At 71.0% G+C, this 114,229-nt stretch carries 94 protein-coding genes, 1 tRNA gene, 1 pseudogene and 1 riboswitch (1 of these 97 running past the window's edge); of the genes and pseudogenes, 47 read left to right on the top strand and 49 right to left on the bottom strand.

Going from position 1 to position 114,229, the window contains the following annotated elements; all coding sequences use genetic code 11:
• Nucleotides 1–80 precede the first annotated feature (80 nt).
• From PQI07_RS34330 to PQI07_RS34320, 3 genes are all read right to left on the bottom strand, one after another.
• Nucleotides 81–371 carry a hypothetical protein gene (locus PQI07_RS34330; protein ID WP_446721009.1) on the bottom strand — a complete coding sequence of 97 codons (291 nt, stop codon included), beginning with the start codon at nt 369–371 and terminating at the stop codon, nt 81–83.
• A gap of 734 nt (nt 372–1,105) precedes the next feature.
• Complete coding sequence (locus tag PQI07_RS34325) at nt 1,106–2,512, bottom strand: RluA family pseudouridine synthase (RefSeq protein WP_274929082.1); 1,407 nt, start codon at nt 2,510–2,512, stop codon at nt 1,106–1,108.
• 142 nt (nt 2,513–2,654) lie between these two features.
• A complete protein-coding gene (locus PQI07_RS34320) occupies nt 2,655–3,089 on the bottom strand; it encodes an NUDIX hydrolase (protein ID WP_427902289.1) in 435 nt (144 codons plus the stop codon).
• Between the two features lie 139 nt (nt 3,090–3,228).
• Nucleotides 3,229–3,421, top strand: a riboswitch (cobalamin riboswitch).
• A gap of 284 nt (nt 3,422–3,705) precedes the next feature.
• Between PQI07_RS34320 and PQI07_RS34315 the strand changes: the two genes are divergently transcribed.
• Entirely contained in the window at nt 3,706–5,889 is a 2,184-nt protein-coding gene (locus PQI07_RS34315) for a TonB-dependent receptor (protein WP_274929080.1), read from the top strand.
• Nucleotides 5,883–7,340, top strand: coding sequence for a PepSY domain-containing protein (locus tag PQI07_RS34310; RefSeq protein WP_274929079.1), 1,458 nt, complete (start codon nt 5,883–5,885; stop codon nt 7,338–7,340). Before PQI07_RS34315 ends, PQI07_RS34310 begins: the two co-directional genes overlap by 7 nt.
• A gap of 162 nt (nt 7,341–7,502) precedes the next feature.
• On the opposite strand, the gene PQI07_RS34305 is transcribed toward PQI07_RS34310, so the two are convergent.
• Complete coding sequence (locus tag PQI07_RS34305) at nt 7,503–9,581, bottom strand: TonB-dependent receptor (protein ID WP_446721014.1); 2,079 nt, start codon at nt 9,579–9,581, stop codon at nt 7,503–7,505.
• A 250-nt stretch (nt 9,582–9,831) separates the two neighbouring features.
• On the opposite strand from PQI07_RS34305, the gene zigA reads away from it, so the two are divergent.
• Nucleotides 9,832–11,055 (top strand): zinc metallochaperone GTPase ZigA, encoded by a 1,224-nt coding sequence (gene zigA / locus PQI07_RS34300; RefSeq protein ID WP_274929078.1) that lies wholly within the window; start codon nt 9,832–9,834, stop codon nt 11,053–11,055.
• A gap of 10 nt (nt 11,056–11,065) precedes the next feature.
• Here zigA and PQI07_RS34295 read toward each other — a convergent pair whose 3' ends face one another.
• The 3 genes from PQI07_RS34295 to PQI07_RS34285 form a co-directional block, all read right to left on the bottom strand.
• A complete protein-coding gene (locus PQI07_RS34295; protein WP_078947309.1) occupies nt 11,066–11,641 on the bottom strand; it encodes a MarR family winged helix-turn-helix transcriptional regulator in 576 nt (191 codons plus the stop codon).
• 135 nt (nt 11,642–11,776) lie between these two features.
• The gene (locus PQI07_RS34290; RefSeq protein WP_020093672.1) at nt 11,777–12,166 is read right to left on the bottom strand and encodes a response regulator; all 390 of its coding nucleotides are present in this window, start codon (nt 12,164–12,166) and stop codon (nt 11,777–11,779) included.
• A gap of 134 nt (nt 12,167–12,300) precedes the next feature.
• The gene (locus tag PQI07_RS34285) at nt 12,301–13,566 is read right to left on the bottom strand and encodes an adenosylmethionine--8-amino-7-oxononanoate transaminase (RefSeq protein WP_274929077.1); all 1,266 of its coding nucleotides are present in this window, start codon (nt 13,564–13,566) and stop codon (nt 12,301–12,303) included.
• Nucleotides 13,567–13,657: 91 nt separating this feature from the next.
• Between PQI07_RS34285 and PQI07_RS34280 the strand changes: the two genes are divergently transcribed.
• The 3 genes from PQI07_RS34280 to PQI07_RS34270 all read left to right on the top strand — a co-directional run bounded on the left by PQI07_RS34280 (nt 13,658) and on the right by PQI07_RS34270 (nt 16,276).
• Nucleotides 13,658–14,782, top strand: a complete 1,125-nt coding sequence (locus tag PQI07_RS34280; RefSeq protein ID WP_075379739.1) for an aminotransferase class I/II-fold pyridoxal phosphate-dependent enzyme — start codon at nt 13,658–13,660, stop codon at nt 14,780–14,782.
• 116 nt (nt 14,783–14,898) lie between these two features.
• Entirely contained in the window at nt 14,899–15,408 is a 510-nt protein-coding gene (locus PQI07_RS34275; RefSeq protein ID WP_043349744.1) for an OsmC family protein, read from the top strand.
• A gap of 10 nt (nt 15,409–15,418) precedes the next feature.
• A complete protein-coding gene (locus tag PQI07_RS34270) occupies nt 15,419–16,276 on the top strand; it encodes a class I SAM-dependent methyltransferase (RefSeq protein WP_274929076.1) in 858 nt (285 codons plus the stop codon).
• A 38-nt stretch (nt 16,277–16,314) separates the two neighbouring features.
• Here the strand turns inward: PQI07_RS34270 and PQI07_RS34265 are convergent, their stop codons facing one another.
• A complete protein-coding gene (locus PQI07_RS34265; protein WP_274929075.1) occupies nt 16,315–17,913 on the bottom strand; it encodes a gamma-glutamyltransferase family protein in 1,599 nt (532 codons plus the stop codon).
• Between the two features lie 121 nt (nt 17,914–18,034).
• Between PQI07_RS34265 and PQI07_RS34260 the strand changes: the two genes are divergently transcribed.
• Both PQI07_RS34260 and PQI07_RS34255 read left to right on the top strand, forming a co-directional pair.
• Complete coding sequence (locus PQI07_RS34260; RefSeq protein WP_043388785.1) at nt 18,035–19,474, top strand: carbohydrate porin; 1,440 nt, start codon at nt 18,035–18,037, stop codon at nt 19,472–19,474.
• A gap of 57 nt (nt 19,475–19,531) precedes the next feature.
• A complete protein-coding gene (locus PQI07_RS34255) occupies nt 19,532–21,067 on the top strand; it encodes a cation:proton antiporter (protein ID WP_043349735.1) in 1,536 nt (511 codons plus the stop codon).
• Nucleotides 21,068–21,079: 12 nt separating this feature from the next.
• Here PQI07_RS34255 and gshB read toward each other — a convergent pair whose 3' ends face one another.
• Both gshB and PQI07_RS34245 read right to left on the bottom strand, forming a co-directional pair.
• On the bottom strand, nt 21,080–22,036 hold the full coding sequence (gene gshB, locus PQI07_RS34250; RefSeq protein WP_043388789.1) for a glutathione synthase: 957 nt from the start codon (nt 22,034–22,036) through the stop codon (nt 21,080–21,082).
• A gap of 49 nt (nt 22,037–22,085) precedes the next feature.
• Nucleotides 22,086–22,379: a hypothetical protein gene (locus tag PQI07_RS34245; protein WP_043349730.1), complete on the bottom strand. Its 294-nt coding sequence runs from the start codon at nt 22,377–22,379 to the stop codon at nt 22,086–22,088.
• Between the two features lie 441 nt (nt 22,380–22,820).
• Here PQI07_RS34245 and PQI07_RS34240 point away from each other — a divergent pair, with 441 nt between their 5' ends.
• Complete coding sequence (locus tag PQI07_RS34240) at nt 22,821–23,033, top strand: hypothetical protein (protein WP_274929074.1); 213 nt, start codon at nt 22,821–22,823, stop codon at nt 23,031–23,033.
• Nucleotides 23,034–23,131: 98 nt separating this feature from the next.
• Nucleotides 23,132–23,917: a hypothetical protein gene (locus tag PQI07_RS34235; protein ID WP_043349725.1), complete on the top strand. Its 786-nt coding sequence runs from the start codon at nt 23,132–23,134 to the stop codon at nt 23,915–23,917.
• Between the two features lie 243 nt (nt 23,918–24,160).
• Here the strand turns inward: PQI07_RS34235 and PQI07_RS34230 are convergent, their stop codons facing one another.
• From PQI07_RS34230 to PQI07_RS34220, 3 genes are read right to left on the bottom strand one after another with little or no spacing between them, the layout of a single operon-like run.
• Nucleotides 24,161–24,835 carry a DUF1254 domain-containing protein gene (locus tag PQI07_RS34230; protein WP_274929073.1) on the bottom strand — a complete coding sequence of 225 codons (675 nt, stop codon included), beginning with the start codon at nt 24,833–24,835 and terminating at the stop codon, nt 24,161–24,163.
• Entirely contained in the window at nt 24,823–25,506 is a 684-nt protein-coding gene (locus PQI07_RS34225; protein WP_043388792.1) for a DUF1214 domain-containing protein, read from the bottom strand. The genes PQI07_RS34230 and PQI07_RS34225 overlap by 13 nt, the downstream gene beginning before the upstream one ends.
• Nucleotides 25,507–25,510: 4 nt before the next feature.
• Entirely contained in the window at nt 25,511–27,811 is a 2,301-nt protein-coding gene (locus PQI07_RS34220; RefSeq protein ID WP_043388795.1) for a transglycosylase domain-containing protein, read from the bottom strand.
• A 293-nt stretch (nt 27,812–28,104) separates the two neighbouring features.
• On the opposite strand from PQI07_RS34220, the gene PQI07_RS34215 reads away from it, so the two are divergent.
• On the top strand, nt 28,105–28,596 hold the full coding sequence (locus tag PQI07_RS34215) for a YcgN family cysteine cluster protein (protein ID WP_043388797.1): 492 nt from the start codon (nt 28,105–28,107) through the stop codon (nt 28,594–28,596).
• Between the two features lie 78 nt (nt 28,597–28,674).
• Here the strand turns inward: PQI07_RS34215 and PQI07_RS34210 are convergent, their stop codons facing one another.
• From PQI07_RS34210 to PQI07_RS34185, 6 genes are all read right to left on the bottom strand, one after another.
• Nucleotides 28,675–29,364: an NrsF family protein gene (locus PQI07_RS34210; protein ID WP_051976350.1), complete on the bottom strand. Its 690-nt coding sequence runs from the start codon at nt 29,362–29,364 to the stop codon at nt 28,675–28,677.
• Entirely contained in the window at nt 29,364–29,921 is a 558-nt protein-coding gene (locus PQI07_RS34205) for a sigma-70 family RNA polymerase sigma factor (protein WP_043349707.1), read from the bottom strand. The genes PQI07_RS34210 and PQI07_RS34205 overlap by 1 nt, the downstream gene beginning before the upstream one ends.
• 110 nt (nt 29,922–30,031) lie before the next feature.
• Nucleotides 30,032–30,775: a DUF1223 domain-containing protein gene (locus PQI07_RS34200; protein ID WP_274929072.1), complete on the bottom strand. Its 744-nt coding sequence runs from the start codon at nt 30,773–30,775 to the stop codon at nt 30,032–30,034.
• 70 nt (nt 30,776–30,845) lie between these two features.
• Complete coding sequence (locus tag PQI07_RS34195; protein WP_179698334.1) at nt 30,846–31,634, bottom strand: creatininase family protein; 789 nt, start codon at nt 31,632–31,634, stop codon at nt 30,846–30,848.
• Nucleotides 31,635–31,757: 123 nt separating this feature from the next.
• Complete coding sequence (locus PQI07_RS34190) at nt 31,758–32,291, bottom strand: protein phosphatase CheZ (protein ID WP_051044744.1); 534 nt, start codon at nt 32,289–32,291, stop codon at nt 31,758–31,760.
• Between the two features lie 110 nt (nt 32,292–32,401).
• Nucleotides 32,402–32,785 carry a response regulator gene (locus PQI07_RS34185; protein ID WP_012317888.1) on the bottom strand — a complete coding sequence of 128 codons (384 nt, stop codon included), beginning with the start codon at nt 32,783–32,785 and terminating at the stop codon, nt 32,402–32,404.
• A 297-nt stretch (nt 32,786–33,082) separates the two neighbouring features.
• On the opposite strand from PQI07_RS34185, the gene PQI07_RS34180 reads away from it, so the two are divergent.
• Both PQI07_RS34180 and PQI07_RS34175 read left to right on the top strand, forming a co-directional pair.
• Complete coding sequence (locus PQI07_RS34180) at nt 33,083–34,069, top strand: bifunctional riboflavin kinase/FAD synthetase (RefSeq protein WP_043388800.1); 987 nt, start codon at nt 33,083–33,085, stop codon at nt 34,067–34,069.
• Nucleotides 34,070–34,131: 62 nt separating this feature from the next.
• Complete coding sequence (locus tag PQI07_RS34175) at nt 34,132–34,350, top strand: DUF2093 domain-containing protein (RefSeq protein WP_043349698.1); 219 nt, start codon at nt 34,132–34,134, stop codon at nt 34,348–34,350.
• Nucleotides 34,351–34,353: 3 nt separating this feature from the next.
• Here PQI07_RS34175 and lpxK read toward each other — a convergent pair whose 3' ends face one another.
• Genes lpxK through PQI07_RS34160 form a run of 3 tightly spaced genes read right to left on the bottom strand, consistent with a single transcriptional unit; the run spans nt 34,354 to nt 37,447 of the window.
• Nucleotides 34,354–35,334 carry a tetraacyldisaccharide 4'-kinase gene (lpxK, locus tag PQI07_RS34170; protein ID WP_053610917.1) on the bottom strand — a complete coding sequence of 327 codons (981 nt, stop codon included), beginning with the start codon at nt 35,332–35,334 and terminating at the stop codon, nt 34,354–34,356.
• Nucleotides 35,334–36,665 carry a 3-deoxy-D-manno-octulosonic acid transferase gene (locus tag PQI07_RS34165; RefSeq protein ID WP_043388803.1) on the bottom strand — a complete coding sequence of 444 codons (1,332 nt, stop codon included), beginning with the start codon at nt 36,663–36,665 and terminating at the stop codon, nt 35,334–35,336. The genes lpxK and PQI07_RS34165 overlap by 1 nt, the downstream gene beginning before the upstream one ends.
• A complete protein-coding gene (locus PQI07_RS34160) occupies nt 36,662–37,447 on the bottom strand; it encodes a lysophospholipid acyltransferase family protein (protein WP_053610916.1) in 786 nt (261 codons plus the stop codon). The genes PQI07_RS34165 and PQI07_RS34160 overlap by 4 nt, the downstream gene beginning before the upstream one ends.
• Before the next feature lie 279 nt (nt 37,448–37,726).
• On the opposite strand from PQI07_RS34160, the pseudogene PQI07_RS34155 reads away from it, so the two are divergent.
• The 3 genes and pseudogenes from PQI07_RS34155 to PQI07_RS34145 form a co-directional block, all read left to right on the top strand.
• Nucleotides 37,727–38,230, top strand: a pseudogene (locus PQI07_RS34155) (VIT1/CCC1 transporter family protein); the annotation flags it as partial.
• 64 nt (nt 38,231–38,294) lie between these two features.
• Nucleotides 38,295–39,248: a metallophosphoesterase family protein gene (locus tag PQI07_RS34150; protein ID WP_274929071.1), complete on the top strand. Its 954-nt coding sequence runs from the start codon at nt 38,295–38,297 to the stop codon at nt 39,246–39,248.
• 536 nt (nt 39,249–39,784) lie between these two features.
• Nucleotides 39,785–41,179, top strand: coding sequence for an amidase family protein (locus PQI07_RS34145; RefSeq protein WP_043756004.1), 1,395 nt, complete (start codon nt 39,785–39,787; stop codon nt 41,177–41,179).
• A gap of 256 nt (nt 41,180–41,435) precedes the next feature.
• On the opposite strand, the gene PQI07_RS34140 is transcribed toward PQI07_RS34145, so the two are convergent.
• The 4 genes from PQI07_RS34140 to PQI07_RS34125 are packed head-to-tail and all read right to left on the bottom strand — an operon-like array spanning nt 41,436 to nt 47,977.
• Nucleotides 41,436–42,578 carry a M20/M25/M40 family metallo-hydrolase gene (locus PQI07_RS34140; protein WP_274929070.1) on the bottom strand — a complete coding sequence of 381 codons (1,143 nt, stop codon included), beginning with the start codon at nt 42,576–42,578 and terminating at the stop codon, nt 41,436–41,438.
• Entirely contained in the window at nt 42,575–44,047 is a 1,473-nt protein-coding gene (locus tag PQI07_RS34135; RefSeq protein WP_274929069.1) for a M81 family metallopeptidase, read from the bottom strand. Before PQI07_RS34135 ends, PQI07_RS34140 begins: the two co-directional genes overlap by 4 nt.
• Nucleotides 44,048–44,078: 31 nt before the next feature.
• Nucleotides 44,079–46,436 (bottom strand): penicillin acylase family protein, encoded by a 2,358-nt coding sequence (locus PQI07_RS34130; RefSeq protein ID WP_274929068.1) that lies wholly within the window; start codon nt 46,434–46,436, stop codon nt 44,079–44,081.
• Nucleotides 46,433–47,977: an acetolactate synthase large subunit gene (locus PQI07_RS34125; protein ID WP_053610972.1), complete on the bottom strand. Its 1,545-nt coding sequence runs from the start codon at nt 47,975–47,977 to the stop codon at nt 46,433–46,435. The genes PQI07_RS34130 and PQI07_RS34125 overlap by 4 nt, the downstream gene beginning before the upstream one ends.
• Nucleotides 47,978–48,186: 209 nt before the next feature.
• Here PQI07_RS34125 and PQI07_RS34120 point away from each other — a divergent pair, with 209 nt between their 5' ends.
• Complete coding sequence (locus PQI07_RS34120; protein ID WP_053610910.1) at nt 48,187–49,788, top strand: ABC transporter substrate-binding protein; 1,602 nt, start codon at nt 48,187–48,189, stop codon at nt 49,786–49,788.
• 5 nt (nt 49,789–49,793) lie between these two features.
• Nucleotides 49,794–51,185, top strand: a complete 1,392-nt coding sequence (locus tag PQI07_RS34115) for an amidase (protein WP_274929067.1) — start codon at nt 49,794–49,796, stop codon at nt 51,183–51,185.
• A gap of 93 nt (nt 51,186–51,278) precedes the next feature.
• On the opposite strand, the gene PQI07_RS34110 is transcribed toward PQI07_RS34115, so the two are convergent.
• Complete coding sequence (locus tag PQI07_RS34110; protein WP_274929066.1) at nt 51,279–51,551, bottom strand: hypothetical protein; 273 nt, start codon at nt 51,549–51,551, stop codon at nt 51,279–51,281.
• 108 nt (nt 51,552–51,659) lie between these two features.
• A complete protein-coding gene (locus tag PQI07_RS34105) occupies nt 51,660–52,361 on the bottom strand; it encodes a sigma-70 family RNA polymerase sigma factor (RefSeq protein ID WP_043358038.1) in 702 nt (233 codons plus the stop codon).
• A 201-nt stretch (nt 52,362–52,562) separates the two neighbouring features.
• Here PQI07_RS34105 and nthA point away from each other — a divergent pair, with 201 nt between their 5' ends.
• Genes nthA through PQI07_RS34090 form a run of 3 tightly spaced genes read left to right on the top strand, consistent with a single transcriptional unit; the run spans nt 52,563 to nt 54,210 of the window.
• Nucleotides 52,563–53,234 carry a nitrile hydratase subunit alpha gene (nthA, locus tag PQI07_RS34100; RefSeq protein ID WP_053610908.1) on the top strand — a complete coding sequence of 224 codons (672 nt, stop codon included), beginning with the start codon at nt 52,563–52,565 and terminating at the stop codon, nt 53,232–53,234.
• Nucleotides 53,231–53,890, top strand: coding sequence for a nitrile hydratase subunit beta (gene nthB / locus PQI07_RS34095; protein ID WP_274929065.1), 660 nt, complete (start codon nt 53,231–53,233; stop codon nt 53,888–53,890). The genes nthA and nthB overlap by 4 nt, the downstream gene beginning before the upstream one ends.
• On the top strand, nt 53,887–54,210 hold the full coding sequence (locus PQI07_RS34090; RefSeq protein ID WP_043388833.1) for a nitrile hydratase accessory protein: 324 nt from the start codon (nt 53,887–53,889) through the stop codon (nt 54,208–54,210). Before nthB ends, PQI07_RS34090 begins: the two co-directional genes overlap by 4 nt.
• On the opposite strand, the gene PQI07_RS34085 is transcribed toward PQI07_RS34090, so the two are convergent.
• Both PQI07_RS34085 and PQI07_RS34080 read right to left on the bottom strand, forming a co-directional pair.
• Nucleotides 54,198–55,073, bottom strand: coding sequence for an MBL fold metallo-hydrolase (locus tag PQI07_RS34085; RefSeq protein ID WP_274929064.1), 876 nt, complete (start codon nt 55,071–55,073; stop codon nt 54,198–54,200). The two genes, PQI07_RS34090 and PQI07_RS34085, sit on opposite strands and share 13 nt — an antisense overlap.
• 58 nt (nt 55,074–55,131) lie before the next feature.
• The gene (locus PQI07_RS34080; RefSeq protein WP_274929063.1) at nt 55,132–56,142 is read right to left on the bottom strand and encodes an SDR family oxidoreductase; all 1,011 of its coding nucleotides are present in this window, start codon (nt 56,140–56,142) and stop codon (nt 55,132–55,134) included.
• Between the two features lie 178 nt (nt 56,143–56,320).
• Here PQI07_RS34080 and PQI07_RS34075 point away from each other — a divergent pair, with 178 nt between their 5' ends.
• From PQI07_RS34075 to pbpC, 4 genes are all read left to right on the top strand, one after another.
• Nucleotides 56,321–56,569 carry a hypothetical protein gene (locus PQI07_RS34075; protein WP_043354976.1) on the top strand — a complete coding sequence of 83 codons (249 nt, stop codon included), beginning with the start codon at nt 56,321–56,323 and terminating at the stop codon, nt 56,567–56,569.
• Between the two features lie 146 nt (nt 56,570–56,715).
• Nucleotides 56,716–60,129 carry an acyl-[ACP]--phospholipid O-acyltransferase gene (locus PQI07_RS34070; RefSeq protein ID WP_179698345.1) on the top strand — a complete coding sequence of 1,138 codons (3,414 nt, stop codon included), beginning with the start codon at nt 56,716–56,718 and terminating at the stop codon, nt 60,127–60,129.
• Between the two features lie 111 nt (nt 60,130–60,240).
• Nucleotides 60,241–60,489: a hypothetical protein gene (locus PQI07_RS34065; RefSeq protein WP_236952867.1), complete on the top strand. Its 249-nt coding sequence runs from the start codon at nt 60,241–60,243 to the stop codon at nt 60,487–60,489.
• 120 nt (nt 60,490–60,609) lie between these two features.
• Nucleotides 60,610–62,742 carry a penicillin-binding protein 1C gene (pbpC, locus tag PQI07_RS34060; protein ID WP_274929062.1) on the top strand — a complete coding sequence of 711 codons (2,133 nt, stop codon included), beginning with the start codon at nt 60,610–60,612 and terminating at the stop codon, nt 62,740–62,742.
• A gap of 64 nt (nt 62,743–62,806) precedes the next feature.
• Here pbpC and PQI07_RS34055 read toward each other — a convergent pair whose 3' ends face one another.
• The 4 genes from PQI07_RS34055 to PQI07_RS34040 form a co-directional block, all read right to left on the bottom strand.
• Nucleotides 62,807–63,250, bottom strand: coding sequence for a hypothetical protein (locus PQI07_RS34055; protein WP_274929061.1), 444 nt, complete (start codon nt 63,248–63,250; stop codon nt 62,807–62,809).
• Nucleotides 63,247–64,080 carry a nucleotide-binding protein gene (locus tag PQI07_RS34050; protein WP_043354968.1) on the bottom strand — a complete coding sequence of 278 codons (834 nt, stop codon included), beginning with the start codon at nt 64,078–64,080 and terminating at the stop codon, nt 63,247–63,249. The genes PQI07_RS34055 and PQI07_RS34050 overlap by 4 nt, the downstream gene beginning before the upstream one ends.
• A 683-nt stretch (nt 64,081–64,763) precedes the next feature.
• Entirely contained in the window at nt 64,764–65,477 is a 714-nt protein-coding gene (locus PQI07_RS34045; RefSeq protein WP_043354982.1) for a MarC family protein, read from the bottom strand.
• A gap of 67 nt (nt 65,478–65,544) precedes the next feature.
• Complete coding sequence (locus PQI07_RS34040) at nt 65,545–66,279, bottom strand: methyltransferase domain-containing protein (protein ID WP_043354966.1); 735 nt, start codon at nt 66,277–66,279, stop codon at nt 65,545–65,547.
• Nucleotides 66,280–66,427: 148 nt separating this feature from the next.
• Here PQI07_RS34040 and gloB point away from each other — a divergent pair, with 148 nt between their 5' ends.
• The 10 genes from gloB (at nt 66,428) to lpdA (ending at nt 78,759) form a co-directional block, all read left to right on the top strand.
• The gene (gene gloB / locus PQI07_RS34035) at nt 66,428–67,204 is read left to right on the top strand and encodes a hydroxyacylglutathione hydrolase (RefSeq protein ID WP_043354964.1); all 777 of its coding nucleotides are present in this window, start codon (nt 66,428–66,430) and stop codon (nt 67,202–67,204) included.
• Nucleotides 67,205–67,546: 342 nt separating this feature from the next.
• On the top strand, nt 67,547–68,116 hold the full coding sequence (locus PQI07_RS34030; protein ID WP_007560094.1) for a TetR family transcriptional regulator: 570 nt from the start codon (nt 67,547–67,549) through the stop codon (nt 68,114–68,116).
• A gap of 400 nt (nt 68,117–68,516) precedes the next feature.
• Nucleotides 68,517–69,479: a malate dehydrogenase gene (gene mdh, locus PQI07_RS34025; RefSeq protein ID WP_274929060.1), complete on the top strand. Its 963-nt coding sequence runs from the start codon at nt 68,517–68,519 to the stop codon at nt 69,477–69,479.
• A gap of 102 nt (nt 69,480–69,581) precedes the next feature.
• A complete protein-coding gene (gene sucC / locus PQI07_RS34020) occupies nt 69,582–70,778 on the top strand; it encodes an ADP-forming succinate--CoA ligase subunit beta (RefSeq protein ID WP_043354953.1) in 1,197 nt (398 codons plus the stop codon).
• Nucleotides 70,779–70,780: 2 nt separating this feature from the next.
• Nucleotides 70,781–71,665: a succinate--CoA ligase subunit alpha gene (sucD, locus tag PQI07_RS34015; RefSeq protein WP_043354951.1), complete on the top strand. Its 885-nt coding sequence runs from the start codon at nt 70,781–70,783 to the stop codon at nt 71,663–71,665.
• 172 nt (nt 71,666–71,837) lie between these two features.
• Entirely contained in the window at nt 71,838–74,837 is a 3,000-nt protein-coding gene (locus tag PQI07_RS34010; protein WP_043388850.1) for a 2-oxoglutarate dehydrogenase E1 component, read from the top strand.
• A gap of 10 nt (nt 74,838–74,847) precedes the next feature.
• Nucleotides 74,848–75,147 (top strand): YciI family protein, encoded by a 300-nt coding sequence (locus PQI07_RS34005; protein ID WP_043388853.1) that lies wholly within the window; start codon nt 74,848–74,850, stop codon nt 75,145–75,147.
• 49 nt (nt 75,148–75,196) lie between these two features.
• A complete protein-coding gene (gene odhB, locus PQI07_RS34000) occupies nt 75,197–76,525 on the top strand; it encodes a 2-oxoglutarate dehydrogenase complex dihydrolipoyllysine-residue succinyltransferase (protein ID WP_043354944.1) in 1,329 nt (442 codons plus the stop codon).
• 7 nt (nt 76,526–76,532) lie between these two features.
• Nucleotides 76,533–77,288, top strand: coding sequence for an SDR family oxidoreductase (locus tag PQI07_RS33995; RefSeq protein ID WP_043354942.1), 756 nt, complete (start codon nt 76,533–76,535; stop codon nt 77,286–77,288).
• A 67-nt stretch (nt 77,289–77,355) separates the two neighbouring features.
• Complete coding sequence (gene lpdA, locus PQI07_RS33990) at nt 77,356–78,759, top strand: dihydrolipoyl dehydrogenase (protein ID WP_043756043.1); 1,404 nt, start codon at nt 77,356–77,358, stop codon at nt 78,757–78,759.
• A gap of 216 nt (nt 78,760–78,975) precedes the next feature.
• Here lpdA and PQI07_RS33985 read toward each other — a convergent pair whose 3' ends face one another.
• Complete coding sequence (locus PQI07_RS33985; protein WP_043388859.1) at nt 78,976–79,833, bottom strand: response regulator; 858 nt, start codon at nt 79,831–79,833, stop codon at nt 78,976–78,978.
• Between the two features lie 155 nt (nt 79,834–79,988).
• Nucleotides 79,989–80,957, bottom strand: a complete 969-nt coding sequence (locus PQI07_RS33980) for a tyrosine recombinase XerC (RefSeq protein WP_043388863.1) — start codon at nt 80,955–80,957, stop codon at nt 79,989–79,991.
• A gap of 113 nt (nt 80,958–81,070) precedes the next feature.
• Here PQI07_RS33980 and ruvC point away from each other — a divergent pair, with 113 nt between their 5' ends.
• A complete protein-coding gene (gene ruvC / locus PQI07_RS33975) occupies nt 81,071–81,694 on the top strand; it encodes a crossover junction endodeoxyribonuclease RuvC (protein WP_043388865.1) in 624 nt (207 codons plus the stop codon).
• A 17-nt stretch (nt 81,695–81,711) separates the two neighbouring features.
• On the opposite strand, the gene PQI07_RS33970 is transcribed toward ruvC, so the two are convergent.
• Nucleotides 81,712–81,795: transfer RNA gene (locus PQI07_RS33970), tRNA-Tyr, on the bottom strand.
• Nucleotides 81,796–82,050: 255 nt separating this feature from the next.
• Here PQI07_RS33970 and PQI07_RS33965 point away from each other — a divergent pair.
• The 4 genes from PQI07_RS33965 (at nt 82,051) to PQI07_RS33950 (ending at nt 85,629) form a co-directional block, all read left to right on the top strand.
• Nucleotides 82,051–83,901: a DEAD/DEAH box helicase gene (locus tag PQI07_RS33965; protein ID WP_075379769.1), complete on the top strand. Its 1,851-nt coding sequence runs from the start codon at nt 82,051–82,053 to the stop codon at nt 83,899–83,901.
• A gap of 23 nt (nt 83,902–83,924) precedes the next feature.
• Nucleotides 83,925–84,248 carry a hypothetical protein gene (locus PQI07_RS33960; RefSeq protein ID WP_274929059.1) on the top strand — a complete coding sequence of 108 codons (324 nt, stop codon included), beginning with the start codon at nt 83,925–83,927 and terminating at the stop codon, nt 84,246–84,248.
• 97 nt (nt 84,249–84,345) lie between these two features.
• A complete protein-coding gene (locus tag PQI07_RS33955; protein ID WP_043388871.1) occupies nt 84,346–84,747 on the top strand; it encodes a DUF3597 domain-containing protein in 402 nt (133 codons plus the stop codon).
• A 210-nt stretch (nt 84,748–84,957) separates the two neighbouring features.
• Entirely contained in the window at nt 84,958–85,629 is a 672-nt protein-coding gene (locus tag PQI07_RS33950; RefSeq protein WP_274929058.1) for an ankyrin repeat domain-containing protein, read from the top strand.
• A 151-nt stretch (nt 85,630–85,780) separates the two neighbouring features.
• Here PQI07_RS33950 and PQI07_RS33945 read toward each other — a convergent pair whose 3' ends face one another.
• Both PQI07_RS33945 and PQI07_RS33940 read right to left on the bottom strand, forming a co-directional pair.
• On the bottom strand, nt 85,781–86,908 hold the full coding sequence (locus tag PQI07_RS33945) for a polyamine ABC transporter substrate-binding protein (protein ID WP_051045000.1): 1,128 nt from the start codon (nt 86,906–86,908) through the stop codon (nt 85,781–85,783).
• Nucleotides 86,905–87,261: a RidA family protein gene (locus PQI07_RS33940; protein WP_043354990.1), complete on the bottom strand. Its 357-nt coding sequence runs from the start codon at nt 87,259–87,261 to the stop codon at nt 86,905–86,907. The genes PQI07_RS33945 and PQI07_RS33940 overlap by 4 nt, the downstream gene beginning before the upstream one ends.
• Nucleotides 87,262–87,443: 182 nt before the next feature.
• Between PQI07_RS33940 and PQI07_RS33935 the strand changes: the two genes are divergently transcribed.
• The gene (locus PQI07_RS33935) at nt 87,444–87,707 is read left to right on the top strand and encodes a GlsB/YeaQ/YmgE family stress response membrane protein (protein ID WP_043354988.1); all 264 of its coding nucleotides are present in this window, start codon (nt 87,444–87,446) and stop codon (nt 87,705–87,707) included.
• 78 nt (nt 87,708–87,785) lie between these two features.
• On the opposite strand, the gene PQI07_RS33930 is transcribed toward PQI07_RS33935, so the two are convergent.
• From PQI07_RS33930 to rpsO, 3 genes are all read right to left on the bottom strand, one after another.
• Nucleotides 87,786–88,007 (bottom strand): YgaP family membrane protein, encoded by a 222-nt coding sequence (locus tag PQI07_RS33930; RefSeq protein ID WP_043354986.1) that lies wholly within the window; start codon nt 88,005–88,007, stop codon nt 87,786–87,788.
• Between the two features lie 783 nt (nt 88,008–88,790).
• The gene (gene pnp / locus PQI07_RS33925) at nt 88,791–91,010 is read right to left on the bottom strand and encodes a polyribonucleotide nucleotidyltransferase (protein WP_043388877.1); all 2,220 of its coding nucleotides are present in this window, start codon (nt 91,008–91,010) and stop codon (nt 88,791–88,793) included.
• A 208-nt stretch (nt 91,011–91,218) separates the two neighbouring features.
• Complete coding sequence (gene rpsO, locus PQI07_RS33920; RefSeq protein ID WP_012317943.1) at nt 91,219–91,488, bottom strand: 30S ribosomal protein S15; 270 nt, start codon at nt 91,486–91,488, stop codon at nt 91,219–91,221.
• Between the two features lie 479 nt (nt 91,489–91,967).
• Between rpsO and PQI07_RS33915 the strand changes: the two genes are divergently transcribed.
• The 3 genes from PQI07_RS33915 (at nt 91,968) to PQI07_RS33905 (ending at nt 96,156) form a co-directional block, all read left to right on the top strand.
• Nucleotides 91,968–93,968 carry a hypothetical protein gene (locus PQI07_RS33915; RefSeq protein WP_274929057.1) on the top strand — a complete coding sequence of 667 codons (2,001 nt, stop codon included), beginning with the start codon at nt 91,968–91,970 and terminating at the stop codon, nt 93,966–93,968.
• Nucleotides 93,961–94,635 carry a hypothetical protein gene (locus PQI07_RS33910; protein WP_274929056.1) on the top strand — a complete coding sequence of 225 codons (675 nt, stop codon included), beginning with the start codon at nt 93,961–93,963 and terminating at the stop codon, nt 94,633–94,635. The genes PQI07_RS33915 and PQI07_RS33910 overlap by 8 nt, the downstream gene beginning before the upstream one ends.
• A gap of 132 nt (nt 94,636–94,767) precedes the next feature.
• Entirely contained in the window at nt 94,768–96,156 is a 1,389-nt protein-coding gene (locus PQI07_RS33905; protein WP_446721008.1) for an amino acid permease, read from the top strand.
• Here the strand turns inward: PQI07_RS33905 and PQI07_RS33900 are convergent.
• From PQI07_RS33900 to PQI07_RS33885, 4 genes are all read right to left on the bottom strand, one after another.
• Nucleotides 96,140–96,550, bottom strand: a complete 411-nt coding sequence (locus PQI07_RS33900; RefSeq protein ID WP_274929054.1) for a flagellar basal body rod protein FlgC — start codon at nt 96,548–96,550, stop codon at nt 96,140–96,142. The genes PQI07_RS33905 and PQI07_RS33900 overlap by 17 nt on opposite strands.
• Nucleotides 96,551–96,612: 62 nt before the next feature.
• Nucleotides 96,613–97,473 carry a formyl transferase gene (locus PQI07_RS33895; RefSeq protein WP_274929053.1) on the bottom strand — a complete coding sequence of 287 codons (861 nt, stop codon included), beginning with the start codon at nt 97,471–97,473 and terminating at the stop codon, nt 96,613–96,615.
• On the bottom strand, nt 97,473–98,240 hold the full coding sequence (locus tag PQI07_RS33890) for an SDR family NAD(P)-dependent oxidoreductase (protein ID WP_043348866.1): 768 nt from the start codon (nt 98,238–98,240) through the stop codon (nt 97,473–97,475). Before PQI07_RS33890 ends, PQI07_RS33895 begins: the two co-directional genes overlap by 1 nt.
• A 109-nt stretch (nt 98,241–98,349) precedes the next feature.
• On the bottom strand, nt 98,350–99,657 hold the full coding sequence (locus PQI07_RS33885) for a capsule polysaccharide biogenesis protein (protein WP_043348864.1): 1,308 nt from the start codon (nt 99,655–99,657) through the stop codon (nt 98,350–98,352).
• Between the two features lie 335 nt (nt 99,658–99,992).
• Here PQI07_RS33885 and PQI07_RS33880 point away from each other — a divergent pair, with 335 nt between their 5' ends.
• The 3 genes from PQI07_RS33880 (at nt 99,993) to PQI07_RS33870 (ending at nt 104,582) form a co-directional block, all read left to right on the top strand.
• The gene (locus PQI07_RS33880) at nt 99,993–101,495 is read left to right on the top strand and encodes a capsular polysaccharide export protein, LipB/KpsS family (RefSeq protein ID WP_274929052.1); all 1,503 of its coding nucleotides are present in this window, start codon (nt 99,993–99,995) and stop codon (nt 101,493–101,495) included.
• Between the two features lie 218 nt (nt 101,496–101,713).
• Complete coding sequence (locus PQI07_RS33875) at nt 101,714–103,204, top strand: LTA synthase family protein (protein ID WP_274929051.1); 1,491 nt, start codon at nt 101,714–101,716, stop codon at nt 103,202–103,204.
• A gap of 193 nt (nt 103,205–103,397) precedes the next feature.
• Complete coding sequence (locus tag PQI07_RS33870) at nt 103,398–104,582, top strand: polysaccharide biosynthesis/export family protein (RefSeq protein ID WP_083936041.1); 1,185 nt, start codon at nt 103,398–103,400, stop codon at nt 104,580–104,582.
• A 189-nt stretch (nt 104,583–104,771) separates the two neighbouring features.
• Here PQI07_RS33870 and PQI07_RS33865 read toward each other — a convergent pair whose 3' ends face one another.
• The 3 genes from PQI07_RS33865 to PQI07_RS33855 form a co-directional block, all read right to left on the bottom strand.
• On the bottom strand, nt 104,772–106,139 hold the full coding sequence (locus PQI07_RS33865; RefSeq protein ID WP_274929050.1) for an aminotransferase class I/II-fold pyridoxal phosphate-dependent enzyme: 1,368 nt from the start codon (nt 106,137–106,139) through the stop codon (nt 104,772–104,774).
• Entirely contained in the window at nt 106,136–113,578 is a 7,443-nt protein-coding gene (locus tag PQI07_RS33860) for a type I polyketide synthase (RefSeq protein WP_274929049.1), read from the bottom strand. The genes PQI07_RS33865 and PQI07_RS33860 overlap by 4 nt, the downstream gene beginning before the upstream one ends.
• Before the next feature lie 368 nt (nt 113,579–113,946).
• Nucleotides 113,947–114,229 carry the final stretch of a UDP-glucose dehydrogenase family protein gene (locus PQI07_RS33855; protein ID WP_274929048.1) on the bottom strand. It continues 1,061 nt past the right edge of the window, so 283 of the gene's 1,344 nt are visible here — the last part of the coding sequence; the start codon falls outside the window, past its right edge — the gene reads right to left on this strand; its stop codon occupies nt 113,947–113,949.

The following is a 114,229-nucleotide window of genomic DNA, read 5'->3' as shown; positions in this document are numbered from 1 at the left end:
CCGGCCCGGCTGTGCCGGCGCGGCCGCGGCGGGCTGACCGCCGGGAACCCGGGTCCGCTCGTAGCCGAGCCGGCAGCGGATCAGGAAACGCCGGCGCTTGCCGCCGCGCAGGCCGCGCTGGTGCGAGGCGCGATTGCAGGCCGCATAGGAACGCCGGCGGCGCTCCGCGCGGGAGTTCGGGGCCGGCGCTGCGCGGCCTGCGTGGGCGCCGCATTCGCGGCGGGAGCGGCGGGCGGATGCGGCGACGCCGCCTCGGCCGGATGGGCGCCGTTCGCGGTCGGCGCCGCCTTGGCTGCCTCGCCCGGTGCGGCGTGCGCGATCGGCCCGGTGAGGCACAGGGCGGCGAGGCAGGCCAGCATCGCGAGCTTCATATGTCAGGGTCTCGAACCGCCGGAAACTGGCCCCGCAGCGGATCGGCGGGGCGCGGGCAGCATATGAGGCGGCACGGCCGATTGCCAAGGCATGCGCGGCACGGCCCGCCCCGATGACGGTCCACTTTCACCGGGGATACCGCAGCGCACATCTCCCGCGACAATGATTTGGGGATGGAAGGGGGATCCGGCGATGGGGCTCCTGCGGCTGCCCGCTTTGATGCGCGAAACCGACCTCTCACCGGAGACCGAGACCGCCTCACGCGCGGTCCTCTAAGCGGGGATCCCGCCATCCGGCGCGTCGCGTCGCCGCAGTGGCACCTGGGCGATCGTTTGAACCGAACGCAGGCGCCCGTCTTCGTTGCACCCTGCGTGCCGGCACGGCGGCGCAGGCGCGACGGACCGCCGGAGCCATCATCCCTATCCGCCAGCGAAGCTTGCAGGAGCCTCGACCGGACGGGCGATCGTCCCGTCGATGCATCCGGGCCGGGTCGAGGATACCGGCATCGAGACGCGCATTCGGCCGAAGGGCGACGGGCAGGGCGAAGCGGTTCTCCTGCCCGACCCGGGTCGTGGCGGCAGCTCAGGAGGTCCGGCGCGGACTCGACCAGGCGCGGCACCGTCGCGACGGCATCCCGGGCGCGGCCCCGACGGCGATCGGCGGGTCGCGCCGCAGGGCGGCGGCCGGAAGTCCCGGACGCCCTGACGAACCCGGCCGTGCCCTGGCTGCCCGCTCAGGCTTCCGGGGCCTCGACGATCGGGTCGTAGCGGGTGGCGTCGAAGCCCAGCAGGTTCCAGCTCTGCGCCATGTGGGGCGGTAGCGGCGCGCTCACGTCCACGGGCTTGCCGGTGCGCGGATGCGGGATGACGATCCGGCGGGCGAGCAGGTGCAGTCGGTTCTGGATGCCCCCCGGCAGCTCCCAATTCTCCACGGAGAAGTATTTCGGGTCGCCGACGATCGGGTGGCCGATATGGGCCGCGTGGGCGCGCAGCTGGTGCGTCCGTCCGGTCACCGGCTTGAACGACAGCCAGGACAGCTTCTGGGCGGCCTGATCGACCATCGCGTAGTAGGTCAGCGCGTGGCTCGCCCCCTCGTCGCCGTGCTTGGCGACGCGCATCCGCGCGTCGGCGTCGGTGGGCTCCTCCTTGGCGAGGTAGGTCGAGACACGCCCCTGCCGGACCCGCGGCACGCCCGCGGTCAGCGCCCAGTAGATCTTCCGCGCGGCCCGGGAGCGGAAGCTCTTGGCGAGCGTCGCGGCGGCGAGCCGGGTCTTGGCGACGATCAGGCAGCCGGCCGTATCCTTGTCGAGCCGGTGGACGAGCCGCGGCTTCTGGCCATCCGGGCCGGTGAGGGCGGCGAGCAGGCCGTCCACGTGCCGGACCGTCCCCGAACCACCCTGGACCGCGAGGCCGAAGGGCTTGTTGAGGATCATCATGTCGGCATCCTCGTAGAGGATGAGCGACCGGATGAATTCGGCATCGTCCTGCTCGCGGGCGGCGTTGCGCGGGCGCTCGGAGGGCTGGTCGAGGCGCAGCGGCGGCACGCGCACGCTCATGCCCGGCTCCAGCCGGTCGTTCGGCTTGGCGCGCTTGCCGTCGACGCGCAGTTCGCCCTTGCGGACGATGGTCTGCACGCGGGTGAAGGGCAGGAGCGGGAAACGCGCGGTGAGGAAGCGGTCGATCCGCATGCCGGCCTCGTCCGGCTCGACCATCAGGGTCTGCACCCCGGAGGCGAGGGTCGCGGAGGCGGCCGCGCGCTGCTCGCGGCGGGTCGGACCGGGTGTCGGCGCGGGGGCAGGGGCCGGGGCAGGCCCAGGGGCCTCCGAGCGCTTGGAAACGGGCCGGCTGCCGGGCTTCGCCGCCAGCGGACCGCGCGGCGCGGCGGCGTCGCGCCGCGGCTTCGCGGGCCGGGCCGGGGCTGCGGCTGCGGCGCCCTGCGCACCCCAGGGATCGCGCGCACCCGCATCGTCGCCGCGATTGCGGGCCGCGCGCTCTGCAGCGTCGCGGGCGCTGGTGCGCGGGCCCGTGCGGGCACGGCCGTCGGCCTGGAACTTGCCGGGCTTGAACTTGCCCGCATCGAACTTGCCGGCCTGAGGCTTGCGCCCCTTCGGCCCGCCGCTTTTGGGAGGTCGTGTCGTCATGCTTCCGCCGGCACCCGTCTCCGCTTCGGACGGAGCGTCCGGGCGCATGGGCCGCGGCGTCGCGGACGTCCGGACCGATGGGATTGCACGGCTGTAGCATCGCCCGCGCGCAGCGGCAAAGGCGGCAGCGCGATCGCGCCCGTCAGGGCTCCGCGTCCCACGCCGCGCGGAGCCAGGCCTTCAGGCCGGTCGGGAAGAGTTCCGGCCCGCCCGGGACGTCGAGCCCGTCGAGATCGCACCACCGCGCCACGCAGGCGGTGCCGCAATCCTCGTGGAAGACGAAGCGCTCCTGTCCGTCGAACCGGCCGGGCGGCAGGGCGACCGGGAACAGGAACAGCACCTCGTGCCCGACCTGCCCCTCGTGCAGGAAGATGTTCTCCACGACGCGCGGGCCGCCGAGCACCGTGACGGTGATGCCGAGCTCCTCTTCGAACTCCCGGATCAGCGCGTCCTCGGCCCTCTCACCGAACGCAACGCTGCCACCGAGGGGCCGGACACCTGTCAGCCGCCCGTCATCCGCATGGATCTCCGCCACCAGCAGGCTATCGCCGCGCCGAGGGAGCCCCAAGGCCTTCACGCGGATCTCCGCAGGGGGACGCCAGACCGTCATGCCGAACCGGCTAGATCGTTCCCGACGGCGCCGCAACGAACCGGCGGGCCGCCGCGTCGATCCACGACAACTCCCGGACGTGCGGTTGACGCCCGGACGCACGACGGCCAAGCTGTTCCTCGACGGTTCCCCTCGGGGATCAAAAGGGAACGCGATGAGGGGTCCGCCCCGAAGCCGCGGCTGCCCCCGCAACTGTAAGCGGCGAGCCCTTCACCACCACGTCACTGGGTCACCCCGGGAAGACGGTGCGAGGGCGGCGACCCGCGAGCCAGGAGACCTGCCGTCAGCCGTGGTCACACGCGAAACGCGCCGGGCGGGGTGTCCTGGCGGGTGTCGAGGCGCCGTCAATCCCGAGGGGAGGCGGCCGCCGAGGCCTCGTTCGCGGTGACGTGCCACAGCAAGCGCGCCCGCGACGCCGTTCCCATGTCCGTCTCCACCGTTTCGCGACCTGCGATCCCTGTTCCGGGGGGCCTCCGCGCACCCGTTCAGGCTCAGGTTTCCAGATGGTCGAGGCATTGTAATGTTATTACAATGCTTATAGGACAAAGGGGCCGGCGCGCGCCGTGCACGGACCGCTTCCCCCATGCTTCTCTCGATCCATCGCGCCCGCTCCGGCGGGCCGGCTCCCCTCTGCGGCGTTCTCCTCGCGCTCCTCGCCAGTCCGACCGCCGCCCAGGAGGCCGTCACCCTGGATGAACTCGCCGTGGCCGGCGCGGGCGGAGACCCGAACCACGCTGCACCGAACGGCCTCAATTTGCGCACCCCCGACCGGACCGCGAGTCGCCTCGGTCTGACGCCGCTGGAGACGCCGGCCAGCCTCGACATCGTGTCGGGTGAGACCGCGCGGCTGCGCGGCCAGGATACGATCGCCGAAGCCGTGACCCAGGACGCCACCGGCATCACCACCATCGCGGCACCCGGCAACGGCAACGGCGCCTTCACATCCCGGGGCTTCGCCGGCCCGAACTCGATCCAGCAGCTCTACGACGGCACGCGCTTCTACGTCGGCGCCAACACGGTGACCTTCCCGTTCGACACGTGGAACGTCGAGCGGATTGAGGTGCTCCGCGGCCCGTCTTCGGTGCTCTACGGCGACGGCGCCATCGGCGGCGTAATCAACGTGGTGCCGAAGAAGCCGGTCTTCGTGCCGATCAACGCCGCCCGCGCCGTTGTCGGCACGGATAGCGTCGCGCGCCTTGCGTTCGATTCGGGCGGTGGAATCGGTCAAGCGGAGTTCGGCGACACCTTCGCGTATCGCCTCAACGTCAGCGGCAATCGCGCCGACGGCTGGATCCGGCCGGAGGGCGATTTCCGCAACCTCGCGGTCTCGGCCGCCCTGCTGTTCCGGCCGAGCGCCGATCTGGCGTTCACCCTGAGCCACGATTTCGGCTACCAGGAGCCCGCCCGCTACTGGGGCACGCCGCTCGTCGAGGGACGGATCCCGGATCTCATCCGGTTCAACAACTACAACGTCCGGGACGCGAAGATCACCTGGGCCGACAACTGGACCCAGCTCAAGACCGAATGGTCGCCCTCGGCCGACATCACGATCCGCAACACCGCCTACCGGCTCACCAGCCGGCGCCACTGGCTCGACGTCGAGCAATATTCCTACAACCGCGGCACCGGGCTGGTGGACCGGGGCGACTATCTGGAAATCTACCACAGCCAGGAGCAGGTCGGTGACCGGCTCGACGCGACGTTCCGGGGCAGCCTGTTCGGCTTGCCCAACCAGTTCGTGGCCGGGTTCGACGTGAACCACATCGACTTCCGGCACACCAACAACTTCTACTTCGACCAGCCCACGAGCGTGCCGCTCGTCGGCTACGATCCGGGCCTCTTCCCGCAGAACGGGCGAGCCCGTCCGGCCTACGCCACGCAGACGAGCCAAGCCTCGGTCTTCGCGGAGGACCGTCTGATCCTGTCGGACAAGCTCTCGTTCCTCACCGGCGTGCGCCTCGACGTACCGACGCTGAATCGGGAGGACCTGCAGACGGGATCGCGGTTCGAGAAGACCTACCGGGCGCTGGGCTACCGGTTCGGCCTCGTCTACAACCCGACGCCGGACAGCGCGCTCTACGCCCAGTACAGCTTCGCCACCGACCCGGTGAACAGCCTGATCACGCTGAACCAGTCGCTGGCGGGCTTCAAGCTCGCCACAGGCGATCAAGTCGAGATCGGCGCCAAGGGTCTTGCCTTCGACGGTGCCGTGGAATGGACCATCGCGGGCTACCGGATCGTCAAGGACAACCTGATCTCGGCAATCCCCGGCCAGCCGACGCTGTCCACGCAGGTGGGGAGCCAGTCCTCGCAGGGATTCGAGCTGGCCTTGGGCTGGCGCTTTGCTCCGGGCTGGCGGCTGGACGGCAACCTCGCGCTGCTGCACGCGCAGTACGACCGGTTCGACCAGACTGTGAACGGCGCCACCGTGTCGTATGCCGGCAATCAGCCGATCGACGTGCCGGAGCGGGTGGCCAACCTCTGGCTGACCTGGGACGTCTACCGCGACTGGATCGCGCGGGTCGGGCTTCAGAACGTGGGGCAGGTCTACAGCGACTTCGGCAATACGGCGCGGCGCCCGGCCTACAACCTCGTCAACGTGGTCCTCGACCATCAGGTCACGGCGGAGTCGCGCCTGTCGCTGCGGGTCTACAACCTGTTCGACAAGGTCTACGCGATCAGCGGCAATGCCGTGAACGGGGTCGGGACCAACTGGCTGCTCGGGCGGCCGCGCTCGGTCGAGGTCGCCTACACGGTGACGTGGTGAGCCTGCCGCGGCGGCTCGGCAAGGCGGGACGGCGCTGGCTGCTGCTGTTCCACCGCTGGGCCGGGATCGCCGCGGGGCTGTTCTTCGCCCTGTGGATCGGCTCCGGACTGGTGATGCTCTACGTGCCGTTCCCGGCGCTCACCGGGGCCGAGCGCCTGGACCGACTGGCACCGATCGCCTGGGAGCGCGTCGCGGTGGCGCCCGACGACGCGCTGCGGGCCGGCGGTCTTGCCGGCGTGCCGGCGGCCTTCGCCCTGGAGATGCGCGGTGCGGAACCGGTCTACCGGATCGCCGACCGCGAGGGACGCCGGGCCACGGTCTCGGCGCGGACCGGGGAGCGGCTCGGCCCGCTGACGCCCGAGGATGCGTTGCGTCTCGCGGCCGAGGGGATTCCGGGCGCACATGTCGATCCGGTCGAGCGGGACCAGTGGACCGTCACGGCCCGGTACGATCCGCTCCGGCCGTTCCTGAAGGTCGTCCTCGACGATGCGGCCGGGACCGAGCTCTACGTGTCTCAGGTCACCGGCGAGGTCGCCCTCGACACGACCCGCTTCGAGCGCGGCTGGAACTGGGCCGGCGCCGTGGCGCATTGGATCTACCTGACGCCGCTGCGCGCCCGGGCCGATCTGTGGCGGACGGTCCTGCTGTGGCTGTCCGGCTTCGCCGCCCTCGGGGCGCTGAGCGGCCTCGCGATCGGGATCTGGCGCCTGCGCCTCCGCCGCCGCTACGCGGGCGGGGCCGTCACGCCCTATCGCGGTCTCGCCCGCTGGCACCACCTGTTCGGCCTCGCGGGCGGAATCGGACTCAGCACCTTGATCCTCAGCGGCTGGATTTCGATGAACCCGAACCGCTGGTTCTCGTCGAACGCTTCGCCCGCCGAGATCCGCGCCGCCTATGCCGGACAGCCCGCCCCCCTCGGCCTCGACGCCGGAGCCCTGCGGGGCTTCGCAGAGGCCGGAACCCGCGCGCTGCGCTTCGCCGCCATCGGCGGGTCTTGGTGGATCGTCGCCGACACACCGGCGGGAGCCCGGAGCCGCAGGGCGGATGACGGCACGCTCCTCGATGCCGCCGCTCTCGCGCGGGCCGCCGGTCCGGCCCTGCTCGGCGGATTACGGACGGCAGAGACCCTGACCGCCTACGACCTGTACTGGTATCCGCATGGGATCGACCCACGGCCGCTTCCGGTGCTGCGCCTGCGCTTCGCTGATCCGGACGCCACGTGGCTCCACGTCGATCCCCGGGACGGGACCATCCTCCAGCGCCTGGATCGCTCCGGCCGCATCAACCGCTGGCTGTTCGACGCCGCGCACCGCCTCGATCTGCCGGGGCTCAGCGGCAACCGCTCGCTCCACGATGCCGCCCAATGGGTCCTGAACCTCCTGGCGGCGGGGATCGCGGTCACCGGTCTGGTCGCGGGCTGGCGCCGCCTGCGCCGCGTTCTGTCGGCCTAGGAGGCCGGCCGAGGCTCCCGGTGCCCGACGCGGCCGATCACGCTCGGTTGGTCGTCACGCCGAAAGCGCAGTGACCCGGTGCCCGCCGACAGCGCGACGTCCGGCGCAGCCCTGGATGGCTTCGCCGCTCGCGCAAGGACGGCGCCGCGGCGGCCGCAGCGTTCAGAACCGCGCCGTCAGGAACAGCCGCACGTTCCGCTCCGGCAGCAGGATCTCGTCCTTCTTGAACGAGGTCGAGTTGCGGATGTCGTCGTTCAGGAGGTTGCGGCCCTGGACGCCGAGGGTGATCGCGCTCGCCCCGTAGACCGCGGGATCGACCGCCTTGGTGTAGCTCAGCTCGGCCCGCAGGTCGTCGTAGCCGGGCGTGGGCGTCTCGTAGACCGCCGTGGCGTCGTGGCTGAAGGCGTGGATGAGGTTCACCCGCGCGAACCATCCGTCGGCCCGCAGGTAGACGCCGCCGCCGAGCCGGTAGGGCGGGATGCGCGGCACGTTGGTGCCGTTGTCGAACTGGGCGCGGACGAAATCGAACTGCCCCTCGATGCCGGCGAAGCCGTTGCCCACCGGCAGGAGGTCGTACTGGCCGATGATCTCGGCGCCGTAGAAGGTCGCGTTCTGCTGCTGATAGACGATCTGCCGGTTGTCGGTGCCGACACCGCAGGAGGCGAAGTCGTCGTCGCACGTCAGCCCCGTGTAGTTGCGGTAGATGAAGCCGGTATAGCGCGTGAAGTAGCCGGTGGCGTCGAGGCGGAAGGGTCCCTCGGCCCGCCGGATGCTGGCCTCGACGGTCCGGGCGCGCTCCTTCTTGAGGTTCGGGTTGCCGATCTCGAAGGTCGCGGTGGCGTCGTGGGGCCCCTGCGAGAACAGCTCGTAGCCGGTGGGTCCGCGCTCGACATAGGAGCCGGTGAGGCTCGCCACGAAGCCGTAGGGCAGATCCTGCAGGGCGCCGATACTGGCGCTCTTCGGCGCGAAGCGGCGGGTCCGGGCGTACTGGAACGGCTCCTGCCCGTCGACCGGCACGTAATCGCTGGGGAACTGCGCGGCCGTACTCGACAGCCGATCGACCTCGTAGCGCCCGGCCGCCTGCAGACGCGTGCCCGGACGCAGCTCCAGCTCCTCGAACAGGTAGACCGCGTTCGCACGGGACTCGGTCTTGGGCAGGAACGATTCGAGCTGCGTGTTGATCACACGCCGGTCCGACTGGAAGCCGAGCGCGCCGGTGAGCTTGCCGAGATCCGTGAAGACCGGGACGTGCTGGAGTTCCAGGCGCCCTTCGGCCTCCCGGTTCTTGAAGATCGCCTGGACGCCCTCGATCCCGTCCTCGCCGATGCCGACCTCGTTGTGGCGATAGACCGAGTAGCCCGCCCAGTAGCGGATCACCTCGAAGGGGCCGTCGAGGGGCCGGTACTCGCCCCGCGACAGCACCCGATCCTGGTTCGGGGTCAGCCGGGTCCGGTCCTGCTCCGCCACGCCGCCGGGGATCGCATAGATGGCGTCGTAGTGGCTGAAGGAGATGCCGACGAAGCCGCGGTCGCCGATCGCCGAGATGCCGACCGCGCCGCCCTGCGACTCGTTGTAGGAGTTGCGCTGGATCCCGCCGGGGATCGCGTAGCTGTCGTTGGCCGTCTTGAAGCCGTCGGCGTGGACCGCGATGCCATCGCCGCCGGCATCCACCGTGGCGGCCCCGAGCCGGCCGTTGTCCACGCTGGAGAAGCCGGTGGTCACCTGCCCCTGCACCCCGTTCGCCGGAATGAAGGTCGGCACCCGGTTGTTGTCCGCCGAGACCACGCCGCCGATGGCGCCGGAGCCGTAGCGCAGGGTCGCGGGGCCGCGGATCACCTCGATCCGGTCGGCCACCAGCGGATTCACCGGCACGGCGTGGTCCTCGCCGAGGTCGGACACGCCGCCGTTGACGATGCCGTTCTCCTGGATGCGCACCCGGGCATTGTCGAGACCGCGGATGATCGGCCGTGAGGCCGCGCCCGGGGCGTAGGACGTGCCGGAGATGCCAGGCCTGTCGAACAGGGCGTCGCCCAAGGTCCGGGGCTGATCGCGCGCGATCTGCTCCTGGGTGACCACGGTGACGGGGGAGAAGGTGTTGGTCGCCACCGGCAGAACGCCGATCGGGACCGCCGCGTCGGCGATCGGCGCGGTGCGCGGGGCCTGGATCGGGCTCGGACTGGTGACGCTGATCTCGTCGAGGGTGACGGCCTGCTGGGCCCGGGCAACCGACGGAGCCAACATGCCGGTGCAGACGGTCGAGGACAGCATTGTGCCGGCAAGGAAGCGGAGGCGACGCAGGCGGGACATGGAGACTCACATAGTGTTATACTGTTTCAGTGTCGCGGACCTCGGGTCAGGTGCAAGGTGTAATCCCGCGCCACCTCGACACGCTTGAGAAACGTTACATCGTTGCAACAGCTTCGCCGGGTCCCGCCGCTGCGGCGCGTTTCACTGCCTTGACTTTGAAATGTTATAACATTTTGATTGCGGCATGACACAGCCCGATCGCCGCCTGCCCGTCACCGTTCTGTCCGGCTTTCTCGGAGCCGGCAAAACGACGCTGCTCAATCATGTTCTGAACAACCGCGACGGCCGCCGGGTGGCGGTGATCGTGAACGACATGAGCGAGGTCAACATCGATGCCGACCTCGTCCGCGCGGGCGGAGCCGACCTGTCCCGGACGGACGAGACCCTCGTCGAGATGACCAACGGCTGCATCTGCTGCACCCTGCGCGACGATCTGCTCGCCGAGGTCCGCCGCCTGTCGGAGACCGGGCGGTTCGATTACCTGCTGATCGAGGGCACCGGCATCGCCGAACCGCTCCCGATCGCGTCGACCTTCTCGTTCCGGGACGAGGCGGGCCGCTCCCTGTCGGATCTGGCCCGGCTCGACACGATGGTGACCGTGGTCGACGCGGTGAACCTGCTGAAGGATTACGGCTCGGCCGCGTTCCTGCGTGAGCGCGGCGAGACCGCGGGCGCCGAGGATACGCGCACGCTCGTGGACCTGCTCGTGGAGCAGATCGAGTTCGCCGACGTGGTGGTGATCAACAAGGCGCACGACGTCTCACCCGAGCATCTCGCGCTGGTCCGCTCGGTGGTGCGCGGCCTGAACGCCGACGCCCGCATCCTCGAGACCGATCACGGACGTGCGCCGCTCGCGGAAATCCTCGACACCGGCCTGTTCGACGAGGAGAAGGCGCAGCAGCACCCGCTCTGGTTCAAGGAACTCTACGGCGCCCACGCGCACGTACCGGAGACCGAGGAATACGGCATCGCCTCCTTCGTCTACCGGGCCCGGCGACCCTTCGACCCTGAGCGCTTCAACGCCTTCGTCAACGCCACCTGGCCGGGCCTGATCCGGGCGAAGGGCCATTTCTGGCTGGCGACGCGGCCGGATTGGGTCGGCGAGTTCTCCCTGGCGGGGGCCGTGGCCAGGGTCTCCGCGATGGGGTTCTGGTGGTCGGCGGTGCCGCGGCGGCGCTGGCCGGAGGCGCCCGAGTTCCGGGAGCGCCTGCATACGGTCTGGAGCGAGGTCTGGGGCGACCGGCGCCAGGAACTGGTCTTCATCGGATCCGGGATGGACCGCGTCGCGCTCATCGCCGCGCTCGATGCCTGCCTCGTGGACACCGGCCCGGGTCGCGCACCTTTCGATCCCGCGCCCTACCGCGAACTGCCGGATCCGTTCCCGGCCTGGCGCCGGGCCGCGGCCTGAGCCCCGCCGGTCAGGCCGGCAGGCCCTCCGTCTCGTCCTCGGCCTCGATCTCGGCATCGGCCTCCGCCACCTGACCGGAGGCACCGGCTGCCTCGGCGAGGCCGCGGGCGGCCTTGCGCAGGAGCTTGCGCAGGCGTCGGCGGTCGGTCTTGTCGAGGTGGTCGAGCAACTCGGCCTCGACCTCTTCCTGGATCCGCTCGATCGCCTCGGCCTTGGCCATGCCGGCTTCCGTGAGCTGAACCCGGACCACGCGGCCATCGCCCGACTCGGCCCGGCGCTCGACGATGCCGAGGGCCGCGAGCCGCGTCACGGTCTTGGACGCGGTGGGCGGCCGCACCCGCAGCAGCGCCGCGAGATCACCCATGGTCATGGTGCCGGCCGCGGCCAGCGCCTGCACCACCTGTTCCTGGCCGGCGAAAAGCCCCAGCTTGGCCAGCCGGTCGCCGGTGCGGGCGCGGTGCAGGCGCGCCGCCTGCACCAGCGCCCAACCGACGCTGCGGACGCCGGGCGGCCGCATCTTCTTGGACGTGTGGCCGAGCACGGCCGTAGCTTCGTCCTGATGATCGCGCTTCTGCTTGTCGCCCACCGGAGCGCCCGAATTAATGCCGGCGGCCGCCGGACGATCCTGAAACTGCACCGTCCACCCCCGTCGCGCGGCCGCTCCGGTCCGTGTGGCGCTGGCCGGTGACGGTGCGATGACGGGGCCGACGTGAAGGTCGGATCAGCAGTGCATGAGGCGCTGAAGACGGTCCAGGATATCCTCGCCGGTGCAGGGCCGGGCGATGAACTCGGCATGCTCGGGCATGCGGGCCGGATCCGGGGCCGCGCGCCCGGAGACGATCAGGATCGGCAGTTGCGGCCGCGCCTCGGCCACGGAACTCGCCAGATCGAACCCGTCGGTCTTTCCCGACAGCTGCACGTCCGTGACCAGGCCGCAGATGTCCGGGCGCGCCTGCAGGATGCTCAGCGCGCGCTCGGCCGAGGCGCACTGAACGGTGTCGTAGCCGCCTTCCTCCAGCACGTCCCCGAGGTCCATGATCGTCAGCGCCTCGTCCTCGACGAGGAGGATTACCGGCCGATCGCCGCTCGAACCCGTCTGCTCGCTCGCCACTGTGTACTCCCTTTGGCAGCGTCCGGCCGCGCGGGCCGCCGCACGCGTCTCCAGCCGTAGGCCCAACGGCAGAAACGGTCACGGGTTGCAGGCGCCCGCGGAGACGGATCACGGGAATGTGGAACGCCCGGTCGTCATGCCGATCCGGGCGCCAGCTCGGTCACCACCGCAGCGACCGCCTCGATCAGCCGGTCGAGATCCGCTGCATCGATCGTGAGGGCGGGGGTGAGATAGACGATGTCGCCGAACGGCCGGACCCAGACGCCGCGGGCGAGCAATCGCGCCTTGAGGACGGCCAAGTCGGGCGCACGGGCGAACTGCACCGCTCCGATGGCACCGAGTACCCGGACATCCGCCACGCCGCGCACCCGCCGCAGGGGTTCCAGCCCCTCGGCGAGACGGGCCGCGATGGCGCGGGCCTGGATCAGCCGTGGCTCCGCCTCGAACAGATCGAGGCTGGCATTGGCCGCTGCGCAGGCCAGGGGATTGGCCATGAAGGTCGGGCCGTGCATCAGCGCGGCCGCGGGGTCTTCGGACCAGAACGCCGCGAACACCTCCGTGCGGGCGACCGTGGCGGCAAGCGCCATCGTGCCGCCTGTAAGGGCCTTCGACAGGCAGACGATGTCGGGCACGATTCCCGCCTGCTCGCAGGCGAACAGGCTGCCGGTGCGCCCGAAGCCGGTGAAGATCTCGTCGGCGATGAGCGGCAGTCCGTGCCGGCGCGCCAGCCCGGCGATCGCCGCGAGCACCTCAGGCGGGTGCGTCCGCATCCCGCCCGCACCCTGGACCAGCGGCTCGACGATCACCGCCACCAGGGTATCGCGATGAGACGCGAGGGCCGCGTCGAGCGCCGCGGTCTCGGCCGCGCTTCGCGGCAGGTCGCAGAAGATCTGGCTCGGCAGGTAGGCACCGAAGCGGCGATGCATGCCCTCCTCGGGGTCGCAGACCGACATCGCCCCCATCGTGTCGCCGTGATAGCCGCCCCGGAACGCCAGGACCTTCGTCCGGCCGTCCACCCCGCGGTTGATCCACATCTGCGCCGCCATCTTGAGCGCGACCTCCACGGCGACCGAGCCCGAATCGCTGAGGAAGACGTGGTCGAGATCGCCCGGCAGCAGGGCGGCGAGCCGGCGCGCCAGCGTCTCCGCCGGCGCATGGGTGAGGCCGCCGAACATCACGTGGGGCATGCGCGCGAGCTGGTCGGCCACAGCGCCCGCTATGTGCGGGTGATTGTAGCCGTGCACCGCGGTCCACCAGGAGGCGATGCCGTCCACGAGTTCGCGGCCGTCGGCGAGGCGGATGCGGGTGCCTTGCGTCGCGACCGCCTCCAGCGGCGGCGGGGCGAGGCGCATCTGCGTGTAGGGCCGCCAGAGATGGCCTGCGGGCGTTTCGAGGGTCATGCGTCCGGCATGGAAGCCCCTCGGACGGGGGTCAAGAGTCCGGCACCCGCCGCTTGACTTTGCCGCCGCGGCATCGCCCATCCCCATCCCCATGGACAGCCTCGACGCCTTCGCCACAGGGAAACTCGAAGCCCTCGAGGCCGGTCGCCTGCGCCGCACGCTGGTGCCGACGGAGCGCGGCTCCGGCGCTGCGGCGGCACGACGGGGCCGGACGCTCGTCTCCTTTTCCTGCAACGATTACCTCGGCCTCTCGCATCACCCGCGGGTGATCGCGGCGGCTCAGGCGGCCGTCGCGAGCCACGGCGCGGGGTCGGGCGGGTCGCGGCTCGTGACCGGCGACCATCCGTATCTCGGCGCGCTGGAGGACGGCCTCGCGCGCCACAAGGGCACGGAGGCCGCCCTGGTCTTCGGCAGCGGCTATCTCGCCAATCTCGGCATCACCCCGGCGCTGGCCGGGCGGGGCGACCTCATCCTGCTGGACGCGCTGTCCCATGCCTGCATGTGGGCCGGCGCGCGGCTGTCGGGCGCGCGGGTCCTGACGTTCCGCCACAACGATCCCGGCGACCTCGCGGCCCAGCTCGCGGAGCACCGCCCCCATTACGGGCGCGCCCTGGTGCTCACCGAGCGGGTCTTCAGCATGGATGGCGACCGGGCGCCGCTCGGCGACATCCTGGGCATCGCGGAGACCTTCGACGCCTGGACGCTGGTGGACGACGCCCACGGCATCGGCGTGGTCGAGGACGGGCCGCGGGCGCCGCTGGAAATGGGCACCCTGTCGAAGGCGCTCGGCTCGTATGGCGGCTATCTCTGCGCCTCGCGCCCGGTCATCGACCTGATGACGAGCCGCGCCCGCAGCTTCGTCTACACCACCGGCCTGCCTCCGGCCTCGGCCGCCGCCGCCCTGGAGGCGCTGACGATCCTGGAGGCGGAACCCGACCGGCGTGCCCGACCGCTGACCCTCGCCCGGCGCTTCACCGCCCGTCTGGGCCTGCCGGAGGCCGAGAGCGCCGTCGTGCCGGTCCTGGTCGGCGAGGCGCAGGCGGCGCTCGACATCTCGGCCGCGCTGGAGGCCTCGGGATTCCTGGTGGTGGCGATCCGCCCGCCGACCGTGCCGGCCGGGACCGCGCGGCTGCGGGTGGCCTTCTCGGCCGCCCACGACGAGGCCCAGGTCGACGCCCTCGCGGAAGCGGTGGCCGTCCTCACCGGGCGCGCCTGAGAACCGCTTCCCGTCCGCGTGGCGCGCACCTATACCGGGCGCCTGACGGAGCCGGAACGCTCCGGCCGGCCCGCCGCCGAGAAGCGGGTCAGATCCGGAATCGAGAGGACGACGCCATGGACGCCACCACGCTGCGAGCCCTCCAGGCTCCGATCAAGGACAAGTACCGCACCGCACCGGACGCGGCGGTCATCACCCTGAAGGCCAGGGGCACGCTGGACGACACCAAGATCGCCTGCAAGGTCGAGACGGGCCGCGCCATCGCGGAGGCCGGGCTCCATCCGGCGACGGGCGGTTCGGGGGCGGAGCTGTGCTCGGGCGACATGCTGCTGGAGGCGCTGGTCGCCTGCGCGGGGGTGACGCTCAAGGCCGTGGCCACAGCCCTGGAGATCCCGCTGCGCGCCGGTACGGTCAGCGCCGAGGGCGACCTCGATTTCCGCGGCACCCTCGGGGTCGACAAGGAGGCGCCGGTGGGCTTCCGCAGCATCCGCCTGTTCTTCGAACTCGATACCGACGCGCCGGAGGACAAGCTGGCGCAGCTCCTGAAGCTGACCGAGCGCTACTGCGTGGTGTTCCAGACCCTGAACCACAAGCCCGAGCTGTCCGTGGCCACGACCACGGTCTGACGGAGGGAGCATGGCGGGCGGCATCACCCAGACCGAATACTGGAACGGCGAGGTCGGCACGCGCTGGGCGCGCAATCAGGCCGTCCTCGACGCGATGTTCGTCCCGCTGACGGAGGCGCTGTTCGCCCGCACGCACCTCGCTCCCAGCGACACGGTGCTCGATATCGGCTGCGGCGCGGGGGCCACGACCCTGGAGGCCGCCCGCAGGGTCGGGCCCGGCGGCGGCGTCACGGGGGCCGACATCTCGGCGCCGCTGCTCGCCGTGGCGCGGGACCGCGCCGCCGCGGAGGTTGCACGCACCGCCCCGATCCGGTTCGTGGAGGCGGATGTCGGGACGGCCGATCTCGGTCCTTTCGACGGGATCCTGTCGCGCTTCGGCGTGATGTTCTTCCCGGATTCCGCCGGCGCTTTCGCCAACATTCGCCGGATGCTCAAGCCGGGCGGCCGGCTGACCTTCCTGTGCTGGCGGACCTTGCCCGAGAATCACTGGGTGAGCGTGCCGCGCGACGCGGTGCTTCCGCTCCTGCCGGAGCCCCCGCCTCCGCCGCAGCCTGACACGCCGGGGCCCTTCCGCTTCGCCGACCCCGACCCGCTGGTCGCGCTCCTGCGCGCCGCCGGGTTCGCCGGCGTGACCTGCGACGCGCTCGACCGGGACATCGTCGTCGGTCAGGGCGAGACCGACGCGGCGGCGACCGCGGCGGCCACCCACGTCTCCCTGAACCTCGGTCCCAGCTCCCACCTCGTCCGCGAGGCCGCGCCGGATCTCCGGGCGCGCGCCGAAGCGGCCGTGGCGGCGGCCCTCGCGCGGCACGCGGCGGGTGGCGCCGTGCGCCTGCGCGCCGCCTGCTGGCTCGTTCAGGCGGGCTGAGCCGGCATCCCGCGCCGCCGGGCGGGCGGCGCGTTCTCTCAGAGTCCCAGGGCGCCGCCGTCCGAGCGCGGGTCGTGGGTCGCCTCGATCCGACCGTTCCGGGGATGGCGGACCAGCATGCCCGCGTGCCCGAGCGAGTCGATGTAGGGTCCGCCCAGTTCCTCGATCTCGTGGCCGAGTCGGCCGAGGGCCGCGATGCAGGCCGGATCGAACCGGTCCTCCACCTTCACGCTGAGCGAGGGCGCCCCCCAGGTGCGCCCGTAGAGCAGGCGCGGCGCGTCGACGGCATCGGCCACCGACATCCCGTAATCGGCGTAGCGGGTGAAGATCTGGGCCTGGAATTGCGGCTGCCCGTCGCCGCCCATGCTGCCGTAGCTCATCACACGGCCGTCGTCGAAGGCGGCGAGCGCCGGGATCAGCGTGTGGAAGGGGCGCCGCCCCGGCTCCAGGGGATTCACGGCCTTCGGGTCGAGGGAGAACGACATGCCCCGGTTCTGCCAGCAGATCCCGGTGGCGGGCAGCACCGTTCCGGAGCCGTACTCCCAGTAGACCGACTGGATGTAGGAGACGGCAAGCCCGTCCTTGTCGATCGCGCCCATCCAGACCGTGTCGCCGTGACCCGGATCGGGCAGGGGCACCCGGGCTGCGCGACCCATGTCGATCAGCGCGGCCTCGCGGGCCAGCCGTTCCGGGGTCAGGAAGGCGGCGGGGTCGTGCCGCAGGCGGGCGAAATCGGTGACCACCCGGTCGCGGATCGCGAAGGCCCGCTTCGTCGCCTCGATCAGCCCGTGATAATGGGCCGTGCGTTCGGGCTCGGAGACGTTCAGCCGGTCGAAGATCCCGAGGATCAGCAGGGCGGCGAGCCCCTGGGTCGGCGGCGGGAAGTTGTAGAGCGTCGCGTCGCGGCGCCGGATCGACAGGGGCGCCCGCTCCACCGCCGCGAAGGCCTCCAGATCCGCCCGGGTGACCGGCGCACCGAGGCGCTCCAGGTCGGCGGCGATCTCTCGGCCAATATCGCCGCGATAGAAGTCGCCGAGCCCCGCATGAGCGAGCTGCTCCAGGGTATCGGCGAGGCGGGGCAGCGCGCGGGTCTCTCCGGCGGGATAGGGCCTGCCGTCCTTCAAGAAGGTGGCGGCAAAGTTTGGCGCGTCGTGGAGCGTGTCGAGTTCCTGGGGCACGTAGCGTGCCTCCGAGGGCGAGACCGCGACGCCGGCTCGGGCCTGACCGATCGCGTCGGCGAAGAGCGTCTCCAGGGGCAGGCGGCCGCCGAGCGCCCGCGCCAGCTCCAGGGCGAGGCGCCAGCCGCCCACCGCGCCCGCCACCGTGACCATGGCGTCGGGTCCCCGCGCGGGGATCGCGTCGTAGCCCTTCTCGCGGTAGCGGGGGATCGTGGCGAGACGCCCGGCCGGGCCACAGGCCTCGATGCCCCGCACCCGGCCGCCCCGCTCGCGCACCAGCCAGAACCCGTCGCCGCCGATGCCGTTCATGTGCGGATAGACCACCGCGATAGAGGCGGCCATCGCCACCATCGCCTCGATGGCGTTGCCCCCCTGGGCGAGGACGGTCTGGCCGGCCTGGGCGGCGAGGCTGTGGGGTGCGGCGACGGCGGCGGACGTGAAGACGGGGGTCTCGGGCATCGACGGTCCTGTGGTGTACCGGCCGCAGGGTTAGGCGAGGCGACGCCTCCTGCAAAGACCAAGCGCATACGGGCGGCGGGCCATGCTATGCTGCGCGTGTGCTGTCGCCCAGAAGCGGCCGATGTCCTGCAAACTCATTTCCTGGCTGGCCCTCGGCCTGTCGACCCTTCCCGCTGCGGCCCAGACGCGGACCGTGTACGAGGGCGCGGGCGCCGATCCGCGCATCTCGGTCTCGCAGCCGGAGACCACCAGCCAGGCCTCCGGCGGCTATGTCCGCTCGGTGGAGCCCTCTCTCGGCCCGCTCGGCGACCCGCTCGGGATCCGCCCGGTCCTGAAGGAACGGGGCATCGCGTACAGTCTGACCTACATCGCCGACGTGCTCGGCAATCCGGTCGGCGGCCTTCGACAGGGTGCGATCGTCGAGGATCGCCTCAACCTGCGCCTCAACCTCGACCTCGACCGGCTGGCGGGCTGGCAAGGCGCCACGGTCCATGCCAACGCCTACTTCATCCACGGCACCGGCCTGTCGCGCTACTATGTCGGCAACCTGCTGACCACGAGCGTCATCGAGGCGCTGCCGTCCACGCGGCTCTACGTGCTCTGGTTCGACCAGAGCCTGATGGACGGCCAGCTCGGGATCCGGATCGGGCAGCAGGCTGCCGACACCGAGTTCTTCGTCAGCCAGACCGCGACGCTGTTCGTGAACTCGACCTTCGGCTGGCCGGTCATCACCGGGCTCGACCTGCCCAGCGGCGGGCCGGCCTACCCGCTCGCAGCCCCGGCGATCCGGGCCAAATACGTGCCGGGCAACGGCTTCTCCCTGCAGGTCGGGCTCTACGACGGTGATCCGGCCGGTGCGAACCGTCCGGGTGACGATCCGGAGGCGCAGCGCCTCGACCGGACGGGCACCAATTTCCGCCTGCGCGATCCGGCTCTGATCATCGCCGAGGCCACCTACGCGTACAACATCGCGCCCGGTTCCCGGGGCCTGCCCGGCGACATCACCCTGGGCGGCTGGCAGCATTTCGGCCGGTTCGACAGCCTGCGCTTCGACATCACCGGCGTGCCGCTCGCCGACCCGAACGCCACCGGGATCGGCCGGCCGGTGCGCGGCAATGCCGGCCTCTACGCGATCTACGACCAGACCCTCTACCGGGAATCCGGCAAGGACGACGAGGGCCTCGGCTTCTTCGTGCGTGCCGCGTGGTCGCCCACCCGCTCCAGCCTGATCGACGCCTACCTGGATACCGGGCTGGCCTACAAGGGCCTGTTCGACGGGCGCGACGACGACACGATCGGCCTCAGCGTCGCCTACGCGCGCATCAGCGACGAGGCCCAGCGGGCCGACCGGGACACGATCCTCTACTCGGGCATGCCGATGCCCCGCCGCCGCGCCGAGGCGGTGATCGAGGCGACCTATCAGGCCGTGGTCGTGCCGGGCTTCACGGTTCAGCCCGACGCGCAATACGTCATCCGGCCGGGCGCCGGCATCGCCGGTCCGGACGGCCGCCGGCTGCGCAACGCGGCGGTGCTTGGGGTACGCGCCACCGTGCAGTACTGAGCCGGCCTGCGACCGTGGGCCCCGGAACGGTCCCGGGGCTCCGCCTCTTTCAGCAGCATGTTAGTCTTCGAGTGGGTCGTCGGCGTCCTGTTCGGCGCCGTCCTACTGGCCGGTGTCGCACGTCGGCTCGGGGCGCCATATCCGGCCTTCCTGGCGCTGGGCGGTGTCGGCCTCGCCTTCGTCCCCGGCGTCCCGAACCTGCGGCTCGATCCCGAACTGGCGCTCGCGCTGTTCCTGGCTCCGGTCCTGCTCGATGCCGGCTTCGACGCCTCCGTGCGGGATCTGAAGGAGAACTGGCGCGCGGTGGCCGGGCTCGCGGTCGGGGCGGTGGCGGTGACCACGCTCGCCGTCGCGGTCGTGGCGCGGCTCGTCGTCCCGGACATGCCGCTCTCCGCCTGCATCGTGCTCGGTGCCGTGGTCGCGCCGCCCGACGCCGTGGCGGCACTGGCGGTGCTCAAGCACGCGCCGATGCCGCACCGGCTCGCCACGATCCTGCGCGGCGAGAGCCTGCTCAACGACGCGGCCTCGCTGCTGATCTACCGGCTCGGCGTGACGGCCGCGATGGCCGGCACCTTCCACCCGGCGGAGGTGGCGCCGGCGTTCCTCCTGGGCGTCGTCGCGAGCCTCGTCGTCGGCCCCTGCCTCGGCCTGCTGTTCGTGGCCGTGACCCGGCGCGTGACCGACCCGGCGAGCGCGATCGTGATGCAGTTCGTCGCCGCCTTCGGGATCTGGCTCGCCGCGGAGCGGCTCGAGCTGTCGGGGGTCCTGACCATCGTGACCTTCGCGGTGACGGTCGCCCGCCGGGCCCCCGGCGTCACCGCGCCCCGGGCCCGGGTGATCTCCTACGCCGTCTGGGACACGGCGGTCTTCGTGCTCAACGTCCTGGCCTTCGTGCTGATCGGCATCCAGATCGACCCGATCCGGGAGCGGCTGAGCGGCGCGGATGCGTGGCAGGCCCTGATCCTCGCGGGCGCGACCTTCGCCACCGTGGTGGTGACCCGCCTCGCCTGGGTCCTGCCGACCACCGGGATCCGCGAATTCGGCCTCCGCCAGGCCGGAGTTCCGGCGCGGCTGGGGCCGGGCATCGCCCTGTCCTGGGCGGGCATGCGCGGGATCGTCACCGTGGCGGCCGCCCTGGCGCTGCCTGCCCAGTTCCCGCACCGGGATCTTGTGGTCGTCGCCGCCTTCGTCACGGTACTCGGAACCCTGATCGTTCAGGGCCTGACCCTGCGGCCGCTGCTCGCCCATCTGCGGCTCGAGGACGACGACCCCGTGGGGCGTGAGACGGGCCGGGCCCGGGCGGCGGCCTACAAGGCCGCCCTCGACAGCCTCGCGGATGCGGAGGACGCGCCGGCGACCGACGCGCTGCGCGCCGAGTTCCGCGCGGCCCTCGCGGAGGCGGAGGCGCACGATGAGGGCTTGGCGCCGGAGAGCCTGCCGGCGGACGCCGCCCGGCGCCAAGCCGTCGAGGCCGCCCGCGACGCGGTGCTCGCCCTGCGCCGCCAGGGCCGGATCGGCGACGACGCCTATTTCCTGCTGGAGGAAGAGTTCGACTGGGCCGAACTCAGCGCGACGCCGCGCGCGGAGACCTGAGGCCGCGCGCCGTCACACGCCCTTGCGTGCCGCGATCCGGGCCTCGATCGCATCCCAGACGGCGACGGACAGGTCGGGGCCCCCGAGCCGCTGGATCGCCCGGATGCCGGTGGGCGAGGTGACGTTGATCTCGGTGAGGTGCCCGTCGATCACGTCGATCCCCACCAGGATCAGGCCCCGCCGCGCCAGCTCGGGCCCGATCGTGGCGCAGATCTCGCGCTCGCGGTCGGTCAGCTCGGAGGCGGAGGCGGCCCCGCCGCGGACCATGTTGGAGCGGATGTCGTTGGCCGCCGGGACGCGGTTGACCGCGCCCATGGGGACGCCGTCGACCAGGATGATGCGCTTGTCACCCTCCGTGACCCGGTCGAGGTAACGCTGCACCACCCAGGCCTCCCGGAAGGTCGTGGCGAACAGGTCGAACATCGAGCCGAAATTCGGGTCCTTCTCGGTGACCTTGAACACGGCCGCGCCGCCATGCCCGTGCAGCGGCTTCATCGCCACCGTCCCGTGCTCCAGCCGGAAGGCCTCGATCTCCGCCTTGTCGCGGCTGATCAGGGTCGGCGGCATCAACTCGGGAAAATCGAGGACGAACAGCTTCTCGGGCGCGTTGCGCACCTCGAAGGGATCGTTGACCACGAGGGTCTCCGGATGGATCCGCTCGAGCATGTGGGTGGCCGTGATGTAGGCCATGTCGAAGGGCGGATCCTGGCGCATCAGCACCACGTCCGCCTCGGCCAGGTCGAGCCGCTCCGGTGGCGCCAGGGTGTAATGCGCGCCTTCGACGTCCTGCACGCTCAGGCGTTCGACCCGCGCGGTCACGCGCCGGCCCTGCATCGAGAGCCGGTCCGGCGTGTAGTAGACGAGCGTATGCCCCCGCCGCTGGGCCTCCAGCAGCAGGGCAAAGGTCGTGTCACCCGCGATCCGGATATTCTGGATCGGGTCCATCTGAACCGCGACGGTCAGGCTCATACCAAACGCCCCTCGCCAACGGCGGACATCACAACCGGATGCGGCAATCTCAATCGTCGGACAGAGACTTGCTGCCCGTGCGCTTGTCGTAGTCGCCGATCGCCGACCGGCATTCGGGAGACAGGCGCTTGCGGTTGCGCATCATGCAGCGATCCGCGTCCTGGCTGTTCGGGTCGACGCCGGCGCAGAGGCGGAAATAGTCGTTCGCGCAGCCAAGCTGCAGGCCTTGGTCCTCGCGCTGGGCATAGGCGGGGCCAGCCGTCAGCGCGAACAGCGCCAGCGCCGCAGTAGCCAACCCGCGGCGGCGGGCGGCGCGCAGGGATCGTTCCGGAACCAGTCGCATTCAGCGGTGTCCTCAATCTCGCTCGGGCGGAGAACCGACGCGGCGGTCCCGCAATCGCCCGCGTCCGGCATATCGGTCGGGCCGGGCGGTAGGCAAGCGTTGGAGGTCCCGAGGGGTTCCGCGCAGGAACGTCGCGACCACGCTTCGCCGCGGTGTGGCACGCGGGTCGCACGGCGGCGCCGTCCGACAAGACACGACGCTCCACATAAGAAGGCCCCGTCCGGGATCGGACGGGGCCTCAAGTCGAAGGGAGGAAACGCCCGCCATGGGCACGGAAGGCCACGCAAGTCGCGCGCCAACTCCCATCAGAGCGCTCTTCGGGCGCCGATGCCTGGAAAGACTCCGTTAACCACGTCGTGCTGGATTGTTTCGGTAGCCCTTGCCGACGCCCTCCGAAGGGCCCGGGCCAGATGCTCGGACCGCCGACAGGAGCCGGAGACCATGACCCTTTTCAAGCAGCAGGAGACCGGCGAAATCCGCTCGTCGAAGTCGGCCGCCGATCTGTCCCGCAGAGTTGCACCGGCCGCGTCCGCGGACCTGATTCCCTTTCCGGGCGCCGAGGCGCGTCGGAGTTCCCGCATTCCGCGCTCCGGCGAGCGGCGCGGCGAGATCCTCCTGTTCCTCGGCGTGCGCTACGAGCGCCTCGCGTCCTGAGGACGTCACGGTCCATGCCACATCGGCCGCGCGACGCCACCGACGGTTCTCCCATGTCAGCCCCGGATCGCCGGCCGTTCGGCCGCGCACGCCGAGCGATGCGCCTCGGCCCCGTCGGCGCTGCACTGGCCGTGCTCGCAGCCTGCACCCAGAGCGGCGATTTCGGCCGACCGCGTACGGGGGTCTGGAACGGGCTCATCGATACGACAGGCAGCTTCAGCACCCGAGACCGCGGGCGCCTGCTGCTCGAATCCGGCCTCACCGACGACGAGCAGGCCCTGCGCGACCGCGCATGGCGATTCGTCCAGCCCGCCAGCAGCTTCACCGCCTTTCAGGACGCGGTGCTGGGCCTCGCCAGCGCCCACGTGCTCCCGCCGACCTGGCGCTACGAGGAAGTCGGTTCCTATTACGAGGCCCTGACGGCGGAGCCGTCCCGCTCCCCGGTCTCCCGCTACCGGAAGCTCGGCGACGACGCCACGGCCGATGCCCGGCTGATCCCGATCTTCGTGGCGCTGGCCGCCCGCGTCATCGACGCCGATGCCGCCCGTCTGCGCAGCCTGCCCTTCGCCAAGACCCTCGACAACGCCGACGTGCTGGAGGCCGCCCAGCGGGTCGCCGAGAATCGCTGCCTGATCGCCTGGGTGCGCTTCGAGGCCGGCCTGCGGCTCGCGCGCTACCGCTTCGCCCTGGAACACCTGTTCGCCGCGGCGCCGGCACCGGAATCGGTCTCGGCCGAGCGGTCCATCATGATGCTGGCCGCCCGCCGCAACCTGCTCGACCCGCTCCTCCCGCCGGATGCCGCGGCCCGCTGCGGCCTCGGACCGGCTCCGCTGCCGCCCCCGGTGCCGGTCGCGCAGGCGGAGCCGCTGGTGGTCAAGTATTGAACGGCCGAGACTGCGGTCGCGCCCCATCCTGACGACGACAGCGCCCGTGCCGACGCGACATCGGCCGCGTGGCCGACGTGCAGGCCCGCGCGTGTCCGGATCGTGGGTCAGGGAGAGGGGCAGGTCCATCCGGCCGATCGCCCAGTGCTGGAGACGCGGACGATCCGCGGATCCCCGAACGGACGAAGGTGGCTGAGGCCCGCCGCACGTCGATCGACGCAGCCAGCCCGTTCGACGGCCCCGCTAGCGCCCCGTCCCCTTGCCGGGCACATCCTTGCCGGGCGCGTCCTTGCCGGGTGCGTCCTTGCCGGGCGCGTCCTTGCCCGTCGGCGCATCGTCCGTCGACGTGTCGGTGGTGCAGGAGACGGCCTGGACCGCGGCATTCGCGGCGGGACGCTGACTCGGGAGACCGGCGATCACCCGCACCACCACGAAGCCGCGCGTGTCGGGCGCGACGATGCGCACGTCGCGGCTCGGATCGTTCTCGTCGTCGTCTGCGAGCGCCTCGTCGTACTGGGCGCGGGTCAGGATGACGAGGTCGAGGGCGCCACGGACCGCGGCCTGGTCGGTCACCGCGTAGAAGGCCCCGCGGCGGGCATGCGCGGCGAGCGACAGGGACAGGGGACCGGTGCGGGCGGAGACGCGCATGGGCCCGTCCGCGAGGTTGTAGGCGCAGACGCCCACCGCCACCGCCGGATCCGGGATCGGCAGCCATGCCTCGGGCGGGGAGGGGTCGTCACCGGTGGCGACCGTGTAGATCGACTGCGGATGGTCCAGGTTCTCGCTGGTGCGGGCGCGCGAGACGGCGTCGGCTTCCGAGAGGGCAGGGATCGCCAGGACCGCCGCGATGTGGACGATCCCGGCGAGCACGAGGCCGATCAGCGTGGCGTAGACGAAGCGCAGGCTCACGAGGCGCATCCGAGGCGAGTAACGGCCGGCACGGAACTCCGGTCGAGGGACCCGACGCTGGCGGCCACCGGCGTATCGTAGAGGCGCAGCGCCAGCCGGACCGGACCGGTCGCCCGCGGGCTCGGGAGCCAGTTCCCGGGCTGCACATCCGGCGCGAGCACGATCGAGAACCACCCGTCGGGCGCGCGCAGCACCTCGGTGGAGGTGAAGCCCTCGCGCAGGGGCGCACGGCCGGGATCGCGCGGGCCGCGGCCGGCCACCGTGATCGTCCAGGCGCGGGCGGGCGGCGTCGCGCCGCCGATCCGGTAGGTGCAGGTGGCGTCGAGCGCCTGCCCGGCATCGTCGACCGCCGCCGTCAGGAGCAGGCCCTCACCGACCGCCAGAGGGATCTCTCCCCGGCGGGCATTGACGGCGCGGGTGTAAGGATCCGCATTCGCCGCGCCGGCCCGCGGCCAAGCGGTCCAGGCACCGACCTGAACGCCCCCGAACGGATAGCCGCCGCTCGTCGCCCAGTCGGCGCTGGCGAGGCCCAGGAGGGCGCCCAGCGCCAGGGCGTAGACGGCAAGGCCGGCGATCGAAGTCTTGCGCCACAGCCGTCGGACGAACCGGACCGCGCGGCTGCGCGGGGCGCCGGCGGACATGGAGACGCGGCCGAACGCGTCGGGAATCGTGAGCTTCATGCGCTCACCGAACCTCGGTGAAACCGCCGACCGGGCGGCTGCCCTCGGCAAGTTCGCGCAGCTGGCCGGACGGCGGCACCGCGGCCCGGTCGCCGGGCTTCCTGCCGGTCTTGCGCGGCTCTCCGGTTCCGGAGGGTGCGTCCGGAGCCGGTTCTGCGGGGGCGCGCTCGACCGTGCGGAACAGGCCGTTCAGGCCGCTGATCACCTCGAAGGAGCGGCGCGAGAGCTTGCCGTAGGCGCTGGCATTGGGGTCGATCGGGGCGGTCGGGCCCCCGGAAGCCTGCTGCTGGGCGGCGCGCGGGCTGTCCTTAAGGCCGGGCAGACCCTTGATCTCGATGCCCTGATGGGCCGGCTCCATGATGTCGTGCCAGGTCTGGGCCGGAAGCGAGCCGCCGGTCAGCTTGTTGGTGGAGGTGTGATCGTCGTTCCCGAACCAGACGGCGCCGACGTAATTGCCCGTGTAGCCGACGAACCACGCGTCCCGGTAGGCGTTCGTGGTGCCCGACTTGCCGGCCACCTTCACGCCCTCGAGCTGCGCCCGCTTGCCAGTGCCCTCCTCGACCACCTTGTTCAGCATGAAGTTCATGTCGGCCACGACCTGCGGCGAGAGCACCCGCTCGGGCGCCTCGTCGGCGTGGCGGTAGATCACCTCGCCGGACGAGTTCTTCACCTCGATGGCCGCGTAGGGCTTGGCGCGGAAGCCGCCGTTGGCGAAGACCGCATAGCCCGCCGCCTGGTCGATCACCGTCACCTCGTCCGAGCCGATCGGCATCGACACCGTGTCGATCAGGTTCGAGGTGATGCCCATCTTGTGGGCAAGTTCGGTGATCTTTGCGCGGCCCGCCTTGGCGGCCCGGGCCTCGTGACTGATGCCCATGGCCTTGCCGAGGGAAATCGAGATCTTGATCGGGATCGTGTTGATCGACTTCGCCACCGCGAGCCACATCGGCACCCGGCCGGCATAGGAGCGGCCGTAATTCTGCGGGCACCAGTTGCCGATGCAGACGGGACTGTCGACCACCGTCGTGTCGGGCTTGAACAGGCCGGAGGCGAGCGCGGCCGAATAGACGTAGGGCTTGAACGACGAGCCGGGCTGGCGCAGGGCGTCGGTGGCGCGGTTGAACTGGCTCTCGCCGTAATCGGCGCCCCCCACCATGGCGCGCAGCGCCCCGTCCGGGTCGAGGATCACCATCGCGGCCTCGTCGACGTCGTAGGCGTCGCCGGACTTGCGCAGGATGTCGGCCACGACCTCGTCGGCCCGCTTCTGGATGGCGAGGTCGAGGGGCGTCTTCACGGTCAGCACACGGTCGCTGCGCAGCTTGCCCGCGTCGGCCATGGCCTTGATCTCGCCGAAGGCCCAATCGAGGTAATAGTCGGCGGTGATGTCGCGGGTGCGGGTCACCGGGGTCGCCGGGTTGCGAAGCGCCGTCTGGATCTGGCCCTCGGTGACGAAGCCCGCCTCCACCATATTGTGCAGCACGTCCGCCGCCCGGGCGCGCGCCGCCGGCAGGTTGACGTGCGGGGCGTACTTGGTGGGCGCCTTGAACAGGCCCGCCAGCATGGCGGCCTCGGCGAGGCTGATGTCCTTGAGCGGCTTTCCGAAATAATAGTCCGCCGCCGCCACGGCGCCGAAGGTGCCGCCGCCCATATAGGCGCGATCGAGGTAGAGCTTCAGGATCTCGTTCTTGGTGAGGTGGCTCTCCAGCCACAGGGCCAGGAACGCCTCGTTGATCTTGCGCTCCAGGGAGCGCTCGTTCGTCAGGAACAGGTTCTTGGCGAGCTGCTGGGTGATCGAGGAGCCGCCCTGCGTGCCGCCGCCGCCGCGCGAGTTGTTGACCAGCGCCCGGAGGGTGCCGATCGGGTCGATGCCCCAATGCTCGTAGAAGCGCCGGTCCTCCGTGGAGACCAGCGCCTTGATCATGATGTCGGGAAAGTCATCGAGCTTGAGCGAATCGTCATGCTTGATGCCGCGGCGGCCGACCTCGGTGCCGTAGCGGTCGAGGAAGGTAACGGCGAGGTCCTGCTGCTTGAGCCAGTTCTCGCTCGTCAGCTGGAAGGCGGGCTGAGCCAGGGCGAGCATCAGGACAGCGCCCCCGGTCCCGATGGTGACGCCCTCGCTCGTCAGGTCGAGGGCGACGCGCTTCCAGCCGCGCACGGCGAACCGGCTCATGACGCGCTGGAAGCGCTCGTAGGCTTCGCCCGTGGACTGGCCGCCATCGTACAGGCTGGCATTGACCCAGGCGTCGAAGGCGAGCGCGGCGCGTTCGAGGCGGACCTTGATCTCGGTGAGCGTCGGCAGGCGCACGATGTAGAACCCGGCTTGTCGAGCGCCTCTGCGGCGGATCCTGGCGGCGGATGGTCGAGGGCCCGCGCCGCGGACACGAACCCTGCGCCTGCGCCACCGCACGGCATCCGAGGTCCATAGCAGGATCCGGAACCGTCGGCGAGGCTCTGCGCAGTCTCGCGAATCGCCGCGGACGAGCTTGGGCGTAACGCACGACGGTGCGATCCGGTCGCATGGAGGTCGTCGGCGGCCACGCTTGCAGCGGTGCCCGGGCTCGGGCAGAGAGGCGGCTTCCCATCCGAGAGACTTTCCCGATGCCCAAGCCCGAGGCGCCGCGCCGCGGGGCGGTCGAGCCGTTCTGGCGGACCAAGACGCTCGAAGCCATGACCCCGTCCGAGTGGGAGAGCCTGTGCGACGGCTGCGGCCGGTGCTGCCTGATGAAGCTCGAGGACGAGGATACCGGCGAGGTCCATCACACCGATATCGGCTGCACGTTGCTCGACGGCCTCACCTGCCGGTGCCGCGACTACGCGCGGCGCCAGAAGCGGGTGCCCGACTGCGTGCGCCTGACGCCGGAAGCGGTGCGGTCGATCGCCTGGCTGCCGCCGACCTGCGCGTACCGGCTCGTGCGCGACGGGCAGCCGCTCTACCCGTGGCATCCCCTGATCTCCGGCCGGGCCGCGAGCGTGCACGAGGCGGGCATCTCGGTCCGCGGCCGGCTCGCCGGCAACGAGGAGGAATTCTCCGAGGACGAGCTGCCGGATCGGATCGTGGACTGGCCGGGCCTCGATCCCAGCGCCGCCTGAGGCGAGCGCGCCGGACGCCGGGGCCCGCAGACCGGCTCACGCCGCGTGGTCGCGGCCCGGCGCCTCGACCGGTACGCCCTAGCCGGTCCCGGAGTGCCGGCCGAGCAGCCGGCCGCCCGCCAGGCCGTTCGCCGCGATGACGATGGTCACCGCCGCCGCGTGGAACAGGAGATCCGTGGCGGTGGCGTCGTGGGGGTGGACGGGCATGAGCAGCGCCGCCGCCGCCGCCGCCACCGCCAGCCCCCCGAGGGCGGCGGTGAGGTTCGGCCGCAGCGGGCAGGCGCGCCGCAGCATCACGACGATCAGCACCGACAAGGGCACCGAGACGCAGATCAGGAAGCTGAAGCAGCCCGCGATCGTGTGCTCGCCGGGCACGTCGGCCCCCGGCGCGATCCAGTCGCGCAGGCAGCCCAGCCCGCTCGCGCCGACCCAGAGGGCCAGGGGCGGAAGCGGCAAAAGCGCCCAGCGGCTGGACCGTCCCGGCACGCTCGTGGCGAAGGCCGCGAAGGCGGCCGTGATCGCCGTCAGCACGGCGCCGACCGCCGCGAGGGCCAGATCCGGCACATGCATGCGCAGCATGAAGCCGCCGGTTCCGATCCAGGCCGCGAGGACGACGCCGACCACCAGCGTCACGCCGAGCCAGAGCGCCGCGCGGGCCTCCGGGGTCGGCAGCGGCCGCACGGGTTCGAGGCCGCCTGCGAGTTCCTCGACGAGTCGGTCGTAACGGGACAGGTCCCCGCCGGCCCGGTTGCTCCCCTCTCCGGGCATCACTCCCGCTCCTGCGTCAGACTGGCCCGGAGCGCCTTCAGCGCCCGGTGCAGGTTCACCTTGAGGGCTCCCTTGCTGCGACCGGTGAGGGCCGCGGTCTCGTCGAGCGACAGCTCGCGCAGGCCCAGGTGCTCCACGGCCTGCCGCTGGCCGTCGGGCAGGGCGGCCACCGCCCTGGCCAGGGCGGCCGCCCGATCCCGCGCCTCCAGCCCATGGCCGGGGATCGGGCCCGGATCGACCTCGGCCTCGTAGGCCAGGGGGTCGTTGACCTCCCGCGGGCGCCGCCCGGCGCGGCGCAGCCGGTCGATCGCCCGCCGCTGGGTGATGGCGCGCAGCCAGGGCAGGAAGGGACGGGCCGGATCGTAGCTCGCCCGGGCCCGGTGGACGGTCATCAGCGCGTCCTGCACGACATCGTCCACCGCCTCGCCGCGCACGCCCTGTGCCCGGGCGATCGCCGAGACCACGGGCAGACACGCCTTGAGCAGCGAGCGGTAGGCGGCCGCGTCGCCGCCCTGCGCCGCCGCCATCAGGGTCGCCAGTTCCTCTTCGAGCGCCATCCGGGCTCCGCCGTCGTTCCGCCCCCCGGCCCGCGTCGTGTCTACCCCGCGGTGGGATCCCGACGCCAGCGCCCAAGCGCGCGCGGGCATCCCGCCCGAAACGGCGAGCATCATCGTACGGCCTCCCGTTCCGTCCCGGCGGGGGACGCGGCGAGTCGCGCCGCGCCGAGGATGCGCCCGTCATCGGCCTGAAGCAGCAGGGCCGACGTCTCGCCCTCGGGGCGGGTCGCCGTGAAGGTCGCGGCGGTACCGGACCAGCGCCCGAGATCCTGCAGCGAGCGGACGACGTTGGCCTGCTCGAGGGTCCGCCCGGCATTCTCGCCGCGCAGCACCCGCGTGGTGTGGCTCGGATCGTACCCGATCAGCAGGACGCGGCCGGAGGCCCCTCCGGCGTCGGGCGCGGGCCCGATCTGCGCGACGACGCGCCCGCCGTCGCGGGCCAGGGTCGCCGGGATGCCGGGGCCGGCCTCCCGGGCGCGGGCGATGGCAGCGCGCAGCCCGACCTCGTCGGAGCCGACCAGCCCGGTCTGCCCGTCGATCACGGCCTGCGGCGTGTAGGCGGGTCCGCCGAGGCGGGTCGCGTAGGATTCCTGGCGGGCGGTGGCGGCCGGCAGGGCGTAGGGGTCGCGCCAGTTCAGGTGGTTCCAATAGGTGACGTGGAACGCGAGCGGCAGGACGTCGCCCTGCGCACCCGCCGGCTCATGGGCGAGGCGGCCGATCAGCGCCTCCGCGGGCGGGCAGGAGGAGCAGCTCTGCGAGGTGAACAATTCGACGACGACGGGGCGCGCCGCCGCCTCGGCCGAAGGGAGGACGGCACACGACAGGACGGCGGCGATCAAGAGGGCAGGGCGCATGGCCGGAACTCCCGCACGCCGGCGGTTCGGACCCGGCGTACCGGCTCCTTCGGCGCTGCCGCGGCGGCGGTTACACGTCCGGGTCGAGTTCGAAGGCGTCGACGTCGCGCAGGAGGGCGAGGAAGGCCCGGGCGCCGTAGTCCAGCGCCGCACGGCCCGCCTCGGCGGTTCCGAGACGCGCATCGCCCATGGCGCCCGAAGGATGGAGGTCGCCGGCCTTCCACGCGAAGGCGGCGGGGCGGCCGGCACGCAGGTGAGTGAAGTCGCGGACCATCGCCCGCGTCCGCGGCGGGAAGTCGGCGATCCGGTCGGCCCGGACGAGGTCAGGCCGCAGGGCCAGCATCAGCGCCGTCTCGATCCCGCCGGCATGGATGCCGTGGGCGATCTCGTCGGCGGGGAACAGGCCCTCGGGATAGCCGAGTCGCGCCCAGGACGTCGTGACCGCCACCATGCGGAACCGAGCGCGCAGCTCAGCCGCCACGAGATCGATGAGCCCGCTGTTGCCGCCGTGACTCGTGACGAGCACCAGCTTTCGGCAGCCGGCGCGGTGGACGGCCGCGCCGATTCCCGTCCAGGCGGCGAGCGCCGTCCCGGTGTCCAGGGAGAGCGTACCCGGGAAGGAATCGTGCTCGTCCGACTTCCCCACCGGCTGGACTGGCAGCAGCAGCACGTCGAGATCGGGCGGCGCGTGGTCGCGCACCCGGGCGAGGTAGCCCTCGGCGATGAGGGTGTCGGTGGCGAGCGGCAGGTGCGGGCCGTGTTGCTCGATGGCGGCCACCGGCAGCACCGCGATCGCCCGCCCCATATCGCGACGCGCCAAGTCTTCGGTGGTCAATTCGGACCAGAACCGCGCCGTCATTCCTGCCGAGGCCTCCTTCCGGCGCCGCCGGGCGGCGGCGGGTTCGGGAGGCGATCTAACCGGCAGGCCGCCGCCGAGTCGACTATCGGGTCGGCGGTCGACGCCTCGCCGGCAAGGTTCGCCTCAGGCAAACAGCGCGTCGATGTCGTCCTGGGAGGGCGTGGCGTCCACAGCCTGCGGACCGTTCAGCAAGAGATCCTCCGCCCGGGCCCGCCGGGCGCGCTCGGCGGGATCCATGGAGGACGCGTCGCGGGCCTTCACGGCCCCCACGAACCGCGCCAGGCGCTGCTCGAACAGGCGCAGCGATTCGACCACCTTGGCGATCCGCTGGCCGGTGATGTCCTGGAACGCGCACGCTTCGAAGATCGTGTTGATGCGCTCCTCGACGGCCTCGCGGTAACCCGGTCCGTCGGGCAGGCCGAGCATCGCCTCGGCGGCCTCCATGATCGTGTTGGTGGCGCCTGCCGTCGCCGCGACAACGCTGCCGAGTTCCTCGTGCGCCATGGGGATGCGGTCACGGCTCATCTCGTTCGCGCGCAGCGCCCCGATCTCCTCACGGAGATGGGCGATGTAATCCGCGATCTCGATCAGCTCGGCGATCACGGTCTGCGGTTCACGAAACCGCAGATCGGCCTGCCGTGAGGCGGCTGACGACATGCTCTTCTCCTCGGATCTGTGGCCGTCCTGACCGGCCACGCCACGTCTCGGCGCCCGGCGGCGCAGGAGCGAACCGCCCGGACGGCGAGGGGACGAAGAAGGGGAGCCGGTCAGCTTCCGCAGACCGCCTCGATCTTCGACTTCAGCGTGGCCGCGTTGAAGGGCTTGACGATGTAATTGTTCACGCCGGCCTTCTTGGCCGCGATCACGTTCTCGGTCTTCGATTCGGCCGTCACCATGATGAACGGCGTCGTCCGAAGATTTTCGTCGGCGCGCACGTGCCGCAGCAGCTCGTAGCCCGTCATCGGCTCCATGTTCCAGTCGGAGATGACGAGCCCGTACTTGCGGCCCTTCAGTCGCGCCAGCGCCTCGGTCCCATCGGACGCGTCATCAACCTCTTCGAAGCCGAGCTGCTTCAGTAGATTGCGAATAATGCGGACCATCGTCTGGTAATCGTCGACAACGAGGATCGGCATGCTCAGGTCGAGAGCCATCGAACAACTGCTCCGTATTGCCCGGCGGGAAGCCGCGGCGGCTCCCGGATAGATTAACGCTTCGCTAACGCTGCGTTTTAGCTGCGCTGCACAGCATTGAAAATAGGGCACGCGCATTGCGAAGCGGTTAATCGGGACGGCCGGGGCGAGGCCGCGCGCCCCGAGGGCAGCCCGGCGCCCTCGGAATGCCTCGCTTGACCCTCCGGGCGCCTTTGGGCAGGGTCCGGCCGCGTCGGGCCCCTCGCGGACATGTCAGGCGATCCCATCCGACCCTTCCGAGCATTCGACCCCGAACCGATGGCCCCAGGCGACGACACGGCCGCGCGGCCCTTCACGATCTGCCGCGCCGATGCGCCCGTCCCACCCGCCCTGGCCGGGGCCGTGGCGGCGATCGGCAATTTCGATGGCGTCCATCTCGGTCATCGGGTGCTCGTCGAGGGCGTGCGCGCCGAGGCCCGTGCGGCCGGCCGACCGGCCGTGATCCTGACCTTCGAGCCGCATCCGCGGGCCTATTTCACGCCCGACGCGCCGATGTTCCGGCTGACCGGCCTCGCCGCCAAGGAGATCGTGTTCGCGCATCTGGGCCTCGACGGCCTGATCGTGCGTCGCTTCGACGGGGCTCTGGCTGCCACGGGCGCCCGTGCCTTCGTGCTCGACTTCCTGAAAGGGGCGCTCGGCCTGTCCGGCGTTGTCGTCGGGCACGATTTCCATTTCGGCCGCGGCCGCGAGGGTACCCCCGCGATCCTCGCCGAACTCTGCCGTGAAGCCGGGATGCGCTGCCGGATCGTGGCGCCGGTCGCCCTCGGCGGCGAGACCGAGCCGGTCTCGTCGAGCGCGATCCGCGCCGCCCTCGCGGCCGGCGACATCGTCCGCGCCAACGCGCTTCTCGGCTATCGCTGGTTCGTCCTCGGCGCGGTGCGCCACGGCGACAAGCGCGGGCGGCAGCTCGGCTTTCCCACCGCCAACATGATGCTGCCCGATTGCGGGCTGGCACACGGCATCTACGCGGTGCGGGTCCGCCTGACGTCGGGGGACTTCCGCGACGGCGTGGCGAGCTATGGGCGCCGTCCGACCTTCGATGACGGCGCGCCGCTGCTGGAGACTTATCTCTTCGATTTCTCCGACGATCTCTACGGGCAGGACATCGCCGTGGAGTTCGTCGGACACATTCGCGGCGAGGAGCGGTTCGCCAGCGCCGACGCGCTGGTCGAACGCATGCATGTCGATGCGGCGATGGCGCGGGCCCTGCTGGCGCGCGATGAAACCCCGTCGATGCTGACCTGAACCTCGCGGGCATCGCGGGGCGTGCAGATCGTGTAGAAGGCGCCATCGAGCAGGAGGCGGACGTGCTGGGTCGTTACGAGCGCGCGAACAACGGCGAAGCGGTCGTCGAATACGGCGACGGCACCATGCGGGTGGTCAAGCCCGGCAGCTTCGTGCGCTGCGCGGTGACCGGCGAGCCGATCCCGCTCGACGGGCTGCGCTACTGGAGCGCCGCCCGCCAGGAGGCCTACGCCTCCCCCGAGGCGATTCTGCAGCGGCTCAAGGAAACCGGCCGTCCCTGAGGGTCACGGCGCGCGGAGCGCGTCGCGGATCTGCCGGCGCAGGGCGTCCGCGTCGTCGAGCACGAGGCGGACGCGCAGGACGCGCACGTCTGCCGAGAAGGCCGGCGGCAGGCGCACGGCGTCCTTCTCGGTGGTGACGAGGTCTGCACCGAGGCGCCGGGCCGACTCGGCCAGGACAGCCAGTTCTCCCGGCCGGTAGGGATGATGATCCGGGAACGGACGCGTCCCGGCGATCACCGCGCCCGCCGTCGCCAGGGTCGCGAAGAACTTTTCGGGTCGGCCGATGCCCGCGAAGGCGAGGCAGCGCCGGCCCGCCAGATCATCCGCCTCCCGCACGAGTCGCGCCCGGTGGACGGGCAGGCCGCGCCGCTCGGCCGCCCGGGCGACCGCGTCGCCGCCGGCGCCATCACCGATCACGATCAGCCCACCGACATGCGGCCATTGCCGGGCGAGGGGCGCGCGCAGCGGCCCCGCCGGGAACGGCAATCCGTTGCCGAGGCCGGCGGGACCGTCGACCACCGCGAAGCTGAGATCCTTGACGAGGCTCGGATTCTGCAGGCCGTCATCCATGACGATGACGTCGGCGCCAAGCTGCCGGCAGAGGGCAGCGCCCGCCGGCCGGTCCCGGGAGACGATCGCGGTCGCCTTGCGGGCGAGGAGCAGCGGCTCGTCGCCGACCTCCGCGGCGGCGTGGCGGTCGGGATCGACCTGCACCGGGCCCGCGTTCCGGCCCCCGTAGCCGCGGGACAGGAAGGCCGGCCTGCGGCCGAGCTCGGCGAGGAGGGCCGCGACCGCCAGGGCGGCCGGCGTCTTGCCGGCACCGCCGAGGGTGAAATTACCCAGGCACAGGACCGGGCAGCCGGCCGGGGCGCCGGGACGATCCATGCGCCGGGCCACCAATGCCCCGTAGAGCGCCGCGAAGGGGGCGAGGCCGCGCGCGGCCGGGTGATCCGGCCCCGCCGCCCAGAAGGCCGGGGGCCGCATCAGGCCCGCACGAGCGGTCGCGCGCGGCTACCCCGGTCGAGGCGCTGGAGCTTCATCTGCGCCACGAAGGGATCGAGCACGGCGAGCGTGCGCGCCACCGCCCCCTCGAAGGGCTCCAGGGCACGCTGCCCCTCACGGGCCATGTCGGCGAGCCGGCTCCGATCGCCGAGGAGCTCCGCGGCGATCGCCGCCAGTTCGACGCCGTCGCGCACGGGCAGGGCGCCCCCGGCCCGGTCGAGGGCCTGATAGACCACGCTGAAATTCTCGATGTGGGGCCCGTGCAGCACCGCAGAGCCGAGGCGCAGCGGCTCGATCGGGTTCTGTCCGCCCCGCGGCACCAGGGAACCGCCGAGAAACACCAGGGGACTCAGGCGGTAGAACAGGCCCAGCTCACCGATCGTATCCGCGACGTAGACCTCGATGGACGGGTGAGGCCGCCCGCCGGTGGAGCGCCGGGCGCTGCGCAGGCCGACGGCGTCGGCGCACGCCACCACCTCGCCCCCCCGGGCCGGATGCCGCGGGGCGATGATGGTCAGGAGCTGGGGGAACTGCACCTTCAGCATCGCGTGCGCATAGGCGACCATGGTCTCCTCGCCGGCATGCGTGCTCGCGGCGACCCAAACCGGCCGGCCGGCCATCATGGCCCCGAGATAGGCAAGCTGCTGCGCGTCGGCCGGGGGCACCGACGCGTCGAACTTCAGATTCCCCGCGATGCTCACCCGCGGCGCCCCGAGCTTGGCGAAGCGCTCGCCGTCCTCCTGGGTCTGCGCGAGGCAGATCGCGATCCGCGTCAGCAGAGCCTTGGCGGTGCGCGGGCAGCGCTCCCAGCCTCGGAACGAGCGCTCCGACATGCGGCCGTTGACCAGGATCAGCGGGATCTCGCGCTCATCCAGCGCCAGGATCGTGTTCGGCCAGATCTCCGATTCGGCGATGACCGCGAGGTCCGGCTGCCAATGCTCCAGGAACCGTCCAATCCAGCGGGGCGCGTCGAGCGGCATGTACTGATGCACCGCGCCGGGCGGCAGCCGCACGCCGACGAGTTCGGCCGCCGCGCGTGTGCCCGTGGTCACGAGCACCGAGAAGCCGCGGGCGATCATGCCCTCGACGAGCCCGATCAGCGACAGGGCTTCGCCGACGCTCGCGCCGTGCATCCAGGCCAGCGGCCCGACCGGCCGGGCCCGCCCCGGCAGACCGCGCCGCTCCGGAAGCCGACGCGGATCCTCCTTGCCGCGCTGCGCACGCCACGCGAGCAGGCCGGTCAGCGCCGGCTCGCCGATGCGCAGGCCGGCCCGGTAGGCCTGCAGCGGCAGGGTGACGGAGGGACGCCTCACGCGAGGTCTCCCACCGGCGCGTCTCGGAGCTCGGGAAGCGGGTCGCGGTAGAGCGCCGCCCGGTCGGCGCGCCCGACGAGCGCGTAGGCGCGGGCATGCACCCGATTCATTTCGGCCTCGACGAAGCGGCGCAGCGTCTCGAAGGCCTCGCCGTCGCTGTCCCGCGGAACATAGATCGGGTCGCCCAGCACGATCGCGCCGCGGCCGAAGGGCAGGCCCAGGCAGGCCCGGTCCCACGAGTTGAAGCGCAGATGCCGGCTCGTCACCACGGCCGCCGGGACGATCGGCCGCCCGGAGAAGCGCGCCAGGGTCAGGATCCCGGCATCGCACCGGCGCGAGACCTTGGGAACGTCGGCGCTGAAGGCCACCGATTCGCCGCCCTTCAGGGCCCGCAGCATGGCCCGCAATCCTTCGGCTCCGCCCTTGGCGCGCAGATCGGTGGCGCGGCTGCGGCCGCGGGCGCCGGAGGCCCGCATCACACGGACGCCGAAGCGTTCCAGCGCGATGGTGTTGATGTTCCCATCCGGATTCCGCGAGATGATCGTGGCCACGCGGTCGCCCGGGCGACGCATGAGCGGCATCATGATGTGCTGGCCGTGCCACATGCCGATGATCAGCGGCTTGCGCGCGTCGATCCAGCCGTCCGCGGCCCCAGGGGACGCATCGCCCGCATGGATCTCGAAGCGGTTGGTGAGTCGCACGAGCCGCAGATAGCCGGCCGCGAAACGGCCGAGGAGGCCCTGCACGGACGGATGGCGGATAAGACGCTTGCCGAGGTTCATGTCACGCGTGGGGCGGCTGGACGGCCGCCCGATCAGTTCCGGATCGAATTCGACCGGGCATGGTCTAGCCCCCGCCCCCGAGACGAGACAATCGGCCCCGCCCACAACCACACGTTTGAGCCACCGGTGTCGACCGGCCTGCCGGCGTCGCGGATGCTCCCGCGGAGCGGCGAAAACACGGCAAGCACCCTTGTTTGGATTGATTCCAGACTGTAGATTGGAATTGATCCAAACAAGGAGATTCGCATGGCCGCCGCCCTCGAAAGTGCCGTTGCATTGGACGCGGAAGCGCGCCGCGCCTTCGTCTTGCGCTACGTGCAGCCCGGCCTTGCGGGCCTGATCGACGGCTCGGTCTCGACCCTCGCGCCGATCTTCGCGGCGGCTTTCGCCACGGGACATAACGGCGCGACCTTCCTGGTGGGGCTCGCGGCGTCGGTCGGGGCCGGCATCAGCATGGGCTTCACCGAGGCGCTCTCGGACGACGGCCAGGTCACGGGCCGCGGCGACCCCTGGCTGCGCGGCCTGGTCTGCGGGGCCATGACCACGCTGGGCGGCCTCGGCCACACGCTGCCCTACGCGATTCCCGACACGCTCCCGCCCGGCTGGCCGAACCCGTTCGTGCTCGCCACGAGCCTCGCCGTCCTGGTCGTGGTGGTGGAACTCGCGGTCATCGCGGCGATCCGCACGCGCTTCATGGCGACGCCCTTCTGGCGCGCGGCCCTGCAGGTCATGCTCGGCGGAGCGCTGGTGCTGGTGGTCGGGATGCTGATCGGAAGCGCTTGACGCGAGGCGCCGCGCCCGCGATGCGGGGCGCCTTCCGTCCCCGTGTCGAGGGTGACCACCGGCGTTGACCTTCCGCCTCGCCCATCTCAGCGATCCGCATGTCGGCCCCCTCGGCCGGGTGCGTCTCCACCAGCTCATCGGCAAGCGCGCCACCGGCTACGCCAATTGGCGGCGCGGGCGCTCGCGCAGCCACGACATGACCGTGCTGGAGGCGCTGGTCACCGATCTGAAGGCGCAGGGCGCCGGACACATCGCCTGTACGGGCGACCTGTGCAACATCGGCTTGCCGAGCGAATGGGAGACGGCCCGCACCTTCCTGGAGGCACTGGGCTCGCCCGAAGCGGTCAGCTTCGTGCCGGGCAACCACGATGCCTATGTCCGCGGCTCCCTCGAAGGCCTGCTCGCCGCCTGCGGCCGCTACACGGGCGACGATTCCGGCTCGTGGGGCCGCTTTCCCTATCTGCGGCGGCGTGGGCCCCTGGCGCTGGTCGGCCTGTCCAGCGCGATCCCGACCAAACCCTTCGTGGCGACGGGCCGCCTCGGTGCGCCGCAGCTGGCCGCGGCCGAAGCCCTGCTCCGCGCCCTGGCCACGGAGCCGGGCCGCCCGTTCCGCGTGGTGATGATTCACCATCCGCCGCAGCCCGGGGGCGCCTCGCCCGGCCGCGAGCTGAAGGATGCCGCAGCGTTCACCGCGATGATCGCACGGGCCGGGGCGGACCTGATCCTGCACGGTCACAATCACGTCACCAGCGCCGCCCGGATCCCGGGGCCGGACGGCCGGGCCGTCCCGGTGGTGGGTGCCCCCTCCGCATCGGCGCGCCCGCACGGACACGGGGCGATGGCGTCGCGCCGGGCCTCCTACCTGCTGTTCGAGATCGACCGGTCGGACCAGAGGGTCTCGGTCACGGCCCGGCGACGGGGCCTCGATGCGTCAGGCGCCATCAGCGATCTCGGCGCCCTGGACCTCGACGGGTCGGACCTCGACGGGTCGGACCTCGACGCGTCAAACCTCGCCTGACGAGCCGGGCCGGCCGGCCCGTGAGGGGGGCGCCGGCCCGGGATCGGGATGCGGGTCAGATGCCGACGACTGTTAAGTCGGTGCGCTGCTGTCGGCTGAGGCTCGCTTCGTAGCGCTCGGCCTGGAGGCGGGTAAGACCGCAGATCAACGCGAGTGTCCCGCGATACACAGTGTAGGTGCCGTCGTGTGTCGGCCTGACGCGAATCACCTCTGCCATGGAAGCCTGCCTTCTGCTGGAGGTTGCCTGCCCTCGTCTAAGAAAGTCGTTCCTTCTCGCTGAATTGGCCGGTCGAACGCGCGAACGGGGGGAGGTTATCAGTCGTTCCAAAGGTAGCAAGAGCCGCCTACGTCGGAATGCTTAGGTCTTTTCTGCTGCATTGCGGCAAAGCCTTGCCGGCGTTGGCGATCCACGGAAGCGGAAAAAAGCGGCCGTCGGCTTGCATATTGAATATGCTGCGCGGGCCGGCCGGGAGCCGCTCGGGCGGTGCGAATCGTAGGATGGACCCCGCCCGTCCGGGCGCGCGAAAGGAACCCCCATGCAGCTCTGGCGTCTGACGGCGACCGACCTCGCGGCCCTGATCCGCACCGGCCAAGTTTCGGCCCGGGAGGTCGCGCGGGACGCCCTCGACCGGCTCGAGACGGTCAATGGGCGGATCAACGCCGTGGTCGAGCACCGCCCGGAGGATGTGCTGGCGCAGGCCGACACGGTGGACGCCGCCCGGGCTCGGGGTGAGGCGCCCGGCCCGCTCGCGGGTGTCCCGGTCACCATCAAGGTCAACGCCGACCAGCAGGGCTTCGCGACGACGAACGGGCTGCGTCTCCAGCGCGACCTCGTGGCGACGGACGACAATCCCGTGGTCGCCAATTTTCGCCGGGCCGGCGCGGTGCTGCTCGGTCGGACCAACACGCCCGCCTTCTCGCTGCGCTGGTTCACCACCAACCAGCTCCACGGCGACACCAAGAATCCGCGCGATCCGGCTCTGACGCCCGGCGGCTCGTCCGGAGGCGCGGGCGCGGCTGTGGCGGCCGGGATCGGCGCGATCGCCCACGGCACCGACATTGCCGGATCGGTGCGCTATCCAGCCTATGCCTGCGGCGTGCACGGGCTGCGTCCGAGCCTGGGCCGGATCCCCGCCTGGAATCCGTCCTCGCCCGAGCGCGGGATCGGTCCCCAACTCATGGCGGTCTCGGGGCCGCTCGCCCGCAGCATCGCGGATCTTCGCCTCGGCCTCGAAGTCATGGCGGCCCCGGATCCGCGCGATCCATGGTGGGTGCCGGCGCCGCTGGAAGGGCCGTCCGTGCCACGCCAGGTCGCCCTGTGCGTGCGGCCTGGGGGCCTCGCCACTGCCCCGGAGGTCGAAGCCGCCCTGCGCGAGGCCGCGCGCCGCCTGGCCGAGGCCGGATGGACGGTCACGGAGATCGCCGACACCCCGCCGATCCGGGAAGCCAGCGAACTCCAGCTCCAGCTCTGGCTCGGTGACGGCTACGCGGCGGTCCGGGCTGCGGCGGAGCGGGAAGGGGATCCGGCGGCCATCGGGCTCCTGGAGAGCTTCCGGTCGCGGGCCGAGGCGATGGCGCCCGACGCCATCGCCCGGGCGCTTACCCGGCGCGCGACGCTGGCGCGGGAATGGTCGCTGTTCCTTGCCGAGAACCCTGTGCTCTTGGTCCCGGTCTCGGGCGAGCTGCCCTTCCCCGACGGGCTCGACCGCACCGGGGATGCCGGTGTCGCCCGGGCCTTCGAGGCGAACCTGCTGCAGGTGGGACTGGCACCGATCGGGGTCCCGGCGCTCACCGTGACGACCGGCCTCGTCGGACGGACCCCTGTCGGGGTGCAACTGGTCGCCGCCCGCTTCCGGGAAGACCTATGCCTCGCGGCCGGCGCGGCGATCGAGGCCGGAGGCGTGCCGGAGATGCCGGTCGACCCGGTCTGACGCCGGGCCGCCCCTGTCCGGACCCGAAAAGTGGCAGGCCTGCCGGTCCGACGATCGGCTGCAGGAGTCGCGACGGGTCGCGGATCGCCACAGGCGGGTGCGTGTGAAGCCCCTGACCGGTCTGCCGGCCGCGCCGTCAGGTCCGCTCCTCGCCCTGGCGAGCTTCGTCCGCGGCGGCACGGCGGGAGACCTGCCGGGGTGCCGTCGCGATCGCGACCCTCGGCCGGGTCCGCGCCTGACATCACGCCGGCCGGGCTCAGGCCCGGCCGGCGGCTCCGAGGTTTGCCAGCAGGGCTGCGAACAGCCGCGCCCGCTGCGGCAAGGTCTCGATCAACACGTGCTCCTCCAGGGTGTGGTAGCCTTGGCCCAGCGGCCCGAGCCCGTCGAGGGTCGGGATACCGTTGGCGCCGGTGAAGTTGCCGTCCGAGCCGCCGCCGGCACTGCGATGGGGCAGGGGCTGGCCGAGCGCCTCGCTCAAGGCACGCGCCTGCTCGTAGAGCGCCATGCAGCCCGCATCCGGCTCCCAGACCGGCCGGGTCACGCCCCGGGTCACGGTGAAGCGGACGCCGTCCTCCTCCCCTGACAGCGCCAGCATCCGCTCGACGCCGCGGTCGAGGTCGGCCTGGCGCTTGGCCATGCTGAGCGCCTGCCCGCGGCAGACGGTCGGGACGCAGTTCACCCACTGCCCGCCCGACACGATCCCGGTGGAGACGGTGCAGTCGGCATCCGAGAGCCCATCGATCGCGAGGATCTTGCGCGCCATCGCGCGGATCGCCGAGCGCCCCTCGTGGGGCGAGGCGCCGGCATGGCTCGGACGGCCCAGGGCCTCGAGGTCGAAGCGCGCGATGGCGTAGCGCCCGGTGACCACGCCGTTGTCGGGCTGGCCGGGTTCGGGCACCAGCACGACGGCGTGGCGGGCCGCTTCAGCCTCGATCAGGTCGCGGGTCGAGGGGCTGCCGACCTCCTCGTCGCCGGTGAACAGGACGGTCACCGGCAGCGGCGTCTCGATCCCGGCCGCAGCCAGGGCGCGGATCGCCGCCAGGGCGATGACGTTGCCCCCCTTCATGTCGAGGATGCCCGGGCCGTAGGCGCGATCGCCGTCGATCCGCCAGGGCAGGCTTCCGAGGGTGCCGACCGGATGCACCGTGTCGAGATGGCCGAGCACCAGAATGCCGGGCCGGTCGCGGTCCCGGTGCGGGAACCGCGCGCGGACGCAGTCGCTCAGGCCCATGCGGCCCGGGATCGTCTCGACGGTCGCCCCGAGGAGCGCGAGATCGCGGGCGGCGACGCTCATCATCCGATTGACCGCCGCCGCGTCGTGGGTGGGACTCTCGCACAGGACCCAGGGCTGCAAGGTCGCGAGGATGTCCTGAGCGTCGAAGCGCAGATCCGGAATCATCGGGCTTTCTCCTCGGCGAACGGATCGGCGACCCGCGGCCAGTAGTGGCCCGACCGCTTGGTGTAGGGGATCGCGCCGTAATCCGGCGGAACGGCTCCGGGCGCCGCGACGTAGCGGACCTCGCTCGCGATCGGCGCGAAGGCGGCGTAGAAATGCTGCATCGACTTCACCACGACCATCCGCTTGTCGTCGAGGGTGAGGCCGAGACCCGTGAACGCGTCGGGCGCGAAGGCCTGCTGGCGCTTGTGGGTCAGCACCACGTGGATCCCGTCCGCCTCCACCCAGGCCGCGGGGCCGAGATGGGCGTGGCCGCCGCTGAGGCCGGTCTGGCTGTGGTTGTCGGACAGGCCGCGCACCGTGACGCGCAGGTCCACCGGGTTCCCGGAGGTCACGCCGCACTTGCCGCCGATCCGCAGCGTGAAAGACGCCCCGAGCCCGGCCTCGTGGCAGATGCCGACTGCCCCGGGATCCCAGATCAGGCCGAGGGCCACGTCCTTGACGCCCCGCTCTGCGAGGCGGGCGAGGATCGCGGTGTTGTCCGAAGGCGCGCCCGCGCCGGCATTGTCGGCGAAGTCGGCGAGGACCATCGGGCGCGGGTCGGCGGAGGCGAGGGCGAAATCGATGGCCGCGTCGATCGTATCGCAGCGGCTCGCGGCCTCTTCCCGCATCGCCCAGACCGCGCCGGCCAGCTCATCGGCCAGCGCCTGCGCCTTGCCGGCATCACCGTCGGCGACGACCAGTATCTTGGCACCGACATCCGCCACGTCGCCCCAGGGGAAGCCGTGCCCGAAGGAGACCGACAGGATGCCGTCGCGCCCCTCAAGGGACTCCATCCGGCGCACGAAGCCCGCGACCGGCTCGCGGCTGGTGCGCCACATGTTGACGATCCGGCAGTCGGCGTACGCCATCACCGGCCGGATGTCCTTCGACACCGTCTTGACGACCAACGGATACAGGTCGCGGGCGCGGTCGACGATGTCGGTGTGCGGGTATTCCTTGTAGATCACGATGACGTCGGCGTTGGTCCGCATCGTCTCTGTGAGATGGCAGTGGAGGTCGAGCTCGACGCCGATCGTGGCGTCCGGCCCGACGATGGCGCGGACCCGCTCCAGGATGTCGCCCTCGCAGTCGTCATAGCCCTCCGCCACCATGGCGCCGTGCATGAACAGCAGCACCGCGTCCACCGGCATCGCCGCCTTCAGGTCCTCCAGCAGGGTGTCGCGCAGCGCCTCGTAGACGGCCCGCAGGGTGATGCCGCCGGGCTGCGCGAAGGTCGAGAGGCTCTCGACCACCGCATGCCCGTCCGCCTCGGCCATCGCGCGCCAGGCCTTGAGGCCGATATTGCTCAGGCTCGGCGGGTTCCGGCTGCCGTCGCGGCGGGCGTAGTCGGCGTGAAACGCCGCTTGTCCGGTGGGCAAGGGCGCGAAGGTGTTGGTCTCTGTGGCGAGACCCGCGATGAAGATCTTCAAGGTCCTGTCCCAATCCGTCCCGGCCGCCGGGTCAGGCGGGGCTCGGGGTCAGCGTGATCACCGTCTCGGTGGCCGCGTCCACGGCGGCGCGGCCGTAGAGCATCGGCACATAGTCCTGGCGCCCCCAGACCGGGGCCAGATCGGCGTAGTGCGGGCTTGCCGGGTCCCCCGACTGGCCCGGCACGTTGATGAAGACCGAACGGTCCCAGTCCCCCACATCCACGACCATGCGGAACGAGGCGCCGTGGGTGAGCCGGAACGTGTCGGTCCGGTACTCCGCGTGCATGACCGATGCCGCGGCTCCGCCCACGGGGAGCGGACCGATATCCCAGCGGGAATCGGGCCTCAGGGCGGTCAGCGGATGCGCGAACAGCGCGTGGTGCAGGCGGCCCCAGGACCAGCCCGCGGGGTCGGCGCCCATCCGCTCCCGGCAGGTGCGGTAGGCGGCGGCGAGGGCGTCGGTGAGCAGCGCCGCGCACGCCGCCGGGTCGAGACCGGTCTCCAGCCGCTCGATCAGGCTCTGCGTGTCGCCGGGCGGCAGCAGGCGCCGCGTCCCCGGATCGGGCACCAGCGCCGCGAGCAGGGCCGGGCGAAGGTGCCGGACCCAGACCACCTCGATCAGGGCCGCCGCCGCGGAGCCGTGGTGCAGCGCGCCGTCGAACGACGCCAGCACGGCCTGGGCCGCGGCGACATCGGGATCGCCCGCCGCCGGCAGGGCCCGCACCAGATCGGCCAGCCGCCGGGCCGGCTCGGAGACGACATCCCCCTGGAGCGCCTGCGAGTCGGCGAGGCTGTGCCGGTCCGGCCCGCCGAGCACCGTCCGGATACGGCCGGCGCGCCAGGGCTCGGCCCATTCGAACCCGACCTTCCGATCCTCCGCGGGGTAGTCCGGCGGCAGGTTCATCTCGTTGGCGGTGGCGAGCCAGCCCGAGGCCGGATCGACGCTCCGGGGCAGGGCGCCGGGATCGTGGAAGCCGGCCCAATCGTAGCGGCCGTCGCCCGGCACCGGCAGCAATCCGTCATGGCCGGGGCGGACCGGCGCCTTGCCGGCCATGAACCACGCGATGTGCCCCGCGGTGTCGGCGTAGAGCTGGTTCACCGAGGGCGCCGACCAATGGCGCAGGGCCTCGCCGAAGGCCTCGGGCGTCGTGGCGCCGAGATAGGCGAGGCTGCCGAGATAGGCGGCAGCGCCGGGCTCCGACCAGACGGTCCGCAGCGCGAAGGCGCGGCCGCGGTCCTCGCGAAGCACAGGCCCGTGCCGGGTGAAGCCGAGGATGAGGGTCTCGTCCGGTCCGCCGCGCACCGGGATCCGCTCCGTGATGCGCGTGATCGCCGCCCAACCGTCGCCGGAGCGGTAGCGGTCGGGATCGGCCGGGTCGGTCTCGCAGACGAAGAGATCCTCCTGGTCCATCGGCGCGATGGTGAGGCTGAAGGCGGCCTGGCCGTTATGGCCGATGGAGATGCCGGGCAGGGCCGGCTCGCCGGCCCCGATCACGTCGAGCCCCGGGGCGGTCAGGTGCACGGCGTAGCGCAGCGAGGGCTGCAGGTAGACCCGGTGCGGATCGCTCGCCAGGATCGGCCGTCCGGTGGCGGTGCGGGACGGCGCCACCGCCCAGTTGTTCGAGCCCTCGGCCGGCTCCTTCGGCGCGCTGCGGGGGCCGCGCGTGACGGCTCCGTGCGCGTCGACTTTGGACCAGTCCCAGGCCTCCGCGCGGGTCGCCGCCAGCCGGTCCGGGCTGAACCCCGACGTCGCCGTGGCCAGCCGGAAGTCGTCGAGGAGATCGTCCGGCCAGTCGACGGCGTCGAAACCGTCCGGGACGATGGGTTCGTGGGGCGGGCTGATCCGCTTGCGCAGGTCGTCCGCGTCGAGCCCGTCCGCCCGGCTCTCCGCACGGGCGAGCACCCGTGCGCGGGCGACCTCGGACAGGACGTTGCGGATCAGCCCGTGGCTGCGGATGCGCACCACGTCCTCCGGCTGCCACAGGGCCGGGCGCGTGTCCGTCACGGCGAATTCCGGCGGGCGCAGCTCGGGACGCGCCTCGGTCAGGGCCACGTAGGCGTTGATCCCCGCCACGAACGCCGTGACGATGGCCCGCGTGTCCTGCGGCCCGTAGGCCGCCCACTCGGCCGCCATGTCGCCGCGGTAGAGGAACAGCCGGGCCGCGCGATCCTGGGCGAGGTAGCCGGGCCCGAAATCCGCCGCCAGCAGGCCGAGGCCGCGCTTGCGCCAGAGGTCGAGCTGCCAGAGCCGGTCCCGGGCCGCGTTGAACCCCTGCGCCCGGAAGGCGTCGAGCGCCGTGCCGGCGCGGATATGCGCCAGCCCCCAGCGGTCGAGGCGGATCTCCACCGGCGCGTCGAGGCCGGGGAGGGGATAGGTCGCGCCGCTCACAGAGCCACTTCGATGAGGTGCGGACCCGGATTGGCCAGCGCGTGCTCGAACGCCGCGATGAAGTCGGGCAGGGTCTCGACCCGCCGCCCCGCGACCCCGAATCCTCGGGCGAGGCTCACCCAATCCACCGCCGGATCGTCGAGGCTCAGCATGCCGAGCGCCTTCGGGCCGGGATTGAGCGCGCCGACATTGGCGAGTTCCGCCCGCAGGATCGCGTAGGAGCGGTTCGACCAGACGAGCGTCACCACGTCGAGGCGCTCGCGGGCCTGGGTCCAGAGCGCCTGCACCGTGTAGAGACCGCTGCCGTCCGCCTGCAGGTTGATGACCTTGCGGTCGGGGCAGGCCACGGCCGCGCCGGTCGCCATCGGGATGCCGAGGCCGATCGACCCGCCGCTGAGCTGGAGCCAGGTATGGGGCGCGGCATCCCGGGTCAGGGCGAAGAAGTTGCGCCCCGTCGTGATCGACTCGTCGCAGATCACCGCGCCCTCGGGGATCAGCGCGCCGAGCACCTGCCCGATCGTGTCCTGGTCCAGCGGACCTGAGGTCGGGAGCTTCGGCCGCGGGCCGACGGCGACCGGTTCGGCGGGCGGGGCCGCGACGGCCTCGGCGAGCCGCTCGAGGGCGTCGATCTGGTCCTCCTCGGGCGTCGCCAGCGTGATCGTGGTGCTGCCCTCCGGCGCCAGCAGGCTCGGCTTGCCCGGGTAGGCGAAGAAGCCCACCGGCGGGGTCGCGCCGATCAGGATGATGTGGCGGAAGTCCTTCAGGGCCGCGATGCCCTGGTCGATCGGGTAGGGCAGGCGCTCGATCGGCACGGTGCCGGCGCCGCGGTCGATCCGGGCATTCGACGTCATGGCCATCAGCTGCGCGCCGGTCTTGCGGGCGATCCGGTCGGCGATCACCCGGCCCTCGTTCCGGACTGCCCGGTCGCCGAGATGCAGGAGCACCGGCTCGCCGCTCCGGAGCGCCTCCACGGCCGCCGCGATCGCGTCGTCGCTCGCCCGCGCACGCTCGGGGATCGGCGGCACGGGCGCGGGTCCGGTGCCGGGATCCCAGGCGGTGTTGGCCGGCAGGATCAGCGTCGCGACCTGACCCGGGGCGGTACGGGCGGCCGCGATGGCGGCGGCGCCGTCGGAGCCGATCTCGGTCGCGCTCATCCCGGTCCGCACCCAGGACGACATCGGATGGGCCAGCCCCTCGATGTCGGAGGTGAGCGGCGCGTTGTATTCCCGATGGTAGGTCGCGTGCTCGCCGACGATGTTGACGACGGGGGTGCGTGCCTTCTTGGCGTTGTGGAGATTGGCCAATCCGTTGGCGAGGCCCGGCCCGAGATGGAGCAGGGTCGAGGCCGGCTTGTCGGCCATGCGGGCGTAGCCGTCGGCGGCACCCGTCGCCCCGCCCTCGAACAGGAACAGGACGCAGCGCATCCCCTCGACCCGGTCGAGGGCGGCGACGAAATGCATCTCGGACGTGCCGGGATTGGTGAAGCACACCTCGACCCCGCCCTCGACAAGGGTCCGGACCAAGCTCTCGGCCCCGTTGATGGCGCGCGGCGTCTCGTCGGTCACGGGTGTCTCCCTCGCGGTGCCGCCGAGTTGGCCGGCGAATCGCATTTTTTATTATCGTGACGCGGCTGACGCCACGCGCAAGAGGCGAAGTCCGGCATCTTCTGTTCGCCGAACGCAGGACCTAAACTTGAGCGTGGCGCGGGAATTGCGCTTGGCGCGCCGCAACTACGACGATTGGGATCCGGATGACATTTCGCCGCCTGATTGCCGCCGCCCTGGCGGGTTCCGTGGCCCTGACGGGATCGGCCAGCGCCGAGAGCGTCCTGCGCATCGCCATGACGGCGAGCGACATCCCCACCACGACGGGCATGCCCAACAACGGCTTCGAGGGGATGCGCTTCCTCGGCTACCCGATCTTCGAGGGGCTGGTGCAGTGGGATCTCAAGAGCACCACCAAGCTCGCCGGGCTCATCCCGGCTTTGGCCGAGCGCTGGGAGCAGGATCCGAACGACAAGGCGGTCTGGACCTTCCACCTGCGCCAGGGCGTGAAGTTCCATGACGGGACGCCGTTCAACGCCGACGCGGTGATCTGGAATCTCGACCGCTACTTCAAGAACGACAGCCCGCAATTCGAGGCCCAGGGCGCCGGCATCACACGGGCGCGGGCGCCGCTCGTCGGGAGCTACAGGAAGATCGACGATTCGACCGTGCAGATCACCACCACGCAGGTCGCCTCGTACTTCCCCTACATGGTGGTCTACATGCTCTTCACCTCGCCCACCTCCTTCGAGAAGGCGGGGCGCGACTGGAGCAAGGTCGCGGCGCTGCCGGCAGCCGGCACGGGCCCGTTCAGGATCACCCGCGTGGCCCCGCGGGAGGCGGTCGATCTCGCCAAGTTCGACGGCTACTGGGACCCGGACCGGATGGCCAAGGTCGACAAGGTCCGGCTGCTGCCGATCCCGGAGGCGAATGCCCGGGTCGCGGCCCTGCGGGCCGGCCAGGTCGACTGGATCGAGGTACCGGCGCCCGACGCGATCCCGTCGCTGAAACAGGCGGGCTTCACGATCACCACGGGCTCATACCCGCATGTCTGGCCCTACCTCTTCAACATCGGCGCCAAGGACAGCCCGCTGAAGGATGTGCGCGTCCGGCAGGGCCTGAACTACTGCATCGACCGGGCGGGCATCGTCGAACTCCTCAACGGGACCGCCGAGCCGGCGACGGGGTGGCTGAACGACAAGGACCCGAATTTCGGCAACCCGAAGAACCGCTACACCTTCGACGCCGCCAAGGGGAAGGCGCTGCTGGCCGAGGCCGGCTTCACCGACAAGAAGCCGCTCAGCCTCAAGGTGATGATCTCCTCCTCCGGCTCGGGGCAGATGCTGCCGATGCCGATGAACGAGTACCTGCAGGAGAACCTGAAGCAGGCCTGCAACGTCGATCTGACCTTCAACGTCGTCGAATGGCAGGTGCTGCTGAACGCCGCCCGGGCGCTCCCCGACGCGCCGAACCTTCAGGGGGCGATGGCGCTCAATGTCTCCTCGCCCTCGTCGGATCCCGCCGTCATGGCCCGCTACTTCGCGGGCGACCGGTTCCCGCCCAACGGCTTCAACTTCCCCAACTGGAAGGATGACCCGTTCGACACGGCCCTGAAGGCGCTTGCCGAGACCACCGACGCCAAGGTGATCGACGCGCAGACCAAGACCGCCCACGAGCGCCTGGTGGACAACCCGCCCTGGCTGTTCGTCGTCCACGACCTCAATCCCCGCGGGATGTCCAAGAAGATCCACGGTTTCGTCTCGCCGCAATCCTGGTTCGTCGATCTCACCCTCGTCAGCGTGCAGTAGAACCCATGTCCGACATCGATCCCGTACACGCCTCCGCGGCCGAACTCGCCCGGGCGATCCAGGGGCGGACGCTCTCGCCGGTCGAGGCCGTCGATGCCCTTCTCGGGCGGATCGACCGACTGGAGCCCAAGCTCCAGGCCTTCACGGAGGTCTTCGCCGCCGATGCCCGACTCGCCGCCGAGGGCGCCGACCGGGCGATCCGGTCGGGCCATGCCGTGGGGCCGCTCCATGGCGTCCCCGTCGTGCTCAAGGACCTGATCGACCTGGAGGGCCGGATCACCATGGGCGGCTCGGCCGCCCACCGGGCCCGGCGGGCGGAGCGCACCGCGACGATCGCCAAGCGCCTCATCGGCCAGGGCATGATCGTGCTCGGCAAGACCCACACGGTGGAGTTCGCCTATGGCGGCTGGGGCACGAACCAGCATCTCGGCACACCGTGGAATCCCTGGGACACCGAGACGCCGCGCACCCCCGGCGGCTCGAGCAGCGGCACCGGCGTTTCGGTGGCGGCCCGGATGGCCCCCTGGGGCATCGGCACCGACACCGGCGGATCGGTGCGCCTGCCGGCCGCCTTCTGCGGGCTGACGGGGCTCAAGGTGACGGTCGGGCGCGTCTCGACCTGGGGGATCGTGCCGCTGTCTATGACCCTCGATACGCCCGGACCGCTGGCCCGCACCGTGGAGGATGCCGCGCTTCTCTACGAGGCGATCTCCGGCCCCGATCCCCGCGATCCGACCACCCGCGGGATCCAGCCGGAGGCCCCCTGGTCCACGCTCAACCGCGGCGTCCGCGGTCTGCGCCTCGGCCGGATGCCGGCCTCGGAACGGGACGGGGTCGCCCCCGACATGCTGGCCGCCTACGACGCGGCCCTGGACCTCCTGGCCGGGCAGGGGGCGGAGATCGTGGATGTCGAACTGCCGTTCCGGTTCAGCGACTGCATGGCGCTGACCGAGATCACCAACGCGGAGGCCTACTTCGTCAATGGGAGCCTGGCGGAGGACCCGTCCGCGCAACTCGGCGACGCCGTGCGGGGGCGGATCCTGGCCGGCGCGACGGTCTCGGCCCAGGCGTACCTCGGCACGCTTCACCGGCGGGCCGCGATGAAAGAGCAATACGCTGCCGCCCTCGAGGGGATCGACGCCCTGCTGACGCCGACCACCGAGAGCGCGGCCGTGGCCCTCGCCGCCGTCGACGAGGCGCACCTGCCGTCGCGCTTCACCCGCTTCGGCAACCTGCTCGACCTCTGTGCCCTGGCTCTGCCGAACGGCTTCACCGGCTCCGGCCTGCCGCTCTCGCTGCAGATCGTCTGCCGGGGATACGAAGAGGCAACGGCTCTGCGGATCGGACAGGCCTACCAGCGGGCGACCGACTGGCATCTGCGCCGGCCGCCGATGTGAGGGGCGTTCGGACGCGTGCCGCCGGCTCCATTACCGGCTCACGGGACGGCGCGGCGAAAGGAACACGTCCGCCGCTCCGCCCTGCACCGGGCATCAGCGGGCGAAGAGAGTCCAGATCCAGACGACGAGCGCCCAGAACGCCTTCAGGTTCAAGATCAGCGCTCTGAACCAGACCGACAGAAAGCTGAGAAAGACGACGGCACAGAGGAACGCGCTCATCCAGGCGGAATCCTCGGTGACGAGACCGAGCCGCCAGATGGCCCAGGAGCAAGCGAGTCCGAGGAGGCAAAGACCGAAGGCGATGACCACCGGGTGCGCCAGCCCCCGGTGCGCGGCGCTTGCGCCGTCTTGAGACGAATCGTCCATGCGCGCGGCCCGTCGCGGAGATCACCGGGAGCCTACGCGGCCACGGTTTACGATCGCCTTAGCGCCGAAGACCAATCAGCCAGACCGGCATGTCGCCGAGCCGCCGGCTCAGACAGCCGGTGCCTGGCCCGAGACCACGACGCCGAGGGTATCGAGCAGCGACGACCGGGCCCGGCTCACCCGGCTCTTGACGGTCCCGACCTGACAGCCGAGCTTCAGGGCGGCCTCCTCGTAGGTGTGGCCCTCCGCCCCCACCAGCAGCAGCGCCTGCCGCTGCGCCGAGGGCAGGTCGCCGAGACGTTCCCAGACGACCTTGAGGGTGCTGGCATCTTCCTGGTCGGAGGGGCTGCTCATCTGACCCGCATGCGTCCCGTCCACATCCTCCACCTCCCGCCGCGTCTTGCGCAGGTCCGTGTAGAACTGGTTGCGCAGGATGGTGAACAGCCAAGCGGTGAAGTTCGTGCCCGGCCGGAACTTCTGCTGGTTCGCCCAGGCCTTCACGAAGGTCTCCTGCACCAGATCGTCGGCGCGGCTCACATCGCCGACGAGCGACAGCGCGAAGGTGCGCAGAGCCGGCAAGGCCTTGATGATGTCGCCGCGGAAGTCGAAGGGCACCGTGTCGCCATGCGCCTTGATCGCTACCTCGAACCGGGTGACCAAGGCGGCGAGCTGCGCCGGCAGCGGCTCCTGCTCGACGACCCGGAAATACTCGCGGATCGGCAGGACGAGGTGCTGGCCGATGGCTGCGGCGTAGCTGTCATCCCGGGCACGTACGACGGCGTCGGGCAGGTCCGCAGCAGCATCAGTCATGAATCTTTCCGCCTCCAACACCGATTTACTGGAATCGCTCTAACGTCGGTAGCGGTAAAATTCTGAACCTATGCCAAACGCTCCCGAACGTGACAGGGAATTTAGGCAGAGCGCCCGGCAAGACGGACGAATCGGATCCGCGCAGCCGGACTGGCGCCGCCCCCTCGGGGGATGCACACTGCGCGCAGCCAGGAGAGCGGGATGAGCCACGATCACGCCGATCATGAGCATGATCACCACGATCATCAGCACGATCATCACCATGGCAGCGCCTTGTCGCCGGTGGAGGCCCGGGTGCGCGCCCTCGAATCCCTGCTCACCGAGAAAGGCTATGTCGACCCGGCGGCCCTCGATGCCCTGGTCGAACTCTACGAGACCAAGGTCGGCCCACATGCGGGCGCCCGGGTCGTGGCACGGGCCTGGACCGATCCCGCATACCGGGCGCGGCTCCTGGCCGACGCCACGCCGGCCATCGCCGAACTGGGGATCGGCGGCCGCGGCGGCGAACACATGGTGGTGGTCGAGAACACGCCGGAGACGCACAACCTCGTCGTCTGCACCCTGTGCTCCTGCTACCCGTGGCCGGTGCTCGGCCTGCCCCCGGTCTGGTACAAGGCGCCGCCCTATCGGGCCCGGGCGGTGATCGACCCGCGCGGCGTTCTCGCCGAGTTCGGGGTGACGCTGCCGGAAACCACCCGCATCACCGTCTGGGACTCGACGGCCGAGACCCGCTACATGGTCCTGCCCATGCGGCCTGCGGAGACGGAGGGCTTTTCCGAGGAGACGCTGGCCGCCCTCGTGACCCGCGATTCCATGATCGGCACGGGCCTGCCCAAGGGCATACCGGCCTCGCCCGTGGAGATGCCGGTATGAACGGCGCCCAGGATCTCGGCGGCTGCCACGGCTTCGGGCCGGTGACGCCGGAGCCGGACGAGCCGGTCTTCCACGCCCCTTGGGAGCGCCGCGTCTTCGCGATGGCGATGGCCATGGGCTACACGGGTGCGTGGAACCTCGACGGCAGCCGCGCCAATCGGGAATCCTTGCCGCCCGCGGAGTACCTTGCGGCGAGCTACTACGAGATCTGGCTGAAGGCCCTGGAGAAGCAGGTCACCGCCACCGGATTGGCGACGCAGGCGGAGATCGAGGCCGGCAAGTCCGCGGCCCCGGCCGAGCCTGTCGCGCGCGTCCTGCACCGCGAGGGACTGGAAGAGTGCTTCCGGGCCGGCTTCCCGAGCAGCCGCACCGCCGCTGCCGCGGCCCGTTTCGCGGTGGGCGACGCGATCCGGGCGCGCAATGATCACCCAACCGGCCATACGCGGCTGCCGCGCTACGTCCGGGGCAGGCACGGCCGGATTGTGCGCGTCGACGGTGTCTTCGTCTTCCCTGACACCAACGCCTACGGGGCGGGCGAGAACCCGACATGGCTCTACACGGTGGCCTTCACCGCGCAGGAGTTGTGGGGCGAGAGCGGCGATCCGGGCGGCATCGTCACGGTGGCGGCCTTCGAACCCTATCTGGAGCCCGCGTGACCGATCCGTCGCCGAACGCCTTCGCGGCGCCCTGGGAGGCGCAGGTCTTCGCCCTGGTGGTCGCCCTGCGGGAAGCCGGAGTGTTCACGTGGTCGGAATGGGCCGCGCGCCTCGGGCGGGAGATCCGCCCGGCGGGCGCGCCGGAGCAGGCGGCCGATTACGGCGCGTGGCTCGCGACTCTGGAGGCGCTCCTGGCCGAGCGCGGCGTGGCCGGACCCGAGACCGTCGCGGCGCGGACCGCGGCCTTCCTGCGGGCCGCGGAGGCCACGCCCCACGGCCAGCCGATCCGCCTGGAGAACGATCCGCTCTACCGGCCCTGAGGCCGGAGCCCGTCGAGCGGCACCGGAGCCGCGTGAGACCGGCCGCTCATCAGCTGGTCGAGCAAGGCCAAGACCTCAGGCCGCCCGCAATTGCGCGCGGGCTCGAACGGCGTCCAGGTCTGGACGAAGTCGAGTCGCTCGAACACGTCGCGGTAGCGGCGCAGTTCGCTCGGCGTGAGCGGTACCCCGCGGACGAAGGCCTTATGGGCCGAGATCGTCGTGGCGCGGCGAAAATCGTCTGGGTCGAGTTCGAATTTCAGCGCGTCGCCGCAGAAGCAGATCTTCCGCGACCGGTCGTACAGGACCGCGTGGCCGTCGAAATGGCCGGCGGTCCGGTGCAGTTCCAGGCCGGGCAGGGGCTCGAGGAAATCGTCGTAGGGCCAGCTCACCTGGAGCGCGGCGCTCCAGGTGAAGTCGGCCGCCGGCAGGCATAGCTCCGGGTCGAACCGGTCCTGGAGCTGCGGCAGCGCCCCGTAGGAATGCGGGTGCGAGGCCGAGAGGACCGCCATGCCGCCGAGCCGGGCGATCTGGTCGAGGGCGGCCTCGCTGAAGACCGGGCAGCCCTCGAAGCCCATATTCCCGTGCTCGGTCTGGATCAGGTAGGCGGAGGGCCCGATGCCGGAGACCGGCTCGTTCCAGAAGCGCCAGACACCCGACTCCAGCTCCTGCCAGTGACAGGGGAAGGCCTCCTGCGCCTCGCGGGCGGTGCGGAAGCGCCAGCCATCCTGCGGCACCACGTGGCGGGCGTCGAGGCACATCGGGCAGGCGGCCGGCGTCTCGAAGTGCCGCTGCCAGAAGCCGCAATTGTCGCAGGTATAGGCGGGCAGCTTCAGGGCGCCCGCGAAGGGCAGGTAGCCGGGCATCGTGGTGGACCTTCCTCGAGGCGGATCGTGTAACAGGCGGCGCGCTCGGACGCAGCCGTCAGGTCCTCTGAGGCAGCCGGCGCGCCGAACGGGCGGCATGGACGGTGCCGGCGAGCCCGACGAGCGCCAGCCCGGCGAGGCCGGCGACCAGGAGATCGCGGGTGCGGCTCGTGGCGAACTCGGTCCGGCTCGCCTTGGTCCTGTCGGAGAATCGGCCGTCGATCCCGACGGAACCGGGCACGGGCTCGTAGAGGTTGCCCGCCATGGCGGGGATGGTCTCGTCGGAGAGCTGCGCCGACCACATGGATGCAGCCTTGCGGTCGGCGAGCGCCGGCGCCAGCGCCTGCGCTGCGGCCATCACCATCGACGAGCGCCCGACCCAGACCTCCCGGCGCGGATGCTCGACCGCGTACAGGATCGCCTCGGCGCAGAGCCGCGGGTCGAAGACCGGATCCGGCGCGAATTGGCGGTGCCCGGTGCGGTTGCGCGCCCAGTTGAACTGGGGCGTGTTGACCGCCGGCAGGTAGATCACGCTGAGGCTGACATTGACCCGGTCGTGCAGCAGCTCGCAGCGCAGGGCGTCGGTGAAGCCCGAGACCGCGAACTTCGCCGCGCAATAGGGCGCCTGCAGCGGCGCCGCCCGGATCGCCAGACCGGACGAGACCTGGATGATCGCGCCGCGATCGCGCCGCTTCATGAAGCGCAGGGCGGCGAGCGTCCCGTAGACCTGGCTGAGATAGGTCGTCTCGGTGACCCGCCGGTATTCGTCCGGCGTGATCCGATCGGCCGGGCTCACCACGGTCGACATGGCGTTATTGACCCAGGCGCGGATCGGGCCGAGTTCGCGCTCCACCCGTTCCGCGGCCTCGTCCACGGCCTGCGAATCGGCCACGTCGGCCCCGATCGCCAGGACCGGCTGGCCGTAGGCGGCCAGCGCCCGCTCCACCGCGGCGAGACGACCCGGATCCCGTGCGATCACCGCCACCGACCAGCCGCGCGCAGCGAATTCATGGGCCGTGGCGAGCCCGATCCCGGCCGTGCCCCCAGTGACGACCGCAACCCGTGCCATACCCACCTCACCGTCGACTGATCGAACCGGCAACACGGATCGGCGCCCTCGGTTGCGTCGTCGGACCGGGCCGCATCGTCACGGGGCGGCCGAATTCCGTTCCGGCGACGCAACGTCCGACGGCCACAGCTGTTGACTGCCTGTACCGCGTCATGCCGAACCATCGAGGGTCGCAGCCATGCGCACCGGACGACGCTTCTCCCTGCCGATCGATCCCTGGCCGCAGGCCTCTCTGGCCGAGCGGACCGCCGTCGGGATGGTGCTGACGTTCCTGCTGCTGCTGCCGGCCTGTGCGGCCGGGGCCGCGCTCTTCGTGATCACGACGCTCGCGGCCCACATGTACTGGTCCTACGACCTCGGCGCCTCGCTGCACGCCCTCATCGCCCGGCACGTCGGGCGGAAGGAGCGCCTGGCCCCGAAGACCTGACGCGGCCTGCCGGCCGATCCGCCACGGGCGGTGCCGGTTCACACGGTCCGACACCGCGACGGCCGTGATCCCTGTGCGTTCGCATCGGTCCGATTTGACCTGACCGTCTCTCGTAGGCCAGTCAGGGTCGGAACCGAGAGAATGCCATGTTCCGTACCCTGATGACTGCGCGGCGGTTCGCGCCGCTGTTCTGGTGCCAGTTCTTCTCGGCGTTCAACGACAATTTTCTCAAGAACGCGCTGGCCTTCCTGATCCTGTTCGGCATCGGCGGCCAGGCGGATGCCCATGCCGGCGTCCTGGTGACCCTGGCGAGCGCCGTCTTCATCGGGCCGTTTTTCATCCTGTCAGGACTCGGCGGCCAATGGGCCGACCGGTACGACAAGGCCCTGATGGCCCGGCGGCTCAAGTTCGCCGAGATCTTCGCGGCCGGCGCCGCCGTGCTCGGCTTCCTGCTGCATTCCGTGCCGATCCTGTTCGTCGCGCTCGGCCTGTTCGGAACGATCGCGGCCCTGTTCGGCCCGATCAAGTACGGGATCCTTCCGGACCATCTCCGGCGCGAGGAGCTGCCCGCCGGCAACGCCCTGGTGGAGGCGGCGACCTTCCTGGCGATTCTGCTGGGGACGATCGCGGCGGGCGCGGCCTCGGCGATGGGCGGGTCCGGAATCGTGTTCGGCGCCCTGGTGATGGGCTTCGCCGTCCTGTGCTGGCTCTCGGCCCGGATGATCCCGGCGACCGGGGAGGGGGCACCGGACCTGCGCGTCGACCCGAACGTCGCCCGCTCCACCTACGCGCTGCTGCGCGATCTCTGGGCCGACACGCGCCTGTGGCGCGGCTCGCTCACCGTGAGCTGGTTCTGGCTCGTCGGCGTGGTGGTGCTGTCGCTGCTGCCCGTCCTGGTCCGCGGCGCCTTCAACGGCACCGAGACGGTGATCACGCTGCTCCTGGCGCTCTTCTCCATCGGCATCGCATTGGGCTCCGGCCTCGCCTCGTGGCTCGCCAGCGGCCGGATCGTGCTGCTGCCGACGCCGGTGGGCGCGGTTCTGATGGGGCTGTTCGGCCTCGATCTCGCCTGGACGGTCGGCCATCTCCCGGCGCCCCCCGCGGAGCCGATCGGGCCCCTCGCGTTCCTGCAGACCGGCCACGGCCTGCGCGCCGGGATCGACTTCCTCGGACTCGCGGTCTCGGGCGGCCTCTACATCGTCCCGTCCTTCGCGGCCGTGCAGGCCTGGGCCGAGAAGGCGATGCGGGCGCGAATCATCGGCGCGGTCAACGTCATGACGGCGGCCTTCATGGTGGCCGGCACCCTGGCGCTCGCGGGCCTGCAGGGCGCGGGCCTGTCGATCGCGAGCCTTCTCGCCGTGGTGGCGGTGCTGAACGTCCTCGTCGGCGCGATCGTGTTCGCGACCCTGCCGACCAGCCCGTTCCGCGACGCCCTGTCGATCCTGTTCCGGGCTTTCTATCGCCTGGAAGTCCGGGGCTTCGACAACCTCGCGGCGGCCGGGCCGAACGCCATCGTGGCGCTCAACCACGTCTCGTTCCTCGACGCGCCGCTGGCCCTGTCGCTCCTCGAGCAGGAGCCGGTCTTCGCCATCGACAGCGGGATCGCGCAGCGCTGGTGGGTGCGGCCGTTCCTGCGCGTCACCAAGGCGATGCCCCTGGACCCGACCCGGCCGCTGGCCACCCGGACGCTGATCAATGCGGTCAAGGGCGGCGAGACCCTGATCATCTTCCCCGAAGGTCGGCTCACCGTCACCGGCAGCCTGATGAAGGTCTATGACGGCGCCGGGCTCATCGCCGACAAGTCCGACGCGATGGTGGTGCCCGTGAAGATCGACGGGCTGGAGCGCACCGCCTTCTCGCGTCTCTCCCGCCGGCAGGTCAGCCGCCGCTGGTGGCCCAAAGTCGTCGTGACGGTGATGCCGCCGGTGCGCCTGACGGTGGACCCGGCCCTCAAGGGCAAGGCGCGGCGGCAGGCGGCCGGTGCGGCCCTCTACGGGGTCATGTCGGACCTCGTGTTCCGCACCACCGACATCGACCGCGGATTGATGGCGGCTTTGATCGAGGCGGGCGAGCTTCACGGCTGGCGCCGCAACGCCCTGGAGGACCCGGTCGGCGGAAAGCTCAGTTACGGCCGGCTCGTGATGGGCGCCAACATCCTCGGCCGCAAGCTGATGCCGCTCGCGCCCCTCGGCGGGCGGATCGGCGTCATGCTGCCGAACGCCAACGGCGCCGCCGTGACGCTGTTCGCGCTGGCTTCCGCTGGCCGTGTCCCGGCGATGATCAATTTCTCGGCCGGCCCCGCCAACGTCCTCTCCGCCTGCCGGGCGGCCGAGGTGAGCAGGATCCTCACCTCCCGGGCCTTCATCGAGAAGGGGCGGCTCGGACCGCTCGTGGAGGCGATCCGCGACTCGGTGGAGCTCGTCTACCTGGAGGACGTGCGGGCCGGCATCACCACCGGGGACAAGATCCGGGGCTTTCTCGCGCCCCGGCGCCCCCTCGTGGCCCGCCGCGGCGAGGATCCGGGGGCGGTGCTGTTCACCTCGGGCAGCGAGGGCACGCCGAAGGGTGTGGTGCTCGCCAACCGCTGCATGCTCGCCAACGTGGCGCAGGTGGCGGCCCGGATCGATTTCGGGCCGATGGACAAGGTGTTCAACGTCCTGCCCGTGTTTCACGCCTTCGGCCTGACGGCCGGGCTGATCCTGCCCTTGGTCTCGGGCGTGCCGGTCTACCTCTACCCGTCGCCGCTGCACTACCGGATCGTCCCGGAGCTGATCTACGGCTCGAACAGCACCGTTCTGTTCGGGACCGACACGTTCCTCACGGGCTATGCCCGGGCCGCCCATTCCTACGACCTGCGCTCGCTGCGCTACGTCGTCGCCGGCGCCGAGGCCGTGAAGGAGACGACCCGGAGGACCTATGCGGAGAAGTTCGGGCTGCGCATCCTGGAGGGCTACGGCGTCACCGAATGCGGACCGGTCGTGGCGCTCAACACGCCGATGTTCAACCGCTTCGGCACGGTCGGGCGGATCCTGCCCGGTATCGAGACCCGCCTGGACCCGGTGCCGGGGATCGACGAGGGCGGCCGCCTGTCGCTACGCGGCCCCAACATCATGCTGGGCTATCTGCGCGCCGAGAAGCCGGGCGTCCTGGAGCCGCCGCCGGGGGGCTGGCACGACACCGGTGACATCGTGGCGATCGACCCGATGGGGTTCGTGACGATCAAGGGCCGGGCGAAGCGCTTCGCCAAGGTCGCGGGGGAGATGGTCTCGCTCGCCGGCGTCGAGGCGTTGGCCGCCGAACTCTGGCCCGATCGTCCGAGCGCCGTGGCGGCGCTGCCGGACCCGCGCAAGGGCGAGCGGCTGATCCTGTTCACGCAGGAGACGGGCGCCACCCGGGCGGCCTATCAGAGCTTCGCCAAGAGCCGTGGCGCCTCGGACGTGGCGATCCCGGCCGAGGTCGTGGTGCTGGAAGCGATCCCGATGCTCGGCACCGGCAAGATCGACCAAGTGGCCGTCACCAAGCTGGCCCTGGAGCGCGCGAAAGAGACGGCGGCCGCCTGACCGGAGGCCCCCACGCCCCGCGTCACCCAAACGGGGGATGCGGGGTGCCCCGGGATCCGATGGTATCGCGCATACAGCCGCGATTCGAGACGCTCGGCGCGTACGGGTTGCGTGTCTGAGGGGGACGCGGGTCGGTTCGACGAGGGGCAGATCATGCAGAAGGGCAGGCCTATTCCCGCTTGGCTGGCGAGGCGGACCTATTTCAAGCGGATCGGGCGCTGGACGAAGCCCGGCAAGGCGGCGGCGCCCTCCGAACCGGTGGCGGCCCCGATCCCCTCCAACGTCGTGCCCTTCCCGGTCCGGATGAACCGCCCGGATCGCCCCGTCCTCGAGGACCTGCGCGTGGTCGGCACGGCGTAGGGTGGGGCCTCGCCCGGACCGGACGGTCGCGCGCGGTCGGCGCCCGGGATCGCCGGAGGACTTGTCGGCCGCGCCGGAACGGTAAATCCTGCGCCGTCGGAGCCGGAACCGGGGGGATGCGTGCCGCACGACGGGTCCGATCCGAGCAGGCCGGCGCCCCCGCGGGCGCGGCGCATCGGTTCGCGGCTGGCTTTCGGAGCCGCCGCGCTCGGTCTGAGCCTCCTGGCGGCCGGCGTCGGCGCGCTCTGGCGTTTCGCCGACGCGCTTCCCCCCCTCGACCTCAGCCCCGCAGAGGCGCGCTCGACGGTGGTGCTGGACCGGGCCGGCACGCTGCTGCGCCCTTTCGCGACGGCGGACGGGCGCTGGCGCCTGCCGGTCACCGCGGAGACGGTCGATCCACGCTATCGGGCCATGCTGCTCGCTTTCGAAGATCGCCGTTTCGCCGATCATAAAGGAATCGATCCGGCCGCGGTGTTGCGCGCCGCCCTCCAGTGGCTTGTCCGGGGCCACATCGTGTCGGGTGCCTCGACCCTGTCGATGCAGGTGGCCCGCCTGGTCGAGCCGCGGCGGGAGCGCTCCCTCGCGGCCAAGCTCCGCCAGATGGTGCGCGCGGTCGCGCTGGAGCGACGTCTCGGGAAGTCCGGGCTCCTCGATCTCTATCTGGCGCTGGCCCCCTATGGCGGTCCGCTGGAGGGCGTCCGGGCGGCGAGCATCGCGTATTTCGGGCGGGAGCCGGTGCGGCTGACCGCGGCGCAGGCGGCTCTCCTCGTCGCCCTGCCGCAATCGCCCGAGACCCGCCGCCCGGACCGGTTCGCGGAGCGCGCCCGCGCCGCCCGCGATCGGGTCCTGGCCGTCGCGCAGGCCCGCGGCATCCTCACCGCGGCCGAGGCCGAGGCCGCCCGGGCCGAGCCGGTGCCGACGGCGCGCCGGCCGTTCCCGATGCTCGCGGCGCATGCCGCCGAGGAGGCGGTCGCGGCCGACCCGGAGGCTGCAACGATCCGCCTTGCCATCGACGGCCGCCTGCAGGAGAGACTGGAAGCGCTGGCGGCCGAGCGCGCAACCGCCGCCGGGCCGGACCTCTCGGCCGCGATCCTCGTCCTCGACAATCGTGACGGGCGGGTGCTCGCCCAGGTGGGCAGCGCCGGCTACCTCGACCCGTCCCGGCGCGGCGCCATCGATATGACCCTGGCGGTGCGCTCCCCCGGCTCGGCGCTGAAGCCGTTCGTCTACGCCATGGCCTTCGCGGACGGCCTCGCACATCCCGAGACGCTGCTGGAAGACCGGCCCGCCCGCTTCTCGGCAAGCTACGCCCCGGAGAATTTCGACCTGACCTTCCAGGGCACGGTGACGGCCCGCCGGGCCCTGCAGCTCTCGCTCAACGTGCCGGCGGTCGAATTGATGGACGCGGTGGGGCCCGCCCGCTTCATCGCCCGGCTGCGCGCCGCCGGGGCCGGGATCCAGCTCCCCCGAGAGGCCGCGCCGGGGTTGCCGGTCGCACTGGGCGGGCTCGGAATCACGCTCACCGATCTCGCCCGTCTCTATGCCGGCCTCGCCCGCGGCGGCGCCGTTCCAGACCTGCTACGCCGCGCCGACGGGGTCGCGGCCGAAGCCCGGCACCGCGTCGCGGAGCCCGTGGCCGCCTGGTACGTCGCCGACATCCTGCGCGGGACACCGCCGCCGGAGAACGCCCTGCCCAATCGCATCGCCTACAAGACCGGCACCTCCTACGGGTACCGCGACGCCTGGGCGGCGGGCTTCGACCGTCACGTCACGATCGTCGTCTGGGCCGGTCGGCCGGACGGCGCCGCGGTGCCGGGGCTCGTGGGCCGGACGGTCGCGGCGCCGCTCCTGTTCGACGCCTTCGCGCGCCTCGGGATCGAGCCCGAGCCGGTCCCGCAGCCGCGGGATGCGCTGGTCGTGGGGACGGGGCGCCTGCCGCCGCCGCTGCAGCACCTGCGCCGCGAGGCGGCCGAGACGGCGGGCCCGGCGCTGCGGATCGCGTATCCGCCGGACGGGGCGCGGATCGATCTCGGCCTCGGCGCGGACGCCCACGGCGCGGCGGATGGCGGTCCGGGCCTCGCCTTGAAGGCCCTGGGCGGGGTGCCGCCGCTCACCTGGCTGGTCGATGGTCAGCCGGTCATTCAGACGCCGCGACGGCGGGCAGAATGGGTGCCGGGGGGCGCAGGCTTCGCCCGGATCTCGGTCCTGGATGCGACCGGCGCCAGCGACAGCGTGTCTGTCCGGCTCGAATAGGCCTACGCATTCCTGGCTGCCGGCGCAGCACGGGGCGCCGCAGTGGAATCCGGATGCGCCTGGATCAGCGGCCGATCCCGAACCCGCGCGGTGTGTCGGCGGCGCCGCGCTGCCCGCAGGCCTCCAGCGCGGCGGTGATCCGCGTCGCGCTGGCCGCGGAACCGTGCGACAGGCTGAGGACGGTGCCGAGGATCCCGGCGCTCACGAGGACGCCGAGGGCTGCCACACCGAGCAGCACGTAGCTCATCAATCTGTTGCGGCGCAGGTCGGACGTCAGCGCCCGGATCAGATCCTGGTTGTCTTCGGCCAGACGATTCCGCGCCGCCACCAGCTCGTTGTACATGTTGGTGATGGCGTTGGTGGACATGTACACGAGCAGCAGGTGGACGACGAAGTCGTCGTCCGTCGTGGTGTTGAGGGCGGCCGCGATCCGCACGGCGAGCTGGCGCTCCCAGGGCTGCAGATCGCGGCCATGGACCGACCGGTAGAACCGCTCGAGGTTGGTCACGGCCGAAGGGCATCCCGCCACGCCGTGTGGAAGTTGCGCCGCAGGCGGCGGCCCTCGACCCGAAGGCGCATCGGCGCGCTGTTCGCCAGGGCCTGCCAGGTCATGTGCTGGACCCGCAGGGCCTCGATCAGCCGCTCGCCGATCCGCTCCACCTCGATGACGCGGAAGTTCGACTGCTTGCGCAAGGAGCGCACGAGATCGGACGATTCGAGATAATCGAAATTCGTCGCCTGGGCGGTGTTCTTGGCCAGGATCGCCCGATCGCACTCGATCAGCATGGGCCGGAGTTCCCTGAGGACCTCCAGGGCAGTGGGATCGACCGCGCCGGCCGCGACGACCACGGCGAGGCGGATATTCGCCTCCCGGCAGCTCTCCACGATGATCTCGGCACAGCGGCGCGTCGTCTCGGTATCGCCGGCCGGGAAGTCGACCACGATGAAGCGTTCGGGGGTCTCGATGACCCGTTCGATCAGGTCTTGGCACAGGGTCGGGTCGACGCGCCCCGTGCTGTCTTCGGCACGCAGGCGCTGCCGGAAGCCGGTGATTCCGGACCTGCGCGCCACGAAATTGTCGCTGCCGGGATTGGTCTCCTGCATGAGCGCGGTGTGGAAATGCCGGTTGGCCGGATCGGTGTCGATCGCCAGCACCGGACCCGCCTCCGCACAGAGATCGGCCACCTGAAGGGCGATGGTGGTCTTGCCGACGCCGCCCTTGCCGCCGAGGCAGAGGACGAGAACCTTCGCGGCAGAGCCCAGAAGATCGCGCTGGATGTCCTGGATCTCGTCCGGGCTGTACCAGGCCGGAACTTTACTCTGGGACGTGTCGGTCATGCGCTGTCTCCTTGCTGATTCATGCAGGACGGCCTCGGCACGCGCGGCACCGGCCCTGCGAACATTCGGGGGTCACGGGACCAGCCCGCACGGGCGCTCCGGGGACGCGGTGCGGGCTCCCGACGGCGCGATCGCGCAAAGGTCTCTCGGGCCTTCGTGAGGGAAGGATCCGATCATGCCGGTGCCGACGGGGGCGGGGAGACCCACCGGTGACGCTGGCCTGGGCCGAGCGCGGTCGCGTGCGCCGTCCCTTCGCGTCCCCCCGGCGATAGGCGTCTCGGATTGGCGTCCGTCGCCACGGTAGGCACTCCGTTCCTGGATCTCTTTCTTCGACGGTTGGACCCGGAAGCTTTCGCTTCGCTGCATCCGAGTTCTGGCAAGATCTGGCGCGCCACAGAAAACGACGCAAGCCAGGTCTTATCAGTTTTCCTCTTAAATCTCCGTCTAACGTTCGATCATTAAAAAACTTTTATATTTGATCGCAACGCACTAATCGTCGATTAAATGAGTAATTTTCTTATACTCATCGATATACGACAGACATAATCGTCAATTCGGCAGATTCGTCCGGACGGATAGCGAGCCCCTCCGCATATCCGGCATGTGACGGGAAAGGCCCGTCGAAACGATCCGATCCGGGGCGGCCCTCAGCACTTCGCGAATGACGGGTGCGCGCGCGGACGTCAGCGCGCCGCAGCGAGGGGGGCGAACACGTCCAGGAGGCCGTTCACCAGGATCTGCGTGCCGACGCACAGCAGCAGGAAGGCGAAGAGGCGGCCCATCACCCGGGCGCGGGCCGGGCCTATGAACGCCACCACCCGGTCGGCGGAGGCGTAGAGCACGGCGACCGTGGCGGCGACCGCCAGGGCTGCCAGCGTGACGCCGATGTAGAAGCTGAACCGCTCCGCATAGGCCGTCGGCCGGTTCGCCCCCAGGGTGATGGCAACCGCGATCGTCCCCGGTCCCGTGGTGAACGGCAGCGTCAGGGGGAAGAAGGCGATGTCGGAGAGGGGGCCCGGTGCCGGATCGCCCTGCGGCTCTGTCGAGACCGCGCCGCGGCCCGCCGAGCCCGAGGCCTCGGCCTGCTTGCGCGCCTCCCGCGCCTCCGGCCGGTTTAGCTGCGTCCAGGCCGACGACATGACCACGAGTCCGCCGGCGATGCGCAGCGCCCCCAGCGTGACGCCGAAGAAATTGAGGATCGGCGTACCCGCCCAGAGGGCGCCGAGCATCACCAGGGCGGCGTAACCGCCGATCCGCCGCGACAGCAGAACGCGCTCGGCGTGGCTGAAGGCGCTCGTCACCTGCGCGAAGATGAACGCACCCCCGATCGGGTTCACGATCGAGAACAGGGCCGACAGGGCGAGCAGGAACTGCTGGGTGGTGAGGTCGAGGCTCATCGGGTCCAACCGGATCGCACGCTGTCCTGGACCATCGACCGCCGTGGATGGGGATCGCGCATCCGGATCAGCCCGGGGAGGGGGCCGGCACCAGCACACGGGCCGGCGCGAGACGGCGGGCGCGCCGCACCTGCTGCACGGCGACGGGCCGGTACAGCTGCTTCGTCGCGTCGACGACGTGCAGGCCCGCGAAGGGCAGGGACAGGCTGGTGCCGAGCCACTCCCAGGCGGGTCCGGTGCGCAGCATCAGGCGCGAGCGTGCCGGCGGCATGTACAGGGTCTCGGCCCAGCTCACCGGCGAGAACAGCGTATCCCGCATCAGCCGTCCGAGCTGCGAGCGGCTGTAGGGCTGGCCGTGACCGAAGGGCGTCGCCTCCCGGCGGGCCCAGACGCCCCGGCGGTTGGGCACCACCAGGATCATGCGGCCTCCCGGGGTGAGGGTCCGCCAGACCTCCTGCAGCAGCTCTGTCGGGCTCTCCACCGATTCGAGGGCGTGGACCAGGATGACCCGGTCGATGGCGGCCTCGGGCAGTGGCATCATGGTGGGATCGGCCAAAGCCGCGCAGGAACGCCCGGTGCTCGGCCAGTTCACCACGCCCTGCGTGGCCGGCATGAAGGCGAGCGTGCGCTCGGCGATATAGTGGACCGGCCCGAGATAGGGCGTCGCGTAGCCGATCCCGAGGACGCGCAGCCCCGAGACCGAGCCGAGGAAATCGTGGAGCGCGCGGCCGACCACACGATGCGTCGTGCGGCCCAGAGGGCTGGCGTAGAAGGCCCGCAAGCCGTTGACGTCGAGACGCATGGGAACAGAAGATCGCGATCGGAACGGTCGTTGTACTCAATGGTGAGCCGCGCGCCGCGCGGCAAGCGTCCGAGGAACCCGGCGGGACCATCACCTGTTCACGGCAACAGATTTCGCGCCCCTTCGCGTTCCTGGGAGACCCCGTCCGATGGCCGCCGAGACCGAGATTCGCACCTTCCTCTGCCGCAGCGACAATATCGGCGTGCTCATCCGCGATCCGGCGACCGGCGCCTGCGCGGCGATCGACGTCCCGGAGGCCGGGCCGGTCCTGAAGGCCCTCGACGAGACCGGCTGGCGCTTGACCGACATCCTCGTCACGCACCGGCACGGCGACCATGTCGAGGGCATCCCGGCGGTGAAGCAGGCGACCGGGGCCCGGGTGGTCGCCCCCGCTAAGGCCGGGGACGCGGTCCCTCAGGTGGACGTGACGGTGCGAGAGGGCGACACCGTCGCGATCGGCCGCCTGGAAGCCCAGGTCTGGGAGACGCCGGGCCACTGCGCCGACCACGTGACCTATTGGTTCGCCCAGGCCGGCCTCGTCTGCGCCGGGGACACCCTGTTCACCCTCGGCTGCGGGCGGGTGATGGAGAGCCCGCCCGAGACCCTGTACCGCTCCCTGCGGCGCTTCGACGATCTGCCCGACGCGACGCAAGTGTTCAGCGGCCACGACTACGTACTCTCCAACGCACGCTTCGCCCTGGCTGCCGATCCGGACAATCCGGACCTGAAGGCGCGCTTCGCCGAGGCCGAGCGCGCCAAGGCGGAAGGCCGCTTCCTGATCCCCTCGACCATGGGCGCGGAACGGGCGACCAACCCGTTCCTGCGCAGTGGACAGCCGGCCCTGGCCCGGTCCGTCGACCTACCGCCGGAAAGCGATCCCGAGGCGGTGTTCGTCGCCTTGCGAGCGTGGAAGAACCGCTTTTAACGCAGGTGATAACGAGAAAAATTTGTTGCCTTCTCAAGGCAAACTGACACATAGGGATGTTTAAGCGGTCCTAATCCGCTCAGGTAACCGGGCTCCCGGGGGGAAGCCGTAACGTCAACGCGAAGCGCCGGGACGCTTCAGCCGGTATGATGGGGGTCCGTCTCGCCCTACCACCTGTCCACTTCCCGCCTGCCGCTGCCTTTCCTCAAGCCAGAGTCCGACGGGTCCAAGGAGGAGGCGCTCAGCGCCAAGCCCAAGATTTCCGTCGCCGACGCACTCCGCGAAAATGGTGACGCGGCCAGTCCTGCGCGCCCGCGGGCGCCGGTTGCGGCCGACGTCCGGCTGCTCGGCATCGCCACCGAGCATCTGTCGCGGCTCGGCCCCAAGCGCGTGACGGTCGTGGCCGTTGCCGCCGAGGCCGGCATGACGCACGCCAACGTGTACCGCTACTTCCCGTCGAAGGACGCGCTCCTCGACGCGGTGGCGGGGCGCTGGCTGCGCGAGGTCGAAGCCCGGCTCGCCGGCATCGCCGACGCGCCCGATCCCGCTGACGACAAGATCGAGCGCCTGCTGACAGCCCTCGCGACGGTCCAGCGGGACGCCCTGTTCGACGAACCGAACCTGTTCGCGGTCCATCTCGACGCCACCGTGTCGGCACGGCCGATCGCCCGGCGGCATCGCGTCCGCCTGCGCAGTCTCGTGGAGCGGGTGGTCGAAGAGGGAATCACGTCCGGGATCTTCTCGGCTCGCGATCGGGAGCGGGCGATCGCCTACATCTTCGACGCGAGCTACCGCTTCACGCATCCCCTGGCGATCCAGCACGATGCCGAAGTGCCCCGCGACCTAATCGAGGCCCGTTTCGGAGCCGTCATCCACGCGATCCAGCGGGTGCTCCGCTCCGGCATCCTCTGATCCACCGCTTTCGCGAACGCCGCTCGCCGGGCCCGGACTCCCCTGTCCGGGCCCTTGTCGTTTCCGCGCTGCGGGCCGATCCGAGCGCCGCCCCCAACCGAAATGACAGGTTTCAGAATCTGTCATCGAGACTTCGGAGCGCCTGCGGAGCCGGGTGCACTGCACCTAAAACCTTCGCGACGTTGACGTTTCGGCACACCCCTCGGCTCGTTGAGAGGCCGCCGGATGTCTCGGACGCGCCGGCCACGCACCCTGCATCGGGTTGAAGCCACGGTGCTTTTCGGCCACACAGCCGCGCAGATTTCAGAGTGACGAATCCGGTCTCGGACCCTGGCGGCCGAGCACGGCCGGCCTCGCGCACCGCATCACCGAAGTCGAACGCAGCGGAGACGAATCCGACATGGCTCGCAACAAGATCGCGCTCATCGGTGCCGGCCAGATCGGCGGCACCCTGGCACTTCTCGCTGGCCTCAAGGATCTCGGGGACGTGGTGCTGTTCGACATCGTCGACGGCGTGCCGCAGGGCAAGGCACTCGACATCGCCGAGGCCGCCCCGGTGGAGGGCTTCGACGCGACCTACGGGGGCGCGAGCGACTACGCCGCCATCAAGGGGGCCGACGTCGTGATCGTCACCGCGGGCGTGCCGCGCAAGCCCGGCATGAGCCGCGACGACCTGATCGGCATCAATCTCAAGGTGATGCAGGCGGTGGGCGAGGGCATCAAGACCCACGCGCCGGACGCCTTCGTGATCTGCATCACCAACCCGCTCGACGCGATGGTCTGGGCGCTCCAGAAGTTCTCCGGTCTGCCCACCAACAAGATCGTCGGCATGGCCGGCGTTCTCGACTCGGCCCGCTTCCGCCACTTCCTGGCCGAGGAGTTCAAGGTCTCTGTCGAGGACGTCACCGCCTTCGTCCTCGGCGGCCACGGCGACGACATGGTGCCGCTGACCCGCTACTCGACGGTGGCGGGCGTGCCGCTGACCGACCTCGTCAAGCTCGGCTGGACCACCCAGGAGAAGCTCGACGCCATGGTCGAGCGCACCCGCAAGGGCGGCGGCGAGATCGTCAACCTGCTCAAGACCGGCTCGGCCTTCTACGCGCCCGCCGCCTCCGCCATCGCCATGGCCGAGAGCTATCTGCGCGACAAGAAGCGGGTCCTGCCCTGCGCCGCCTATCTCGACGGCCAGTACGGCGTCTCCGGCATGTTCATCGGCGTGCCGATCGTGATCGGCGCGAACGGCGTGGAGCGCGTGCTCGAGGTGACCTTCGACGCGGCCGAGAAGACGATGTTCGACAAGTCGGTCGCCTCGGTGGCGGGCCTGATCGAGGCCTGCAAGGGCGTCGACAGCAACCTCGCCTGACCGGTAAGCGGATACCGGGCCGCGCGAAGCGTTCGGGGATTCGAATCCCAGTCGCTCCGCGCTGTTCGTTGCCACCTATTCGCTCCTCCCTACGAGGCTCCGATGAACATCCACGAATACCAGGCCAAGGCCGTGCTGAAGGAGTTCGGCCTGCCCGTCTCCCGCGGCGTGGCCATCTTCAACCCGTCGGAGGCTGAGGCCGCCGCCAAGGAGCTCGGCGGCCCGGTCTGGGTCGTGAAGAGCCAGATCCACGCGGGCGGCCGCGGCAAGGGCACCTTCAAGGGTGCGCCCGAGGGCGCCAAGGGCGGCGTGCGCGTCACCAAGTCGATCGACGAGGTGAAGCAGTATGCGGGCGAGATGCTCGGCCAGACGCTGGTGACGATCCAGACCGGCCCGGCCGGCAAGCAGGTCAATCGCCTTTACATCGAGGAAGGCGCGCAGATCGCCGAGGAATTCTACCTCTCGATGCTGGTGGACCGCGCCACGGGCGGCGTCGCCTTCGTGGTCTCCACCGAGGGCGGGATGGACATCGAGGCGGTGGCCCACGACACGCCCGAGAAGATCCACACGATCGCGGTCGATCCGGCCACGGGCGTCATGCCCCATCACGGCCGCGCCGTCGCCAAGGCGCTCGGACTGTCCGGCGCCCAGGCCAAGGAAGCCGGCGCGCTCACCGAGAAGCTCTACGCGGCCTTCGTCGCCAAGGACATGAGCCTCCTCGAGATCAACCCGCTGGTGCTCACCGCGGACGGGCATCTCAAGTGCCTCGACGCCAAGATGGCCTTCGATTCGAACGCCCTCTACCGGCACCCGGACATCGTGGCGCTCCGCGACGAGACCGAGGAGGACGCCAAGGAGATCGAGGCGTCCAAGTACGACCTCGCCTACATCGCGCTCGACGGCACGATCGGCTGCATGGTCAACGGCGCCGGCCTCGCCATGGCGACCCTCGACATCATCAAGCTCTACGGCGAGGAGCCGGCGAACTTCCTCGATGTCGGCGGCGGCGCCTCGGAGGAGAAGGTCACGGCGGCGTTCAAGATCATCACCGCCGATCCGAACGTGAAGGGGATCCTCGTCAACATCTTCGGCGGGATCATGAAGTGCGACGTGATCGCCAACGGCGTCATCGCGGCCGTGAAGGCGGTGGGCCTGCAGGTGCCGCTGGTTGTGCGCCTCGAGGGCACGAACGTCGAGGAGGGGAAGGCGATCATCCGGAATTCCGGTCTCAACGTGATCCCGGCGGACGACCTCGACGACGCCGCCCAGAAGATCGTCGCCGCCGTGAAGGGAGCCTGATCATGTCGGTGATGATCGACGCCAACACCAAGGTCATCTGCCAGGGTTTCACCGGCAAGAACGGGACCTTCCACTCCGAGCAGGCCATCGCCTACGGCACCAAGATGGTCGGCGGCACGAGCCCCGGTAAGGGCGGCTCGACGCATCTCGGCCTGCCGGTGTTCGACACGGTGGCCGAGGCCCGCGAGGCCACGGGCGCCGACGCCTCGGTGGTCTACGTGCCCCCGCCCGGCGCCGCCGACGCGATCTGCGAGGCGATCGCGGCCGAGATCCCGCTGATCGTCTGCATCACCGAGGGCATTCCGGTGCTCGACATGGTCAAGGTGAAGCGGGCGCTCACCGGCTCGAAGTCGCGTCTGGTCGGGCCGAACTGCCCGGGCATCGTCACGGCGGGCGAATCGAAGATCGGCATCATGCCGGCCAACATCTTCCGGCAAGGCTCGGTCGGTATCGTCTCGCGCTCCGGCACGCTGACCTACGAGGCGGTGTTCCAGACCTCCAATGCCGGCCTCGGCCAGACCACCGCGGTGGGCATCGGCGGCGACCCGGTGAAGGGCACCGAATTCATCGACGTGCTGGAGCTGTTCCTCGCCGACCCGAAGACCGAGTCGATCGTGATGATCGGCGAGATCGGCGGCTCGGCCGAGGAGGAGGCTGCGCAGTTCCTGAAGGACGAGGCCAAGCGCGGGCGCAAGAAGCCGATGGTCGGCTTCATCGCCGGCCGCACGGCGCCTCCGGGCCGCCGCATGGGCCATGCCGGCGCGATCATCTCGGGCGGCAAGGGCGGCGCCGAGGACAAGATCGCCGCCATGGAGGCCGCGGGCATCCGCGTGTCGCCGTCGCCGGCCCGGCTGGGCTCGACGCTCGTCGAGGTCCTGAAGGGCTGAGGGCAAGCGCGCCTGCGTTGCGGCCATCGCAGGGCCGCAACGCCCATATCGGGCGTGCAGACGATTTCAGCGGGGCGGTCACCCGCCCCGTTTCGGTTTGAGGGCGATCCGCCGCGCTGACGGGGAGCCCGAAGGGCAGGGGAGCCTGCCCGCGCGACAGGATGGACGCACCATGGCACGCCAGGACGTGAACGAAGCGCTCCTCGAAACCTCGTTCCTCTACGGCGCCAACGCCGCCTACATCGAGGAATTGCAGGCGGCCTACGCCCGCAACCCGTCCTCGGTGGATCCGGAGTGGCAGACCTTCTTCAAGGGGCTCGGCGAGGACGAGACCCTGGTCGAGAAGAACGCCGCCGGCGCCTCCTGGGAGAAGCCCAACTGGCCGGTGCCGCTGAACGGCGAGCTGGTCTCGGCGCTCGACGGCAACTGGGGTGCCCTGGAGAAGGCGGTCGGCGACCGCATCGTCGCCCGGGACGGCAAGGACGCCAAGGACGCGAAGCCCGGCAAGCCGCAGGACAGCGTCACCGCAACCACCGGCGTGTCTGTGGAGCAGGCGACGAAGGATTCGGTGCGGGCGATCATGCTGATCCGCTCCTACCGCATGCGCGGCCACCTGCACGCCAAGCTCGACCCGCTCGGGCTCGCCCCCCGCGGTGACCACGAGGAGCTGCACCCGCAGCATTACGGCTTCACCGAGGAATCCGATTGGGACCGCCCGATCTTCCTCGACAACGTGCTCGGCCTCCAGTTCGGCACGATCCGCGAGATCGTCGACATCCTGGAGCGGACCTACTGCCAGACGCTCGGCGTCGAGTTCATGCACATCTCCGACCCCGCCGAGAAGGCGTGGATCCAGGAGCGCATCGAGGGCAAGGACAAGGAGATCTCGTTCACGCCCGAGGGCCGCCGCGCGATCCTCAACAAGCTGATCGAGGCCGAGGGCTTCGAGAAGTTCCTGGACCTGAAGTACACCGGCACGAAGCGCTTCGGCCTCGATGGCGGCGAGTCGATGATCCCGGCGCTGGAGCAGATCATCAAGCGCGGCGGCGCGCTCGGCGTGCGCGAGATCGTGCTGGGCATGGCCCATCGCGGCCGGCTCAACGTCCTCACCAACGTGATGGCGAAGCCCTTCCGGGCGGTGTTCCACGAGTTCAAGGGCGGCTCGGCTTCCCCGGCCGAGGTCGAGGGCTCGGGCGACGTGAAGTACCATCTGGGCGCGTCCTCGGACCGCGCCTTCGACGGCAACAACGTCCACCTGTCGCTCACCGCCAACCCCTCGCATCTCGAGATCGTCGATCCGGTGGTGCTCGGGAAGGTCCGCGCCAAGCAGGACCAGTGGGCCAAACCCAACATCGAGCGCCGCACGGTGCTGCCGCTGCTGATTCACGGCGACGCCGCCTTCGCGGGCCAGGGCGTGGTGGCCGAGTGCTTCGGCCTGTCGGGCCTGAAGGGCCACCGCACCGGCGGCTCGATCCACTTCATCATCAACAACCAGATCGGCTTCACCACCGATCCGCGCTTCTCGCGCTCCTCGCCCTACCCGTCCGACGTCGCCAAGATGGTCGAGGCGCCGATCTTCCACTGCAACGGCGACGATCCGGAAGCCGTCACCTTCGCGGCCAAGGTGGCGGTCGAGTACCGGCAGAAGTTCGGCAAGCCGGTCGTGATCGACATGCTCTGCTACCGCCGCTTCGGCCACAACGAGGGCGATGAGCCGGCCTTCACCCAGCCGAAGATGTACCAGCGGATCCGCAAGCATCCCTCGGTGCTGGAGAATTACGGCCGCAAGCTCGTCGAGAACAGCTCCGTGACCCAGGAGGCGCTCGACGCCCGAAAGGCCGAGTTCCGCGGGATGCTCGACACCGAGCTCGACGTCGCCAACACCTACAAGGCCAACAAGGCCGACTGGCTCGACGGCCGCTGGTCCGGCGTGAAGGCGGTTCACGAGGACGTGGACGATCCGCGCCGAGGCCGCACCGCCGTGCCGGCCGAGACCCTGCAGGAGATCGGGCGCAAGATCACCCAGGCGCCGCCCGGCTTCCACCTGCACCGCACGATCCAGCGGTTCATGGACAACCGCGCCAAGGCGGTGGAGACGGGTGTCGGCATCGACTGGGCGACCGCCGAGGCGCTGGCCTTCGGGGCGACCCTGCTCGACGGCAACCGGGTCCGGCTCTCCGGCCAGGATGTCGAGCGCGGCACCTTCTCGCAGCGCCACGCGGTGGTGATCGATCAGGAGAACGAGCAGCGCTACACGCCGCTCAACGCCATCCGCGAGGGCCAGGCCTCCATCGAGATCATCAACTCGATGCTCTCCGAGGAGGCGGTGCTCGGCTTCGAGTACGGCTACTCCCTGGCCGAGCCGAACGCCCTGGTCCTCTGGGAGGCGCAGTTCGGCGATTTCGCCAACGGCGCCCAGGTGGTGATCGACCAGTTCATCGCGTCCGGCGAGCGCAAGTGGCTGCGCATGTCCGGCCTCGTGCTGCTGCTGCCGCACGGCTACGAGGGGCAGGGGCCGGAGCACTCCTCCGCCCGGCTGGAGCGCTACCTCCAGGCCTGCGCCGAGGACAACATGCAGGTCGCCAACGTCACGACGCCGGCGAACTACTTCCACATCCTGCGCCGGCAGCTGAAGCGCGACTTCCGCAAGCCGCTGGTGCTGATGACGCCGAAGTCGCTGCTGCGCCACAAGCGTGCCGTCTCCAGCCTCGACGCGCTGGCCGAGGGCTCGACCTTCCACCGCGTCCTCTGGGACGACGCCGAGGAGGAGGGCGCGCCGAACAAGCTCGTGCGCGACGACAAGATCCGCCGCGTCGTCCTGTGTTCCGGCAAGGTCTATTACGACCTGCTGGAGGAGCGGGAGAAGCGCGGGCTCAACGACATCTACCTGATGCGCGTCGAGCAGCTCTACCCGTTCCCGCTCAAGGCCCTGGCCAACGAGATGGCCCGCTTCCGCAACGCCGACGTGATCTGGTGCCAGGAGGAGCCCAAGAACATGGGTGCCTGGTCCTTCGTCGAGCCCTACCTCGAGTGGGTGCTCGGCCAGGCCGGCTCCGCGGTGAAGCGCGCCCGGTACGTCGGCCGTCCGGCCTCCGCCTCCACGGCGGTCGGCCAGATGTCGAAGCACCAAGCGCAGCTCCAGGCCTTCCTCAACGAGGCCCTGGCGGTCTGATCATCCGGCCATGGCCTATTTCCTGCTCCGTCTGGAACCGCCCCGCCCGAGCTTCCCGTTCGACGCGACGGAGGCCGAGAAGGCGCTGTTCTCGGCCCATTCCGGCTACTGGATGGAGCAGGCGGCCGCAGGGGCCGCCATCGCGGTCGGGCCCGTCTTCGAGTCCGGCGGCACCTGGGGCCTGGCCCTGGTCGAGGCCGACGACGCGGCCCAGGCCGAGGCGCTCGGCGAAGCAGATCCCGTCCTGATGGCGCAGGCAGGCTTCCGGTACACCGTCTCGCCCGTTCCATCCCTGATCCTGCGGCGCTGACGTCGCGGCCCGACATCCAGAGGAGGCCCCCCGCGGGGCAGAAGAGAGCATGGCAACCGACATCCTCGTCCCGACCCTCGGCGAATCCGTGAGCGAGGCCACGATCGGCCGCTGGTTCAAGAAGCCCGGCGACACGGTCGCGGCCGACGAGCCGATCGTCGAGCTCGAGACCGACAAGGTCACCCTGGAGGTCAACGCCCCGGCGGCCGGCGAGCTCGGCGAGATCCTGGTCAAGGATGGGGAGACCGTGGAGCCCGGCGCCCTGCTCGGCTCGATCGTCGAGGCCGGCGCGGCCGGCAGCGGCAAGAAGGCCGCCCCCAAGGAGGCCCCGAAGGAGGCCGCCGAGATCAAAGCCGAGAGCCGGAGCGAGGCCCCGAAGGCCGCCGCCCCCGCGAAGGCCGAAGCGCCCGCCCAGGAATCCTCTGCCGGCTACGGCAACCACGGCGACGCTGCCGCTCCGGCGGCAGCCCAGCAGCGCCCGGTGGGCGACAACGGCCCGGCGGTGGCGAAGCTCGCCCGGGAATCCGGCGTCGACCCGTCGGCGGTCAGTGGCTCCGGCAAGGACGGCCGCGTCACCAAGGGCGACATGCTCGGCGCCATCGCAAAGGGCCCGTCGGCCGCGCCCGCCAAGGAGGCCCGACCGACCCTGCCGCGCGCGCCTTCGGCGCCGGACGACGCCGCGCGCGAGGAACGCGTGCGGATGACGAAGCTGCGCCAGACCATCGCGCGCCGCCTCAAGGACGCGCAGGACACGGCGGCGATGCTGACGACGTTCAACGACGTCGACATGTCGGCCGTGATGGCGATGCGCAGCCAGTACAAGGATATCTTCGAGAAGAAGCACGGCACGAAGCTCGGCTTCATGGGCTTCTTCACCAAGGCGGTGATCGGCGCCCTCAAGGACGTGCCGGCGGTCAACGCCGAGATCGACGGGCAGGACCTCGTCTACAAGAACTACTACCACATCGGCATCGCGGTCGGGACCGATAAGGGCCTCGTCGTGCCGGTGGTGCGCGACGCCGACGACCTGTCGATCGCCGGCATCGAGAAGAAGATCGCGGGCTTCGGCAAGAAGGCCCGCGACGGCAAGCTCTCCATCGAGGAGATGCAGGGCGGCACCTTCACGATCACCAACGGTGGCATCTACGGCTCGCTGATGTCGACGCCGATCCTCAACGCGCCGCAATCGGGCATCCTCGGCATGCACCGCATCGAGGAGCGCCCGGTGGTCCGGGCCGGCAAGATCGAGGCCCGGCCGATGATGTACCTCGCGCTGTCGTACGATCATCGCATCGTCGACGGTAAGGAGGCCGTGACCTTCCTGGTGCGGGTGAAGGAGGCGCTGGAGGATCCGGCGCGGCTCGTGCTGGACCTCTGAGGTCGTCATGTCGGGCGCTGAGAACAGGGTTGCGATCGTCACCGGCGGCAGCCGCGGCATCGGCCGGGCCGTGTCGCTGCTTCTCGCGGAGCGCGGCTACGCGGTCTGCCTGAGCTACGTGTCGGACGCCGCCGCAGCCAAGACCGTGGTGGACGCGATCACCGCCAAGGGCGGCAAGGCGCTCGCCGTGAAGGGCGATGTCGGCAGCGAGGCCGACGTCATCGCGCTGTTCAGGGCGGCCGACGGGCTCGGGCGCCTCGCGGCTTTGGTCAACAATGCCGGCGTCGTCGACGTGAAGTCCGACGTCGCCGACATGACCGAGGGCCGGCTCCAGCGGATGATGACAACCAACGTGGTCGGCAGCTTCCTGTGCGCCCGCGAGGCGGTCCGGCGGATGTCGACCAAGCGCGGCGGGGCAGGGGGCGCCATCGTCAACCTGTCCTCGGTGGCGGCGCGGCTGGGCGGCCCCGGTCAGTTCGTGGATTACGCCGCCTCGAAGGGGGCCATCGACGCGCTGACGATCGGGCTCGCCCGGGAGGTGGCCGCCGAAGGCATCCGGGTCAACGCGGTGGCGCCCGGCATCATCGCCACCGAGATCCATGCCAGCGGCGGCGAGCCGGACCGGGTGGAGCGCCTCGGCCCGGGCGTCCCGATGAAGCGGGCCGGCACCGCCGAGGAGGTGGCCGCACCGATCGTGTGGCTGCTCTCGGAGGAGGCCTCCTACACCACGGGCGCCATCCTCGACGTCGGCGGCGGCCGCTGAGCCTCAGCCCGACCTGACATTCCCTGCCCGTCTCACACGCGGCACGACCGAGCGGAAGCGAAGCCTCATGTCCTACGATCTCGTCGTCATCGGCACCGGTCCCGGCGGCTACGTGTGCGCCATCCGCGCGGCGCAGCTCGGCCTGCGGACCGCCGTGGTCGAGAAGCGCGCGACCCATGGCGGCACCTGCCTCAATGTCGGCTGCATCCCGTCCAAGGCCCTGCTGCACGCCTCCGAGGCGTTCGAGGAGGCCAACACGCATTTCGCCGATCTCGGCATCGATGTCGGCACGCCGAAGCTCGACCTGAAGAAGATGATGGCCTTCAAGGCCGAGGGCGTGGCGGGCAACACAAAGGGCGTCGAGTTCCTGCTCAAGAAGAACAAGGTCGAGACCTTCCACGGAACCGGTCGGATCGCGGGTGCCGGCCGGGTCGAGGTCGTGTCCGAGGATGGCGGCAACCAGATGCTCGAGACCAAGAGCATCGTCATCGCCACCGGCTCGGACGTGGCGCGGCTGCCCGGCGTCACCATCGACGAGAAGGTGGTGGTCTCCTCGACCGGCGCCCTGGAGCTCGACCGGGTGCCGAAGAAGCTCCTGGTCATCGGCGCCGGCGTGATCGGGCTGGAGCTGGGCTCCGTCTGGCGCCGGCTCGGCTCCGAGGTCACCGTGGTCGAGTATCTCGACCGGGTGCTGCCCGGCATGGACGGAGAGGTCGGCAAGCAGTTCCAGCGGATCCTGACCAAGCAGGGCATCGCCTTCAAGTTGTCCACCAAGGTGACCGGCGTCGAGGTCGGCAAGAAGGGCGGCGCGACCGTCACCGTGGAGCCGGCCGCGGGCGGCGCGGCGGAAACGCTCCAGGCGGACGCGGTCCTCGTCTGCATCGGCCGGGTCCCCTACACGGAGGGCCTGGGCCTCGACACGGTGGGCGTCCAGCGGGACGACAAGGGCCGGATCCTCACGGACTCGCACTACGCCACCAACGTCACCGGCATCTACGCCATCGGTGACGTGATTGCCGGCCCGATGCTGGCCCACAAGGCCGAGGACGAGGGCGTCGCGGTGGCCGAGATGCTGGCCGGCCAGTCCGGCCACGTGAATTACGGCGTGATCCCGAACGTGGTCTACACGTTCCCGGAGGTCGCCTCGGTGGGCAAGACCGAGGAGGAGTTGAAGAAGGACGGCGTCGCCTACAATGCCGGCAAGTTCCCCTTCACGGCCAACGGCCGGGCCAAGGCGAACGGCACCACGGACGGCTTCGTGAAGGTGCTGGCCGACGCCCAGACCGACCGGGTGCTGGGCGTGCACATCGTCGGCGCGGATGCCGGCAACCTGATCGCCGAGGCGGCGGTGGCGATGGAGTTCGGTGCCTCCTCGGAGGACATCGCCCGGACCTGCCACGCGCATCCGACGCTGACCGAGGCCGTCAAGGAAGCCGCCCTGGCGGTGAGCAAGCGCGCGATCCACGTCTGAGTGGCGGGCGGACGCACGAGCGTCCATTCGCAGGGGGGCTGGGACAAAAGGGGCGGCTCACCGAACTGCCCTTTGTCCTGAGTCGCCGGAGCGCAGCGCAGACCATGCGGGAGGGCGCCGGAGACCGTCCCGCTCCCCGAAGCCCTCCTTCGAGGCCCGCTTCGCGGGCACCTCAGGATGAGATAGGGAGATCGCGGCCGCCTGCCGGCGGCGGGATCAGGCGATCTTGCGCCGGGAGTTCGGCAGGTCGGCGATCCGCAGGAGGGCGCTCGGTGCGGGCGGCGCCGTCAGGGCGTTGAGCAGGTAGGGCCTGCGCAGGCCCAGGGCGTTGTGCAAGGCGAGGTCGATGTCGCGGGCGTAGAACGGCATTCGCAGGACCGCATCGACGCCGAAGTAGCGGCCGGCCTGGGCGACGGGCTCCAGCTCGGACGTCGTCAACAGTGTGATCCGGGTCGGAAGGCTGAGGGGCTGGATCTGGCAGGCCAGTTCGAGCCCGTCGATGCCAACGAGCTTCACGTCGATGAAGGCGAAGTCGTAGGCGGCAAACTTCAGCTGCCTGAGGGCGTGGCGTCCGTCATCCGTCTCGTCGAGGTCGATGGCGAAGCCGCTGCGCGCCACGACGCGGCTGATGGCCGAGCGCCCCGCCGGGGTCGAGCAGGCGAGCAGAGCCCGGGTCGGGGCGCGGCGCCGGGCATCGGCGTGGAGCAGCTGCTCGATATGGCCTGGATCGAGGGGGGTCTTCAGGACCTCGTAGGCCCCGAGGCTGGTGGCGATCTCCTGCCAGTGCGGCAGGACGCGGGTGGCGACCAGAACCAGACAGGGCGGCTCCGCACCCGCGCGACGCGCCACGGCGACGGCTTCGGGCCCGCTCAGGTCGTCAAGCTGAAGCCCGACGAAGGCCAGAGTCGGGCGGTGACGCAGCAGGATGTCGCAGAGCGCCTGACCGGAGGTCGCCTCGTCGATCACGGCGCGTGGATCGAAGCGCAGGACGATCTCTCGCAGGGAGAGGCGCCGGCCCGGATCGCAATCCGCGATCACGACACGTGCCGGCGCCCCTCCGTCCTCAAGCTCCATGACGCCCGCCCAAGCCGATCCGAATGTTGATGCTCATAGTGGCTGAAGATCGTGACGAAGCTCTTAAAAAGTGCGGTTGTGCAATGAGCCGATCGGATGACGCGTCTATAGATGATGTTGAACAGCCCCGAAGTCGAAACTTCCAGCACTCTTGATCAGCGACCCGCCCGGGGATGGGCCGCCGCGTAGGCGCTCATGAGACGGGCGGCATCGACCTGGGTGTAGAGCTGAGTGGTGGACAGGGAGGCGTGGCCGAGGAGTTCCTGGATCGCGCGCAATTCTCCCTGGCGGGCCAGCAGATGGGTGGCGAAGGAGTGCCGCAGGGCGTGCGGCGTGGCGCTGTCGGGCAGGCCGAGGGCTCCCCGCGCGCGGGCCACCGTATACTGGATGATCCGCGGCGACAGGGCCCCCCCGCGCGCGCCGACGAAGAGCGGCCCCTCCGGCGGCAGCGGCAGCGGGCAGGCGGCGAGGTAGTCGGCCACGGCCTGCGCCACCACGGGCAGGATCGGCACCATGCGCTGCTTGCCGCCCTTGCCGAGCACGGTGACCTGGTCGACCCCGGGCAGGGGCGCGTCGCGGCGAGTCAGTCCGAGGGCCTCGGAGATGCGCAGGCCTGCGCCGTAGAGCAGCGCCAGCACGGCGGCATCCCGGGCGAGAACCCAGGGCGCGCGTTCCTCGCCGGCGCGAATCGCCGTGTCGGTCAACGCCACGGCGGCGCTGACGGGCAGGGGTCGCGGAAGCCGCCGCGGAACCTTGGGCGAGCGCACGCCGCCCAGGGCCGAGACGGTGCCGAAGCCCTCGCGTTCGAGGAAGCGTGCGAAGGAGCGCAGACCCGCGAGCATGCGCATCAGCGAGCGTCCGGAGACCTCCTCGGCCCGGCGCGCCGCCATGAAGGCGCGGATGTCCCGCACCTTCAAGCCGACGAGCATCGGGATGGTCGGCGTGCTCTGCCGCGACGCGAGGTGGTGGAGAAACTGACGGAGGTCACGCCCGTAGGCCTCGACGGTGTTGGGCGACATTCGCCGCTCGCGCGCCAGCCCCTCGATCCAGGCCTGGACGGCCGCGCGGAGGCGGGCATCGCCCGGAAACAGCAGCCGATCGCCTTCGGTTTCGTGCGCGCTCATGGTGCCACTCGACCGGATCATCCTTGCTGGGAGCTTAAGACCCTGCCTTGGTGAAACCGGGCGTTCACGATACGTACGGCAGCCTCGGGCCGTTCACCGAGCCGTGGAGCCCCATGACAACCCCCATCCGCATCCTCGGCATCGATCCCGGCCTGCGCCGCACCGGCTGGGGCCTGATCACCGCGCAGGGCACGAAGCTCACCTACGGCGATTGCGGCGTCGTGACCTCGGACGGCGACCTGCCGCTGGCCCTGCGCCTGCGCGAGCTGTTCGAGGGGATCAGCCGCATCGTCGAGACCGTGCGGCCCGACGAGGTCGCCGTGGAGGAGACCTTCGTCAACAAGGACGCGCAGGCGACGCTCAAGCTGGGTCACGCCCGGGCGATGGCGCTGGTGGTGCCGGCCCTCGCCGGCCTGCCCGTGTTCGAATACGCCGCGAACCTGATCAAGAAGACCGTGGCGGGCTCCGGTCACGCCGAGAAGGTACAGATCCAGGCGATGGTACGCTTCCTCCTGCCGAAGGCCGAGTTCCGCGTGGCGGACGCCGCCGACGCGCTGGCCATCGCCATCACCCATGCCAGCCATCGGGACGCCCACGCCCTTCGGCAGGCGCATCTGCCGAAGGGTAAGCGCCGCACGCTCACGGGCCAAGCGGCCGCAGGACAGGGGCTCGAAGGGAAGGGATTCTCCGCCGCCGCAGCCGCGCGCATCGAGGCCGCATTGGCGAAACAGGGCTGATGGGACCGGGAAGAACTTGGTGGGGGAAGTAGGACTCGAACCTACGAAGCTTACGCAGCGGATTTACAGTCCGCCCCCTTTGCCGCTCGGGACATTCCCCCAAGGCAGGTTTCTCACCCGCGGCGCCCTTATGGTGAGGGGGCGGCCGGGTGTCAACGCTTATGGTGAGCTGATCCGCGTTGGCGCGTGCGGCAACCGTGGAGAGCGGTGCGGTTTCGATCGATCGCACCGCGCGAGCGCCTCCCTGTCCGCCCCTTGGGGAGGGGACGAAAACGCGAACGTTCCGCGACTCCAGGGATTCACAAAGGAATCCGGATCGGCCACGGTGCGCGGATGTCATCCTGCTTCGCCGGCCCTTGACCCGCCCCGCCCCGTCTCTGCGGTCCCACCAGCGCACGCTGATGGCCCTGGTCGCGGCCATGGCGCGCGGCGAGGCGGCCCATGTCCGGAAGATCCTGGCCGCGGTGACGCCGGGCGGCGGCAAGTCGCTGCTGCCGGTGATCGCCGCGCACGGGCTGATCGCCGCCGGGCTCGTCGAGCGCGTGGTCTGGGTGGTGCCGCGGGATTCCCTGCGATTGCAGGCGGAGGAGGCTTTCGCCGACCCACTCTGGCGCGCCGCGTTCGGGCACGCCCTCAGCGTGCGGGCGGCGGACAACGAGCGCGACCCGGCGCGGGGTCTGGCCGGCTACGTCACCACCTATCAGGCGGTCGCCGCCGCCCCGGCGCTCCACCTCGCGGAAGCCCGGGCGCACCGGACCCTGCTGGTCGTCGATGAGGTCCATCACCTGCCGGTGCCCGGACGGCCCGGCGCCGACGAGAACGCCGCCGAGGACGCGGAAGCGGGGGCATGGTCCCGCGCGATGCTGCCCGTCATGGAGGCAGCGACCGTTCGCCTCTACCTGTCCGGGACGCTGGAGCGCGCGGACGGGCGACGCATCCTCGGCCTGCCCTATCAGCCCGCCGCGCCCGGCCGCGGGCCGGATCTCGACCTCGACGCGCCCGGCCTCGCGGTGATCGGCTATTCGCGGGCGCAGGCGCTGGCCGAGCGGGCGGTGCTGCCGGTGACCTTCGGCGCCATCGACGGCGAGGCCAGCTGGCTGGAGGGCGGCCGGATCGCCGGCGACAGTCCGCGGGTCGGCCCGCACCGGCTGGGTGCGGGCTCGGTCCGGATCACCACCCGGCCGGCCCTGTTCACCGCTCTGCGGACCGGCTTCGCCCGCGACCTGCTGAGCGAGGCCTTCTTCGCCACGAAGCGCCTGCGTGCCCGGCGCCGGGCCGAGCGGGATCTCCCGCCCGGCGAGCCGGCCCGGGGACTCGGCAAGCTCCTCGTGGTGGCGCCCGATCAGGCGAGCGCGCGGGCCTACCTCGCCACCCTGCGGGACTGGATGCCGGCCGGGCAGGGCGAGCGCGACGTCCGGCTCGCGACCTCCGGCCAGGGCGACGCCCACGCGGCGCTCGCCGCGTTCCGGCTCACGCCGGAACCGGCCGTGCTGGTGACGGTGGCCATGGCGTATGAGGGCCTCGACGCCCCCGAGGTCGCGGTGGTCGCGGCGCTGACCCATATCCGCTCGCGGCCGTGGCTGGAGCAGATGCTCGCCCGGGCTACCCGGGTCGATCCGCATGCGGGCCCCTACGACGGGCAGCAGGCCCTGATCTTCCACCCCGACGACCCGCTCTTCGCCCGGTTCCGCCTTGAACTGGAGACCGAGCAGGGCAGCAGCGTGCGGCCGCCCCGCGAGCGGCCGGCGAGCGCCATCGTGCCCGAGCGGACCCGCTGGCGCGACGACGAGCCGGCCGGGATCACGCCCCTGGAGAGCAACGCGATCGGGCTGCGCTACGCCCTGCTGCGCCCCCGCCTGCCCGAGCCTGTCCCCACGACACCCGCGCCCGAACCGCCGTCGATCACCGAGCGGACCCTGCGCCAGCGGCTCGCCGCCGCGGTGGCGGCCCAGGCGGTCGAGGACGAGACGTCCCTGCGGGTGCCCCGCGGCGGCAACCTCGCCCACCGGTACAACGCCGTGCTCAAGCGCGTCCTCGGCAAGGGGCGTGCGACCATGACCCTGCCCGAGCTGGAGGCGGCCTTGTCCTGGCTTGAACGCAACCGCCTCGCCGACCATCTCGACTGCCTCGACGGCGATGCCCGCTACGCGTGGTCCGCCCGCCAGCGCCGCGGCCGCTGGCAGCCGGAGCGCGCCGCCGGTCGCTGAACCGGCACGGGAGGGAGAGAGCCGTGACCGAGAGCCTGCCCGCCGCCTTCACCGCGACACTCTCGGCGCCCGAGCCGCCGCCCGGCTGGCCCGCACCGCTCGCCGCGCTCTGGTGGCTCGCCCACGATCCGTCCGGACCCGCCTCCGACGCCTGGGACCGGGCCCACCGCCTCGTTCAGGACGCCGCCGGGCCCGATGCCGCCTGGGTGCACGCCCATCTCCACCGGATCGAGGGCGATGACGGCAATGCGCGCTACTGGTACGGCCGCGCCGGCCAACCGGGCCCGCATGGCACGCTCGTGCAGGAGCGGGCCGCGCTCGTCGGCGCCCTCTTTAAGCCGATCTGATCGCCCGGCCCCCGCCGAGTCTCGGAACGCCCGGCCTCACAGCCAGTTGAATGGCCGCCCGGTGCGGAGATCGGGCCTCGATCATCGGAGCGGATCCATGAGCCTTCTCGGCAGCATCGTCAGCAAAATCCTCCATCCGTTCGGCGGGGGTAGCGCGGACGCGGCCCCCGCCCCCTCCGGCGGCACGACCGGCACGAGCGCCCCGTCCACCCCGTCGGCCCCCGGCACCGCCGGCGGCGAACCCGTGGACGTCGCGGCGGTCCTCACCGGCCTCGCCGAGAAGAACCCGCAGAAGCTCGACTGGCGCCACTCGATCGTCGACCTGATGAAGCTGCTGGGCCTCGATTCCGGTCTCGCCTCGCGCAAGCAGCTCGCCGACGAGCTGCACTACACCGGCGACAAGGACGATTCGGCCAGCATGAACATCTGGCTGCACAAGCAGGTCATGCAGAAGCTCGCCGAGAACGGCGGCAAGGTTCCGGACGATCTGAAGCACTAGATCGCCCGTTTCAGCTTACCTGAGCATCGCCGCGGGCGGCCTGTGACGGCCGCCCGCGGCACCGTCCCGGACGATGCGGGCGGGAGAAGCGAGGCTGCCGAGCGCCTGCGCTTGTCCCCGGCAGCGGGCCTTGCAGGGGCCCTGTCCTTTCCGATCACATGGACCGCATCACACAGCGCCGAATCACGGGGCGCCGGGGAGCGATCGGTCATGTCCATACCGATGGGGCATCACAGGGACCCGTTCCGAGGGCTGCACCTCGCGCCCATCGCCGCCGCCGTCGCCCGCGGCGATCTCGCGGGCATCGTCGCGCTGGCCCCGGGCGTGAACCTGTCCGACCGCGGCGACCAGAACATGACCCTTCTCGAATGGGCGATCTGGAACGGGCAGCCGCGCGCATTGTCCGCGCTTCTCGAGGCCGGCGCCGACCCGTCCGAACCGGGCCTCGACCAAGAGACCGTCATGCACATGGCCGCGATGGTCGAGGATCCGCACTATCTGGAGATCCTGCTGCGGCACGGCGCGCCGGTCGATCCCGTGAGCGCGCGCCGTCACTGGACGCCCCTGTTCCGTGCAGTCCAGAATCGCCGGGAGGCACAGATTGCGTCGCTGCTGCAGGCCGGCGCGGATCCGAACCGGGTCGATGACACCGGCAATTCCCTGCTCCATCTGGCAGCGCAGGTCGGTGCGGCCAACCCGTGGGTGCTGAGGCTGCTTCAGGCCGGCCTCGACCCGACGCTGCGGAATGCACAGCAGAAGACATTCCAGCCGTATTTCTTCACGACGCCCGATCATCTGCTGAACGATGCCGCGCGGCAGACCCGCTCCGCCGTCCGCACCTGGCTGATCAATCACGACATCCCGCTGGACGAGGCGCGCTGACGGGGCATCCACAGGGTCCGACGCGTCAGCACGGCCAAGGCATGCCCGGGCCGGCCACGCCCCATCCGTCCGATCCGCCGCGAAGCCCCCGCGGGACATCGCATCGGCGGGGGCCCGAGAGGCACACGAACCTGCCCCGGGCTCTCGCCCGTCAGCGCCCGGTGCGGACCCGAGTCCAGAGCCGGGTGACGAAGCGCTGGGTGCGGTCGTCCCAGGCGGTGTTGATCGACAGGCGCTGCATCGTCGCCTCGTCCGGGTAGATGCCGGTATTGTTCAGGATCTCGGGCTTCACGAATTTCTTCGCCGCGAGGTTGCCGCTGGCATAGGAGACGAAGTTGGTGTTGGCCGCCGCCACATCGGGCCGCATCATGTAGTCGATGAAGGCCAGGGCCTCGGCCGGGTGGGCGGCATCCTTCGGGATCGCGAAGGTGTCGAACCACATCAGCGCGCCCTCTTTCGGCACCACGTAGGCGATGTCGATCCCGTTCTTGGCCTCCTCGGCCCGGCGCTTGGCCTGCATGATGTCGCCGGAATAGCCCACCGCCAGGCAGATATCGCCGTTGGCCAGCGCCTGGATGTATTCCGACGAGTGGAACTTCCGCACGGCGCCGCGCACCTTGTAGAGGGCGTCGGTCACCAGGGTCAGGTCGTCCCAGCGCTTCGAATCCGCCTTGGCGCCGAAGACCGGGAGCAGGCTGGGGATCAGATCCTCGGGGCTGTCGAGCATCATGATCCCGCACTCCTTCAGCTTGTTCGCCGAAGCGGGATTGAGGACGACGCTCCAAGAGTTCAGCGGCGCATTGGGACCCAACCGCTCGCGGACGGCGGCGACGTTGTAGCCGATGCCGGTCGTGCCCCACATGTAGTCGACGGCATAGGTGTTGCCGGGGTCGTAGGCCGCCAGCCGGCTGGTGACCTCCGGCCAGAGATTGCCGAGGTTCTTGAGCTTGGACTTGTCCAGCGGCAGGAAGGCGCCGGCCCGGATCAGCCGCTGCAGGTAGGGCCCCGACGGCACGACGATGTCATAGCCGGACCGGCCGGCGAGCAGCTTGGTCTCCAGGATCTCGTTGTTGTCGTAGGTGTCGTAGACGACCTTGATGCCGGTCTCGCGGGTGAAGGCCTCGAGCACCTTCGGGTCGATGTAATCCGACCAATTGTAGATGTTGACGACCCGCTCCTCGGCGGCCGGGGCCGGCCGCACGAGGGGCAGGGCCGCCAGGACGCCTCCCAGCAGGGCGGCCGCGGCGGCCGCCAGCACCGAGCGACGGCGGCCGCTCATCGGCTCTTCGCGGCCACGATCACGATCTCCACGAGGTACTCGGGCGCCGCGAGCTTGGCCTCGACGGTGGCGCGCGCCGGCGGGTTCTCCGGGGAGACCCAGGCATCCCACGCGGCGTTCATCTCCGCGAAGGTGGCGATGTCGGCGAGGTAGATCGTGGCCGCGAGGATGCGCGCCTTGTCGCTGCCGGCGGCGGCCAGGAGACGGTCGATCTCCGACAGGATCTGCTGGGTCTGGATCGTCACCCCGGTGCCGACCGTGTCGGACGCGACCTGACCGGCGAGATAGACCATGTCGCCGAAGACGACGGCCTGCGACATCCGCTTGCCCGGCTCGATCCGCTGAATGTCCATACCCGCCTCCACAACCTTGAGAACCGGCGTATCTGCCGTCGCACCTACCCGGCCGTAAAGGGCCACACACGCACGCACCGCTGGAACACGCGGAAAATCGTCACCGCGGGGCAGGGTGCGGGCAACCGTCGCGGGTCTCGAAGCGTTCTGCCGCCATCGACAGTCATGCTTTGGGGTTTGTCATGGGTATCCTCTGGACCATCATCATCGGTTTCCTCGCGGGCGTCATCGCCAAGTTTCTCATGCCGGGACCGAATGAGCCGGCGGGCTTCATCCTGACGACGATCCTCGGCATCGTCGGCGCCTTCGTGGCGACGTTCCTCGGCCAGGCCGTGGGCTGGTACGGGCCGAACCAGGGAGCGGGCTTCATCGGCGCCATCGTGGGCGCCGTGGTGGTTCTGTTCATCTACGGCATGATCGCCGGCCGCCGCACCACCACCTACTGATCCTTCCGGCCGACCCGGAAACGATGAGGGGCGCCCCGCGGGGCGCCCCTTTTTTTGTCGTCCGATCGGCCTGCGCGCTCAGAAATGCTCGGAGGCGGCCTTCACGGCGCAGTGGCCGGTCGCGCCACGCACCGCCAGGCCGACGCCGACGACGAGCGCCAGCAGGCTCAGAAGCTTGTTGGGCCGCGGCTGCGCGGCCACGGCCGCGATCCCGAGCCCGAGAGCCACCGAGACAGCGCGCTCGGTGGTGGAGATGTTCGGCTCCCCGCTGAAGATGTCGTGCATCATGTCGTTGGCCATGGACGGATCCCTGTTGTGAAGGTCGCCGGTCGAACGCGGGCGCGCCGGCTGCGTTCCCTTCGCCGTCGGACGGGGCGACCGCGGATGCCGCCGGACCCGTCGCGCAGGGTGTCGGACGCGGCGGCGATCCTGGTCCTCGCTTACGCTTCCGGTGTTCCAGCGCGGCGCCCTAGCGCTACGCCGGCCCGTGACCCGCCGCGGCGAGGCTGCGGGTGCTCGACGACGCCGTGGACGCGCCGCCGGGCCGGAGACTCCGCGGGCCGTGCTGCGGCACCTCGCGGAGGCCGCGCATGCGTGTCCTCCGGACTGGGTGATCGCCCTCGCGGATCACCGGTCGCCGTCGATCAGGCCTCTTACACATCGAAGGCGCAGGGCCTGTATCCGCCGTTTGGCCTTCGGCTGGCGCCCTTGTCCGCGTGGATCGCGCAGACGCGCGATGTCCTGAAACCCGGAACGGCTTGGGCCGTCGCCCCACTCGCAAGATGACGAGCGACGGGCGCTGATCGCCAAGACAGGTCATGCGCAGGCGTGGCAGCAACGTCCGCTTCGGTGCCTGTGCCGCCGGGACGCGAACCGTCGCGAAGCCACCCATCGCCGCCCCCATGCGGTCGAACCGGGCAGGCTCCATTCAAGTGCGCGTCGCCGCGCCCGCGATGAGGGAGGGGGCACCGCTCCGGGCGGAGGCGGGGCGATGCGCCATGAAAAAGGGCGCGGCCCCGAAGGACCGCGCCCATCTGAACCATCCCGCGCCGGCCGAAGCCCGCACGGGGTGCGTGCGCGCGCTTACTCGCCCGCCTCGCGGCGGCGCTCGCCGCGGTGGCGGCCGCCCTCGCGGGGCTCGCGGGACTCGCCGTCCCGCTCGCCGCGGCTGGAGTCGCGCTCGGCCTTCACCTTCTCGGTGATGTCCTCGCCGGTCTGCTGATCGACGACCTTCATGGACAGGCGGATCTTGCCGCGGTCGTCCTGACCGAGGAACTTCACCTTGACCTTGTCGCCCTCCTTGACGACGTCCTGCACCTTGGCGACCCGCTGGGCGGCGAGTTCCGAGATGTGGACGAGGCCGTCCTTGGCGCCGAAGAAGTTCACGAAGGCACCGAACTCCATGCACTTCACGATCGTGCCGTCGTAGATCACGCCGACCTCCGGCTCCGCCACGATCGAGCGGATCCAGTTGTAGGCCGCCTTGATCGCCTTGCCGTCGGCCGAGGCGATCTTGACGATGCCGGTATCCTCGATGTTGATCTTGGCGCCGGTCTTCTCGACGATCTCGCGGATCACCTTGCCGCCGGTGCCGATCACGTCGCGGATCTTGTCGGTCGGGATCTGCATCGTCTCGATGCGCGGCGCGTACTCGCCGAGCTCCGGACGGGCAGCGGTCAACGCCTTGGCCATCTCGGCCAGGATGTGGGCGCGCCCGTCCTTCGCCTGGTCGAGGGCGACCCGCATGATCTCCTCGGTGATGCCGGCGATCTTGATGTCCATCTGGAGCGAGGTCACGCCCTCGTCCGTGCCGGCCACCTTGAAGTCCATGTCGCCGAGGTGATCCTCGTCGCCGAGGATGTCGGACAGGACCGCGAAGCGCTCACCCTCGAGGATGAGGCCCATGGCGATGCCGGCCACGGGACGGCGCAGGGGCACGCCCGCATCCATCAGCGACAGCGAGCCGCCGCAGACCGAGGCCATCGAGGACGAGCCGTTCGACTCGGTGATCTCCGACACGACGCGGATCGTGTAGGGGAACTCGTGGGCCGGCGGCAGGACCGGGCGGATCGCCCGCCACGCCAGCTTGCCGTGGCCGATCTCGCGACGGCCGGGGGAGCCCATCCGGCCGGTCTCGCCGACGGAATAGGGAGGGAAGTTGTAGTGAAGCAGGAAGCGCTCCTTGTAGGTGCCTTCCAGCGAGTCGATGAACTGCTCGTCCTCACCGGTGCCGAGCGTGGCGACCACGAGGGCCTGGGTCTCGCCGCGGGTGAACAACGACGAGCCGTGGGCGCGGGGCAGGACGCCGACCTCGGAGACGATCGGGCGGACCGTCTTCAGGTCACGGCCGTCGATGCGCGAGCCGGTGTCGAGCACGTTCCAGCGCACGACCTTCGACTGGGCTTCCTTGAAGGCGGCCTTGACCTTCTCGGCCGGGAACTTCTCGGCACCCTCGGGGCAGAGGGCGGCCATCACCTTCGCCTTCACGGCGTCGACGGCGGCGTAGCGCTCCTGCTTGACGGTCTTGGTGTAGGCGGCGCGCAGCTCCGTCTCGCAGATCTCCAGGACCGCCTTCTCGACGTCGGCGTTCTCGGGGGCCTTGAAGTCGCGCGGCTCCTTGGCGGCCTTCTCGGCCAGGCGGATGATCGCCTCGATCACCGGCTGGAAATGCTTGTGGCCGAACATCACGGCGCCGAGCATCACGTCCTCGGAGAGTTCCTTGGCCTCCGACTCGACCATCAGCACCGCGTCCTGCGTGCCGGCGACGACGAGATCGAGGCTGGATTCCTCCTTGGTCTCGGTGACGAGCGGGTTCAGCCGGTAGCCGCCGTTGATGTAGCCGACGCGGGCGCCGCCGATCGGGCCCATGAACGGGACGCCCGACAGGGTGAGAGCCGCGGAAGCCGCCACCATGGCGACGATGTCGGGATCGTTCTCGAGGTCGTGGGTCAGGACGGTGACGACGACCTGCGTGTCGTTGCGCCAGCCCTCGACGAAGAGCGGACGGATCGGGCGGTCGATCAGGCGGGAGACCAGGGTCTCCTTCTCGGAGGGACGGCCCTCGCGCTTGAAGTAGCCGCCGGGGATGCGGCCGGCCGCGTAGGCCCGCTCCTGGTAGTTCACGGTGAGCGGCATGAAGTCGATGCCGGGCTTGGGCTCCTTCGTGGCGACCACGGTGGCGAGCACCGAGGTCTCGCCGTAGGTGGCGACCACGGCGCCGTCGGCCTGACGGGCGACCTTGCCGGTCTCGAGGACGAGCTTGCGGTCGCCCCACATCAGCTCTTCGCGTTGAACGTCGAACATTCTTGATCTCTTCCTTGCCTGCGACGGGCCTGGCCCGGCGCCGCCCGGGGGCAAGACGGCGCGACACTTCCCGCTGAAGTGTCGTGCGATCCTGCCCCGATGCCGGCGCCTCGAAGCGGCCCGTTTGTCGGGAGGCCGGACCCATTCCGGCAGCCCGCGATGGTGAAACGCGGCCCCGGGCCGGGCCCGGAACCGCGCGAAACGCGCCTTAGCGGCGGATGCCGAGACGCTCGATGAGGGCGCGGTAGCGGGCCTCGTCCTTGCGCTTGACGTAGTCGAGCAGCGAGCGGCGCTGCGAGACCAGCTTCAGGAGGCCGCGGCGGGAATGGTTGTCCTTGCCGTGGGTCTTGAAGTGGCCGGTCAGGTTGGTGATCCGCTCGGTGAGGATCGCCACCTGGACCTCGGGGGACCCGGTGTCCTTGGCGTCCTTGCGGTGTTCCTTGATGAGCGCGGTCTTGCGCTCTGCCGTGATCGACATCGCATGCCTTTCGGGTTGTGCTGGTCGGATGCGGCGCCCCGTTCGGGCGCGCGCGGGCTCGGCGTTCGGCCGGTGCCGGGATGTCGTCCAGCACGGTCACAGCGCCAAGCGGCTCAAGCCCCGCCCGGTAACCCGGGTCGAGGCCGCGCGATCCATACACGAAATCGGCAATTATGCCAGCCCTCGGCGAAGCGGTCGCGACTGGACCGTACTCGCGGCGACCCGCTTGCCGGCCCCGCCGGGCCGGGCCGGGTCGTGCAAAGCCGCGGCCCCCTGGCGCAGCACCCGTCCGGGAACGGGCATCGGGCTCGCGACGCCCCCGCGGCCCTGGCCCCGACAGGCGGAACGCTCGTGGAACCAGCCCCGATCCTGCGCAAGGACAGGGCGCGAAGCCGCCGCACCAAGGGGCCCCGGATTTTCCAAGGGAACGGTTAACGCGTGCATGGTAGCCGAGCCGGAGCACGAAACGCGGCCCGGCGATGAACGGCACCCTCTCGGATGCGTGCGGCGTCGTGGTGGCGACGCTGCTCGGCATCCCCCTCGTCCTCCTGCCGGGCTACGCCCTGGGCAGGCTGACCGGCATCCTCGGCTTCCGTGCGCTCGCGGCCGGCGACCGCCTGCTGTGCGGGGCGCTCCTCGGGATCGGGCTCCTGCCCGCCCTCGACAGCCTGGTGATCCAGGCAGCGGGCGTCCCGGCTGCGGCACTGGCGAATGGCGTGTTGGGACTCGCCGCGCTGCTTCCGGCCCTGCGAAGCCTGCGGACGTCCCTCAACCGGGCGGTCCTGGCGCTCGCCGCACTCTGGCTCGGCGTCGTGGCCTATGCGCTGATCGACATCGACACCGGCACCGCCCTCTATCAGCCCGTGACGGTCATCGACCTCGTCAAGCACGCGGCCCTCACACGGGCGATCGTCGCGCATGGGCTTCCGCCCGTGGATCCCTTCTTCGCCCGGCCCGATCGGGCGGGCTACTACTATGAGTTCTATACGCTGACCGCGCTGGTCGACGGGGTCGGAGGGCGCCTCGTCGACGGGCGCACCGCCTTCGCGGGGCTGGCCTTCTGGACCGGTCTCGCGCTCCTCGGCCTGCTGGACCGGCTCCTGGCCGCGACCGGCCTCCTGGGAGATGCCGCGCCCCGGCTCGTCCGCCGCGCGGTGCTGGTGCTGCTGCCGGCGGGCGGCCTCGACATCCTGCTGGTCCTCGCCGATCGGGCCGCGTCCGGGACCTGGCTACCGGTTCCGGAATGGGTGAATGAGCAGGTCCTCAACTGGCCCGCCTCCCTGGTTTGGGTGCCGCACCACGTGGCCGGCGCCCTGGCCGGATGGCTCGGCCTCCTGGCCCTGGCCGAGGTGGCCGACCGCACGCAGCCGAGCCGGCATACGGAAGCCGTGGCGATCGGTGTCGCGGGCCTGGCCTTCGCGGCCTGCGCGGGCCTGTCGGTCTGGGTCTGTCTCGGCACGGCGACCGCCGCGGGGATCTGGCTGGTGCTGCTGGGCCTGGAGCGCCGCTGGCGCGCCGCGGCCCGGTTGGCGGTCGCGGGCCTGCTCAGCGCCGCGCTGGCCGCACCCTGCCTGCTGAGCATCCTGGCCAACCGGACCGATGGTGGCTCGCCGATCCGACTCGCGATCCGGCGATTCGGGCCCCTCGACGGACTCGTCGACGAGCCCGCCCTGAGCGCGCTCCGGATCGTCCTGCTGCCGCTGAACTACTACGTGGCGCTGGGTGTCTTCGCCGCCGGGACGCTGCTGTTCTGGCGGCTCGTCCCGCGCCGTGAAGCGCATGCCCGGGAGGCGGGACGGTTGCTCACCCTCTGCGCAGCGGCCAGCCTGCTCCTCGGCGGCTTCCTCCGCTCGGCGATCCTCAACAACGACCTCGGCGCCCGCGTGGTCCTGCTGGCGCAGGTCTCGGCCCTCGTCTGGACCGTCGTGGCCCTGAGCCGCCTGGTCGAGGCGCGGCGACTCCGGTTCCCCGGCCTGCTCGCCACGCTGTTGATCCTCGGATACGCGACGACCCTCTACGGCTTCGTCGGGATGCGCGCCTATTCCGCCTCCGACCGGCCCGCCTTCGCCCGCTTGGCCGGCCGTCCCGACATCGACCGGGCGCTGCGCGCGGCCTATGCCTGGGCCGGCCTGCACCTGCCCCGGGATCTGGTGCTGCAGCAATCACCGGTGCCGCGGCGGGTGTTCGATTTCGGCCTCTACGGGCTCCAGCCGACGGGAGTGGCCGACGCAGAGGCGCGGCTGTTCGGCGCCCCGCCCGAGGCCGTGGCGTCCCGGCTCGCCGATGTCGCGCCGATCTTCCGCGACCGCCTGGACGGTCGCGAGGTGCGCCGCCGGGCCGAAACGGCCGGGATCGGCGCCCTGGTCGTCACCGCGCAGGATGCCCCCTGGAGCAGCCCGGATTCCTGGGTCTGGCGGCACCGTGCGGTCTATGCCGATCCACTCGTCCGGATCCTGCGGGTCGAGGATCTTCATGACTGACGCCGGCTCCAGCCCCCCAGCAGGCCGGCGCGCCGGACAGGTCGTGCGCTGGCTCTGCGCCCAGGCGCTGCTTCAGGCTGGCGCCGTCGCCCTCGGCCTCGGCTGCTTCGTGCTGCTGTTCCAGACGGATCTCTGGTCCGGCGTGACCATCCTGTTCTACCGCGGCCTGATCCTGCTGGGCGTGGCCTTCCTGCTGACCCTGGTGGCGACGGCGGCGCTGGCCGGCCTCGGCCGGGCCTGGGGGCTGCGCCGCCGGGACGCCCTCGGCGCCTGCGTCCTGTCGCTGGCCCTCAACCTGAGCGCCTTCGTGATCCTGCCAGTGACGGTCGACCGCTCGATCAGCGTATTCCTGCTCGGCCAGATGGCGGCCCATCCCGAGGAGCGCTTCACCCCGGAGCGGGCGCGGACGGTGTTCGAGACGGTCTATCTCGGCGCCTTCCGGCAGATGGAGCGGCGCCTGTCCGAGCAGCAGGCCTCGGGCAACGTCGCGCAGACGGCCGACGGCTACGTCATCACCCCCCAGGGCCGCGCCTTCATCCGCTTCTGCGGCCTCGTGGCCCGGGCATTCCGGACCGACACCCGGATGATCGACGCCGCAGCGTCCGCCCCGTCTGCCGCCCGCGATCCGGGAGCGCCCGACGGGTCCGCGGGCGTGGTGCCGCGATAGGCTGGTCCGCCAACGACAGGACTTGGACCGGACCGGATTTGGTCACGCCTCCGGGGAGGCCGGCATCCCGGCATGGACTGTGCCAGATGACCATCCGGGCGAGGGAGAAGGGACGCGATGGCGGATCCCGCGATGACCAGGAATGAGCGTGCGGATGCCGGGGAGGGGCGTGAGCTCGCCCGGAGCCTCACCGCTCCGGGCCTCGTCGCCATCGGCCTCGGCGCCACGATCGGCGCCGGCATCTTCGTGCTGACCGGAACGGCGGCGGCGCAGTATGCGGGTCCCGCGCTCAGCCTCTCCTTCGTGATCGGCGGCATCGCCTGCGGCTTGGTCGGCCTGTGCTACGCCGAATTGGCCGCCATGATCCCGGAGGCGGGATCCACCTACACCTATACCCGCGCCAGCCTCGGCCGCCTCCCCGCCTGGATCATCGGCTGGGACCTCGTCCTCGAATTCGCCGTGGCGGCGGCGACCGTGGCGGTCGGCTGGTCCGGCTACGCGCAATCCCTCGCGGCGGAGTTCGGCCTGCATCTGCCGCCGGCTTTGGCCAGGGCGCCCGGCGATGGCGGCCTCATCAACCTGCCGGCCGTCGGCATCGTGCTGCTGCTCAGCGCGCTCCTGATGCGCGCGACGAAGCAGGCTTCCCTGGTCAACGGGCTGCTGGTCGCCTGCAAGGTCGCGATCATCCTGGCCTTCGTGGGCGTCGGCGCCGCCCATCTCCGGCCCGAACTCTGGCACCCCTTCGTGCCCGAGAATACCGGCGCCTTCGGCGCCTATGGCTGGAGCGGCGTGTTCCGCGGCGCCGCGGTGGTGTTCTTCGCCTTCGTGGGCTTCGAGACCGTGGCGACGGCCGCGGGCGAGTGCCGGGCGCCGCAGCGCGACGCGCCGGTCGGCCTGATCGGATCGCTCCTGATCACCACGATCCTGTACGTGGCCATGGCGGCCGTCCTCACCGGCCTCGTGCCCTATCGCGATCTGAACGTTGCCGACCCGGTGGCGAAGGCGGTGGACGTGATCGGCCTGTCGGGGTTCTCGACCGTGATCAAGGTCGGCGCCCTGATCGGCCTGACGACCTCGGCGCTGACCGCCCTCTACGGACAGAGCCGGATCTTCTTCGCCATCGCCCGGGACGGACTCCTCCCGGAGATCTTCTGCCGGGTCCACCCGGTCACGCGGGTGCCCGTGGCGAGCCAGCTCGTCATCGGCGTGTTCACCGCGGGTGTCGCGGGGCTCGTGCCCATCGACGTGCTCGGCGAGATCGTCAGCATCGGCACGCTCCTGGCGTTCTGCCTCGTCTGCGCCACGGTGCTGATCCTGCGCCGCACCGCCCCGGCCCGGGCGCGTCCGTTCCGCGTGCCGGCGGTGACGCTCACGGCGGGGCTCGGGATCCTGTCCTGCGTGACGCTGATGGCCGCCCTTCCGGCCGACACCTGGATCCGCCTCGCGATCTGGCTGGCGATCGGCCTCGCGATCTACGCCGGCTACGGCCGGCGGCACGCCCGGTTCAGCCGATCAGGTTGATCGTGGCCTGCGTGAGCGTTTTGATCGACGACGAGGCGTTGAGGCTGAGCTCGTAGTTCCGGATCACCCGCTGCAGGTCGGCCGATTCCACCGCGATGTTCACGTTCGGCAGGCGGACATAGCCCTGGAGATCGGCACCGGGATTGGTCGGGTCGTAGCGGCTGCGGAAGCCGGTGGTGTCGCGGACGATCCGGCCGACCGGGTCTCCGGGGGCGTCTACGACCACGGGGGCGAACACCGCGATCTTGCGCGCATAGGGGGCGCCGCCGGGGGTGGTCGGGACCGAATCGGCGTTGGCGAGGTTCTCGGAGATCGCGCGGATCCGCCCGCTCTGCACCTGCCGGCCGGCGGCCAGCGCGCTGGAGGCCGAGTGGAGGGCGCTGGAATCCGGCATGCGCGGGCCCTGTCGACGGCGAGGATCTGACCGAAACCTTGCCGAACAGCCTTAACCCGCGGTTAAGACGCCCGGGCGGAGAGGCTCAGCGCCTCGCGGAGATCCTGCCCATCCGTCAGACGCAGCCCGCGGCGGCGCAGGGCGGCCAGCATCGCGCGGTCCGGGAATGGGCAGTAGGGCAGCACCGGCTCGGTCCGCCCCTCGGGCAGGCTACCGGTCCGGTCGATCGTGTCGAGCAGCCCGTCCAGCATTCCGCGCCCGTGGGCATGCAGCGCCACGGCGGCCCGGGTGGCGGTGGTGCCGGCAGGCAGCGGCACGGCTTCCTGGGCGAGGATCGCCCCGGTATCGATCGCGGCCGCCAGCCGGTGCAGGGTCATGCCGAAGCTGCCGGGGCCCTCGGCGAGGGCGTGGATCGTCGGCACCGGACCGCGGTGGCGCGGCAGCAGGCCGGGATGTCCGTTGATGCCGCCGAGCCGCGCCAGCCCGATCGTCTCGGGCTTGAGGATCTGGTCGAAATGGTAGGTGAGGATCAGGTCCGGCGCCGTGTCCCGCAGGGTCCGCGCGACCTCGGGACCGTTGACGTCGTCGACCGTCACGGTCGGGATGCCCATGCGGCGGCACAGGGTCTTGAGCGGTGTCGCCTCCGGCGCGTCGCCGCTTCCGGACGCCGCCTGGGTCAGGGGCGCCAGAGGGCGCAGCAGGTCCGGCAGGCCGAAATTGACCGCCAGATACGGCAGGATCCCGGTGCCCGAGCGCGCGAGGTGTCGCCGGATCTGGCCCGTGAGGCCGCCGCTCGAGGGCCGCTCGGCATTGGAGAGGCCCACGAACGCGATGTCGGCCCGGTAATCGGCGACCAGCCGGCGCACCACGCGGGCGTTCGGCAGCGCCTCCAGGACGAACAGCGCGATCCGGGGCCGCGCCATCAGCGCCGCTTCCGGCGCTGGAATCGGAAGGCGTAGAGGCCGGCCTTGCGGACGTTCTCCGGCAGGAGCAGCACGGTGCGGGCGAGCGCCGTGAGGATGAAGGGGAAGGCGATCACGTCGCGGTTGGCCGCGATGCCCTTGGCGATGCGCACGGCGGCCGCCTCGGCACTGATCTCGAGGGGGCGCCAGCCCTTCAACTCGCCGCCCATCGGCGTCTTCACGTAGCCGGGCGTGACGACGTTGACCTTCACGCCCCGGGGCGCGACCTTCTGGCGCAGGGCGAGGCCGTGGGCGACGAGCGCCGCCTTGGCGCCGCTATAGGCCGGCGCGTCCTGAAGCGGCGCGTAGGCCGCCAGCGACGACAGCAGCACGATCTGACCGCGCCCGCGCTCCAGCATCCGCGTCAAAGCGGGCAGCATCACGTTGAGCGAGCCGGTGTAGTTGATGTCCGCGGTCTCGAAGGCGACGTCCTCGGCCTCCACCTGCCCCTCTTGATTGCCGCCGTTCACCGCCGCATTGGCGATGACGAGGTCGAGGGGCGCCTCCGTGTCCGACTGCCGCACGAGCGCCACCGTGGCGGCCCGGTCGCGGGTGTCGAGGCGGGCGGTCTCGGCGGTGGCGCCGCTGGCACGGCAGTCGCGGGCGACCGCCTCCAGGCGTTCGGCGTTGCGTCCGACGAGGACGAGGCTCACGCCGGGTTGCGCGTAGTGGCGCGCCAGCGCGGCGCCGATGCCGCTCGACGCGCCGGTGATCAGAATGCGGGGCATGGGGCGGGTTACGCCGCCGCGCATGGAAAGATCAAGGTCGCGAAAGACTCACCGGCGGCGAAAGCCGCATCAAAGGCCGCCGAATGACGACGGGTCGGCGGCCGGCCGGTCAGTAGACCGGCGCGAGTTCGCCGTCCCGCTCGGCCGCCTCGACGACCGCCCGCGCCGCCGCCAGCATCGAATCGGGCAGGGCCGATTCCATCCGCGGAACCGAGCCGGCCACGGCCCGGTCGATCGCTTCCTTGGAAAAGAAGCCGCCATTGACCTGGGTCCGGTGCAGGACGACGCGGCGGAAATCCGCCATCAGGTCCATTTCCGGCGGTGTCGGGCTCTTCCAGAAGCTGTCGAGATCGCCCTGATGGGTCAGGCCGGCCATGTTGTAGATCGCGGTGCCGACCGCGTGGGTCGGACAGCCCATCTCTAGGGACAGCATCCCCACCGTCGAATTGACGATGACCACGCCGCGGGCGCTCTTGATCAGGGCCGGGAGGTCGCCGCCGTCGATGAAGTCCAGCCGATCGCTGACGCCGTGGCGGCGGGCCGAAGCGCGGGCGAACTTGCGCCAGTTGATCAGGCCGCTGTCGAGCGGGTGCAGCTTCACCAGGAGCCGGGTCGGCGCCGAGGAGCCGTCCGCGAAAGACTTGATCACCCGGTCCATGAAGCCCTCGACGCCGAGGAACGGCGAGTGGACCCGGATCTGGTAGTCGCTGTCGAGCTGAAGCGGCAGCAGGAAGTAGTCGCAGCCGACCGCGCGGTAGATCTCGTCGCAGCGCGCCGCCTCGCGGCGGGTATGGGCGCGGCGGGCGAACTTCTTGACCCAGCCGGCATACTCGGCGGCGATATGGGTCGGCCGATGGCTGCGGAAATGCGGGAAGAGGTAGGGGAACAGGACGTTGGCGAGGTTGTAACCGACGTCCCAGACGCTGCGGCGGGCCATGTCGCCGGTCGAGGGCATCGCCCGGCCGGGCTGCGGCAGGCGCCGCGCCAGAGCCCGGATCTCGGCGGCCGTCCGGGGGAGGGACGAGAAGCCGTTCACGCCACCGAGTTCGCAGGTGATCCAGTTCGGCCGGATATAGCCTTCCTCGAACACATGCACCCGCAGGCCGCGATACTCGGCGATCATGCGGGCGGCCTTGTGGAACGGCCGGCAATCGCCGAACAGAACGATGTCGGTCACGGTTTCGCGGTCGAGATAGGCCTCGAGATACTCGCCCCAGGCCTCGCGGCGACCCCGGTAATTGTCGGCGTCGCCGCTCCAGAACAGCCAGTCGCCGGGGCAGAGATTGATGCGCCGGACAGTGTGTCCCCGTGCGCGCAGCGCCTTTCCGAGGTCGGAGAAGAACGGCGTCGCGATGCCCTGCAGGAAGAGGAAGGTCGCGGGGCGGTCGCGAGGGACGTCGAGGGCGGGCTGTTGCATTCCGCGGCGCTTCTGTCCTTGACCCAGGGCCGGATGAACCGAACCGACGAGAGACTCTTGAGGTGGCACGGCGCCCGGCGGGCCCGCAATCCGAAGCCATGCCGCGGCATGGCATTTCCGCGCCTGCGTGGCCCGTCTGCAACGGTCGCACGCCTGCGGCTCAGCCTTCGGATTAGGCGGGCAATCGCGGCGACGATATGTCCAAATCCTTTCCAGGACGTGGCGACGGCGACGCGCGCTCAGGTTGTCCCCGCCTTGCACCACATCCCAGGCCGACGAAAATGCGCTACAGGCGGGCCCAGCACCTCACCCGACCGGAGCCGGACGCACCGACCATGCCCCCTGACCCGACCTCGTCGCTCTACGCGACCGGCCGCACGATCCGCCGCCTGCGGGCGGAAATCGAGGCCGCGACGGGCCTCGCCTTCGGGGCGGCGCGTCCGGGCGCGATCGGCGCGGTCTGGGGCGCGGGAAGCTTGGCCGCGCGGATTCTGGCGCTGACGGGCCGGCGCCGCCTCGTGGTCGCCCCCGGGCCGCTCCTGAGCCCGTACGACTCGCCGGAGACCGGCTTCGCATCCCTGCGGATCAGCCTCGACGGGGCGCCGGTCGGCGGGGAGGGGGGCGTCCACTACCTCGACCCCTGGAACCGGCTGCCGATCGACCGCGCGGCTTGCGCCGAGCGGGTGGCATGGCTCGCCGCGCGCTTCGCCGAGAACGACCGGCGGGTGGTCTATGTCGGGATGTCCCGCTGGAAGCGGCCCGCCTTGGACGTCCTCGGCGCCGGGCCCGCCGGCCGGCCGATCCACACCATGACCACCGAGGCCGCGATCGCGGCGGGGCGGCGCCATGACGGCCGCCTTCTCGCCTGGGCGACGCGGGCCCCGGGCCAGCTCGAGGAGGCCTGCGCGCGGGCCGGCCTGCCCCTCGCCCGGGTGGAGGACGGGTTCCTGCGCTCGGTGGGCCTCGGCGCCAGCCTTCAGCCCGGCGCCTCCGTGGTGGTGGACGACCTCGGCATCTACTACGACCCGCGCCGGGAGAGCCGCCTGCAGCGCCTGCTGGCCGAGGCCGACTTCACCCCGGACCTCGTCGCCCGGGCGCGGCGCCTGCGCGAGGAGGTCGTGGCGCGCCGGCTCAGCAAGTACAATGTCGGCCTCGACGCCGCGGCCCTCGACTGGCCCGCCGGACGGCGGATCGTGCTGGTGCCGGGACAGGTGGAAGACGACGCCTCGGTGCGTCACGGTTCGCCGCTGGTCCGCTCGAACCGGGCCTTGCTGGAGGCGGCGCGGCGGCGGAATCCGGACGCGTTCCTGCTCTACAAACCGCATCCCGACGTGGAGGCCGGGTTCCGTCCCGGCATCATCCCGGAGGCGGAGGCCCTGACCCTGGCCGACCGGATCGTCGCGGGCATCAGCATCGTCGACCTCCTCGACCGGGTGCATCACGTCGAGACCATGACGTCATTGGCCGGATTCGAGGCCCTGATCCGCGGACTCAGCGTGGCGACGCACGGCCGGCCGTTCTACTCGGGCTGGGGCCTGTCGGAGGATCTCGCGCCGGGCGCCGATCGCGGCCGCCGGCTGAGCCTCGACGAGTTGGTGGCGGGCGCCATGATCCTCTATTCGCGCTACCTCGACCCCGTGGCGATGAAGCCGTGCAGTCCGGAGCAGCTCCTCGACCGCTTGAGCGCGGCCCGGGCGGCGGCGCCGCGCAACGCCCTCTCCCTCGGCCGGACGGCCCATTTGGTGATGCGCGCGCGCTACGGCCTCCTCAATCCCGTGGTCCGGGCCCTGCGCCTCCGGCGCGGCGTCGGCCGCGAGGCCGGAGGCGGCCCGCGCTAGACCGGGGCCGTCGCGCGGAATCCGGTTTCACGAGACTCTGATGTGACACCAAAGCGATAGCGCGCGCTGCTAGAGTCAGACCTCAGCAGCCCGCCCCGGGGCCGGTCCCGATCATTCCGGATCAGGAACGGCTCGCAACTCCTTGCTCCCGCGCGCTGTTTCCCGCCGGACCGGATTCCGGCGGAGAGCAGGCCCGCCCCACGCCGAGTGTCCGAGTCTTGACGACGTTCCTCATCGCCACCGGTCTCGCGCTCGCCGTCTGCCTCGCCCTGGAGGTTTTGGCGGGCGACTCGCTCAGCCGGGCGAGCCTCGCGCCGCGGGATCTCGGCCTGCGGCTGCTCGGCTACCTGCTGATCCTGCTGTTCTGGTTCGCATTCTCCTGGCGCCCCTGGCTCGCCGGGCTGACCTGCGTGATCACGGTGGCGATCCTCATCGTCGTCAGCCGCGCCAAGCGCTCGGTCATCGGCGAGCCGCTGCTGTTCAGCGATTTCGCCCTGCTGCCCCAGGTGCCGCGGCATCCGCAGCTCTACTACATCCCGCCCCTGTGGGATCCGCGCATCGCGGGTCCGGTCCTGCTCACCCTGGCGGTGACCGTGTTGTGGTACCGGACCGAGCCGAGCGTGCTGCCCGCCGCCACGCTGCCGCGCATCCTGGCCCTGCTCGGCCTGCCGCTCGCGCTCTGGCTGCTGGTCAAGGCCGCGCCGCGCCCGCCGCTCGCAGGGCTGATCGCCCGCTGGTTCCCCCAGCCCGACCTGGAGGCCGACGTGACCCGGGTCGGCCTGCCGGCGAGCCTTCTGGGCTACACCGCCCGGGCGATGGCGGGCGGCGAGCCCGTGCCCGAGACGCCGGCGCTGCCGAACGGGCCGGGCGACGACGTCGTGGTGGTGATCCAGCTGGAATCCTTCGTCGATCCGGAGCGGCTGGGCGGCGCGAAGCTGCCGGTGATGGACCTGTTCCGCACCCGGGCCGCGCAGTACGGGCGCCTTCGGGTCCCGGCGCACGGTGCCTACACGATGCGCAGCGAGCACGCGGTACTCACCGGCCGGCCCTCCGACAGCCTCGGCTTCGGCCGGTACGACCCCTACACGTCCCGGAGCGGGGACGAGCCGACGAGCCTCGCCCGGCTCGCCCGCGGACGGGGCTACGGCACGCTGTTCCTGCACCCGTTCCACAGGGACTTCTTCCGCCGGGCACGGGTGATGGAGGCCTTCGGCTTCGCCGACCTCGTGATGGGCGAAGCCTTCACGGACACGCCGCGCGTCGGCCCCTATGTCGGAGACATCGCCCTCGGCGACCGCCTCCTCGCGGAGGTCCGGGCCCGGCAGACGCCGCTGTTTCTGTTCTGCGTGACCATGGAGAACCACGGCCCCTGGAAGCCGGGGCGGCTGCCGGGCATCGACGACCCGCAGGCCCAGTACCTCCACCACGTCGCCAATACCGGACAGATGGTGGAGGACATCGTGGCGGGCCTCGACGTCATCGCCCGCGAGCGCCACCAGACCATCACGCTCTGCGTGTTCGGTGACCACGCACCGTCGCTGCCGAGTTGCAAGCCGGGCTTTGGAGGCCGGACCACCGACTACGCCCTGTTCCGCTTCGGCCAACCGCAGGGCACTCCGGCTCAGGTCGACATCGCCGCCGACGAGCTCGGGCGGGCGCTGCGGGGGATTCTCGCGAGCGCACCGGCGGACATGGCTGCCGGGACATGATAAGGTTAAGCTTGCGCGCCATAAGCGTGGCCGTGCCACGCTGGTGACGCATTGCCCACGGATAGCGCGACCGTCCGCGAGGCGGCCGCCGGTTCGGCGCGGCCGTTAAAGCGATCGCAGCGTTTGGCGGTCAAACTGGATGTCCCGGCCCGGGCCAGCGATGGCGCGGGGTCGGCGAGGAGAAGTCTCTGTGATGCTGCGTAAGACGGCGCGCACCGCCCTGATGGCCGCTCTGGCGGCGGGATCTGCAGGGGGTTGCACCTACCTGCCTGCGGCGGGTCCGACGGCGGGCGCGATCCAGGCGGGGGCGGAGGTGGCCACCGCCGACGGCGGCCTGATCGCCCGCTACGAGATCATCGACGTCACGCCCTCGGTGGTCGAGGCCCTGCGCGGCCGGCCGCTGGACAGCCTGCTCGCCTCCTTCGGCGACCACCGTCCCTCCTCGGAGCCGGTGATCGGCGTCGGCGACATGGTCTCGGTCTCGATCTGGGAAGCCGGGTCGGGCGGCCTGTTCTCCGGGCCGCTGGTGGCCGACCGCTTCTCGGCGGGCTCCAAGTCCGCCCTCATCCCCGAGCAGCCCGTCGGGCGCGACGGCGCCATCTCGGTCCCCTATGCCGGCCGCATCAAGGTCGCCGGCCGCCGCACCCAGGACGTCCAGGCGCTCATCGAGAACGAACTCGCCGGCAAGGCCATCCAGCCGCAGGTGCTGGTCTCGGTCACCCGGCCGATCAGCCAGGCGGTGACCGTCACCGGCGAGGGCGCCGCCGGCGCCCGCCTGCCGCTCTCGGGCCACGGCGACCGCATCCTCGACGTCATCGCCGCCGCCGGCGGCAACCGCGCGCCGGTCAACGAGACCTTCGTGCGGCTCTCGCGCGGCCCGGTGACCGCGACCGTGCCGCTGACCACGGTGGTGTCGAACCCCAAGGAGAACATCTACCTGCGGCCCAACGACGTGCTCACCCTGGTGCGCGACCCGCAGACCTTCATCGCGGTGGGCGCGCTGGGCAACAGCACCGAGCTGCCGTTCCAGGCCGACGGCATCACCCTGGCCCAGGCGCTGGCCAAGGCGCGCGGCCTGTCGGACTTCGCCGCCGACCCGGCCGGGACGTTTATCTTCCGGTTCGAGCCGGCCAGCGTCGTGCGGCGCCTCAGCCCCAGCTCGCGGCTGCTCGGCACGCCGCTGGTGCCGGTGGTCTACCGGATCGACATGCGCGATCCCAACAGCCTGTTCGTCTCCCAGGCGTTCCGCATGCGCAACCGCGATCTGATCTACGTGTCGAACGCGCCGTTCACCGAGGTCCAGAAGGTGCTCACCGCCTTCAGCGGCGTCACCGGACCAGTCTCCTCCGCCGCCTTGGCCTACTCCTACGCCAAGTAGGGAGCGGCCCGCATAGGGGACGATCGGGATCGCGGCGCCGCCTGTGCGCGCGATCCCGGATCCCGGCCCTTCCTTATCGCGCCTGCGGACACCCTGGGTTCAAAGCGAAACGGGGCGCGGATGTCATCCGCGCCCCGTTTCCCGTCATAACGCTCGTCGTGGATCCGGGGCCCACGGCCCCGGACGGGCTCAGACCCGCTTGGCCAGCAGCTGCTCGATCAGCGAGCCGCCCTTGTCGATGGCCGCCAGTTCCTCGGCCACCGCGTTCACGGTGTCGCGGATCTGGTCGGGGGTGTGCTCGGAGGTCAGGAAGAAACGCAGGCGCGATGCCCGCTCCGGCACCGCCGGGTGGATGATCGGCTGGACGTTGATGCCCCGGCGGAACAGCCGGTCCGACAGGGTGACGGCTTTCAGCGAGTCACCGACGATGATCGGCACGACCGCGAGGCCCAGGCTGAAGCCGGTGTCGAGGCCCAGCTTTTTGGCGGTCGCCAGGAACAAGGTGCCGTTCTGGCGCAGGCGCTCGACCCGCTCCGGCTCGGTATGCATCACCGCGAGGGCCACCTCGGCAGCGGCGGCGAGCGGCGGCGACATGCCGACGCTGTACACGAATCCGCCCGCCGTGTGCTTGAGGTACTCGATCAGGGCAATCGGCCCGCAGATGTAGCCGCCGCAGGTGGACAGGGTCTTCGACAGCGTGCCCATCCAGATGTCGACCTCCTTCGGGTCGACACCGCAATGTTCGAACAGGCCCGCGCCGGTGCGGCCGGTGACGCCGAGACCATGGGCCTCGTCGACCATCAGCCACGCGTCGTAGCGCTTCTTGAGGGCCACGAGCCCGGCGAGGTCCGGCGCATCGCCGTCCATGCTGTAGAGGCCCTCGACCACGATCAGCGCCCGGCGGTGCTCGTGGCGGGTCGACTGGAGTAGGGTCTCCAGGGCATCGAGGTCGTTATGCGCGAAGGAGCGCCGCTGCGCCCCCGAGAGTTGCGCGCCCGTGACGATGCTGTTGTGGGAGAGGGCGTCGTGGAAGATGACGTCGCCGGATTCCAGCAGGGCGCCGATCGTCGTGACGTTGGTGGCGTGCCCGCTCACCATCACGACGCAGCCCTCGGACTGATAGTGCTTGGCCAAAGCCTGTTCGAGGCTGATATGGCCCGGACGCTCCCCCGCCACGACACGGCTCGCCGACGAGGAGGTGCCGTAGGCATCGATCGCCTCGCGGGCGGCGTTGCTCACCCGCGGATGTCCGTTCAGGCCGAGATAGTCATACGACGAGAAGTTGGTGAAGGCCTTCTGGTCGATCCGGGTGGTTGCTCCGGCCTTGGCGTCGTGGACGCGGAAGAACGGGTTGCCCAGGCCGATCAGCTCCGCCGCCTGCCGCTGAAGCTTCAGCTCCCGGTAGCCCGGCAGGTTCTCGAAGTTCTGCGCCGCCGACTTCCCGGCCGGCGAGGCCGCTTTGACGGGGGCCGGGCGCGGCGTGGCGCGCCCGAGCCGGTTGGTCACGAAGCCGGCGAGCGCCGCCCGCCCGCCGTCCGGCCGTGCCGTGTCGGTCATGAGTTGGTCTCTTTGATCCCGCTGGACGTCTGCTCGATGAGTTCCTTGAGAGGCGCGATCATCTGCGCATCGACCTCACCGCCGACATGCTTCGCCACGAGGCTCATCGCGACGCCGGCGGTCTCATCCATGGGCGCGGAAACCGCCTGAATTAAGGACTCCGACAGTTCGGTGACGGTCATGCCCGAGGACAGGCCCGCGGGCGGCGCGTCGAGGGCGAAGCGCTCCTGCAGGCTGGCGCCGAGTTCGACGCCCATCAGCGAGTCGAGGCCGATCTCCGAGAGCTGGCGGACGCGGCTGATGTCGTCCTTCGGCAGGCGCAGGATCCGGGCGATGTCCTCGACAATCGCATCCGACACGGTCTTGCGGACCGCGTCGAGGTCGCCCCCCTTGAGGAGCGCCCCGATGTTGATCGCCTGGACGCCGCCGGCCTCGACCTGCTGGTCCGACCCGAGTTCCGCGTAGCTCGGCGAGCGCATCGTGGCGAGCCGCTCGCGCGCCTTGCCCCAATGCATCGCCGCGATGGCGATCACCGCCTCGTCGGGGGACGTCCCCTGGCATTCCAGCGCCTCGGCCATCAGGTCGAGGCAGCGGCGGGCCTCCATCGGCGTGACGCCGACGCGACCGGCCAGTCCTTCCATGACCGCCCTGTTGCGGGCGAGCATGCCGACATCGCCGATGGCCCCCCAGGCCACCGCCAGGGCGGGCAGACCGCGGCGGCGGCGCTGGCGCGCCAAGCCCTCCATGAAGCCGTTGGCGGCCACGTAGGAGCCCTGACCGGGATTGCCGATGAAGGTCGTCGCCGAGGAGAACAGGACGAAGTAGTCGAGGCTCCGGTCACGGGTCGCGGCGTCCAAGTGCTGGGCGCCGATCACCTTCGGGCCGATCACCGCGTCGAGCGCAGCCGCGTCGATGTTGGAGATCAGTCCGTCTTGGAGCACCGCCGCGGCGTGGAGCACGCCCGCGAGCTTCTTGCCCTTCTGCTCGATCTCGGCGAGCAGACGGTCCACCGAGGCGCGGCTGGTGATGTCGACGGCCTTCGCCTCGACGGTCACACCCTGGGCCGACAGCTCGGCCACGATCGCCTTGGCCTCATCGGTGGCCGCCCCCTTGCGGCCGGCCAGCACGAGGTGCTTGGCACCCCGGTCGATCAGCCACCGCGCCGCCTCGAGGCCGAAGCCGCCGAGGCCGCCGGTCAGCAGGTGGACGCCCGTCTCCGAGACCGTGAACGGCTTCGCCGTGTCCTTCATGATCGTGCCGGCCTTAGGCGGGCTGATCACGATCTTCCCGATGTGACCCGACTGCTGCATCAGCCGGAACGCGTCCGAGGTCTCGGCCGCCGTGAAGGGCTGGTAGGGCAGGGGCTTCAGGCCGCCGTCGTTGAACAGCGCCATCACCTCGCGGAACATCCGCGCGCCGTCGTCGCCCTGGTGCTGGATCACCTGATCGAGGTCGACGCCGAAGTAGCTGAGGTTCCGCCGGAACGGGCGCAGGCCGATATGGGTGTTGGCGACGTAGTCGCGCTTGCCCAGCTCGACGAAGCGGCCGAAGGGCCGCAGCGCGTTGAGCGAACGCTCCATCGCCTCGCCGAACAGGCTGTTCAGCACGATGTCGACGCCGTCGCCGGTGATCGCCCGGACCTCGTCCACGAAGGCGAGCGAGCGGGAATCGAGCACGTGCTCGGCGCCCAGCGCCTTCACGAGGGCCCGCTTCTCGCGGGAGCCGGCGGTGGCGATGACTCGCGCACCCTTCAGCTTGGCGATCTGAAGGGCCGCGAGGCCGACGCCACCCGCGCCGCCATGCACCAGCACCCACTCGCCGCGCCGCATCCGGGCGCAGGAAACGAGGCCGTAATAGGCGGTGAGGAAGGCCACCGGCACGGTGGCGGCCGCCATCGGGTCGAGGCCCTGCGGCATCGGCGCGACGACGAGGTCGGGCACCACGATATGCGTGGCGAAGCCCGACTGGGCGAAGGCGACGACCGGATCGCCGACCTTGAAGCCCTTCACGCCCGGGCCGACGGCCGTGACGCGGCCGGCGCATTCGAGGCCGAGGCGCGGGCCGGCGAAGCCGTCCTCCAGGATTTCCTCGGGGAGCATCGAGAGCGCCCAGAGAACGTCGCGGAAGTTGAGGCCGGTGGCCTCGACCGCGATCTCCATCTCGCCCTTGCCGGGGGCGCGGCGCTCGGCCGGACCCCAGACCATCTCGCTGAGGCCGCCGGTGTTGCTGCGCTCCAGCCGCGCGGCCTCGGCCGGGACGGTATCGGCCGGATCCCGGTGCTGCGGCCGGCCGGCATGGAAGCGCACGACCTGGGTCCGCTCGTCGTCCAGCACGATCTCAGTCTCCGGCGTGCCGGAGAGGATCAGGTCGCGCAGGCGCTCCGAGGCGCGCTTCGACGACATCTCGGGGGAGAGGTCGATGCGGCGGACGTCGAGGTTCGGGGCCTCGTTGGCGAGGGTGCGGGAGAAGGCCCACACGCCGGCCTCGATGTTGGTGGTCTGGCCGCCGCGGTCGCGGGTGGCCCCCGGCGCCACGACCCACAGCCGGGTCTGGCGGGCGCCGAGATGCTCCGTGCAGCGCTTCAGGCTGAGGCAGCGGTCGCGCAGCCGCTCGGCCGCCTCGCCGCCGCGGGTGAAGGCGCCGGCCAGGAACACCACCGTGTCGGGGGTCTCCTTCTCCAGCTCCATCAGGGAGGTCTCGGAGTCGAGGATGATCGAGACATGCACGCCGCCCGCGACCAGCAGGGTCGCCAGGGACGAGGCGGTCTCGGCCGCGAACTCGTCGTCGGAGCCGATGATGAACGCGAAGCTCTGTGCCGGGGCCGGGCCCGGACGCACCGGCGCCTCGGCCGTCAGCAGGAGGTCGTCGCCGTTGGCGGAGGCCGCCCGCTCGACCTCGACCTTGACGAGGCCGTGGGCGCTCAGCGTGCGCTGCCAGCCCTCGATGTCCTCGAGCCGGCCCACAGGCATGCCGCCCACGGCCTCCTCGAACCAGCCGGTCGTGAGACCGAACACGAGGTCGCGGAACAGGGACGCTCCCGGCTCGACCGCCACCAGCAGGCCGCCGGTGGCGAGCGCGCCGGCGAGCTGGCCCGGAAGGGACCGGTCGCCCCGGTGGAGGCTGCCGGCCGCCAGGATCAGGTCGAAGCTGCCGGGAGCGAGCTCCTCGGCGGTCTCGACCACGGCGGCGGCGCGTCCCAGGGACAGGCGGGCGCGCTCGGCGAGCCGGCGATCGGTCTCGAAGACGGTGAGCCGGGCCTCGGCGGCGGCCGCGAAGGTCGCGGTTTGCGCCGAGAGCGGGCCGAAGCCGACTTGGAGGACTCGCAGCGCCCGCTCCTTCGGGAGCTGGGCTCGGCTCCGCTCGATCAGGCTGGCGACCACGTCGGCGCCGTGGCGCGCGGTGGCCGAGCGCAGCACGAAGGCGTCGATCGCCCCCTGCGGCAGGGCGGGCGCGTCGGTCAGCTTCCCGGCGAGCAGCCGGTCGACCAGGGCGCCGACATCGGCGATCAGCACCAGTTCGGCCGAGAGATCCGGATGATCACCAGCGATCCAGCGCATGATCTCGTCGGGCGCCGGCAACGCGGAGCCGTCGCCCAGCGTCCAGTTCTGGCCCGCACGCTCGGCGAGGCCGCTGCTTTCCAGGGCGTAGAGGGCGTTCAGCAGCCAGGGGCGCAAGGCCTCGGGCACGCGGCTGTCGGTGACAGAGACGGTCGCACCCTGGGCCAGACCGGAGGCGAGGCGGTAGGCGAGCGAGGTCGCCCAGCCTTCCAGCAGGAGGTGCCCCGGAGACAGGGCGGCGTCGGCCGGCCCCTTCGCCTCGGCGGCCAGCGGGCGCAGCCGCGCGGCCACGCTCGGACGGCGTTCCATGGGGATCGCGGTCGGCTCGGTGGCGAGTTCCGGCACCTGCGAGATCGCGAAGGCCGCGAGGTCACCGCCGCTCTTGGCGCGCAGGGCCTGGAATCGGCCCTCGCGGATCGTGGCGACCACCACCCCCTCGGCATCGAGGAGGGTGAAGTCCGCCAGGATCGAACGCTCGTTGCAGCGGCGCGTCCGGATGATCGAACGGGTGATCACCGCGCCGGGGCGCAGCAGGCGCACCTCTCCGAAGCGGACCGGGATGTAGGCCTTGCCGCCATTCTCGCCGAGGAGATCGGCGAAGAGCAGGATCAACCCGTGAAAACAGGCATCGAGCCGGTTCGGCACCAGGGCGTAGCGGCTGTCGGGCTCGGCCGGCAGCAGGTCGGACACGATGGTGGCGTCGTCCAGCCGGGCGCTCATCGCCACCTGCTGGAAGCTCGGGCCGAAGGCCAGACCCGAGGCGAGGGCCTTGGCGTAGAGCGCGTCGCCGGTGAGCACGTGCTCGCCGGCGGTCTCGAAGCTGAAGCCGTTCAGGTCGGGGGCTTTCGGCGACGAGAAGGTGCCCTCGACGATCTTCGCCTGGGCGTGGAGCTGCCAGGGCGTCTGCGTCAGGCGCGGACGGCTCAGCACCTGGATGCCGTTGCCGGAGCCCGAGAGGCGCACCGCGACCTCGCGCAGGGCCTCCTCGGCGAACACCATCGGCGCCACGATCTCGAAATCAGCCAGCACGACCTCGTCGTCGCGCAGGGCCTCGCGGACGCAGGCCAGCGCCATCTCGACGAAGCCGGCGCCGGGCATGATCACCTGGCCGTCGACCTTGTGGTCCTCCAGCTCCGGCACGGTGACCGGATCGACGAAGCCGTTCCATTCCAGTCCGTCGAAGGTCGTGCGCGACCCGATCAGCGGATGGTAGGGGCGGGGGCTCATCGCGCCGACGCCTTCGGTGGTGTCGGCGAGACGGAACGGCCGGCGCTGCCACGGATAGGTCGGCAGGCGGACATCGCCCTTGGGCGCGTCGCCGAACAGCAGGGTCTCGTCGACCTGCGCGCCCTGGACCAGCGCGGCGCTGACCGCCTTGGCGATCGGATCGCCACCGGAGGCCTTGCGGTGCATCACGCCGACCGTGGCGGTCTCGATGCCCAGCGGCTCGACCGCGTCGCCGACATGGGACATGAGGGTCGCGCGCGGGCCGACTTCGACGAAGACGCGGGCGCCGCGGCGGGTCGCGTCCTGCACGGCTTCGCAGAAGCGCACCGGCTCGCGGATGTTGCGCCACCAGTAGCCGGCGCCGAAATGGCTGCCGTCCAGCACGCTGCCGGTGACGGTGGAGACCATCGCGGTGGTGCCGGCCTTGGCCTTCAGCCCGGCGAGATCGCGCAGGAGCGGCTTCTCGGTCGGGTCCATCAGCCGGCCATGGAAGGCGTAGGCGAGGTCGAGCTTGCGGCCGCGGCGGCGCTTGCGCGACAGCGCCTTGAGGGCGGCGTCGATATCGGCCACCGGCCCGGCGACCGTGACGGCCTTCGGGCTGTTGTAGGCGGCGATGTCGAGCGACGGGTAGTCCTTCAGGAAGGCCTCGACCTCCTCGGACGGCATCAGCAGCACCGCCATGGTGCCCTGGCCGTGCGTCGTCTCCTGATGGTGGCTGCGGTAGTAGATGACCCGGACCGCGTCCTCCAGGCTCAGGATGCCGGCGGCCTCGGCGGCCGCGATCTCGCCCACGCTGTGGCCGAGGACATAGGACGGGATCAGACCCTTGGCCTTGAGGGCGGCCGTGGAGGCGCTCTCGATGGCGAAGATCAGCGGCTGCGAGACGCTGGTGAGCACGAGGCGCTCGTCCAGGTCGTCGGCGTAGAGGGCGTCCTTGAGCGACCAGTCGGAGTAGCCCTGGAACAGGGTGTCGATCCGGTCGAAGGCGGCGCGGAAGGCGGGGTTCTCCTCGTAGGCCTCGCGGCCCATGCCGGCCCACTGGCTGCCGTTGCCCGAATAGACGAAGGCCACCTCGGCGACACGGTCGACGGCGGTGCCGGTGAAGGCGTCCTGCGTGTCCTCGCCTTCGCCGACGGCGCGCAGGGCGGCAACCACGTCGGCCTTGCCGTCGAGGGCGATGGCGAGGCGGGCCGACATGCGCTCGCGGCGGTGGGCGACGGCGGCCGCGATGGTCGGAACCTGGGCGGGCTCGGCCTCCAGGCGTTCGGCGTAATCGAGGGCCAACTCGTTCAGTGCGGCCCGGCTCTGGGCCGAGAGCAGCAGCACCTGGGCTTCCGGCGCCGGGGCCGACTCGGCGGCCCTGGACCAGGCCGGGGCGTCGGTGATGACGACATGGGCGTTGGTGCCGCCGAACCCGAAGGAGTTCACGCCCGCGAAACGCTCGCGCGCGCCACGGGTGATCGGCAGGGCCTTCCGCACCACGTGCAGGTTGAGGTCGTCGAAGGGGATCTCGGGATTCAGCTCAGCCGCATGCAGCGACGGCGGCACGAGGTCGTGCTCCAGCGCCAGCGTCGCCTTCATCAGGCCGGCAAGGCCCGAGACAGGCTCGGTGTGGCCGATATTGGTCTTGATCGAGCCGATCGGCAGCGGCGCCTGCCGGCCGCGGCCGAGCTTCGAGCCGATGGCCGAGGCCTCGATCGGATCGCCCACCGGCGTGCCGGTGCCGTGCGCCTCCATGAAGGCGAGGTCGTCGAGACCGATCTCGGCCTCGCGGTAGACCTTCTCCAAGAGGGCGCCCTGGGCGTAGCCCGAGGGCAGCGAGATGCCGGTGGTGCGCCCGTCGGAATTGATGCCCGAGGCCGCCACCACGGCGCGGACCGTGGCGCCGTTGCGCCGCGCGGCCTCGGCCGATTGCAGCACGAACACCACGCCGCCCTCCGAGCGCACGTAGCCGTCGGCGTTCTTCGAGAACGCCTGGCACAGGCCGGTGCGCGAGAGCATCTGCGCGGTGGAGAAGCAGATGAAGTTGAACGGGCTCGCCAGCACGTTGACGCCCGCGACGACGGCGGTGTCGACGCGGCCCGACCGGATCGCCTGCACGGCGTTGTCGAAGGCGACGAGGGAGGACGAGCAGGCCGTGTCGACCGTGAAGCTCGGGCCCTTCAGGTCGAAGATGTAGGAGATGCGGTTCGAGATGATCGAGAGCGTGTTGCCGGTGGCCGCATAGGCGTCGCCCGACGGCGCGTCGAGGATGCGCAGGTTGCCGTAATCGAGCGACGAGGCGCCGACGAACACGCCGATATTGCTGCCGGCCACGCTGGACGGGCGCAGGCCCGCATCCTCCAGAGCCTCCCAGGTCAGTTCCAGCAGCATCCGCTGCTGCGGATCCATCTGCTCCGCCTCGCGGGGCGAGATCCCGAATACCGCAGGGTCGAACGACCACACGTCGTCGATGACACCGGCGGCCCAGGTGTAGCTCTTGCCGCGCTCATGGGCGCGCGGGTGCGCGAACCGCTCCAGGGAGAACCGGTCGGCCGGCACCTTGCTGACGGCGCAGCGCCCCTCGGACAGGAGTGACCACAGCCCGTCGACGCTGGGGGCTCCGGGCAGTCGGCATGCGCGTCCGACGATCGCAATGTCTGTACGTTGTGTCACGTTCGGTTCGCACACGCTCGTTATCGGAAGTCGGCTCGGCTCTCGACGAGTGAGTACCCTCTCACCCCTTACTGTGGCACCATTGCGGTGTCCAACCAGCCCCAACGCGAGGTCATCCCTCTGCGGCGAAATTGCCAGAGGCTGTGACATGTATTCATCAGCGGCTTATCCAATCCCTGCGCCCAAAACGCCAAGATTGAACCGCTGGACCGCCTGTCGAGACGCGAACTCGACCACGAGAAAGCCACAGTTGCCCCTCGGGGGCGGCAGCCCGTCTAGCGGCATCGGGCCCGATTCCGGAAGAAATCTTCGCGCGCCGGCGCAGATCCCGCACAGGAATTCAGGCCCGTCGGTCTCCACCGCGATGATCAAGACCCGTTCCGCGCGACGCTCTCCTTGGTTCGTCCGACGCCGCAATAGGTGAAACCGTGTCGCGCCGCGCTCGCGGGGTCGTAGATGTTGCGCAGGTCGATCAGCACGGGGGCCGATCCGTCGGAGGACATGATCTGACGCAGCCGGTCGAGGTCCAGCGCCCGGAACGCGTTCCACTCGGTGACGATCACCAGGGCGTCCGCACCCTCCGCACAGGCATAGGCGTTCTCGGCGTAATCCACAGCCGGCATCAGGATCCGGGCCTGCTCCATGCCCTCC

The organism is Methylobacterium sp. 092160098-2 (genome assembly GCF_028920805.1).
In the GTDB taxonomy this organism is placed as follows: domain Bacteria; phylum Pseudomonadota; class Alphaproteobacteria; order Rhizobiales; family Beijerinckiaceae; genus Methylobacterium; species Methylobacterium fujisawaense.
Note: the sequence above shows the minus strand (reverse complement) of the source record. Positions and strands in the feature narration are given on the sequence as shown.

What these genes read in the sequence shown, in the direction of transcription:
- PQI07_RS34330 (WP_446721009.1), bottom strand. Translation starts at nt 371, where the DNA reads ATGAAGCTCGCGATGCTGGCCTGCCTCGCCGCCCTGTGCCTCACCGGG.
- PQI07_RS34325 (WP_274929082.1), bottom strand. Translation starts at nt 2,512, where the DNA reads ATGACGACACGACCTCCCAAAAGCGGCGGGCCGAAGGGGCGCAAGCCT.
- PQI07_RS34315 (WP_274929080.1), top strand. Translation starts at nt 3,706, where the DNA reads ATGCTTCTCTCGATCCATCGCGCCCGCTCCGGCGGGCCGGCTCCCCTC.
- PQI07_RS34305 (WP_446721014.1), bottom strand. Translation starts at nt 9,581, where the DNA reads ATGTTGGCTCCGTCGGTTGCCCGGGCCCAGCAGGCCGTCACCCTCGAC.
- zigA (WP_274929078.1), top strand. Translation starts at nt 9,832, where the DNA reads ATGACACAGCCCGATCGCCGCCTGCCCGTCACCGTTCTGTCCGGCTTT.
- PQI07_RS34285 (WP_274929077.1), bottom strand. Translation starts at nt 13,566, where the DNA reads ATGACCCTCGAAACGCCCGCAGGCCATCTCTGGCGGCCCTACACGCAG.
- PQI07_RS34280 (WP_075379739.1), top strand. Translation starts at nt 13,658, where the DNA reads ATGGACAGCCTCGACGCCTTCGCCACAGGGAAACTCGAAGCCCTCGAG.
- PQI07_RS34275 (WP_043349744.1), top strand. Translation starts at nt 14,899, where the DNA reads ATGGACGCCACCACGCTGCGAGCCCTCCAGGCTCCGATCAAGGACAAG.
- PQI07_RS34270 (WP_274929076.1), top strand. Translation starts at nt 15,419, where the DNA reads ATGGCGGGCGGCATCACCCAGACCGAATACTGGAACGGCGAGGTCGGC.
- PQI07_RS34265 (WP_274929075.1), bottom strand. Translation starts at nt 17,913, where the DNA reads ATGCCCGAGACCCCCGTCTTCACGTCCGCCGCCGTCGCCGCACCCCAC.
- PQI07_RS34260 (WP_043388785.1), top strand. Translation starts at nt 18,035, where the DNA reads ATGTCCTGCAAACTCATTTCCTGGCTGGCCCTCGGCCTGTCGACCCTT.
- PQI07_RS34255 (WP_043349735.1), top strand. Translation starts at nt 19,532, where the DNA reads ATGTTAGTCTTCGAGTGGGTCGTCGGCGTCCTGTTCGGCGCCGTCCTA.
- gshB (WP_043388789.1), bottom strand. Translation starts at nt 22,036, where the DNA reads ATGAGCCTGACCGTCGCGGTTCAGATGGACCCGATCCAGAATATCCGG.
- PQI07_RS34245 (WP_043349730.1), bottom strand. Translation starts at nt 22,379, where the DNA reads ATGCGACTGGTTCCGGAACGATCCCTGCGCGCCGCCCGCCGCCGCGGG.
- PQI07_RS34240 (WP_274929074.1), top strand. Translation starts at nt 22,821, where the DNA reads ATGACCCTTTTCAAGCAGCAGGAGACCGGCGAAATCCGCTCGTCGAAG.
- PQI07_RS34235 (WP_043349725.1), top strand. Translation starts at nt 23,132, where the DNA reads ATGCGCCTCGGCCCCGTCGGCGCTGCACTGGCCGTGCTCGCAGCCTGC.
- PQI07_RS34230 (WP_274929073.1), bottom strand. Translation starts at nt 24,835, where the DNA reads ATGCGCCTCGTGAGCCTGCGCTTCGTCTACGCCACGCTGATCGGCCTC.
- PQI07_RS34225 (WP_043388792.1), bottom strand. Translation starts at nt 25,506, where the DNA reads ATGAAGCTCACGATTCCCGACGCGTTCGGCCGCGTCTCCATGTCCGCC.
- PQI07_RS34215 (WP_043388797.1), top strand. Translation starts at nt 28,105, where the DNA reads ATGCCCAAGCCCGAGGCGCCGCGCCGCGGGGCGGTCGAGCCGTTCTGG.
- PQI07_RS34210 (WP_051976350.1), bottom strand. Translation starts at nt 29,364, where the DNA reads ATGCCCGGAGAGGGGAGCAACCGGGCCGGCGGGGACCTGTCCCGTTAC.
- PQI07_RS34205 (WP_043349707.1), bottom strand. Translation starts at nt 29,921, where the DNA reads ATGGCGCTCGAAGAGGAACTGGCGACCCTGATGGCGGCGGCGCAGGGC.
- PQI07_RS34200 (WP_274929072.1), bottom strand. Translation starts at nt 30,775, where the DNA reads ATGCGCCCTGCCCTCTTGATCGCCGCCGTCCTGTCGTGTGCCGTCCTC.
- PQI07_RS34195 (WP_179698334.1), bottom strand. Translation starts at nt 31,634, where the DNA reads ATGACGGCGCGGTTCTGGTCCGAATTGACCACCGAAGACTTGGCGCGT.
- PQI07_RS34190 (WP_051044744.1), bottom strand. Translation starts at nt 32,291, where the DNA reads ATGTCGTCAGCCGCCTCACGGCAGGCCGATCTGCGGTTTCGTGAACCG.
- PQI07_RS34185 (WP_012317888.1), bottom strand. Translation starts at nt 32,785, where the DNA reads ATGGCTCTCGACCTGAGCATGCCGATCCTCGTTGTCGACGATTACCAG.
- PQI07_RS34180 (WP_043388800.1), top strand. Translation starts at nt 33,083, where the DNA reads ATGGCCCCAGGCGACGACACGGCCGCGCGGCCCTTCACGATCTGCCGC.
- lpxK (WP_053610917.1), bottom strand. Translation starts at nt 35,334, where the DNA reads ATGCGGCCCCCGGCCTTCTGGGCGGCGGGGCCGGATCACCCGGCCGCG.
- PQI07_RS34160 (WP_053610916.1), bottom strand. Translation starts at nt 37,447, where the DNA reads ATGAACCTCGGCAAGCGTCTTATCCGCCATCCGTCCGTGCAGGGCCTC.
- PQI07_RS34145 (WP_043756004.1), top strand. Translation starts at nt 39,785, where the DNA reads ATGCAGCTCTGGCGTCTGACGGCGACCGACCTCGCGGCCCTGATCCGC.
- PQI07_RS34140 (WP_274929070.1), bottom strand. Translation starts at nt 42,578, where the DNA reads ATGATTCCGGATCTGCGCTTCGACGCTCAGGACATCCTCGCGACCTTG.
- PQI07_RS34120 (WP_053610910.1), top strand. Translation starts at nt 48,187, where the DNA reads ATGACATTTCGCCGCCTGATTGCCGCCGCCCTGGCGGGTTCCGTGGCC.
- PQI07_RS34115 (WP_274929067.1), top strand. Translation starts at nt 49,794, where the DNA reads ATGTCCGACATCGATCCCGTACACGCCTCCGCGGCCGAACTCGCCCGG.
- PQI07_RS34110 (WP_274929066.1), bottom strand. Translation starts at nt 51,551, where the DNA reads ATGGACGATTCGTCTCAAGACGGCGCAAGCGCCGCGCACCGGGGGCTG.
- PQI07_RS34105 (WP_043358038.1), bottom strand. Translation starts at nt 52,361, where the DNA reads ATGACTGATGCTGCTGCGGACCTGCCCGACGCCGTCGTACGTGCCCGG.
- nthA (WP_053610908.1), top strand. Translation starts at nt 52,563, where the DNA reads ATGAGCCACGATCACGCCGATCATGAGCATGATCACCACGATCATCAG.
- nthB (WP_274929065.1), top strand. Translation starts at nt 53,231, where the DNA reads ATGAACGGCGCCCAGGATCTCGGCGGCTGCCACGGCTTCGGGCCGGTG.
- PQI07_RS34085 (WP_274929064.1), bottom strand. Translation starts at nt 55,073, where the DNA reads ATGCCCGGCTACCTGCCCTTCGCGGGCGCCCTGAAGCTGCCCGCCTAT.
- PQI07_RS34080 (WP_274929063.1), bottom strand. Translation starts at nt 56,142, where the DNA reads ATGGCACGGGTTGCGGTCGTCACTGGGGGCACGGCCGGGATCGGGCTC.
- PQI07_RS34075 (WP_043354976.1), top strand. Translation starts at nt 56,321, where the DNA reads ATGCGCACCGGACGACGCTTCTCCCTGCCGATCGATCCCTGGCCGCAG.
- PQI07_RS34070 (WP_179698345.1), top strand. Translation starts at nt 56,716, where the DNA reads ATGTTCCGTACCCTGATGACTGCGCGGCGGTTCGCGCCGCTGTTCTGG.
- PQI07_RS34050 (WP_043354968.1), bottom strand. Translation starts at nt 64,080, where the DNA reads ATGACCGACACGTCCCAGAGTAAAGTTCCGGCCTGGTACAGCCCGGAC.
- PQI07_RS34045 (WP_043354982.1), bottom strand. Translation starts at nt 65,477, where the DNA reads ATGAGCCTCGACCTCACCACCCAGCAGTTCCTGCTCGCCCTGTCGGCC.
- PQI07_RS34040 (WP_043354966.1), bottom strand. Translation starts at nt 66,279, where the DNA reads ATGCGTCTCGACGTCAACGGCTTGCGGGCCTTCTACGCCAGCCCTCTG.
- gloB (WP_043354964.1), top strand. Translation starts at nt 66,428, where the DNA reads ATGGCCGCCGAGACCGAGATTCGCACCTTCCTCTGCCGCAGCGACAAT.
- mdh (WP_274929060.1), top strand. Translation starts at nt 68,517, where the DNA reads ATGGCTCGCAACAAGATCGCGCTCATCGGTGCCGGCCAGATCGGCGGC.
- sucC (WP_043354953.1), top strand. Translation starts at nt 69,582, where the DNA reads ATGAACATCCACGAATACCAGGCCAAGGCCGTGCTGAAGGAGTTCGGC.
- sucD (WP_043354951.1), top strand. Translation starts at nt 70,781, where the DNA reads ATGTCGGTGATGATCGACGCCAACACCAAGGTCATCTGCCAGGGTTTC.
- PQI07_RS34010 (WP_043388850.1), top strand. Translation starts at nt 71,838, where the DNA reads ATGGCACGCCAGGACGTGAACGAAGCGCTCCTCGAAACCTCGTTCCTC.
- PQI07_RS34005 (WP_043388853.1), top strand. Translation starts at nt 74,848, where the DNA reads ATGGCCTATTTCCTGCTCCGTCTGGAACCGCCCCGCCCGAGCTTCCCG.
- odhB (WP_043354944.1), top strand. Translation starts at nt 75,197, where the DNA reads ATGGCAACCGACATCCTCGTCCCGACCCTCGGCGAATCCGTGAGCGAG.
- PQI07_RS33995 (WP_043354942.1), top strand. Translation starts at nt 76,533, where the DNA reads ATGTCGGGCGCTGAGAACAGGGTTGCGATCGTCACCGGCGGCAGCCGC.
- lpdA (WP_043756043.1), top strand. Translation starts at nt 77,356, where the DNA reads ATGTCCTACGATCTCGTCGTCATCGGCACCGGTCCCGGCGGCTACGTG.
- PQI07_RS33985 (WP_043388859.1), bottom strand. Translation starts at nt 79,833, where the DNA reads ATGGAGCTTGAGGACGGAGGGGCGCCGGCACGTGTCGTGATCGCGGAT.
- PQI07_RS33980 (WP_043388863.1), bottom strand. Translation starts at nt 80,957, where the DNA reads ATGAGCGCGCACGAAACCGAAGGCGATCGGCTGCTGTTTCCGGGCGAT.
- ruvC (WP_043388865.1), top strand. Translation starts at nt 81,071, where the DNA reads ATGACAACCCCCATCCGCATCCTCGGCATCGATCCCGGCCTGCGCCGC.
- PQI07_RS33955 (WP_043388871.1), top strand. Translation starts at nt 84,346, where the DNA reads ATGAGCCTTCTCGGCAGCATCGTCAGCAAAATCCTCCATCCGTTCGGC.
- PQI07_RS33950 (WP_274929058.1), top strand. Translation starts at nt 84,958, where the DNA reads ATGTCCATACCGATGGGGCATCACAGGGACCCGTTCCGAGGGCTGCAC.
- PQI07_RS33945 (WP_051045000.1), bottom strand. Translation starts at nt 86,908, where the DNA reads ATGAGCGGCCGCCGTCGCTCGGTGCTGGCGGCCGCCGCGGCCGCCCTG.
- PQI07_RS33940 (WP_043354990.1), bottom strand. Translation starts at nt 87,261, where the DNA reads ATGGACATTCAGCGGATCGAGCCGGGCAAGCGGATGTCGCAGGCCGTC.
- PQI07_RS33935 (WP_043354988.1), top strand. Translation starts at nt 87,444, where the DNA reads ATGGGTATCCTCTGGACCATCATCATCGGTTTCCTCGCGGGCGTCATC.
- PQI07_RS33930 (WP_043354986.1), bottom strand. Translation starts at nt 88,007, where the DNA reads ATGGCCAACGACATGATGCACGACATCTTCAGCGGGGAGCCGAACATC.
- pnp (WP_043388877.1), bottom strand. Translation starts at nt 91,010, where the DNA reads ATGTTCGACGTTCAACGCGAAGAGCTGATGTGGGGCGACCGCAAGCTC.
- rpsO (WP_012317943.1), bottom strand. Translation starts at nt 91,488, where the DNA reads ATGTCGATCACGGCAGAGCGCAAGACCGCGCTCATCAAGGAACACCGC.
- PQI07_RS33915 (WP_274929057.1), top strand. Translation starts at nt 91,968, where the DNA reads ATGAACGGCACCCTCTCGGATGCGTGCGGCGTCGTGGTGGCGACGCTG.
- PQI07_RS33910 (WP_274929056.1), top strand. Translation starts at nt 93,961, where the DNA reads ATGACTGACGCCGGCTCCAGCCCCCCAGCAGGCCGGCGCGCCGGACAG.
- PQI07_RS33905 (WP_446721008.1), top strand. Translation starts at nt 94,768, where the DNA reads ATGACCAGGAATGAGCGTGCGGATGCCGGGGAGGGGCGTGAGCTCGCC.
- PQI07_RS33900 (WP_274929054.1), bottom strand. Translation starts at nt 96,550, where the DNA reads ATGCCGGATTCCAGCGCCCTCCACTCGGCCTCCAGCGCGCTGGCCGCC.
- PQI07_RS33895 (WP_274929053.1), bottom strand. Translation starts at nt 97,473, where the DNA reads ATGGCGCGGCCCCGGATCGCGCTGTTCGTCCTGGAGGCGCTGCCGAAC.
- PQI07_RS33890 (WP_043348866.1), bottom strand. Translation starts at nt 98,240, where the DNA reads ATGCCCCGCATTCTGATCACCGGCGCGTCGAGCGGCATCGGCGCCGCG.
- PQI07_RS33885 (WP_043348864.1), bottom strand. Translation starts at nt 99,657, where the DNA reads ATGCAACAGCCCGCCCTCGACGTCCCTCGCGACCGCCCCGCGACCTTC.
- PQI07_RS33880 (WP_274929052.1), top strand. Translation starts at nt 99,993, where the DNA reads ATGCCCCCTGACCCGACCTCGTCGCTCTACGCGACCGGCCGCACGATC.
- PQI07_RS33870 (WP_083936041.1), top strand. Translation starts at nt 103,398, where the DNA reads ATGCTGCGTAAGACGGCGCGCACCGCCCTGATGGCCGCTCTGGCGGCG.
- PQI07_RS33865 (WP_274929050.1), bottom strand. Translation starts at nt 106,139, where the DNA reads ATGACCGACACGGCACGGCCGGACGGCGGGCGGGCGGCGCTCGCCGGC.